At 70.7% G+C, this 111,737-nt stretch carries 104 protein-coding genes and 1 riboswitch (2 of these 105 only partly in view); of the genes, 40 read left to right on the top strand and 64 right to left on the bottom strand.

Translation table 11 applies throughout. The annotated features are described in order from the left end of the window. Positions 1-18, bottom strand: the start of a protein-coding gene (locus tag ACIBG8_RS38930) for a saccharopine dehydrogenase NADP-binding domain-containing protein (RefSeq protein WP_397348221.1). The gene continues 1,014 nt to the left of window position 1, outside the view; 18 of the gene's 1,032 nt are visible here — the first part of the coding sequence; the start codon lies at positions 16-18; its stop codon lies beyond the left edge, outside the window. A gap of 76 nt (positions 19-94) precedes the next feature. Here ACIBG8_RS38930 and ACIBG8_RS38935 point away from each other — a divergent pair, with 76 nt between their 5' ends. Then, entirely contained in the window at positions 95-667 is a 573-nt protein-coding gene (locus tag ACIBG8_RS38935; RefSeq protein WP_397348222.1) for a TetR/AcrR family transcriptional regulator, read from the top strand. 229 nt (positions 668-896) lie between these two features. Continuing rightward, a complete protein-coding gene (locus tag ACIBG8_RS38940; protein WP_397348223.1) occupies positions 897-1,544 on the top strand; it encodes a class II aldolase/adducin family protein in 648 nt (215 codons plus the stop codon). Here ACIBG8_RS38940 and ACIBG8_RS38945 read toward each other — a convergent pair. Continuing rightward, entirely contained in the window at positions 1,541-3,106 is a 1,566-nt protein-coding gene (locus ACIBG8_RS38945) for a DUF885 domain-containing protein (protein ID WP_397348224.1), read from the bottom strand. The two genes, ACIBG8_RS38940 and ACIBG8_RS38945, sit on opposite strands and share 4 nt — an antisense overlap. 23 nt (positions 3,107-3,129) lie before the next feature. Between ACIBG8_RS38945 and ACIBG8_RS38950 the strand changes: the two genes are divergently transcribed. The 5 genes from ACIBG8_RS38950 (at position 3,130) to ACIBG8_RS38970 (ending at position 6,416) form a co-directional block, all read left to right on the top strand. Then, a complete protein-coding gene (locus tag ACIBG8_RS38950) occupies positions 3,130-4,338 on the top strand; it encodes a DUF4032 domain-containing protein (protein ID WP_397348225.1) in 1,209 nt (402 codons plus the stop codon). Positions 4,339-4,491: 153 nt separating this feature from the next. Then, positions 4,492-4,866, top strand: a complete 375-nt coding sequence (locus ACIBG8_RS38955) for a roadblock/LC7 domain-containing protein (protein WP_397348226.1) — start codon at positions 4,492-4,494, stop codon at positions 4,864-4,866. Positions 4,867-4,869: 3 nt separating this feature from the next. After that, positions 4,870-5,625, top strand: coding sequence for a hypothetical protein (locus ACIBG8_RS38960; protein ID WP_397348227.1), 756 nt, complete (start codon positions 4,870-4,872; stop codon positions 5,623-5,625). A 29-nt stretch (positions 5,626-5,654) separates the two neighbouring features. Further along, a complete protein-coding gene (locus tag ACIBG8_RS38965; RefSeq protein ID WP_397348228.1) occupies positions 5,655-6,029 on the top strand; it encodes a roadblock/LC7 domain-containing protein in 375 nt (124 codons plus the stop codon). 15 nt (positions 6,030-6,044) lie between these two features. After that, entirely contained in the window at positions 6,045-6,416 is a 372-nt protein-coding gene (locus ACIBG8_RS38970; protein ID WP_397348229.1) for a hypothetical protein, read from the top strand. On the opposite strand, the gene ACIBG8_RS38975 is transcribed toward ACIBG8_RS38970, so the two are convergent. The 4 genes from ACIBG8_RS38975 to ACIBG8_RS38990 all read right to left on the bottom strand — a co-directional run bounded on the left by ACIBG8_RS38975 (position 6,413) and on the right by ACIBG8_RS38990 (position 11,189). Further along, positions 6,413-7,276: an alpha/beta fold hydrolase gene (locus ACIBG8_RS38975; RefSeq protein WP_397348230.1), complete on the bottom strand. Its 864-nt coding sequence runs from the start codon at positions 7,274-7,276 to the stop codon at positions 6,413-6,415. The two genes, ACIBG8_RS38970 and ACIBG8_RS38975, sit on opposite strands and share 4 nt — an antisense overlap. A 422-nt stretch (positions 7,277-7,698) precedes the next feature. Continuing rightward, positions 7,699-8,499, bottom strand: a complete 801-nt coding sequence (locus tag ACIBG8_RS38980) for a hypothetical protein (RefSeq protein WP_397348231.1) — start codon at positions 8,497-8,499, stop codon at positions 7,699-7,701. A 169-nt stretch (positions 8,500-8,668) separates the two neighbouring features. Next, positions 8,669-8,807, bottom strand: a riboswitch (cyclic di-AMP (ydaO/yuaA leader). Positions 8,808-9,462: 655 nt separating this feature from the next. Next, a complete protein-coding gene (locus ACIBG8_RS38985) occupies positions 9,463-9,675 on the bottom strand; it encodes a DUF5302 domain-containing protein (RefSeq protein ID WP_397348232.1) in 213 nt (70 codons plus the stop codon). 71 nt (positions 9,676-9,746) lie between these two features. After that, positions 9,747-11,189: an MDR family MFS transporter gene (locus ACIBG8_RS38990; RefSeq protein ID WP_397348233.1), complete on the bottom strand. Its 1,443-nt coding sequence runs from the start codon at positions 11,187-11,189 to the stop codon at positions 9,747-9,749. A gap of 56 nt (positions 11,190-11,245) precedes the next feature. Between ACIBG8_RS38990 and ACIBG8_RS38995 the strand changes: the two genes are divergently transcribed. After that, entirely contained in the window at positions 11,246-11,758 is a 513-nt protein-coding gene (locus ACIBG8_RS38995; RefSeq protein ID WP_397348234.1) for a PadR family transcriptional regulator, read from the top strand. On the opposite strand, the gene ACIBG8_RS39000 is transcribed toward ACIBG8_RS38995, so the two are convergent. The 17 genes from ACIBG8_RS39000 to ACIBG8_RS39080 form a co-directional block, all read right to left on the bottom strand. Beyond that, entirely contained in the window at positions 11,734-12,414 is a 681-nt protein-coding gene (locus ACIBG8_RS39000; RefSeq protein ID WP_397348235.1) for a methyltransferase domain-containing protein, read from the bottom strand. The two genes, ACIBG8_RS38995 and ACIBG8_RS39000, sit on opposite strands and share 25 nt — an antisense overlap. Then, on the bottom strand, positions 12,407-13,183 hold the full coding sequence (locus ACIBG8_RS39005; RefSeq protein WP_397348236.1) for an NUDIX domain-containing protein: 777 nt from the start codon (positions 13,181-13,183) through the stop codon (positions 12,407-12,409). Before ACIBG8_RS39005 ends, ACIBG8_RS39000 begins: the two co-directional genes overlap by 8 nt. Continuing rightward, positions 13,180-13,953 carry a class I SAM-dependent methyltransferase family protein gene (locus tag ACIBG8_RS39010; RefSeq protein ID WP_397348237.1) on the bottom strand — a complete coding sequence of 258 codons (774 nt, stop codon included), beginning with the start codon at positions 13,951-13,953 and terminating at the stop codon, positions 13,180-13,182. The genes ACIBG8_RS39005 and ACIBG8_RS39010 overlap by 4 nt, the downstream gene beginning before the upstream one ends. Further along, on the bottom strand, positions 13,950-14,510 hold the full coding sequence (locus ACIBG8_RS39015) for a lysophospholipid acyltransferase family protein (protein WP_397348238.1): 561 nt from the start codon (positions 14,508-14,510) through the stop codon (positions 13,950-13,952). The genes ACIBG8_RS39010 and ACIBG8_RS39015 overlap by 4 nt, the downstream gene beginning before the upstream one ends. After that, the gene (locus ACIBG8_RS39020) at positions 14,507-15,307 is read right to left on the bottom strand and encodes a phosphatidate cytidylyltransferase (RefSeq protein ID WP_397348239.1); all 801 of its coding nucleotides are present in this window, start codon (positions 15,305-15,307) and stop codon (positions 14,507-14,509) included. The genes ACIBG8_RS39015 and ACIBG8_RS39020 overlap by 4 nt, the downstream gene beginning before the upstream one ends. Then, the gene (locus ACIBG8_RS39025; RefSeq protein WP_397348240.1) at positions 15,304-15,909 is read right to left on the bottom strand and encodes a phosphatidate cytidylyltransferase; all 606 of its coding nucleotides are present in this window, start codon (positions 15,907-15,909) and stop codon (positions 15,304-15,306) included. Before ACIBG8_RS39025 ends, ACIBG8_RS39020 begins: the two co-directional genes overlap by 4 nt. A gap of 69 nt (positions 15,910-15,978) precedes the next feature. Next, on the bottom strand, positions 15,979-16,836 hold the full coding sequence (locus ACIBG8_RS39030) for a hypothetical protein (RefSeq protein ID WP_397348241.1): 858 nt from the start codon (positions 16,834-16,836) through the stop codon (positions 15,979-15,981). A 143-nt stretch (positions 16,837-16,979) separates the two neighbouring features. Beyond that, positions 16,980-18,515 carry a dipeptide ABC transporter ATP-binding protein gene (locus ACIBG8_RS39035; protein WP_397348242.1) on the bottom strand — a complete coding sequence of 512 codons (1,536 nt, stop codon included), beginning with the start codon at positions 18,513-18,515 and terminating at the stop codon, positions 16,980-16,982. Beyond that, positions 18,512-19,294: an ABC transporter permease gene (locus ACIBG8_RS39040; RefSeq protein WP_397348243.1), complete on the bottom strand. Its 783-nt coding sequence runs from the start codon at positions 19,292-19,294 to the stop codon at positions 18,512-18,514. Before ACIBG8_RS39040 ends, ACIBG8_RS39035 begins: the two co-directional genes overlap by 4 nt. After that, positions 19,294-20,190 (bottom strand): ABC transporter permease, encoded by an 897-nt coding sequence (locus tag ACIBG8_RS39045; protein WP_397348244.1) that lies wholly within the window; start codon positions 20,188-20,190, stop codon positions 19,294-19,296. The genes ACIBG8_RS39040 and ACIBG8_RS39045 overlap by 1 nt, the downstream gene beginning before the upstream one ends. Next, positions 20,187-21,788 (bottom strand): ABC transporter substrate-binding protein, encoded by a 1,602-nt coding sequence (locus ACIBG8_RS39050; RefSeq protein WP_397348245.1) that lies wholly within the window; start codon positions 21,786-21,788, stop codon positions 20,187-20,189. Before ACIBG8_RS39050 ends, ACIBG8_RS39045 begins: the two co-directional genes overlap by 4 nt. Then, the gene (locus tag ACIBG8_RS39055; RefSeq protein WP_397348246.1) at positions 21,785-22,876 is read right to left on the bottom strand and encodes an LLM class flavin-dependent oxidoreductase; all 1,092 of its coding nucleotides are present in this window, start codon (positions 22,874-22,876) and stop codon (positions 21,785-21,787) included. The genes ACIBG8_RS39050 and ACIBG8_RS39055 overlap by 4 nt, the downstream gene beginning before the upstream one ends. Next, positions 22,873-23,880: an LLM class flavin-dependent oxidoreductase gene (locus ACIBG8_RS39060; protein WP_397348247.1), complete on the bottom strand. Its 1,008-nt coding sequence runs from the start codon at positions 23,878-23,880 to the stop codon at positions 22,873-22,875. The genes ACIBG8_RS39055 and ACIBG8_RS39060 overlap by 4 nt, the downstream gene beginning before the upstream one ends. After that, positions 23,877-24,692 carry an LLM class flavin-dependent oxidoreductase gene (locus ACIBG8_RS39065; protein ID WP_397348248.1) on the bottom strand — a complete coding sequence of 272 codons (816 nt, stop codon included), beginning with the start codon at positions 24,690-24,692 and terminating at the stop codon, positions 23,877-23,879. Before ACIBG8_RS39065 ends, ACIBG8_RS39060 begins: the two co-directional genes overlap by 4 nt. Continuing rightward, positions 24,689-25,930 (bottom strand): LLM class flavin-dependent oxidoreductase, encoded by a 1,242-nt coding sequence (locus ACIBG8_RS39070; protein ID WP_397348249.1) that lies wholly within the window; start codon positions 25,928-25,930, stop codon positions 24,689-24,691. The genes ACIBG8_RS39065 and ACIBG8_RS39070 overlap by 4 nt, the downstream gene beginning before the upstream one ends. Then, on the bottom strand, positions 25,927-26,661 hold the full coding sequence (locus ACIBG8_RS39075; RefSeq protein ID WP_397348250.1) for a glutathione S-transferase C-terminal domain-containing protein: 735 nt from the start codon (positions 26,659-26,661) through the stop codon (positions 25,927-25,929). The genes ACIBG8_RS39070 and ACIBG8_RS39075 overlap by 4 nt, the downstream gene beginning before the upstream one ends. 70 nt (positions 26,662-26,731) lie before the next feature. After that, positions 26,732-27,181, bottom strand: a complete 450-nt coding sequence (locus ACIBG8_RS39080) for a MarR family winged helix-turn-helix transcriptional regulator (protein WP_397348251.1) — start codon at positions 27,179-27,181, stop codon at positions 26,732-26,734. Between the two features lie 78 nt (positions 27,182-27,259). Here ACIBG8_RS39080 and ACIBG8_RS39085 point away from each other — a divergent pair, with 78 nt between their 5' ends. The 3 genes from ACIBG8_RS39085 (at position 27,260) to ACIBG8_RS39095 (ending at position 29,805) form a co-directional block, all read left to right on the top strand. Beyond that, complete coding sequence (locus ACIBG8_RS39085; RefSeq protein WP_397348252.1) at positions 27,260-27,820, top strand: NADPH-dependent FMN reductase; 561 nt, start codon at positions 27,260-27,262, stop codon at positions 27,818-27,820. Positions 27,821-27,836: 16 nt separating this feature from the next. Beyond that, the gene (locus ACIBG8_RS39090; RefSeq protein WP_397348253.1) at positions 27,837-29,264 is read left to right on the top strand and encodes a chlorohydrolase family protein; all 1,428 of its coding nucleotides are present in this window, start codon (positions 27,837-27,839) and stop codon (positions 29,262-29,264) included. Positions 29,265-29,403: 139 nt separating this feature from the next. Beyond that, positions 29,404-29,805: a DUF4259 domain-containing protein gene (locus ACIBG8_RS39095; RefSeq protein WP_397348254.1), complete on the top strand. Its 402-nt coding sequence runs from the start codon at positions 29,404-29,406 to the stop codon at positions 29,803-29,805. A gap of 53 nt (positions 29,806-29,858) precedes the next feature. On the opposite strand, the gene ACIBG8_RS39100 is transcribed toward ACIBG8_RS39095, so the two are convergent. Further along, positions 29,859-31,004 (bottom strand): MFS transporter, encoded by a 1,146-nt coding sequence (locus ACIBG8_RS39100; protein ID WP_397348255.1) that lies wholly within the window; start codon positions 31,002-31,004, stop codon positions 29,859-29,861. A 139-nt stretch (positions 31,005-31,143) separates the two neighbouring features. Between ACIBG8_RS39100 and ACIBG8_RS39105 the strand changes: the two genes are divergently transcribed. Continuing rightward, positions 31,144-31,551, top strand: a complete 408-nt coding sequence (locus ACIBG8_RS39105) for an SRPBCC family protein (protein ID WP_397348256.1) — start codon at positions 31,144-31,146, stop codon at positions 31,549-31,551. Here the strand turns inward: ACIBG8_RS39105 and ACIBG8_RS39110 are convergent. Continuing rightward, positions 31,529-31,954 carry a winged helix-turn-helix transcriptional regulator gene (locus tag ACIBG8_RS39110; RefSeq protein WP_397348257.1) on the bottom strand — a complete coding sequence of 142 codons (426 nt, stop codon included), beginning with the start codon at positions 31,952-31,954 and terminating at the stop codon, positions 31,529-31,531. The two genes, ACIBG8_RS39105 and ACIBG8_RS39110, sit on opposite strands and share 23 nt — an antisense overlap. A gap of 82 nt (positions 31,955-32,036) precedes the next feature. Here ACIBG8_RS39110 and ACIBG8_RS39115 point away from each other — a divergent pair, with 82 nt between their 5' ends. Continuing rightward, positions 32,037-33,197, top strand: a complete 1,161-nt coding sequence (locus tag ACIBG8_RS39115) for a thiolase family protein (RefSeq protein ID WP_397348868.1) — start codon at positions 32,037-32,039, stop codon at positions 33,195-33,197. Then, positions 33,194-33,829 carry an SDR family oxidoreductase gene (locus tag ACIBG8_RS39120; protein WP_397348258.1) on the top strand — a complete coding sequence of 212 codons (636 nt, stop codon included), beginning with the start codon at positions 33,194-33,196 and terminating at the stop codon, positions 33,827-33,829. The genes ACIBG8_RS39115 and ACIBG8_RS39120 overlap by 4 nt, the downstream gene beginning before the upstream one ends. On the opposite strand, the gene ACIBG8_RS39125 is transcribed toward ACIBG8_RS39120, so the two are convergent. The 5 genes from ACIBG8_RS39125 to ACIBG8_RS39145 all read right to left on the bottom strand — a co-directional run bounded on the left by ACIBG8_RS39125 (position 33,826) and on the right by ACIBG8_RS39145 (position 39,612). Next, positions 33,826-34,992 carry an alpha/beta fold hydrolase gene (locus ACIBG8_RS39125; RefSeq protein ID WP_397348259.1) on the bottom strand — a complete coding sequence of 389 codons (1,167 nt, stop codon included), beginning with the start codon at positions 34,990-34,992 and terminating at the stop codon, positions 33,826-33,828. The genes ACIBG8_RS39120 and ACIBG8_RS39125 overlap by 4 nt on opposite strands. Positions 34,993-35,043: 51 nt before the next feature. Next, positions 35,044-35,709: a response regulator gene (locus ACIBG8_RS39130; RefSeq protein ID WP_397348260.1), complete on the bottom strand. Its 666-nt coding sequence runs from the start codon at positions 35,707-35,709 to the stop codon at positions 35,044-35,046. After that, positions 35,694-38,204, bottom strand: a complete 2,511-nt coding sequence (locus tag ACIBG8_RS39135; RefSeq protein WP_397348261.1) for an ATP-binding protein — start codon at positions 38,202-38,204, stop codon at positions 35,694-35,696. Before ACIBG8_RS39135 ends, ACIBG8_RS39130 begins: the two co-directional genes overlap by 16 nt. After that, the gene (locus tag ACIBG8_RS39140) at positions 38,201-38,602 is read right to left on the bottom strand and encodes a hypothetical protein (RefSeq protein ID WP_397348262.1); all 402 of its coding nucleotides are present in this window, start codon (positions 38,600-38,602) and stop codon (positions 38,201-38,203) included. The genes ACIBG8_RS39135 and ACIBG8_RS39140 overlap by 4 nt, the downstream gene beginning before the upstream one ends. A gap of 209 nt (positions 38,603-38,811) precedes the next feature. Then, positions 38,812-39,612, bottom strand: a complete 801-nt coding sequence (locus ACIBG8_RS39145; protein ID WP_397348263.1) for an IclR family transcriptional regulator — start codon at positions 39,610-39,612, stop codon at positions 38,812-38,814. Positions 39,613-39,723: 111 nt separating this feature from the next. Here ACIBG8_RS39145 and ACIBG8_RS39150 point away from each other — a divergent pair, with 111 nt between their 5' ends. Genes ACIBG8_RS39150 through ACIBG8_RS39180 form a run of 7 tightly spaced genes read left to right on the top strand, consistent with a single transcriptional unit; the run spans position 39,724 to position 48,553 of the window. Then, positions 39,724-41,295: a thiamine pyrophosphate-dependent enzyme gene (locus ACIBG8_RS39150; RefSeq protein WP_397348869.1), complete on the top strand. Its 1,572-nt coding sequence runs from the start codon at positions 39,724-39,726 to the stop codon at positions 41,293-41,295. Between the two features lie 17 nt (positions 41,296-41,312). After that, positions 41,313-42,761, top strand: coding sequence for a benzaldehyde dehydrogenase (locus tag ACIBG8_RS39155; RefSeq protein WP_397348264.1), 1,449 nt, complete (start codon positions 41,313-41,315; stop codon positions 42,759-42,761). Continuing rightward, positions 42,761-43,705, top strand: coding sequence for an ABC transporter permease (locus tag ACIBG8_RS39160; RefSeq protein WP_397348265.1), 945 nt, complete (start codon positions 42,761-42,763; stop codon positions 43,703-43,705). The genes ACIBG8_RS39155 and ACIBG8_RS39160 overlap by 1 nt, the downstream gene beginning before the upstream one ends. Then, positions 43,702-44,727 (top strand): sugar ABC transporter substrate-binding protein, encoded by a 1,026-nt coding sequence (locus tag ACIBG8_RS39165; RefSeq protein ID WP_397348266.1) that lies wholly within the window; start codon positions 43,702-43,704, stop codon positions 44,725-44,727. Before ACIBG8_RS39160 ends, ACIBG8_RS39165 begins: the two co-directional genes overlap by 4 nt. Positions 44,728-44,731: 4 nt before the next feature. Further along, complete coding sequence (locus tag ACIBG8_RS39170) at positions 44,732-46,189, top strand: sugar ABC transporter ATP-binding protein (RefSeq protein WP_397348267.1); 1,458 nt, start codon at positions 44,732-44,734, stop codon at positions 46,187-46,189. After that, a complete protein-coding gene (locus tag ACIBG8_RS39175; protein ID WP_397348269.1) occupies positions 46,176-46,901 on the top strand; it encodes an SDR family NAD(P)-dependent oxidoreductase in 726 nt (241 codons plus the stop codon). Before ACIBG8_RS39170 ends, ACIBG8_RS39175 begins: the two co-directional genes overlap by 14 nt. Positions 46,902-46,954: 53 nt before the next feature. Continuing rightward, the gene (locus ACIBG8_RS39180; protein WP_397348270.1) at positions 46,955-48,553 is read left to right on the top strand and encodes a GMC family oxidoreductase N-terminal domain-containing protein; all 1,599 of its coding nucleotides are present in this window, start codon (positions 46,955-46,957) and stop codon (positions 48,551-48,553) included. On the opposite strand, the gene ACIBG8_RS39185 is transcribed toward ACIBG8_RS39180, so the two are convergent. The 5 genes from ACIBG8_RS39185 to ACIBG8_RS39205 form a co-directional block, all read right to left on the bottom strand. Next, entirely contained in the window at positions 48,517-48,897 is a 381-nt protein-coding gene (locus tag ACIBG8_RS39185; protein ID WP_397348271.1) for a hypothetical protein, read from the bottom strand. The genes ACIBG8_RS39180 and ACIBG8_RS39185 overlap by 37 nt on opposite strands. Positions 48,898-48,956: 59 nt before the next feature. Further along, positions 48,957-50,678, bottom strand: a complete 1,722-nt coding sequence (locus ACIBG8_RS39190) for an alpha/beta hydrolase (protein WP_397348273.1) — start codon at positions 50,676-50,678, stop codon at positions 48,957-48,959. 62 nt (positions 50,679-50,740) lie between these two features. Further along, positions 50,741-51,520: a phosphotransferase gene (locus tag ACIBG8_RS39195; protein WP_397348274.1), complete on the bottom strand. Its 780-nt coding sequence runs from the start codon at positions 51,518-51,520 to the stop codon at positions 50,741-50,743. Further along, positions 51,517-52,008 (bottom strand): alpha/beta fold hydrolase, encoded by a 492-nt coding sequence (locus tag ACIBG8_RS39200; protein ID WP_397348275.1) that lies wholly within the window; start codon positions 52,006-52,008, stop codon positions 51,517-51,519. Before ACIBG8_RS39200 ends, ACIBG8_RS39195 begins: the two co-directional genes overlap by 4 nt. 51 nt (positions 52,009-52,059) lie before the next feature. Continuing rightward, the gene (locus ACIBG8_RS39205; RefSeq protein WP_397348276.1) at positions 52,060-52,794 is read right to left on the bottom strand and encodes an alpha/beta fold hydrolase; all 735 of its coding nucleotides are present in this window, start codon (positions 52,792-52,794) and stop codon (positions 52,060-52,062) included. Between the two features lie 53 nt (positions 52,795-52,847). On the opposite strand from ACIBG8_RS39205, the gene ACIBG8_RS39210 reads away from it, so the two are divergent. Next, a complete protein-coding gene (locus ACIBG8_RS39210) occupies positions 52,848-53,372 on the top strand; it encodes a PadR family transcriptional regulator (RefSeq protein WP_397348277.1) in 525 nt (174 codons plus the stop codon). A 152-nt stretch (positions 53,373-53,524) separates the two neighbouring features. On the opposite strand, the gene ACIBG8_RS39215 is transcribed toward ACIBG8_RS39210, so the two are convergent. After that, the gene (locus ACIBG8_RS39215; RefSeq protein ID WP_397348278.1) at positions 53,525-54,169 is read right to left on the bottom strand and encodes a winged helix-turn-helix transcriptional regulator; all 645 of its coding nucleotides are present in this window, start codon (positions 54,167-54,169) and stop codon (positions 53,525-53,527) included. A gap of 47 nt (positions 54,170-54,216) precedes the next feature. Between ACIBG8_RS39215 and ACIBG8_RS39220 the strand changes: the two genes are divergently transcribed. Then, positions 54,217-55,038 carry an alpha/beta fold hydrolase gene (locus ACIBG8_RS39220; protein WP_397348279.1) on the top strand — a complete coding sequence of 274 codons (822 nt, stop codon included), beginning with the start codon at positions 54,217-54,219 and terminating at the stop codon, positions 55,036-55,038. Between the two features lie 128 nt (positions 55,039-55,166). Next, on the top strand, positions 55,167-55,466 hold the full coding sequence (locus ACIBG8_RS39225) for a hypothetical protein (protein ID WP_397348280.1): 300 nt from the start codon (positions 55,167-55,169) through the stop codon (positions 55,464-55,466). Between the two features lies 1 nt (position 55,467). Here the strand turns inward: ACIBG8_RS39225 and ACIBG8_RS39230 are convergent, their stop codons facing one another. The 3 genes from ACIBG8_RS39230 to ACIBG8_RS39240 are packed head-to-tail and all read right to left on the bottom strand — an operon-like array spanning position 55,468 to position 57,845. Next, positions 55,468-56,760, bottom strand: coding sequence for a cation:proton antiporter (locus ACIBG8_RS39230; RefSeq protein ID WP_397348281.1), 1,293 nt, complete (start codon positions 56,758-56,760; stop codon positions 55,468-55,470). Positions 56,761-56,772: 12 nt separating this feature from the next. After that, complete coding sequence (locus ACIBG8_RS39235; RefSeq protein ID WP_397348282.1) at positions 56,773-57,144, bottom strand: carboxymuconolactone decarboxylase family protein; 372 nt, start codon at positions 57,142-57,144, stop codon at positions 56,773-56,775. Next, positions 57,141-57,845 (bottom strand): dienelactone hydrolase family protein, encoded by a 705-nt coding sequence (locus ACIBG8_RS39240; RefSeq protein ID WP_397348283.1) that lies wholly within the window; start codon positions 57,843-57,845, stop codon positions 57,141-57,143. The genes ACIBG8_RS39235 and ACIBG8_RS39240 overlap by 4 nt, the downstream gene beginning before the upstream one ends. Positions 57,846-57,949: 104 nt before the next feature. Between ACIBG8_RS39240 and ACIBG8_RS39245 the strand changes: the two genes are divergently transcribed. Beyond that, complete coding sequence (locus tag ACIBG8_RS39245; protein ID WP_397348284.1) at positions 57,950-58,756, top strand: helix-turn-helix transcriptional regulator; 807 nt, start codon at positions 57,950-57,952, stop codon at positions 58,754-58,756. A 306-nt stretch (positions 58,757-59,062) separates the two neighbouring features. On the opposite strand, the gene ACIBG8_RS39250 is transcribed toward ACIBG8_RS39245, so the two are convergent. Together ACIBG8_RS39250 and ACIBG8_RS39255 are read right to left on the bottom strand one after the other, a co-directional pair. Further along, on the bottom strand, positions 59,063-59,824 hold the full coding sequence (locus tag ACIBG8_RS39250; protein WP_397348285.1) for an isocitrate lyase/phosphoenolpyruvate mutase family protein: 762 nt from the start codon (positions 59,822-59,824) through the stop codon (positions 59,063-59,065). Positions 59,825-59,833: 9 nt separating this feature from the next. Next, positions 59,834-60,160: a putative quinol monooxygenase gene (locus ACIBG8_RS39255; RefSeq protein WP_397348286.1), complete on the bottom strand. Its 327-nt coding sequence runs from the start codon at positions 60,158-60,160 to the stop codon at positions 59,834-59,836. Between the two features lie 131 nt (positions 60,161-60,291). Here ACIBG8_RS39255 and ACIBG8_RS39260 point away from each other — a divergent pair, with 131 nt between their 5' ends. Further along, positions 60,292-61,284, top strand: a complete 993-nt coding sequence (locus ACIBG8_RS39260) for a helix-turn-helix domain-containing protein (protein ID WP_397348287.1) — start codon at positions 60,292-60,294, stop codon at positions 61,282-61,284. A gap of 192 nt (positions 61,285-61,476) precedes the next feature. Here the strand turns inward: ACIBG8_RS39260 and ACIBG8_RS39265 are convergent, their stop codons facing one another. The 5 genes from ACIBG8_RS39265 to ACIBG8_RS39285 all read right to left on the bottom strand — a co-directional run bounded on the left by ACIBG8_RS39265 (position 61,477) and on the right by ACIBG8_RS39285 (position 68,466). After that, a complete protein-coding gene (locus tag ACIBG8_RS39265) occupies positions 61,477-63,885 on the bottom strand; it encodes a LuxR C-terminal-related transcriptional regulator (RefSeq protein ID WP_397348288.1) in 2,409 nt (802 codons plus the stop codon). Between the two features lie 121 nt (positions 63,886-64,006). Continuing rightward, positions 64,007-64,591, bottom strand: coding sequence for a GAF domain-containing protein (locus ACIBG8_RS39270; RefSeq protein WP_397348289.1), 585 nt, complete (start codon positions 64,589-64,591; stop codon positions 64,007-64,009). Beyond that, the gene (locus ACIBG8_RS39275) at positions 64,581-65,432 is read right to left on the bottom strand and encodes a S8 family serine peptidase (protein ID WP_397348290.1); all 852 of its coding nucleotides are present in this window, start codon (positions 65,430-65,432) and stop codon (positions 64,581-64,583) included. Before ACIBG8_RS39275 ends, ACIBG8_RS39270 begins: the two co-directional genes overlap by 11 nt. Then, positions 65,429-68,287, bottom strand: coding sequence for an AAA family ATPase (locus tag ACIBG8_RS39280; protein WP_397348291.1), 2,859 nt, complete (start codon positions 68,285-68,287; stop codon positions 65,429-65,431). Before ACIBG8_RS39280 ends, ACIBG8_RS39275 begins: the two co-directional genes overlap by 4 nt. Then, on the bottom strand, positions 68,284-68,466 hold the full coding sequence (locus tag ACIBG8_RS39285; RefSeq protein WP_397348292.1) for an aroma-sacti cluster domain-containing protein: 183 nt from the start codon (positions 68,464-68,466) through the stop codon (positions 68,284-68,286). The genes ACIBG8_RS39280 and ACIBG8_RS39285 overlap by 4 nt, the downstream gene beginning before the upstream one ends. Positions 68,467-68,608: 142 nt before the next feature. Between ACIBG8_RS39285 and ACIBG8_RS39290 the strand changes: the two genes are divergently transcribed. The 4 genes from ACIBG8_RS39290 (at position 68,609) to ACIBG8_RS39305 (ending at position 71,951) form a co-directional block, all read left to right on the top strand. Beyond that, positions 68,609-68,857 (top strand): StsA-related sactipeptide RiPP, encoded by a 249-nt coding sequence (locus ACIBG8_RS39290; RefSeq protein ID WP_397348293.1) that lies wholly within the window; start codon positions 68,609-68,611, stop codon positions 68,855-68,857. A gap of 71 nt (positions 68,858-68,928) precedes the next feature. Then, positions 68,929-70,359 (top strand): StsB family radical SAM/SPASM domain sactipeptide maturase, encoded by a 1,431-nt coding sequence (gene stsB / locus ACIBG8_RS39295; protein ID WP_397348294.1) that lies wholly within the window; start codon positions 68,929-68,931, stop codon positions 70,357-70,359. A gap of 12 nt (positions 70,360-70,371) precedes the next feature. Then, a complete protein-coding gene (locus ACIBG8_RS39300) occupies positions 70,372-70,653 on the top strand; it encodes a PqqD family protein (protein ID WP_397348295.1) in 282 nt (93 codons plus the stop codon). Beyond that, positions 70,650-71,951: an NAD(P)/FAD-dependent oxidoreductase gene (locus ACIBG8_RS39305; protein WP_397348296.1), complete on the top strand. Its 1,302-nt coding sequence runs from the start codon at positions 70,650-70,652 to the stop codon at positions 71,949-71,951. Before ACIBG8_RS39300 ends, ACIBG8_RS39305 begins: the two co-directional genes overlap by 4 nt. Here ACIBG8_RS39305 and ACIBG8_RS39310 read toward each other — a convergent pair. The 7 genes from ACIBG8_RS39310 to ACIBG8_RS39340 form a co-directional block, all read right to left on the bottom strand. After that, positions 71,911-72,609 carry a DNA-binding response regulator gene (locus tag ACIBG8_RS39310; RefSeq protein ID WP_397348297.1) on the bottom strand — a complete coding sequence of 233 codons (699 nt, stop codon included), beginning with the start codon at positions 72,607-72,609 and terminating at the stop codon, positions 71,911-71,913. The genes ACIBG8_RS39305 and ACIBG8_RS39310 overlap by 41 nt on opposite strands. A gap of 107 nt (positions 72,610-72,716) precedes the next feature. Further along, positions 72,717-73,679 (bottom strand): methyltransferase, encoded by a 963-nt coding sequence (locus ACIBG8_RS39315; RefSeq protein ID WP_397348298.1) that lies wholly within the window; start codon positions 73,677-73,679, stop codon positions 72,717-72,719. Further along, positions 73,676-74,818: a cytochrome P450 gene (locus ACIBG8_RS39320; RefSeq protein WP_397348299.1), complete on the bottom strand. Its 1,143-nt coding sequence runs from the start codon at positions 74,816-74,818 to the stop codon at positions 73,676-73,678. Before ACIBG8_RS39320 ends, ACIBG8_RS39315 begins: the two co-directional genes overlap by 4 nt. Before the next feature lie 4 nt (positions 74,819-74,822). Beyond that, positions 74,823-76,064, bottom strand: coding sequence for a TfuA-like protein (locus tag ACIBG8_RS39325; protein WP_397348300.1), 1,242 nt, complete (start codon positions 76,062-76,064; stop codon positions 74,823-74,825). Beyond that, the gene (locus tag ACIBG8_RS39330) at positions 76,064-77,176 is read right to left on the bottom strand and encodes a YcaO-like family protein (RefSeq protein ID WP_397348301.1); all 1,113 of its coding nucleotides are present in this window, start codon (positions 77,174-77,176) and stop codon (positions 76,064-76,066) included. The genes ACIBG8_RS39325 and ACIBG8_RS39330 overlap by 1 nt, the downstream gene beginning before the upstream one ends. 8 nt (positions 77,177-77,184) lie before the next feature. Further along, positions 77,185-77,997, bottom strand: a complete 813-nt coding sequence (locus ACIBG8_RS39335; RefSeq protein ID WP_397348302.1) for an ABC transporter permease — start codon at positions 77,995-77,997, stop codon at positions 77,185-77,187. A 1-nt stretch (position 77,998) separates the two neighbouring features. After that, entirely contained in the window at positions 77,999-78,940 is a 942-nt protein-coding gene (locus ACIBG8_RS39340; RefSeq protein WP_397348303.1) for an ABC transporter ATP-binding protein, read from the bottom strand. Between the two features lie 160 nt (positions 78,941-79,100). On the opposite strand from ACIBG8_RS39340, the gene ACIBG8_RS39345 reads away from it, so the two are divergent. The 6 genes from ACIBG8_RS39345 (at position 79,101) to ACIBG8_RS39370 (ending at position 96,198) form a co-directional block, all read left to right on the top strand. Further along, a complete protein-coding gene (locus ACIBG8_RS39345; protein WP_397348304.1) occupies positions 79,101-80,885 on the top strand; it encodes a BTAD domain-containing putative transcriptional regulator in 1,785 nt (594 codons plus the stop codon). Positions 80,886-80,920: 35 nt separating this feature from the next. Next, the gene (locus tag ACIBG8_RS39350) at positions 80,921-81,151 is read left to right on the top strand and encodes a LuxR C-terminal-related transcriptional regulator (protein WP_397348305.1); all 231 of its coding nucleotides are present in this window, start codon (positions 80,921-80,923) and stop codon (positions 81,149-81,151) included. Positions 81,152-81,238: 87 nt separating this feature from the next. Continuing rightward, entirely contained in the window at positions 81,239-93,535 is a 12,297-nt protein-coding gene (locus ACIBG8_RS39355; protein ID WP_397348306.1) for a hemopexin repeat-containing protein, read from the top strand. 4 nt (positions 93,536-93,539) lie between these two features. Further along, positions 93,540-94,700, top strand: a complete 1,161-nt coding sequence (locus ACIBG8_RS39360) for a T3SS effector HopA1 family protein (RefSeq protein ID WP_397348307.1) — start codon at positions 93,540-93,542, stop codon at positions 94,698-94,700. Then, entirely contained in the window at positions 94,697-95,890 is a 1,194-nt protein-coding gene (locus tag ACIBG8_RS39365; RefSeq protein WP_397348308.1) for a T3SS effector HopA1 family protein, read from the top strand. Before ACIBG8_RS39360 ends, ACIBG8_RS39365 begins: the two co-directional genes overlap by 4 nt. A 125-nt stretch (positions 95,891-96,015) precedes the next feature. Further along, complete coding sequence (locus ACIBG8_RS39370; RefSeq protein WP_397348309.1) at positions 96,016-96,198, top strand: hypothetical protein; 183 nt, start codon at positions 96,016-96,018, stop codon at positions 96,196-96,198. Between the two features lie 10 nt (positions 96,199-96,208). On the opposite strand, the gene nadE is transcribed toward ACIBG8_RS39370, so the two are convergent. The 3 genes from nadE to ACIBG8_RS39385 form a co-directional block, all read right to left on the bottom strand. Beyond that, positions 96,209-97,048, bottom strand: a complete 840-nt coding sequence (gene nadE / locus ACIBG8_RS39375) for an ammonia-dependent NAD(+) synthetase (protein WP_397348310.1) — start codon at positions 97,046-97,048, stop codon at positions 96,209-96,211. A gap of 157 nt (positions 97,049-97,205) precedes the next feature. After that, positions 97,206-98,744: a multicopper oxidase family protein gene (locus ACIBG8_RS39380; protein ID WP_397348311.1), complete on the bottom strand. Its 1,539-nt coding sequence runs from the start codon at positions 98,742-98,744 to the stop codon at positions 97,206-97,208. Between the two features lie 35 nt (positions 98,745-98,779). Beyond that, on the bottom strand, positions 98,780-99,766 hold the full coding sequence (locus ACIBG8_RS39385) for an LLM class flavin-dependent oxidoreductase (RefSeq protein ID WP_397348312.1): 987 nt from the start codon (positions 99,764-99,766) through the stop codon (positions 98,780-98,782). A gap of 85 nt (positions 99,767-99,851) precedes the next feature. Here ACIBG8_RS39385 and ACIBG8_RS39390 point away from each other — a divergent pair, with 85 nt between their 5' ends. Genes ACIBG8_RS39390 through ACIBG8_RS39405 form a run of 4 tightly spaced genes read left to right on the top strand, consistent with a single transcriptional unit; the run spans position 99,852 to position 103,348 of the window. Beyond that, positions 99,852-100,844, top strand: coding sequence for a methyltransferase (locus tag ACIBG8_RS39390; protein WP_397348313.1), 993 nt, complete (start codon positions 99,852-99,854; stop codon positions 100,842-100,844). Beyond that, entirely contained in the window at positions 100,841-101,716 is an 876-nt protein-coding gene (locus ACIBG8_RS39395; RefSeq protein WP_397348314.1) for a hypothetical protein, read from the top strand. The genes ACIBG8_RS39390 and ACIBG8_RS39395 overlap by 4 nt, the downstream gene beginning before the upstream one ends. A 19-nt stretch (positions 101,717-101,735) precedes the next feature. Then, a complete protein-coding gene (locus tag ACIBG8_RS39400; RefSeq protein ID WP_397348315.1) occupies positions 101,736-102,470 on the top strand; it encodes an SDR family NAD(P)-dependent oxidoreductase in 735 nt (244 codons plus the stop codon). Continuing rightward, a complete protein-coding gene (locus ACIBG8_RS39405; protein WP_397348316.1) occupies positions 102,470-103,348 on the top strand; it encodes an NAD(P)-dependent oxidoreductase in 879 nt (292 codons plus the stop codon). The genes ACIBG8_RS39400 and ACIBG8_RS39405 overlap by 1 nt, the downstream gene beginning before the upstream one ends. 63 nt (positions 103,349-103,411) lie before the next feature. Here the strand turns inward: ACIBG8_RS39405 and asnB are convergent, their stop codons facing one another. The 8 genes from asnB to ACIBG8_RS39445 form a co-directional block, all read right to left on the bottom strand. Continuing rightward, positions 103,412-105,265: an asparagine synthase (glutamine-hydrolyzing) gene (gene asnB / locus ACIBG8_RS39410; RefSeq protein WP_397348317.1), complete on the bottom strand. Its 1,854-nt coding sequence runs from the start codon at positions 105,263-105,265 to the stop codon at positions 103,412-103,414. Positions 105,266-105,278: 13 nt separating this feature from the next. Further along, on the bottom strand, positions 105,279-106,721 hold the full coding sequence (locus tag ACIBG8_RS39415; protein WP_397348318.1) for a peptide MFS transporter: 1,443 nt from the start codon (positions 106,719-106,721) through the stop codon (positions 105,279-105,281). Then, a complete protein-coding gene (locus tag ACIBG8_RS39420; RefSeq protein WP_397348319.1) occupies positions 106,718-107,734 on the bottom strand; it encodes a ketoacyl-ACP synthase III family protein in 1,017 nt (338 codons plus the stop codon). The genes ACIBG8_RS39415 and ACIBG8_RS39420 overlap by 4 nt, the downstream gene beginning before the upstream one ends. Before the next feature lie 64 nt (positions 107,735-107,798). Beyond that, on the bottom strand, positions 107,799-109,148 hold the full coding sequence (locus tag ACIBG8_RS39425; protein ID WP_397348320.1) for an acetyl/propionyl/methylcrotonyl-CoA carboxylase subunit alpha: 1,350 nt from the start codon (positions 109,146-109,148) through the stop codon (positions 107,799-107,801). A 9-nt stretch (positions 109,149-109,157) separates the two neighbouring features. Then, entirely contained in the window at positions 109,158-109,592 is a 435-nt protein-coding gene (gene accB / locus ACIBG8_RS39430; RefSeq protein ID WP_397348321.1) for an acetyl-CoA carboxylase biotin carboxyl carrier protein, read from the bottom strand. Then, positions 109,579-111,219, bottom strand: a complete 1,641-nt coding sequence (gene accA / locus ACIBG8_RS39435; protein ID WP_397348322.1) for an acetyl-CoA carboxylase carboxyl transferase subunit alpha — start codon at positions 111,217-111,219, stop codon at positions 109,579-109,581. The genes accB and accA overlap by 14 nt, the downstream gene beginning before the upstream one ends. 111 nt (positions 111,220-111,330) lie before the next feature. After that, positions 111,331-111,624, bottom strand: a complete 294-nt coding sequence (locus ACIBG8_RS39440) for an antibiotic biosynthesis monooxygenase family protein (RefSeq protein ID WP_397348323.1) — start codon at positions 111,622-111,624, stop codon at positions 111,331-111,333. Beyond that, positions 111,621-111,737, bottom strand: partial view of an antibiotic biosynthesis monooxygenase family protein gene (locus ACIBG8_RS39445; RefSeq protein WP_397348324.1) — the 3' portion only. 192 nt of this gene lie beyond the right edge of the window; 117 of the gene's 309 nt are visible here — the last part of the coding sequence; its start codon lies off the right edge, out of view; its stop codon occupies positions 111,621-111,623. Before ACIBG8_RS39445 ends, ACIBG8_RS39440 begins: the two co-directional genes overlap by 4 nt.

Consider the following 111,737-nt stretch of genomic DNA (forward strand, 5'->3'; position numbering starts at 1 on the left):
GATGAGCGGTGCGTTCATGGACGAACTCGCTTTCATACCGAGGGTATGTATCTTGGAGTTCGAACTTACGTTCGATGCATGGAGGTGTCAAGGGATGGTTCGCCGTACCCAGGCGGAGCGTTCGGGTGCGACCTCGGCGACGCTGGTCGAGGTGGCGCGACTGCTGTTCGCCCGCGACGGTTACGCGGGCACCTCCATCGACGCGGTGGCGGCTGCGGCGGGGATGACGAAGGGCGCCGCTTATCACCATTTCGACGGCAAGGCGGCGTTGTTCCGCGCGGTCTTCGAACAGGAGCAGTCCCAGGTGGCCGCGGTGTTGGAGGAGGCTGCGGGGCGCGCGCCCAACCCCATGGACGCGCTGGCGGCGGGGGCGAGGGCCTTTCTGGAGCGCTGCCTCGATCCGGGTTTCCGCCAGATCGTCCTGCTGGACGGGCCTTCCGTGCTGGGATGGCAGGGGGTCCGCGCCCTGCAGGCCGACCACACGCTGCGCGTCCTGCGCGACGGTCTCACGGCGGCTACCGGGGACGACTCGGAGGTTCTGGCCCACCTGATCTTCGGGGCGCTGTGCGAGGCGGGCCTTTTTCTCGCGAGTACGGACCACCCCGCCGACGCCCTGCCCGCCGTACTGACCGAGGCAGAACACCTCCTCCGCACCCTCGGGGGCTGACCCACCCATCAGGAGCTCGCCCCTGAGGGACCTCGCCCCCACGGACGGTCGCCCCTGAGGGACCTCAGCCCCACAGGCGGATATGCCTGAGGGGTGGCCCCCGTGGGGGGGAGGAGATCCCCCGGGGGCGGCCGTCCGTGGGAGCTGCGGTCTCTTCGGGGGGTGAGGTCTTTTCCTGGGAGTGGGTGGGTCGTTGAGTTATTTCGGACGACCGACTACATTGCCCCGCATGAGGATGGGCGAGCTGCGCGAGCAGGTGTGCGAGTACGGTAGGAAGGCCATCGAGCTGGGCCTGGTCATCGGCACCTCGGGCAACCTGAGCGTCCGCGACGGCGATCTCGTGGCCGTCACCCCCTCGGGAGCCGCCCTCGACCGGCTCACCCCCGAGATGTGCCCGATCGTCGACCTCGACGGCCACCTGGTCGAAGGCGACCTCCAGCCCTCCTCCGAGACCCCCATGCACCTGGCCGTCTACGCCGCGACCGGCGCGCAGGCCGTCGTGCACACGCACTCCGTCTTCGGCACCGTCGTCGCCACCACGATGACCGAACTCCCCGCCGTCCACTACAACGCGCTGATGCTGGGCGGGACCGTGCGCGTGGCCGAGTACGCGACCTACGGCACGCCGGAGCTGGCCGCCAACGTGCGGGCCGCGCTCGACGGGCGGCAGGGCGCGTTGATGGCCAACCACGGCGGCGTGACCGTGGGGGCGACTCTTGAGCAGGCGTTCGAGCTGACCCGCCTGCTGGAGTGGCTGTGCGAGGTGTACGTGCGGGGGCTGTCGATCGGCAAGCCGACGATCCTCACGGAGGAACAGCTGGCGGGCGTGGTCGACCGCGCCCTCCACCCGCCGGCGTTCCCCCGCAGGAACCCCTAGGCGACCGTGCGGGCGGCGAGCCCGAGGGGAAGACCGCCGCTCCCGGCCAGGCGGTCGTGGAAGTCCTTCAAGGACCCTGTCCACGACTCCCGGATGCGGTCGATCTCCAGCGCTCCGGTCAGGTAGGACGGAGCCTGGGTGGGCCACGCGCAGTAGCGGTTCACCTCGCCCACCGAGGTCTCCGGGGAGAGCGCGGAGCGGGTGGCCATGAAGGTCTCCGCGTCCGAGATCGACATGTCGTCGCAGTGCAGCGCCGTGTCCACCACCATGCGCGCCGCCCGGAAGATCCGCGCGTCGAGGAAGGACAGCTCGGTGGCGGGCGTGTCGAAATACCCCTGCTCATGGAGCATCTTCTCGACGTAGAGACCCCAGCCCTCGGTGAAGTACGGCGTCCGAAAGACCTTCCGCACCGTCCGCAAATTTCCGGACATGTGTGACAGGTGCCAATGGTGGCCCGGATAAGCCTCGTGCACCGAGACCGCGGGCATGCTGGCCCGCGAGTTCGACCGCAGCCGCTGCACCACCTGCTCAGGCGTGAACGAGTCAGGCGTGTAGGGCACGAAGAAGAACCCGCGCCGCGAAGCAGTCAGCGGCGGCGGCGCGATGTAGTGCGCCACAGCCAGGATCGGCCGGTTGTACTCGGCCGACGGCAACACCACGCACTCCTCCCCCTCGGGGAAGGTCACCAGGTCACGCGCGCGCACGAACTCCCTGGCCCGCTGCGTCTCCGCCTCGTACTCGGCCCGCATGGCCTCCAGCGTCGGCGGGTGGTCGTCCATGAGCGACTCCAGCGCCGCCCGCCAGTCCCGCGTGCCGTTGACCTTGAGCGCCACCTCGGCCATCTGCCCGTCGAGCAGGGCCCACTGCTCCTTGCCCTTCTCGTGCAGCTCGGCGGCGCCGTACCCGAGCATCTCGCGCTCGCGCAGCAGCGTGGAGTAGAGCTTCTCCCCCATCCGCCACGTCCCGCCGCACTCGAAGGTCTCGAGGAACCCGACGAGCGAGTCGAACGCGTCAGCGGCGGGCCCGGCGGCGTCGAGGAGCCGCGCACGCGATGCGGGGTCCTGGACCATCCCGGGGATCGTCTGGGTGAGCAGCCCGCGTGCCGTACGCGCCTGCCCGAGCGCCCGCTTGACGAAGAGCGGCGCCGCCAGGTCGGGGTCCAGGTTCGTACGGCAGGCGGCCAGCACCCCGGGCACCTCGGCCAGCTGCGCCACAGCGGCGTCCACCAGCGCGGCCTCGGGCTTGAGCCCCCGCTGGAACGGTACGAACAGCGAGGAGAAGATCGTGCCGAGGTAGGCGGTGGGGTCGCGCCGCCACGACTGCCAGTCGCCGAAGGCCAGCTCCCCCTTCAGCTGCGAGATCACCAGCCCGCGGTCGATCTCGTCGTCGAGCGTGCCGCCGGTGACGGCGCTCAGCCGTTCCAGCCACTCGGCCTGCTCGCGCTCGTAGGTGAGCAGGCCCTCTGCCGTCCAGTCACCCAGGGTGCGGTCGTGACCGTCGGCGCCCAGCAAGGTGGCTGCGACCGGATTGCGTGAAAAGTACCAGGTGAGAAACTCGTCCACCGATGCACCATATCCTGGGCGCCATGGCCCTGCAGATCACCGGCGCGCTCGGCGACCCCGACCTCATCAGGCTCCCCTGGGAGCTCCCCTTGGAAGAGTGGCCGCAACGCCATCTGGTCGATCTCCCGCGCGGCATTTCGCGGCACGTGGTGCGTTTCGCCAGGCTCGGCGGCAAGGTCTACGCCATCAAGGAGATCAGCGAGCGGTACGCCAAGCGCGAGTACCGCCTGTTGTGGGACCTGGCCAGGCTGGACGCGCCCTCGGTGGAGCCGGTCGCCTACGTGACCGGGCGCGAGGAGGGCCTGGACGCGGCGCTGATCACCCGCCACCTGCAGTACTCGCTGCCCTACCGCGCCGTCATGTCCGGCACCCTGCGCCCGGACACGCTCACGCGGCTGCTCGACGCGCTGGCCGTACTCCTGGTCAGGCTGCACCTCAACGGGTTCTTCTGGGGCGACTGCTCGCTGTCCAACACCCTCTTCAGGAGGGACGCGGGGGCGTTCGCCGCCTACCTCGTGGACGCCGAGACCGGCGACATGCACCCGATGATCAGCGAGGGCCAGCGCCTGCACGACATCGAGATCGCGCACATGAACATCTTCGGCGAGATGCTCGACCTGGAGGCGGGCGAGCTGCTGCACCCGTCCATCGACCCTGAGGACATCGCCGAGCAGATCACCGCCCGCTACCACCGGCTGTGGAGCGAGCTGACCACCGACGAGATCATCGAGGAGGTCGACTGGCACCGCGTGGAGCAGCGGATCAGGCGGCTGAACCTGCTCGGCTTCGACGTGGCCGAGATGATGGTCAGGCGCAAGGTCGGCACCGGCCGGCTGATCGTGCGGCCCAAGGTCGTCGACGCGGGACACCACCAGCGCCGCCTGCTCAGGCTCACCGGCCTGGACGTCGAGGAGAACCAGGCCCGCCGCCTGCTCAACGACCTGGACGGCTTCCGCGTCGCCAAGGGGCTGCGCCACGAGGACGAGGCGATAGTGGCGCACCGGTGGCTGGCCGAGGTCTTCCAGCCGACGATAGACGCCATCCCGGCGGAGATGCGGCGCAAGCTGGAGGCCGCCCAGCTCTTCCACGAGGTTCTCGATCACCGCTGGTATCTGTCGGAGGCGGCGGGAGCCGATGTCGGACTCGTTCCGGCGGTCGAGTCTTATGTGAAGAATGTGTTGGTCCATAAACCCGATGAAAAAGCTCTTCTTCCCGACGAGCCGGGCATCTGACCTGCGGAAACGCGCGAAGAATATGAATATCTCTCGGGTACGCCCTGATTTGCCGAGGCAGGTTTGCCACTCGGGAGATATTTCGTTCTACGCCGATACGTATCTCTCCTCTCGCGCCCCTTCAGTCTCAGCGCCTGCTCCTACGCTGACCGGGTGCTCGGACTTGACGACTGCCTCACCGAGGTCATGGCCATCCCTGGGGCGCTGGACGCCCTGGTGGTCGACCACACCAGCGGCATGGCCGTGGCCACCAGCGGCGCCGACGGATTCGACGTCTCCGCGTCGGCCGCCGCCCTGAGTGAGACGGTACGCGCGACCATGGACGGCCTGGCCCAGGCGTCCCCCGGTGGAACGGTCCGGATCGACGACATGATCGTCGTCACCGACCGCGGCTACCACCTGCTCAGAACCCTCGACACCCCTTTCGAGGGCCCGCTGGTGATCTACCTGCACCTTGATCTGAAACTCGCCAACCTGGCGCTCGCCAGGCACCGGCTCCACACGATCTCCAGCCAGCTGACGATGTGAGCCATGTCTGCCTTCGACACCCTCCTGACGGGCCTCGCCAAGGAGCGCGCCTCCGGCTCCATCCGCCTGGGCAGGACCGGAACAGTGTTCCTGGCCGACGGCCGGGTCACCTACATGGAGTGCGCCCAGACGCCCAGCGTCGAGGACCTCCTGCGGGCCTCGGGCCGGGTCAGCGCCACCGCCCTGCGCTCGGCGCAGCAGGAGGGCGGTGACCTGCTGGTCGACAGCGGCGCCGTGACCAGGGGCGAGCTGCAGTTCTGCGTGCTCGGCGCGGTGCTCGACGCCGCGTACTTCCTGCTGCCCTCCAAGGGCACCAGGCCGAAGTTCCGCCCCGGGGAGCAGCACTGGCTGGGCACGCAGTGGTACTTCGAGGTGTCCGGGCTCATCCGCGAGTGCGCGCGCAGGCGCACCAGGCTGACGCAGCTGTGGCCGACGGCCGAGTACGACACGTCGCCCGTCATCCCGGTGCCGAGCCCGCGCTGCCACCGGATCCTGCTCAGCGACCTGGAGTGGGAGGTGCTCGTCCACACCGACAGCCAGTCGACGCCGCTCGACCTCGCCAGGCGGCTGGGCAGACCCGCCTACTCGACTTTGCTTGCCGTACGGCGGATGGCGGCGGCCGGGCTGTTACAGCAGCCGAGCGGCCTGCCCAAGCGGGTCAGGCAGGAACACGGCGACCGGCCGCCCGCGCCCCTGTACGAACCGACGGACATGGACGTGCTGGTCAGGTTGAAGAAGGCGCTGGAGGAGCTGTCGTGAGGTTCCCCTCACTCAGAAGGAGGCCGTCCGTGGAACTGCGCGAAGAGGTCGCCAAGGAGATGCGCCTCCTGCGCGAACGCGCGCCGGAGGTCAGCGGGAGCGTCGCCTGCACCGTGGACGGGCTCATGCTCGCCTGCGACGGGAGCGACGACACGAGCGAGCGGACGTCCGCGCTGGCGGCCGCCGTCCTGTCGCTCAGCAGGCGCATGTCGGAGATGGCCGGCCGGGGCGTGCTCGAAGAGACGCTCATGTCCGGCACAGCAGGGTTCGCCGCGTTCTATCCGGCGGGCCCCACCATCGTCCTCACAGTCCTCGCCGAGCCGGGCACCAACCTCGGCCTGCTGAGACTGGAGGGTCGCAAGACGGCGGCCGCCGTGGCCGCCCTGGCCTCGCGAAATCGCTAACCCAGGAGGAAACACATGGCCAGCATGGACATCTCGCTCAAGGAGATGATGGCGATCGACGGCTCGATCGGTGCGGCGATCGTCGACTACGGCAGCGGCATGGCGCTCGGCTCGCTCGGCGGCTCCAAGGAGCTCGACCTGCAGGTGGCGGCGGCGGGCAACACCGAGGTGATGAAGGCCAAGCTCCGCACGATGGAGTCGCTCGGTCTCAAGGACGGCATCGAGGACATCCTCATCTCGCTCAGCTCGCAGTACCACCTCATCAGGCCCATCACCGGCAGGAGCGGCAAGGGCCTGTTCGTCTACCTCGCGCTCGACCGGGGGCGCGCCAACCTGGCGCTGGCCCGCCACCAGCTGCGCGTGATCGAGGAGAAGCTGGAGGTCTAGGCCGAGGTGAGCTCGGTGATCGCGCCGGTGATCTGCTTCCAGAGCTGGCGCGGAAGGTCGTGGCCCATTCCCGGGAACGTCAGCAACCTGGCCCCGGGGATGGCCTCGGCGGTCGCGATCCCGCCGGGCAGCTGGACCAGCCTGTCGGCCTCGCCGTGGATGACGAGCGCCGGCACGTCCAGCTGCCTCAGCTGGTCCGTACGGTCACCCGAGGCGATGATCGCGACGAGCTGCCTGGCCGTACCCGCCGGGTCGTAGGCGCGGTCGTAGGAGAGCCCGGCGATCCTGGCCACGCGCTCGCGGTCCATCTCGAAGCCCGGGGAGCCGATGATCCCCCACAGCTCGAAGGAGCGCTCGACCGCTGTCGCCCGGTCGGGGGCGGGCGGCATCAGCAGCGCGGCGCCCGCCTCGGGGCTCGGGGCGCCGATGTCGGGGCCGGGGGTGGACATGATCGAGGTGAGCGTGAGGGTGCGCTCGGGGTATTCGATCGCGAACGTCTGGGCGATCATCCCGCCCATGGAGGCGCCGACGATGTGGGCGGACGGCCAGCCGAGGTGGTCCATGAGTCCTGCGGCGTCGGCGGCGAGGTCCTTGAGCAGGTAGGCGGCCTGCGGGTGGCCACCGAGCGCGGCGGCGAGGTCGGGCGGGCCCGCCTCGTGCAGGTGGGTGGACAGGCCCACGTCCCGGTTGTCGAACCGCACGACGTGGTGTCCCTGGTCGGCGAGGAGCTGGCAGAGCTCGTCGTCCCAGAAGATCATCTGTGCGCCGAGGCCCATGATGAGCAGCATGGGTTTGTCTTCCGGGGACCCGAAGGACTCGTAGCAGAGCTGGAGGCCGTTGACGCTCGCGAACTCGGTCATGCCAAATAGAATGACATTCTAATCGCCCAGAGAAAAGCCCCACCCGCAACCCCCGGGTAGCGCGCCCGCAGCGCGGGCAGTGCGCGGGATGACCGTAGTGTCTCGGCCACCCGGGGGGTACATGGGCCTTCCGAGCTAAGGGCGCGCACCCCAGGGCGCCGCGTCGGCGGGTCGGGGTACGGCGGAGCCCGGCGCCTTGTACGGCGGGCACCGGGCAACGAGCGGTGGATCAGCGCCTGACGAGAGCGGAGGTCCGCCCGCAACCCCCGGGTAGCGCGAGGATGACCGTAGTGTCTCGGCCAACCGGGGGGTACATGGGCCTTCCGAGCTAAGGGCGCGCACCCCAAGGCGCCGCGTCGGCGGGTCGGGGTACGGCGGAGCCCGGCGCCCTGTACGGCGGGCACCGGGCTACGAGCGTGGGATCAGCGCTTGACGAGAGCGGAGATCCGCCCCCGAGCCAGGAACAGCCCACCGCCGAGCAGCGCGAGACCACCCAGGATGGCGACACCACCGATGGTGTTCGACTCCGTGGCGTCCGACTTCACGGCCATCGCCTGAACGTCGATCGGCTTAGGCGCAGCGGCAGGAGCAGCGGCCTCGACCGGAGCCGCCTTCTTCGCAGGCTCGGCCTTCTTCACCGGAGCCTTGGCGGCGAGGACCGGCGGCTTGGCGGGGTTGCTGTCCTTACGCGCCCAAGCACCCGTGGAGAACGCCACCGGGTGGTTCTTCTTGCCCACCCCGTTGCCCCACTTGGTGATGACGTACTCCACCTTCGCGTGCCCCTCGCCACCGACACCGTCCACACCCAGCGTGCCGCTGTTGAACGTGCCACCCAGCAGGTAGGCGAACGTCTTGGCGTCGAGGTCGAGCATGACCCCGTTGTTCGACGGGTTGCCAGGACCCCGGTCGCCGACGAAGAACGGCGCCTTCTTGCCCTTGTAGACCACGTACCCCTCGGTGAACAGCGGCCAGCTCGGGCTGGCGGCCATCCCCTTCTGCATCGGCTTGCCGCTGGCGGGCAGGCCCGTGTCACCGGCGCGGCCGGAGGAGTCGTCCCAGTAGTACGAGGCGGTGGTGGACCCCTTGAGCAGGACGGGCTTCTCGTTCTGCTGGGCGACGGGGGTCATCTCGACGTCGGCGTGGGCGGCGGCTGCGCCTGCTCCGGCGATGAGGCCGGCGACAGCGAGCATGGTGAACGTGCGCATGGCGAAGCGGGGAGTCATGAAGAAGAAAGGTCCTTTGTGCGGGGACGGGGAAAGTCGCGCTCAAGAAGGCGCGTAGCCGGGCAGAAGGGCCAGACGGTCGCTACGCGAAAGAGCGGGAGAAAAAGATCAGTACCCGGGGGCCGTTACGGCACGAAAGGGGGAAGGGGCGTGGAAACGCATAAGTTCGTGGTCCTCTCCATCGCGCCTACCGGGTTAGCTGACGGGTTCGGGCGTGGAGATGCCCTACCGACCTGGGGAGGTCGGATTCACCCCAAGGGACGTGGGTCCCCGGCTCCCGCGTTCGCGGGATTCGGCGCCAGCCGGCTGCCTCTTCCTGGTGAAGGGCCAGGTCACCGGCTGGTAACGCTTAGGACTGTAGGCACAAAGCGGGACAAAAGCAAAACTAAACCCATGAAAACCCCAGAAGATCTACCTTGGTGTCCCATGAATCAGTAGTGCCTATCAACCACGAAAGCCCTGCACAGCCCCGGATTTCGCACATTTCCCGCCGCTTGTCGATCTCGGGGCGAATGTCACGCCAATCACAGGGCGGGGGCCCGAAATGGATCTACCTTCCCCTGGCGGAATGCACACCCCTGGAGAAGGAGATCGTCAAAGGCCCGATGAAGGTCGGCAACGAGAGGAAAGCCGCGCCATGGAGCCGCATGGAGGGCGCGGGGCCCGAGAGGGCGCGAGTAGCGGGAGGTGGGGGCGCTGGGGCCGCAGGAGAGCCCGAGTCGCAGAAGGTGGGGGCGCTGGGGGCCTGGGAGACCTGGGGCCGGGAGGTCGGGGATCGCGGGTGGCGCGCCAAAGGGGCGAGTGGAGCGACGCGGGGGTGCGGGGGAACTCACGGGAGGTCGCGGGTCTCACGGGGAGATCGCGGGCGTCGCTGGGGGTCGCGCCAAGGGTCGCGAAGAGGTGGGGGTCGCGAGGAGGTGGGGACAAAGAAGGGGGTACGGCTGGGCCGTACCCCCTGGAGGATTAACCGCCGCTCTTGCGGCGGAAGGTGCGCTTGCCACCAGCAGGACCGTGCGTGCCGTGGATCTTCGAGGGGTCCTTGCCCCTGCCACCGGCCGCCGCTTCGGCGTGCTGGTTCTTCTTCAGCTCCAGCGCCTCGCGGAACTTGCGCTTCATCTCGTCCTCTGAGACTTCGGCGTCTTGCGTGTTGTCCGGCTCCGCCGGGGTGTCAGCCATGAGGACCTCCTGGTGTTGGGGACAACCCACAGCTTCGCACGACTGCCCACACAGCGCGAAACCGGGCCCGTTCAGACCAGGGCTTCCAGCTTCTGCTCCACCGGTACGGCCCGCGTCAGCCGACCCCCAGGCAGCCCGGTGAGGGCCAGGAACGCGATCAGAGCCCCGGCGACGCCCAGCCACGGGATGACGGTCGCCGCAGCCGAGGCGTGCGCCGCCTGCAGACCGTGGAGCGGCGCCTCCGTGGTGACCACCGAGCCATAAGCGGTCCCTGCGATGGCGAGCGCCACCGAGCCGCCGATCTGCCGGAAGAAGGTCAGGTTGGCGGTAGCCGTACCGATGAACTGCGGCGGGACGGACTGCTGGATCGCCACGGTCAGCCCGGACAACATCGGCCCCATGCCCAGCCCGATCAGCGCCATCCACCCGGCCAGCGCCAGCGGCGCGGTGTCGAGCGACAGGTTCACGCACAGCAGCGTCCCGGCGATCAGCAGCACAGGGGCCCCGAGCAGGAACGGCTTGAACAGACCGGTCCGCGACATCAGCGCGCCCATGATCACGCTGCCCGCGACCATGGCCAGCGTGAGCGGGTAGATGCGCAGACCCGAGCTCGTCGCGCTGACCCCGAGCGCCTCCTGGAAGTAACGCGGCAGGAAGACGACCCCGGCGAACATGCAGAAAGCGGTGAAGAACGAGACCACGTTGACCAGCGTGTAGCTGCGGTTGGCGAACAGGTGCATCGGCATGATCGGGTCGGCCACCCGCCGCTCGATCAGCACGAACGCCGCGAGCAGCACCAGCGACCCGATGATCGGCCCGGCGACGGTCAGCGTGGTCCAGGTGTTGTCGCCGATGCCCTTGTTGGTCAGCCCGACGAGCAACGCGCAGATCGCCACGGCGAAGACGGCGATGCCCAGGTAGTCGGGCCGCCCGCCGCCGGTGCCCTTGCGGAACGGCAGGCGCATGACGATGATCGCGGTCAGGATGATGCCGAGCGGCACGTTCACGTAGAAGGCCCAGCGCCAGCTCGCGTAGTCGGTGAACAGGCCGCCGAGGAACGGGCCGGCCACGAAGCTCAGCGCCATCACGCCACCGAGCGCGCCCTGCACCCTGGCGCTCTTGTCCGGCGGGAACAGCTCGATCACCAGCGCCATCGACAGCGGCATCAACGCCCCGGCCCCGAGGCCCTGCAAACCGCGGAAGGCGATGAGCTGGGTCATGTCCTGACTCAGCCCGCACAACGCGGAGCCGATCACGAACACCACCACGCCGATCAGCAGCAGGCGCTTCCTGCCGTACTGGTCGGACAGCCTGCCGTACAGCGGGACGGTCACCGTCGAGGTCAGCAGGTAGGAGGTCACGACCCAGGTGTAGAGGTCGGTGCCGCCCAGCTCAGAGGTGATCTTGGGCAGCGCGGTGCCGACGATCGTCTGGTCGAGCATCGCGAGGAACATGCCGCCAAGGACGGCCAGCAGGAGCAGGCCGTTCCCCTTTTTCTTTATGTCAGTAGTCACAGGTAGAGATTGATATGTAAGCTCTGACATGTCAATACCTTTGTAGGATGGGAATCATGTCCTTGCGGATCGCGCTCCTCGGCCTGCTCACCACCGCAGGCGCAGCCAGTGGCTACGACCTGACCAAGAAGTTCGGGGTGTCGATCAACCACGTCTGGCAGGCGCAACACAGCCAGATCTATCCGGAGCTGGTGAAGATGGAGGCCGACGGGCTCATCACCGTGCTGGAGGAAGGGGCGCGCGGGCGCAAGATCTACGCGATCACCGAGGACGGGTCGCGGACGCTCCGCGAGTGGATGCTCGACTTCCACCCGACGGCGCCGCCCAGGAGCGAGACGGCGCTGCACACGTTCCTGCTACCGCTACTGGAGACCGACGAGGCCATCGAGGCGGTGACCAGGCTCAGGGAACACTTCGCCACGCGCCTGGCGCAGCTGGAGTCGATCCCGCCGGCGCCCGAGGGGTACCGGTTCGGGCAGTTCGCCCTGCAGCTCGGCCTCGCGCAGTCGCGGGCGTGCCTGGAATGGGCGGACGGCGTGATCGATCAGCTGAAGGCCAGCAGCCGGTAGACGGGCTCCGGCCTGGGCTTGTCCTGGTCGGGCAGCGCTTCGAGCGCGTCGAGCAGGCTCTGTCCCGCAGTGAAGGAGTAGCGGCCCGCCTTGAGGTCGGCGACGACCTTGGCCGGGGTCCTCGTCTGGCCGTGCCCGGTGAAGGCGGCCTCGCCCGACGGGCGCAGGCCGTGTGCCGCGGCCAGCTCGGCGATCAGCCCCGCTTCGTCGGTGGCCTCTCTGTACGGCGCGAGCAGCGGGTCGAGGTCGTCGGCGTACGAGGCGGACTTGGCGACCGTGGTGACGAGGACGCCGCCGGGGCGCAGCACCCTGGCGCACTCGGCGACGATCGGCGCGGCGTCCTGGACCAGGTGCAGGAGCCAGATGAGGCTCACCGCGTCCACGCTCGCGTCAGGCAGCGGCAACCTGCGGGAGTCACCGACCGCGACGAGCACCCGGCCCGACGCCATCCTGGCCATCCCGTGCGACGCGTCGATCCCGAGCACCCGCAGCCCGCTCCTGGCCAGCTCCCTGCTCACCAGCCCGGTCCCACACGCCACATCCACCAGCGTGCCGCCGGGCACCAGCGAGCGCACCGCGTCGGCGGCAGCGCGCGCTCGGGGCAGCCCGCCGCGCGTCTCGTCGTAGCTGTCCGCCTCGGCGTCGTAGTCAAGCATCCTGAACCCACCCGTGCAGCCCGAACGTCTTTCCGTCAAGGATCTCGCGTACGGCCCGCGCCGTGTAGTCCACCGTGTCCGCGGGCAGCGCGCCGAGCGGGTGCCAGGCGAGCTCCGAGCACTTGTCCGGCTCCGCGTTGTACGGTTCCCCGGCCCAGCTCTCCGCCACGAAGAAGAACCCCACCCGCTCGGGGGCGCGGTGGTCCACGTGCGCGAACCTGAGGTCGGTGAGCTCGACGCCGACCTCCTCACGCGCCTCGCGGACCGCGCACTCGGTGACCGACTCGCCCTCCTCCAGGTGCCCGGCGGGCAGTTGCCACTGGCCGTCGGCGTACCCGGTGTTCCTGCGCCTGCCCAGCAGCACGTTCCCGTCGCGGACCAGCAGCACGTGCACGTCGGTGATCGTCCTGAAGCGCGCCTGCTTCACCTGGTGCGGCGCGCGGGTCCCGCGCCGGTCGACGGCCTGGATCCATTTCACCGCGACGGCCGCCACCTGGACCAGCTCGGTGCGCAGCCGGTCCTGGTCCTCCTCGGCGAACGCCTCAAGGACCTCCTCGTGCAGGATGTGCCGCCAGGTGTGGGCCTCGTCGTCCTTGGCCCTTTCGAGCTCCAGCTTGGCCGCGTCGGCTTCCGCCGTACGGGCTGTGGACGTGCCGTCGGGGCGCTCCTGGATGCCCCACATGACGTCCTGGGCCACGCGTTCGGCCGTCACGTCGGCCAGCACCTTCGCCAGCGAGCCTGGCATCCCGTAATCTCCGTCGGCAGTCACCGCTCCACGGTAGTGGCCGTCGTGACGGCGAACAGGCCGACCCTCTCCATCCGGCTGAGCACGTCGACGAAGCCCGCCGCCCGCGCCCACGCGTGCGCCTGCTCGGCGCTCCTGCACTCCATGATCCACGGGTCGCCGTCGCGGTTGGGCAGGACGTTGGCGATGAACTCCAGCTGCGGGTGACGCGTCTGGGTGGTGAAGACGAGCACGCCGTCGTCGGCGAGCAGGTCGCGCAGCCTGGCGACGGACTTGGCGATCAGCTCCTGGTCGAGGATCAGCTCGTAGAGTCCCGACACCACGATGATGTCGGCGGGGCGGTCGAGCGGGGCCGGGTCGAAGGCGTCGCCCCGCTCGTAGCGGATGTTGGTCAGGCCGCGCCCGTGCGCCTGCGCCGCGCCCAGGCGCAGGCCGTCCTCGGCCAGGTCGCGGCAGACGACCTCGATCTCCGGCTGCTCCTTGGCGAGGTCCTGGAGGTAGCGTCCCGGTCCGGCCGCGACGTCGAGCACCAGCGCGCGGCCCGCCCTGGCGGAGACCTCGTCCCTGAGCACGTTGTGCAGCAGGTCGCGCCTGGCCCTGATGGCCCGCCAGCCGACCGCGTTCAGGTAGGCGCGGTCGATGAGCTTGCCGACGCCGAGCAGGCCGTGCGACTCGTTGACGTAGACGTAGTCGAGCATGGTGCCGCTGTCGAACCCGTGGCGGTAGCCGATGCGGATCCCCCGGCTCAGCCGTCCCGCGGTACGCATCAGCAACCGCATGAGAGCCCACTTCATGAAATATCTCCTTCGATCAGGTGTTGTGCGGTTTCGAGGTCGTGGACGGGTGGCTTGAACCGGACCAGGACGCGCCCGCGCCGCACCCGGCCGTGCACGGGCAGGACGTCGCGGGTGCCGTGGATGGCGACGGGCACGAGCGGCACGCCCGCCTTGCCGGCGATGCGCGCGGCGCCGGAGTGGAAGTCGCCGACCGCGCCGTCCCGCGACCGCGTGCCCTCGGGATAGACGACGACCACCCGTCCCCGCTCCAGGAGATGTACGGCGTGCGCCAGGTCGGCGGTGCCGCCGCCGCCCCGCCGCACGGGGAAGCCCGCGACGAGGGCGCGGCAGACGAGCGAGCGCCACGGCCCGGCGAACCAGTAGTCGGCGGCGGCCGCCACCATCGGGCGGCGGCGGGCGGGGAGGGCGGCGAGCAGGGCGGCGGTGTCGGCGTGGGAGGAGTGGTTGGCGACGACCACGCACGGGCCCTGCGGGAGCGGCCCTTCCACGGCGAACCCGCCGTTGGCTTTGAAGATCGCGCGCCACAGGCAGCGCCTGGCCAGGGAACCGATCATGGGAGCACCACCGCCACGGCGAGGGCCAGCAGGAGGGAGTCGACGCGGTCGAGGAGGCCGCCGAAGCCGGGGAGCCACGTGCCCGCGTCCTTCACGCCGGCGCCGCGCTTGACCATCGACTCCAGCAGGTCGCCGAGGGGGGCTCCGACGGCTACGGCGAGCGCCAGGGCTGGGGTGAGGGCGCCGAGCAGGGCCAGCACCGCGAGGCCGCCAGCGGCGCCGCCGAGCACACCGCCCCAGGTCTTGGCGGGCGAGAGCCGGGACAGGGGCGGGCCGCCGACGAGCTTGCCGCCGCACCAGGCGCAGACGTCGGCGACGGCCACGGCCAGGCAGAGGGCGAAGGCGGTCGGCGGGCCGAGCAGCGCCAGCCCGGCCAGCGGGGCGAACCACACGAGCCCGAACACCCCGAACGCCGCCCTCCGCGCGCCGTCCTCGACATCACCGGACAGGACGGGCGCGAGAACGACCGCGAAGGCACAGAGAACCAGCAGAACCCGCACGACCCCGCTGTCGACGAGAACAGCCGGCGGCAGGAGGGCGGCCACCGCGACCATGGCGAGCCCCTGGGAAAGGCGAAGCCGTACCAGGCGGGTGTATTCGAGGGCACAGATCGCACCCAGAAGGCTTGCCAACCCTGCGGCACCGGCCGAGCCGAGCAGGAGTGCGCACGTCACGAGGGGTGCCGCGACGGCCCAGGTGCTCCAGCGGCGCAGCAGCTCGCGCTGCCGTGAGCGCCACACGGCCAACCCGCTCACCCCGAGCGCGCCCGCGAGGTAGGGAGCCGTGTCGAGGATCATGGCCGCACGACCCGGAGGTCAGGCGAGGGGTCCCGAAGCGAGGCGCGCAGCCGGGCCAGCCGTACCACCGCGGTCAGCAGGGAACCAAGGGCGAGCACCAGGAGCCACGCCGACCAGCCCGTCAGCGCGAACCCCACCAGCAGGACGCAACGCTCGGTCTTGCCGACAGGACCGCCCTGCACGCGCCCCGCCCCCGCGGCGGCGCCTGCCAGGGCGGCCCACGACGGCAGCGTCGCGGCCAGCGCCGCACCCGCCACCAGCGCGGGAGACGCGATCGCCAGGCACCCGGCCAGCGCCGCGTACTCGGCCAGCCGGTCCCCCAGCTCGTTGACCACGAAGCCGAACCTGCTGCGCCGCCCGCTCTCGCGGGCCACCCCGCCGTCGAGGTTCGCGCACGCCAGCCGGGCGGCCAGCGCGGCGGCCACCCCCAGCGCGGCCGGCGGTCCAGGGGCGGCGAACCAGAGGACCGCGCCCGCCGCCGCCCCGAAGCCGATCCCGGCGAGGGTGATGGTCCCTGGTCGCACGCCGCGCGTGACGAGCAGCCTGCGCACTCCGCCCAGCCGGGCGGCGTACCAGGGCTTGAGTGTGTAGAGGCCGTTCATGGGGTCCAGCGTCGGGCCGGGGGACCCCTCGACACATGGGGCGTTAAGCGCAATTCGCCCTAGGTACCGCTACTTACGACTCAGCCGTGCGAGCGCCGCTGGGGAGATCCTGACCAGCGCCGCTCCCCCTGAGCCCAGCAGCGCGGCGGCGCTCGCCAGCAGCAGCGCGCCCGTGACGGCCGTGAGATCGGCGGGCGCGCGCCCCTGGAGCGCCTGCAACACCGCGACCAGCACGATCCCGGCGTACCCGGCGGCCGCCATGACGACGATGCGGAGCCTGGCGCCCGCGTTCCACGAGGTCAGCGCCAGGAGGGCGGCCAGGATCGGCAGCACCTGCAACGCGTGCAGGGTCACCGCGTGCGGCACCTTGAGCTGCCCGGCCGCGCCGAAGATCGACAGGTCCGTGGCCTCGGGCGGCAGCCCGATCACGCGCCCGTTGGCGATCAGCGCGCCGCCCGCGAACTGGCTGAGTACGAGGATCGCCAGCCCGGCCCTGATGGCCAGCCGCATCTCGGGCGGCGCGTCCAGGCGGCGGTAGGCGAGATACGTGATCGCGACGATCGGCGGGATCAGCCCGAGGAAGGCGGTCACCGCCAGGACCGCGGAGATCGTGGCGTCCGCGGGGGTGGCGAAGTTGAGGTGGGACGGCACGCCGCGCCATTTCTGCGCCGCGATCAGCGCGACCTCGATCAGGCTGGCGACGGCCAGCGGGCCGAGGATCCAGCGCTCCTGGCGCGGCGTCAGCCGTACCCGGCCGGAGACCCACACCAGGGTGGCCAGCGTGAGCCCGAAGGAGAAGCCGAACAGGATGGGTTTGCGCCACGACACCGGCCCCGACCAGCCGCCGTCGTCGACGAGATAGACGGTGCCGTGGAACACCGAGCTGGCCAGGAGCAGCGCCGCGATGCCGTAAGCGAACCTCTTCATGGGCCCAGTCTGGGACGGCGCCTCCCGCCGCGAATCCTCCGGCGGGAGGCGCCGCCGCTACAACCCTCGGACTATTTCGTAGACCGCGAAGTTGCCCCACTGGAGGTTGGCCTCTCCCGCCGGGCACCAGGAGGGTGGGTGGGTCAGGCGTTGGTGAGGTGGGGGAGGGCGGTTAGGAGGGTCTGGGTGTAGGGGTGTTGGGGGAGGAAGAACAGGTCGTCCACGTTGCCCTCCTCCACCACCCGGCCGTCCTTCATCACCAGCACCCGGTCGCTCACGTGGTGCACCACACCCAGGTCGTGGGAGATGAACAGCAACGCCAGCCCCTTCGCCGCCTGGAGCTCCGCCAACAGGTCCAACACCTGGGCCTGGATCGAGACGTCCAGCGCGGACACTGGCTCGTCGCAGATCAGGACCGATGGGCGGGGGCCCAGGGCGCGGGCTATCGCTACCCGCTGGCGTTGGCCGCCGGACAGCGAGCGGGGATGGCGGCTCGCCATCGATGGGTCCAGGCCTACCCTCTCCAAGAGCTCCCTGGTCCGGGCAGCCGGTTGGGCGATGAGTTTGGCTACGGTGTGGCGGGGGTCGAAGGAGTCCAGCGGGTTCTGGGTGATCAGTTGGATGGCGGATCGCCGCGGTCGGCGTTGGCGTTCATGAAGGACGCTCCAAGGGGAGTTGTGGAGCTCCACCGAGCCGCGCTGGGGCTGGAGCAAAGCCAGGGCGAGTCTCGCCACCGTCGTCTTGCCTGAGCCGGATTCGCCGACAATGCCGAGCGTCTCGCCCCTGTGGAGGGTGAAGGACACGTCGTCCACCACCTGGCGTGAGCCGTAAGAGAAGGACAGGTTCGTCGCGGTCAGGGCTGGAGTGTCCCAAGAGATCGTTCTGGTGGGGAGGGGGGCTCTCAGCGGGGTGCCGCCGCTGGCCACGGCGGACAGCCGGGTGCCTCGGGAGGCGGCCGAGGGGATGGCGGCCAGCAGGGTGCGGGTGTACGGGTGGGTGGGGGTGCCCAGCACCTCCTCAGTTGGGCCTTCCTCCACTATCTGGCCGTCCTTCATGACCAGGATCCGGTCGGCGATCGAGGCGACGACCGCCAGGTCGTGGCTGATGATGAGCAACGCCGTACCCAACGCCTTCCGCGCCGCCAGCAACGACAGCACCTGCGCCTGCACCGTGACGTCGAGCGCGGTCGTCGGCTCGTCGGCGATGATCAGGCGGGGGTCGGCGGCGATGGCCGAGGCGATCAACGCGCGCTGCCGCAACCCGCCCGAGAGCTGGTGGGCGTGCTGCCGCGCCCTGACCGACGGTTCCGGGATGCCCACCGACTCCAGCAGCGGGATGACCTTCTCGCGCCCGGCCCATCCGACCTCGGCGCCCACCGTGCGCAGCGGGTCGAGGGAGACCAGGGCGTCCTGCAGGACCAGACCGGCGAAGCGGCCGCGCAGCTTGCGCCAGTCACGACCGGTGAAGCCCAGGACGGATTGCCCGTCCAGGGCAAGAGTGGAGGCGGTGACCGTACCGCCCGACAGGCCCAGCAGGGTTCTGGCGGTCACGCTCTTGCCCGACCCCGACTCCCCCACCACGGCCACGCACTCGCCAGCGCCGACCGTGAACGAGATGCCGCGCACCGCCTCCTCGGCGCCGAAGGAGACGCGCAGGTCCGCGACCTCGACGAGCGTCATGACGTTCTCCCTTCGAAGCGGCGCTGCAGGCGCCGGCCGATCACGGTCAGGCACACCACGGTCGCGATGATCGCCACCGCCGGGAACAACGCCTCCCACCAGGCGATCCGCAGGTAGTTACGGGCCTCAGAGAGCATCGCGCCCCACTCCGCGGCGGGCGGCTGGGGTCCCATGCCGAGGAAGCTGAGGCCGGAGGCGGCGATGACGGCCTGGCCGAGCCCGATGGTGGCCAGGACGGGGATCGGGCCGAGCACGTTGGGCAGCACGTGCCTGACGGTGATCCGCGCCCCGGACAACCCGGCGGTGACGGCCTGCTCGACGTATCCGGCGCGCCGTACGACGAAGGTCTGGGCCCTGGTCACCCTGGCGTAGTTGGGGATCTGGGCCAGGCCGATGGCGGCGATCATGTTCCAGGTGCCTGGGCCGGTGACGGCGATGACGAGCAGCGCGAGCAGCAGCTCGGGAAAGGTGGACAAGACATCAAAGGAACGGGCGAGCGTCTCGTCGAGCCAGCGCGGCGACAGCCCGGCCGCCAGCCCGAGCAAAACGCCCACCCCGACGCCCGCCAATGTCGCGAAAAATCCGATCATGAGGGAGTGGCGGGCGCCGAACACCACCCTGGACAGCAGGTCGCGGCCCAGATGGTCGGTGCCGAACCAGTGCGCGGCACTGGGCGACTCCAACGCCCTGAGCGGATCGGCGGCCAGCGGATCGGTGGAGGTCAACACTCCTGGTACGGCTACCGCCGCCACGATCAGCGCCAGGACCACCCAGCGCATCAGGCGCTCCTCAACCGCGGATCGATGACACGGTAGACGAGGTCGAGCAGCGTGCTGATGCCCACGTAGACGGCCGCGGACAGGATCACCACGGCCATGACGACCGGCATGTCGCGCCCGGTGACGGCGTTCATGGCGACCTGCCCGAGCCCCGGACGGCCGAACAGCGCCTCGGTGATGACCGCGCCGCCGAGCAGCGTCCCGGCGAACCAGCCGGTCAGCGTCACGGCGGGCAGCAGGGCGTGCCTGAGCGCGTGCCTGGCCACCACCGCCCGCTCGCTGAGCCCGCGCGAGCGCGCGGTGAGCGCGAACGGCTGCTCCAGCGCCCGTTCGAGCCCCTGACGCAGCACCTGGCCGAGCACCCCGGCGATGGGCAGGCCGAGCGCGAGCGCGGGCAGCACGAGCGAGGCGACACCGCGGTCCCCGGAGACGGGGAACCAGCCGAGCGTGAAGGAGAAGACGCTGAGCAGCAGCATCCCGATGACGAACGGCGGCACGGAGACCGACACCAGCTCGGCGCTCTGCGCCAGCCACGACCGCCGACCGGCGGTGACCAGCGCGAGGACGACGGCGAGCAGCACCCCGGCCGCCGCGGCGGCGAGCGTCAGCTGCACGGTGGGCCAGATCTGGGAGGACAGGATCTCGCCCACCCCGCGCTGCAACTGGTAGGAGCGGCCCAGGTCGCCGCGGACCAGCCTGCCCAGGTAGGAGAGGTACTGCACGATCTCCGGCCGGTCGAGCCCCCACTCGGCGACGATCTGCGCCCTGATCTGCGGGGTGTCGAGCCCGTCGCCGACGAGGATGTCGACGGTGTCGCCAGGGGCGAGCAGGAGTGCGACGTAGGAGGAGGTGGCGGCCACCCAGAGGACGGCCAGGCCGGTCGCGATCCGCCTCATGTGCCGATCCGCACGTCGTAGGCGCCGCGCGGGGTGCCGGTGACCGGGTCGAAGCCGAGGCCCTGCACGGTCTTGGACGCGGCGATCTGGTCGGCGGGCACGTAGGCGGGCAGCACGATCGCCTCGTCGGCCACCACGACCTGCTGCACCTTGGCGTAGAGGGCCTTCCGCTCCTCAGGCGAGGAGCTGGCGGCTGCCTCGCGCAGCCACTTCTCCACCTCGGCGCTCTTGAAGTGGCTGCGGTTGATGGCCGCCTTCTCCGGCAGGATCAGGTTCAGCGCCGCGCCCACGTCGGAGTCGCCGCGCGAGTTGCCGAACAGCTCGTACTCGCCCGCGTCGAGCGCCTTCTGCGCCGCGCCCTGGTCGAGCAGCTTGACCTGAAGGTCGATGCCGGCGCTCTGCTTGACCTGGGCCTGGATGGCCTGGGACAGGATGTCCCTGCGGTCCCTGACGAACGGCGCAGAGGCGACCTCGCGCACGGTCAGCCGCTTGCCGTCCTTCACCCGGAAGCCCTCGGCGTCGCGCTGGTTCCATCCGGCGGCGTCGAGCAGCGCGTTGGCCTTGGCCGCGTCGCCGCCGTAGGTCTTCTCCAGGGTGGCGTCGTAGAACGGGCTCGACTTGCCGACCAGGCTCCACGCCCTGACGGCCGTGCCCTGGTAGATCGAGGCGAGCACCTTGTCGAGGTCGACGGCCTCGCGGAAGGCCTGCCGTACCCGGAGGTCGTCGAAGGGGGCGTGCGAGATGTTGAAGTAGTAGGTGTAGGCGGTGCCCGAGTTGAGCGCGGTCTGGAAGGTCAGGCCGGGGTCCTTCTTGATCAGGTTCACCTCGGTGGCCGGGACGCCCTCGATGACCTGCACCTGGCCGGACGTGAGCGCGCCCACCCGCACCGCCGCCTCGGGCAGGAACCGGTAGGTGATCTCCGACAGGTGCGCCGGCCCCTGGTGCCCGGCCCCGGCCGGAGCCCAGTTGTAGGCCGGGTTGCGCTTGTAGTGGACCTCCTGCCCCTGCACGTACCTGTCCAGGATGAACGGTCCCGTCCCGACCAGGTCGACGCCACCCGCCTTGAGGTTCTTGGCCGTCTTGAGGGACTTCGGGGAAACCTGTCCCGCGTACGGCGAGGCCAGGAAGTCGAGGAACAACCCGTCCGGCTCCTTGAGCACGATCTTCACCGTGGTCGGCGACACCACCTCGGCCCGGTCGAAGGCGTGCAGCTGGATCGCGGCGACCACCGGGTTGTAGGCGGGCACGAGGAACTGGTCGAGGTTGGCCTTCACCGCGGCGGCGTCGAACCTGGTGCCGTCGTGGAAGGTGACGTCGTCACGCAGCTGGAAGGTGTAGGTGAGCTTGTCGTCGGAGATCGTCCACGACTTGGCCAGCCAGGGCTCGAAAGCGCCGTCCTTCCCCCTGGCGACCAGCGCGTCGAACTGGTTGAACACCAGCAGCCTGGCCTTGTTCTGCGCCCAGAGCTGCGGGTTGAACGTGACCGGCTGCGTCTCGACCGCCCAGGTGAGCGCGGTGTTCTCGACGGGACCCGCCGCCTGCGCGCCGCAGGCGGTCACCGCCAGGGCGGTGGCGGCGAGCAGTGGTGCCAACCTCACGACTGTCCTTTCCATGCCTCGGCGAGCAGTTCGTAGGAGCGCACCCGGTCGGCGTGCTCGTGGGTGATGGTGGTGACGAGCAGCTCGTCGGCCCCGGTGACCCGCTGGAGGGTGCGCAGCCGTTCGAGGACGGTGTCCGGCGAGCCGGTGAACTGGGTGTCGATCCGGTCGGCGACCAGCTCGCGGTCCCAGTCGAGCGCCTCGGCCTCCTGCGGCGAGGGGAAGCGCATGGCGCCCGCGCCGGTGCGGATGCTGTGCACCCACGGCCCGTACGGCGAGGCCAGCCGCCGCGCCGTCGCGTCGTCCTCCGCGACCACCACGTCGGCGGACACGATCACGTACGGCTCGGCGAGCTGGGGCGACGGCTTGAACGCGGCGCGGTAGCCGTCCACCGCCTCCAGGACCGTGGCTGGGCTGACGTGGTAGTTGGCGGCGAACGGCAGGCCGCGCTCCCCCGCCACCTCGGCGCTCTGGCCGCCGCTGCTGCCCAGGATCCACAACTCGACGTCCGCACCCTCACCGGGTACGGCGTGCGCTTGATGCGTTCCCGCGATCAGCGCCTGGATGTCGTCCACGACGTCGGCGAAGTCGGGGCTCTCCGCGCCGGGCTGCTGGAGCAGTTCGCTATAAAGCCGGAAAAGTGGTGACCGGGCGATGGCGGCGAAGGAGAACGGCTTGGGGATCAGCAGCCCGTCCACGACCCGCTCTTCCGCGGGAGCGGCCTCCAGCGGCTCCTTGAGAAGCTCCTTCCGCCGCTGCCCCGACCTGCCGAGACCCAGGTCGATGCGGCCCGGGTGGAGCGCGTCGATGAGGCCGAACTGCTCCACGATGGCCAGCGGCGTCTGGTGCCCGACCTGCACGGCGCCGGACCCGACCCGGATCGTGGAGGTGGCCTGGGCGATCAGTCCGATGAGTACGGCAGGCGCCGCGCTGGCCACGCCGGGGGCGAAGTGATGTTCCGCCACCCAGTACCGCCGATACCCCGATTTTTCGGCTTTTACTGCGAGGTCGAGGGTGTTGCGGAGCGCCTCGCCTGCCGTACTGCCCGAGGAGATGGGCGCCAGGTCCAGGATCGACAGGGCGGTCATGAGACCTCCCCCAAAGGCCTGAGCACCGGGGCGATGTCGCTCTGGAACAGTTCCAGCGTCTCGATGTGCTCCTCAGGTGTGAGCCCCTCCCGGTCGGCGGTGATGTGCATATAGGAGTGCCCGAACCGCTCGTGGTAGCGGTGGACCTTCTCGATGATCTGCTGCGGGCTGCCGACGAGGATGGAGCTGCGCTCGATGGCGTCCTCCAGCGTGGGGAAGACCGGGACGATGCCGACCTTCTTGAACAACGCCAGCCGCGCCTCGTAGATCGGGCGGTAGGTCTCCACGGCGTCCTGCGACCGCTTGGCGCCGTAGTAACCGGCCGTGCCCGCGCCGACCAGCGCGTTCTCGTGGCCGTGGAAGGCCAGGCGCTCGCGGTAGTAGTCGATCAGCTCGGCGTAGGGCTCGATGGGGTTGGTGACGTTGGCGGAGAAGAGCGGGTCACCGTACTTCGCCGCCAGGTCGACGGACTCCTTGCTGGTGGCGCTCCCGTGCCAGACGCGGATCGGCTGCTGGAGCGGGCGCGGCCAGGTCTCCGCCTCGTCGAGCGAGGGCCGGAACGACCCCTTCCAAGTGACCTTGTCCTCCCGCCACAGGCGTCTGAACAGCTCGTAGCCCTCGCGGTTGCGCTCCCACTGGTCCTCAGGCGTGACGTGGAAGAGCTGGGCCTGGGCCGCGCCGTTCCCCTTGCCGATGATCAGCTCCAGGCGCCCGCCGGACAGGTGGTCGAGGGTGGCGTAGTCCTCGAACGCGCGGACCGGGTCGAGCAGGCTGAGCGTGGTGACGGCGGTGAACAGGCGGATCGTGCTGGTCTTCGCGGCGATGTGGCTGAGCACGACCGGCGGAGAGGAGGAGATGAACGGGCGCTCGTGCCGCTCCCCCACGCCATAGCCGTCGAAGCCCAGCTCCTCGGCGAGCACGGCGTTGTCGACGACCTCGCGGAACCGGTCCGTGGTGCTCTGGGCGCCGTCATGCACGATCAACGTGATAGCCAGAAATTTCATGACACCTCCGCGTAGCGGCTGGCGGGGCGCGGCAGGCCGAGCAGCCCCCGCAGGGTGGTGGCCTCGTAGGCGGTGCGGAACAGGCCCCTGTCCCGCAGTTCCGCTGCCAGCTCGACGGCGTCGGCCACGGGCAGCAGGAACCCGTCGATGCCCGCCTGGTGCCAGTCGACGACCGTCTCCACGTCGGTCGCGCCCAGCGCGAAGACCCTGGTGCCCGCGTCGGCGAGCTCCCAGGCGTGCGCGGTGTCCCTGGGCGTGACGAGGACGACGTCCGCCTCCACGCCGAGACCCGCGTCGGCGACCACGACCGGCTGGCCCTGCGGCGGGCGCGGCGTGATCGAGGGCCCCTTCACCGAGAACCAGCGGCCCTCGAAGTCGATGTAGTGGAGCTTGTCCCTGTCGACGAACCGGCCCGTCGGGACGTCGCGGATCTCGGCGTCGTCCTCCCAGGAGTCCCAGAGCCTGCGCGCGACCTCGACGGCGTCGGCCGCCTCCAGCTCCAGGTCCGTCAGGTCGGTCCTCCTGCCGAAGAGTCGCGCTTCCTCGCCGCTCGGGGAGGTCGCCACCCGCCATCCCGCGCGCCCCTTGCTGACGTGGTCGAGCGTGGCGATGCCGATCCCCACGTGGAACGGCTCGGTATGGGTGGTCGTGACGGTCGGGACCAGCCCGACGCGGGTGGTGCGGGTGGCCGCGTGCGCGGCGACCAGCACCCCGTCGTACGGCTCGGCCGGGAAGGTCACGAAGTCGAGCAGCGCCCGCTCGGCCTCCAGCACCTGCGCGACGCCTTCCACGGCTCCTGCCAGATGGATCATGGTTTCACTCCCAGGTGCTCGCGCAGGGTCGTGCCGGTGTACTCGGTGCGGAACACGCCGCGCTCGCGCAGCAGCGGCACCACCCGGTCGACGAAGTCGTCCAGCCCGCCCGGCGTCAGGTGCGGCACGAGGATGAACCCGTCGGCCGCCTCCGCCTGCACGAACGCGTCGATCTGCGCCGCGACCGTGGCGGGCGAGCCGACGAACGACTGCCGGCCGGTCATCTCGATGACCAGGTCGCGGATGCTCAGCCCCTTCTCCTCGGCGACCGCGCGCCACCTGGCGACCACGGCCAGCCGGTTGGCCTCCTGCACCCGGCCCTCAGACACCCCGCCGCCCGGCTCCACATCAGGTAACGGACCTTCAGCGTCGTAGGCCGACATGTCACGACCCCAGATCTGCTCCAGGTACGCGATCGCCGTCTGCGGGCCGACCTGCTGCCGCCGGATCACGGCCGCGTTCTCCGCGGCCTCCTCGTCGGTGTCGCCCAGCGCGAACGTGACCCCCGGCATGATCTTCAGCTCGTCGTGGTCGCGCCCGTAGGCGGCGAGCCTGCGCTTGACGTCGGCGTAGAACGCCTTGCCCTCCTCCAGCGTGCCGTGCCTGCTGAAGATGACGTCGGCGGTCCTGGCCGCGAACTCCCTGCCCTCGTCGGAGTCGCCCGCCTGGATGATCACCGGGCGGCTCGGCGGGACGCTGGAGCGCCCCTCGACGTCGAAGTGCCTGCCCTGGTGCCTGACGTCCGTGGAGCTCCAGAACGTGCGGGCCAGCCGTACGAACTCCTCTGCCCTGGTGTAGCGGTCGGCGCGGTCGAGGTAGCCGCCCCGGCGGAAGTTCTCGCCGGTGAAGGCGTCCGAGGTGGTCACCACGTTCCATGCCGCCCTGCCCCCGCTCAGGTGGTCGAGCGTGGCCAGGCGGCGGGCCAGCTCGTAGGGCTCGTTGAAGGTGGCGTTGACCGTTCCGGCCAGGCCGAGCCGCTCGGTGACCCCGGCGAGCGCGGCCAGCACGGTGAGCGCCTCCGGGCGGCCGACCACGTCGAGGTCGTGGATGCGGCCCTTGAGCTCGCGCAGCCGCAGGCCCTCCGCCAGGAAGAAGAAGTCGAACGTGCCGCGCTCGGCGGTCCTGGCCAGGTGGACGAAGGAGTCGACGTCGATCTGGCTGCCCGAGCGCGGGTCGGCCCAGACGGTGGTGTTGTTGACGCCGGGGAAGTGCGCGGCGAGGTGGACCTGCCTGCTCATGCCGGTGTGGTTTCGCGGAAGGCGGGCAGTTCGTGGAGGGCGCGCGTGTAGGCGAGCAGGTGCGGATACGGTTCCAGCCGCTCGACCGGCGTGCGCACCAGCGTCACCCACAACCGCACGTCCGACTCGGTGAGCGCGTCGCCGAACAGGTACCTGCTGTCGGCCAGCCGCTTGTCGTAGGGCTCGAACCGGCCGTCGCCCCGGTTGACGTCGTGCAGGATCTCCTCGTTGAGCGCGTCGATCTCGGACCGTCGATCTTCGGGATAGAGGTCGACCGACGGGTCGGACCACTGCCGGAACGCGGTGTTCAGGTCGAGCGTGATGTCCGGGTAGTTGTTGCTCACCACCCGGTGCGTCTTCCTGTCCCACAGCACCGGCACCGAGATGTGGCCGGGATATCCGGGCTCGGTGGCGTCGTAGGCCTGCCTGAGCAGGGTGAAGCCGTTGACCGGGTCCTCGCCCCTGCGCTCGCGGAACGCCCATCCGCGCGCGTCGCGCTCGTCGTCGACGTACGACAGGGAGATCACGTCGTCCAGGCCGTTGAGCTTGCGGACGATCGCGGCGCGGTGGGCCCAGGGGCAGGCCCAGGCTATGTAGAGGTGGTAGCGGCCGGGCTCGGCGAGGTATCCGCTGGAGCCGTCCGCTGTCACGCGGTCCTGGAAGGGGTAGATCGGCTGGGCCGCGTAGACGCCGTGGATCTCGGTGTCTGCGGGGGTCGCGAAGGCGGGCATGGGTTATCCTCTCCCTAATACCTACATAAAAAGTAGGAAATAGGGGGATGGATGTCAATGCCCTGATTTTTCAGTCGTTGTCGAGGCCCTCCAGGACCTGGTGTGAGATGTCGGTCAGGGTGTCGAGCTGATCCTCGGTGAGCGGGTCGATCAGCCAGCGCCTGACGTGCGCGATACGTTGCGGAATGGCGCTGTCGATCGCCGCCCGGCCCGCCTCGGTGAGCACGATCATCGCGCCCCGCGCCGGCTCGGCGCACTGCTCGCGGGCGATGAGGCCACGCTCGCCCATGCGGGTGAGGTGGTGGTGCAGCCTGCTCTTCTCGTAGTCGATGAAGCCGCCCAGCTCGTAGGGGCGCAGCCGTCCCTCGGGGGCCTGGGCCAGGGCGGTGAGCACGGCGAAGTCGGGTTCGGAGAGGCCGGTGTCGCGCTGGAGCTGCTGGCCCATGTGACGCCAGAAGCGCACCTGCATCTCGAAGAAGGCGCGCCAGGCGCGTTCCTCTCGCTCGTCGAGCCCGTCCATACCGCCCAGTCTATCGACGGTTGACGCATCAACCCGACTTTGCCTATGGTTGACACATCAACTGAGAGAGGATCTTTCATGACACGCATTGGGATCATCGTCGGCAGCACCCGGCCCGGCCGTACCGCCGACACGGTCGCGCGGTGGGTGCACGACCTCGCGAGCAAGCGCGACGACGCCACCTTCGAGATCGTCGACCTCGCCGACTACGACCTGCCGCACCTCGACGAGGAGACGCTCCCGTCCGTCGGCCAGTACGGCAGGCCGCACACGCTCGCCTGGGCGCGGACCATCGACTCCTTCGACGGCTACGTGGTGGTGACGCCCGAGTACAACCACTCGACCTCGGGGGCGCTGAAGAACGCGATCGACTTCCTCTACAAGGAGTGGAACAACAAGGCCGTCGGTTTCGTCTCCTACGGCGGCTCCGGCGGGGTGCGCGCGGTGGAGCACCTGCGGCTGATCGCGGCCGAGCTGCAGCTCGCCGACGTGCGGGCACAGGTCGAGCTGAGCCTTTTCACGGACTTCGAGAACTTCTCCGTCTTCGCCCCCGCAGCCCGGCAGGAGGACATGCTGACCAGGCTGCTCGACCAGCTCATCGCCTGGAGCACCGCACTGCGCTCGGTGCGCGCCGCCTAGTGGTATACCGTTATATGTGCTCATCCTGCTGAAAGCGGCGTTCGTCATCGGCTTCGACGGCGCCGACCACGTCATCCACCGCGACGGCGAGATCGTCTACCGCGACGACACGATCGTGTTCGTCGGCCGCGACTACCCCGGCGCGGTGGACGAGGTCGTCGACCTCGGACTGGCCGTCGCCGGGCCCGGCTTCATCGACCTCGACGCCCTCGCCGACATCGACCACGCCCTCCTCGACTCCTGGCACGCCTCCTTCGACGGCCTGACCTGGTCGGAGGACTACTTCCGCAACAGGCGCCAGGCCGTCTTCCCGTTCGAGGACACCGCCTTCATGCGCGAGTACGCGCTGACGCAGCTCGTGCGCAACGGCATCACCACCGCGATGCCGATCGCCGCAGAGACGCACAGCGCGTGGGCGGAGTCGTACGACGAGATGGCGGCCACGGCCGCGTCGGCCGCCAAGCTGGGCCTCAGGATGTACCTCGGGCCCAGCTACCGGTCCGGCGTGAACGTCGTGCGCGACGACGGCACGCGCGACGTCCTGTGGGACGAGCCGCTCGGCGTCTCCGGCCTCGCGGACGCGGTCCGCTTCTTCCAGGACTTCGACGGCTCGTACGGCGGGCTGATCAGAGGCGCGCTGCTGCCGTGCCGCATCGAGACGCTCACCCCCGGCCTGATGCGGGCCACCGCCTCCGCCGCCGCCGAGCTGGGGTCGCTGGTGCGGCTGCACTGCCTGCAGGGCTCCGGGGAGATCGAGCTGCTGCGTTCCTGGTACGGCAAGCGGCCCCTCGACCTGCTGCGCGAGACCGGGCTGCTCGGGCCTGGGCTGCTGATCCCGCACGCCGTGCACCTCGACATCGCCACCGAACTCGCCGCGCTGGCCGCGTCCGGGGCTTCGGTGGTTCACTGCCCGCTGACGTCGGTGCGGTACGGCTCGGCGTTGCGTTTCGACGAGTTCGCGGCTGCCGGGGTGAACCTGGCGCTCGGCACCGACTCGTTCCCGCCGGACATGATCAGGAACATGGACTACGGGAACAACCTGGCCAAGCTGGTCACCGGACGGCTGTCCGCCGGGGCGGCGGCCGACTACTACCGGGCTGCCACGCTCGGCGGCGCTCGGGCGCTGGGCCGTACCGACTTGGGACGGCTCGCTCCCGGGGCCAAGGCGGACATCGTGGCGGTGTCGCTCGCCTCGCCACGGGTGGGGGTGTACGACGACCCGATCAGGACGATGCTGATGAACTGCTCGGGGTCCGACGTGTCCACCGTCGTCATCAACGGCAGGACCGTGTTGCGCGACGGCTCGCTCCCGGGGGTGGACGCCGAGGCGATGCGCGTGCGGGCGCAGTCCTACTTCGAGCGGATGAAGGCCGCCTACTCCACCCGCGACCACCTCCGCCGCCCCGCCGAGACGCTCTTCCCGCCTTCCTTCCGCACCCTCTGACCGCCGTTCGGGTCTCGGGAGGTTAGCGCGACCGCCCGCCGGGATGGCGCTCGGTGCCACCGGAATCGTCATCCGATCCTCCTCCCGGCTTCACTCGGGAGGCGCTACACGGGATGCAGCGGGTGCTAGAAATATCGCCATGGGTGCATGGGATATCGGACCTTTCGGCAATGACGGCGCTCTCGACGCCTTGGGCGATCTCGACGGGGCGGCCGACCTGGAGGAGGCGATGGCCTCGGCGATGCGGGAGATCCTCGACGAGCCCGGCTACCTGGAGAGCCCGGAGCTCTCCGGGGCGATCGCGGTGGCCTGCCTGGTGGGCGCGCGGATCCTGGGCGAGGAGCGGGACTCGGTGGCGGCGAAGTGGCTGGCGGCCAACTCGTTCGCCGCGACGGCCGACCTGCGTCAGGCCGCCTTGGCCGTGCTCGACCGAGCGACGACCAAGGACGACAACGAGGTCTACGAGCTGTGGGAGGACGCGGGCGCCCAGGACGAGTGGCTGGCCACCCTGGTCCCCTACCGCCAGGCGCTGACCAGCTAGACGGTTGAACAAAGACCAGGTGGTGAAACAAAAGCTAGACGGTGTAGCGAGAGCTAGACGGTGACCGCGGCCGGGGTGGGCTCGCTCGGGGTCGCGACGGCCGCGACCAGGGCGAGCGCCCCCGCCAGCGCGAAGGCCACACCGAACCCGGTCCCCGCGATCAACGCACCGACCACGCCGGGCGTGACGGCCGAGACGATGTTCTGCGCGGTGTTCTGCGCCCCGAGCGCCCGCCCCGCCCAGGCGGATCCGGCCAGCTCGGAGACCGCCGTGAACGCCAGCCCGTTGCCCGACATCGAGATCACCAGCGCCGCGATCATCAGCGGCAACCCCCACGAGGTCTGCACCGACGCCGCCAGCAACACCATCACCACCCCGTTGACCAGGGCGAGCTGCCGCATCGGCCGGACCCTGCTGCCGACCGCGTCCGACCACCGCCCGCACGCCAGCCGCCCCGCGGCACCCAGGAACTGCGCCCCGGCGACCAGCTGACCGGCGGAGGCGACGTCCCAGCCCCTGGCCGAGACCAGGTAGGTGACCGCGAAGGCCGCCGTCGCGAACTGCGGCACGACCAGCAGCGCGCTCGCCCCGTGCACCCGCCACAACCCGGCGTCCCGGTACGGCGACGCCGTACGTGAGGCAGGTCCCGAAGCACCGCGCGCCGGGTCGCGGACGAACGCGAGCACGGCCACGGCGGTGACCGCGCAGATGACCGCCATGGCCAGCAACGCCCCCTGCACGGTGGCGAAGCGGGGCGTGACGGCCCCCGCGACCGCCACGCCCAGCGGCGTCGCGGTCTGCCTGAAGCCCATGGCGACCCCGCGCCGCTCCTTGGGGAACCACCCGAGCACCACCCGCCCGCTGGCCGCGTTGGCCGCCGCACCGCCGGCTCCGGCCAGCGCGAGCAGGACGGCCAGCACGACGGGGTCACCGGTGGCCGCCGCTCCCGCCAGGAACGCGGCGGCCATCACCAGCCCCGCCGTCATGGCCAGCCGCTCGCCGAACCGGTCGGCGACCCAGCCCCAGGCGATGAGGGTGAACAACATCCCCGCGCTGGGTGCGCCGACCAGGATCCCCGCCTGGGCGAGCGTGAGCCCGAACTCCGCCCGGAACGCGGGCAGGAGGAACGGCAGGCCGTACATGAAGACACATCCGGCCCCTTGGGCTGCCATACCGAGGCTCAACATCATCCAGCGCATGCACGAGACCTTAGAGCAAGTCTCGCTTAGTGGGACAATTCATCTCTTATTGTGAGACACATAGCACGTGCATTTCTCTTGCCAGATAGTCTTCGCGTAGATAGTCTATGCACAGAGCAAATGAGCGAAGGAGAACGCCATGTGGGACTACCAGCACGCCGCCGAGACCACCGCCGCCCCCGAGGCGCTGTGGCGCCACTGGTCGGACATCGCGGCCTGGCCGCAGTGGAACGACGGCATCGAGAAGATCGAGGTCGACGGCCCTCTCGCGGTCGGCACCACGTTCAGGATGACCCCGCCCGGCGACGACCCCATCGAGATGCGCATCGTCGAGGTCGTCGCAGGCGAGCTGTTCACCGACGAGATGGACGCGGGCGACTTCGTGGTCCGTACCGTGCACAGGCTCGACCGCCTGGACGGCGGGCTGACCCGCGTCACCTACCGCACCGAGATCACCGGCGCGTTCGACCCCGAGCTCGGCCCGGCGATCACCGCCGACTTCCCCGACGTGGTGGCCGCGCTGGTCAGACTCGGTGAGCGCGGATGAGGCGCATGCCGTCCGTCTCGACCGGCCTGGCGCAGTGGGCGCACGTGACCTGCGGCTCCAGCACCTGCCCGCAGTCGTGCTCCCACACCGTCGGCGGCTCCCCCCGCGTCACGTAGCGGTCACCCCAGTCCATCAGCGTGAGCAGCACCGCGTGCAACCCCCGGCCGGCCTCGGTGAGCACGTACTCGTAGCGCGGCGGATGCTCCTCGTACGGCACGCGCTCCAGCAACCCCACCTCGACCAGCTTGCGCAGCCGCGCGGCCAGGATGTCGCGGCTCGCCCCGGTGTTGCGGGCGATCTGGTCGAAGCGCCGCACGCCCCAGAAGACCTCGCGCATCGCCAGCAGGCTCCACTTCTCGCCCACGACCTCCAGCGCGTTGGCGATCGAGCACTCCCGTGGCATACCTCACACTCCTGTCCGTCTTGATTTCCAACTTAGCAGATGAGACGGTGAGTTTGATTTTCCAACTAACAACGGAGGCATGATGCGGGACGCGGTGATCGTGGAGGCCGTGCGCACGCCCATCGGCAAGGGCAAGCCCAACGGCGCGCTGCACGACGTCCATCCGGTGGAGATGCTGGCCGGGGTGATCCGCGCCGTGGTCGAGCGCACGGGCATCGATCCGGAGGAACTGGACGACGTCATCGCCGGGTGCGTCGACCAGGTCGGTGACCAGGCGCAGAACATCGCGCGCTGGGCGGCGCTGTCGGCCGGGCTCCCGGAGAGCGTGCCTGGCACGACGATCGACCGGCAGTGCGGCAGCGGCCAGCAGGCGGTGCACTTCGCCGCGCAGGGCGTGATGTCCGGCGCGTACGACCTGGTGATCGCGGGCGGCGTCGAGTCGATGAGCCGGGTGCCGATGTGGTCGAACGTGCTGCCGGGCTCGGACCCGTGGGGCCCCGGCGTCCAGGCGCGTTACCCGGAGGGCCTGGTGCCGCAGGGCATCAGCGCCGAGCTGATCGCCGCGAAGTGGTCGCTCAGCCGCGAGGCCCTGGACGCCTACGCCGTCGAGTCGCACCGCCGCGCCTCCTACGCCTGGGCGGAGGGCCGGTTCGCCCGCGAGGTCGTCGGCAAGGGCATCGACGAGTCGGTCAGGCCGGGCACGACCCCCGAGGTGCTGGCCGGGCTCAAGCCCGCCTTCTACGACCCGGCGATGGCCGAGCGCTTCCCGCAGATCGACTGGTCGGTCACGGCGGGCAACTCCAGCCCGACCAACGACGGCGCGTCCGCCCTGCTCATCACGACCAGTTCGCTGGCGGCCAAGCTGGGCCTGCGCCCGAGGGCCAGGTTGCACTCCTTCGCCGTCACCGGCTCCGACCCGCTGCTCATGCTCACCGGCGTGATCCCCGCGACCGACAAGGTGCTGCGCAGGGCCGGGCTGGCGCTGGACGACATCGACCTGTTCGAGGTCAACGAGGCGTTCGCCAGCGTGGTGCTGGCCTGGCAGCAGGAGACCGGCGCCGACCCGGCCAAGGTCAACGTGAACGGCGGAGCCGTCGCGCTCGGCCACCCCCTGGGCGCCAGCGGGGCGCGCCTGATGACCACCCTGGTCAACGCGATGGAGCAGCGCGGCGCCCGCTACGCGCTGCAGACGATGTGCGAGGGCGGCGGCATGGCCAACGCCACGATCCTGGAGGCGCTGTGAAGATCGCCGGTGTGACGGCCCTCGTGACGGGGGCCAACAGGGGGCTCGGGCGGGCGTACGCGCAGGCCCTGCTGGCGCGCGGCGCGAGCCGGGTGTACGGCGGAGCGCGCAACCCGGCCACCGTGACCGACGAGGGCGTGCTGCCCGTCGAGCTGGACATCACCGACCCCGCGCAGGTCGCCAGGGCGGCGGAGCAGTGCGGCGACGTCACGCTGCTGATCAACAACGCCGGGATCCTCAGCGGTGACGCGCGCGCCGAGATGGAGGTCAACTACTTCGGCACGATGGCCGTGTCCAGGGCGTTCGCGCCGCGGCTCGCGGACGGCGCCCTGGTCAACGTGCTGTCGGTGCTGTCGTGGATCTCGCTGCCGAACGCGGGCACCTACGCGGCGTCGAAGTCTGCCGCCTGGAACCTCACCAACAGCCTGCGCGCCGAGCTTCGGGCCCAGGGCACGCTGGTGGTCGGGGTGCACGCGGCCTTCATCGACACCGACATGGCCGCCAGGGTGAACGCGCCGAAGATCAGCCCGGACGAGGTGGTCGCGCAGACCCTCGACGCGATCGAGGCGGGCAGGGAGGAAGTGCTGGCCGACCAGCTCACCCGGGACGTGAAGGCGGGCCTGGCCGGTTAGCGCGTCAGGAAGTCGAGCAGCAGCTTCCTGTAGAGGTCGGGACGGCCGTTGGCGACCGAGTGACCGGCGCCGGGCACCGCGACGAAGGTCGCGTCCGGCAGGACCTCGGCGTACTCCTTGGCCACCTCCGGCTTCAGGTAGTCGCACTCGCCGCGCGCGACCAGCGTCGGCACCCGCACCTCGCGCAGCTTCGGCCGCGGGTCGGGCACCGGGTCCTGCGAGGTCAGCTGGTTGGTGTAGAAGCCGGGCTGGTTGTCGTGCACCGGCGCGGGCGGCGCGCCGGGGCAGCTCGTGGCGTCCTTGGCGGCGAGGAGCAGCGCGCGGAAGCTCGCGTCCGCCTCACGGTCGGGCACCAGGGCGCGCGCGGACGCCGGGTTGAGCCCGAGCAGGACGCTCTGCACCAGGAAGCGCAGGGAGACGTCCGGTTCGCCGTCCTTGCCCCAGGGCGAGCCGGCGCCCTCGGGGAAGGCGGGATCCCAGATCGGTCCAGGGGAGGTCAGCACCGCGCGCTCGACGCGGTCGGGGTGAGCGGCCATGTACGCGGCGGACAGCGTGCCGCCGAACGACCTGCCGACCAGGATCACCCGCTCGGCGCCGAGCTTCGTCCTGATCGCGTCGAGGTCGGCGACGTGCCTGGCCATCGTGTAGCCGGTGACGTCGTCCAGGCGGGTGGAGCGCCCGGCGCCGAGCTGGTCATAGGCGTACACGTCGAACCCCTTGGCGGCCAGTTCCTCGCCGCCCTCCGGGATCCCCTCTCCAGGCGTGCCCGGCCCGCCGTGCAGGAAGAGCACAGGGTACGGCCTGGCCGTACCTCTGGCAGGTTCCCTGTAGTAGGCGAGGCGGGAGCCGGTGGGCAGGTCCCAGAACCGCACCCCGGCGGGGACGGCCGCCCGCGCGGGCACGTCGGCCGGGCGCAGCACCGTGACGGCCGTCAGGCCGCACAGCGCGGCGGTGACGACGGCGACGTACGGCCACACCCGGCGCCAGCCGAGCGCCCGCGCACCCCAGCGGCCGAACAGCCACGCCGTCCCGGCCACCGCGAGCGCGCCCGCCCCGGCGAACACCGGCACGGACGGCACCACCATCGCCACGGCGAAGAACCCCAGCACCCCGGCGACGGTGGACAGCACCACGCCGAGCGTCAACAGCAAGAAACCTCTCATGCGCCCAACGCTAGGAAAGCGATCGTCCGTTCTCTTCCTGCCCGCGAACGGTCACCTACCCCGCCGCGCGGCGGGGTGCACGAGGCCCGTCTCATACGCGGCGATGGTGGCCTGGAGGCGGTTGCGGACGCCGAGCTTGGCCAGGACCACCGCGACGTGGTCCTTGACGGTGGGGGCGCTGATGCCCAGGTGTCCGGCGATCTCGGCGTTGCTCAGGCCGGTGGCGACGAGCTTGAGCACCTCGGTCTCGCGCGGGGTGAGGTTGGTCGGGGCGCTTTGCTGTGGTTCCTGGACGAACCTGGCGAGCAGCCGCTTGGTGACGGCGGGGTCGAGCATGGCGTCGCCCTTGGCGACGACGCGGACGGCGTCGATCACCCGCTCGGGTTCCGCGTCCTTCAGCAGGAACCCGGCGGCGCCCGCGCGGAGGGCGCCGAAGACGTAGTCGTCCATCCCGAACGTCGTCAGGACCACGACCCGGGTGCCCGGGAGCTCCTCGGTGATGCGGGCGGTGGCGCGGAGGCCGTCGAGGCCCGGCATCCTGACGTCCATGAGCACCACGTCGGGGCGGATCTCCGTGGCCAGCTCGACGGCCTCCCGGCCGTCGGCGGCCTGGCCCACGACTGTGAGGTCGGGCTCCGCGTCGAGGACGGCGGCGATGCCCGCCCGCACGACGGTCTGATCGTCGGCGACCAGGACCGTGATCACTCGGGAAGCCATACCCGTATCGTCCCATCCGGCCCCGACGTGACCTCACCACCCACCGCGTCAACGAGCTCCATGACCCCTTTCACGTCAGCCCCTTTCCCACCCGCGCCCACCGAGGCGCCCTTCGCGCGGGTGCCCGCCGAGGCGCCCTTCCTGTCCGTGCCCGCCGAGGCACCCCTCCCGTCCGTGCCCGCCGAGGCACCCCTCCCGTCCGTGCCCGCCGGGGCACCCCTCCCGTCTGTGCCCGCCGAGGCGCCCTTCGCGCGGGTGCCCGCCGAGGCGTCCTTCGCCAGCCCTTTTTCGCTCATGCCCGCCACGGTCAGGCCGCCGTCCAGGTACGACACGGTCACCTCGTCGGCGTGCTCCAGCAGCCGCTCCGCCACCCGGAACACCGCCACCTCCGTAGCCGGGTCCAGCTCGCGCCGCTCCCCCACCATCCGGACGACCGCACCCCTGCTGGAGGCCAGCGCGGCAACCCCGGCCAGGGTCGGCGCGGGCTCGGCCGTCTCGCCCATCTCCTCCAGCAGATCCCTGAGCGTGGCGAGCCCCGCCCTGGCCTCCGCCAGCACGTCCGCCAGCCGTCCCGCCTCCGCCGCCGTCACGACCGCCTCTGCCTGCCGTACCGCCGTCCGCCGCAACCCGGCCGCGACCCGTTCCCTCTCGGCCTGTACGGCTGCCGCCGCCCGCTCCCCCGTCGCCGTCCGCGCCCTGGCCTCACCCACCGCGAGCCGCGCCCGCCACCCCCCGACCCCCGCACCCAACCCCCAGGCCAATGCAGCAGGTACGGCCACGCCCAGCGCCAGCACCGCCCACGCCCCCAGCCGGTTCCCGACGATCCCCGGCCCAGCCGCGAGCGCCAACCCCCCGACGGCGGCCACACCGAGCACCGCCACGGCTCCCTTCCTGGTGAGCCCGATGGCGTAGAGCAGCGCCAACTCCACCCACGAACACCACAGGAACACATCCCCCGCCGGTGGCGCGGCCCTGGCGACAACCATGACCGGATAGATCGCCAACGCCACCGCAAGCCCCCAGCCCGGCGCCCGCCGCCGCCACGCCAGCGGGAGCGCATGCAGCGTGGAGAGCGGCAGGAGCAGCGCGAGATCCGAAGGAACGTCGTCCAGCAGACTCGTCCCCACCGACAGTCCGACAGCCAGCGCCACCAGCGCCCAGTCAGCCCCACGCCTCCCCCGCCACCCCTCCCCACGCCCATCCCGCCACCCCTCCCCACGCCACCCCCACCAGCCCTCCTCGCGCCTCCCCCGCCACCCCTCCGCACGCCTCGCTCGCCAGCCCTCCCCACGCCTCCCTCGCCAGCCCTCCGCACGCCTCGCTCGCCAGCCCTCCTCGCGCCCATCCCGCCGCACCACCAACGGAACCCGCGCCACCACCTCCCACCCACCCTGTGGACTCGCGCCGCTGGCGAGAGACCCCGCGGGAACAGGCCCCGTGGTCGGGTCCCCCATGCGGGGAGGCTCCATCGCGAGAGGACCGGTCGCACGGGCCTCCGACGGACAGTCCCCCATCGGGCGGGCCTCAGTCGGGCGGGTCTCAGTCGGATGAGGCCCCGTCGGGCGGGCCTGGGTCGGGCGATCCGCTGACCGGCGGGGCTCCGAAGGACGGGCTTCTGACGGGCGAGGCTCCGACGGGCGGAGCCCCATCGGGCGGGCCTCTGACGGGCGAGGCTCCGACGGGCGGGGGCCAGTCGTGAGGGGGCCAGTCGGGCGGGGGCCGGTTGTGAGGGTGCCGCCGCAGGCGGCGACGGCGGTGCGGAGGCCCGCCAACCCCCGGCCCGTCCCCAACGTGTGGGAGGGCGCCGAGGGCTCGCCGTTGGTGACCGTCACCACCAGGTCGCCGTCCTCGGAGGTGATGTCCACCGAAACCTCGGCGCCCGGCGCATACCGGGATGCGTTGGTCAGGGCCTCCCGGACCACGCGGTACGCGACCGCCGCCACCTCGCCCCGCGCCTCGTCAACCGTCCTGCGATACACCACGCCCGGACCGGCCAGCGCGTCCAGGTCGGCCAGCCGTACCACCCCAGGCACCGTGAGCGCCGAGAGTTCCTGTACGGCCAGCCGCCCCTCCCCCGCCGCATACGACAGGACCTCCTCCTGCCCCGACCCCAAACGCAACGCGGACGCCGCCGAGACCACGATGCCGGTGAGCCGATGAGCCGCGGTGTCGTGCAGCGCCCCGGCGAGCCGCAGCCGCTCCACCCCCGCCGCCGTCACAGGCACCGCCTCGGCCCGCGAACGAAAGACGGTGAGAGCGTCACGCCGGGCCAGGACGCGCCGCCGCCACCGCCCCAACGCCCACACCACCGCCGCCACCCCGGCAGCCAGCAACAAACTCCCCGCGACGTCACGCACCCGCCACCCGGCGACGCCCGCCGCCACTCCGGCGGCAACGACGAAGCCCAGCGCCACGGCCCCCGCCGTCCCGGCGGTGCGCCGCACGGCCACGCCGTACACGACAACGACGGCCAGAACCACCCACAGAACGATCAACGCAGCAGCCCGAGGAGCACCTCGCCCGCCGCCACCACGGAACGCGGACCAGGGGGCAGGACCCGAGCACTGCTGAGCACCTCGTCCTCCGTCCCCCCGAACATGATCAACCCACCCAGAGAACGCACGCCCACCTCGGCCCCGAGCCGAACTCCACCAGGCGTGACGAGGACCGTGTCGGGGCCAAGGTTCTCGTGGACGATGTCCCTGCCGTGGATCGCGGTCGGCGCCACCGCCAGGGTCTCCAGCCGCACGCCCACAAGCGGCCCGTCGTGGCGGAGCGAGAGGGCCGGGATGGCCTCACGCTGCCCTTCAGTCGCGATCACGGCCGCCTTCCGCCCGCTCTCGGCCTTCATGATCGCCAGGTTGTTCTCGCGCTCGCCGACCAGCCCCGCCACCGCCGATGAACCACAACAGAGTCCAGTCCATAGCCTCTCCCGGTCCCGGTATGGTAGGGCATTCCCCACCCTGTTCTTGCTCGACTTCTGCTATGCCGGGAGCATGGCCAAGCTGCCCTGGCAGACCCGGCCGACGCCCTCTCCATCGGCGACCCCGTCACCGACCTCGCGACAGGCTCCGGCTACGTGCAGGAGGTGGTGGCGTTCACCTAGGACGGTTCCAGGCGGCGGTAGGGCGGGACCTGGGTGCCTGATGCCTGGAGGTCCGCTTCGATGCGCGCGGCCGTAGCGAGCAGCGACGGCAGCAGGTCGCGCCGCGCCGCCTCCACCGTGGTCCTGCTGGCGTGCGTGGACACGTTGATGGCCGCCACCACCTGCCCCGAGCCGTCCCTGATCGGCGCCGCGATCGACCGCAGCCCCTCCTCCAGCTCCTGGTCCACCATCGCCCACCCCTGCACGCGCACCCGGTCCAGCTCTGCCCGCAGCGAGCTCGGCGAGGTGATCGTGCGCGAGGTGTGCCGCCGCAGCTCGACCTGGTCGAAGTAGCCGTCCAGCGAGGGCAGCCAGGCCAGCAGCACGCGCCCCATCGAGGTCGGGTGGGCGGGAAAGCGGGTGCCGATGTTGATGGTGACCCGCATGATCCGCGAAGTGGCGACGCGCGCCACGTAGACGACGTCCTCCTCGTCCAGCACAGCGACGGAAGCGGACTCGTGCACCTCCGCGACCAGCCGTTCGAGGTGCGGCTGCGCGACCTCGGGCAGCGACATGCCGGACAGGTACGCGTAGCCGAGCTCCAGGATGCGCGGCGCCAGCGAGAAGAGCCGCCCGTCGGTGCGCACGTAGCCGAGCTCGACCAGCGTGAGCAGGAACCGGCGGGCCGCCGCCCTGGTGAGCCCGGTGGATCTGGCGACGTCGCTGAGGGTCAGAGACGGGCGTTCCGCACCGAAAGCGCGGATCACCGACAGGCCCCTGGCCAGCGACTGGACGTACTCGGCGCCCCGCTCCTCCATGGAACCCCCTCCATTACTTACCTCAACGTAACTATATTGACGCGCTCCTCACTCCGGCCTAGCGTCCACCTTGCGAACCACTGTTCGGTCTCCGAACACCATGGGAGCATGATGCAGACGGTCAGAGAAGTCACCTTTGACATGCTTCGCCGCTATGGCATGACGACGATGTTCGCCAATCCCGGCTCCACCGAGATCTCGCTGCTCTGCGGGCTCCCCGACGACATCGCGTTCGTGCTCGCCCTGCACGAGGGGTCGGTCGTGGGCATGGCGACCGGGCTGGCGCTCGCCTCCGGGCGTCCCGCGCTGGCCGTCCTGCACACCACGGCCGGGCTCGGCAACGCGGTCGGCGCGCTGGCGACGGCCCGGGTGAACCGGGCTCCGCTGGTGGTGGTCGTGGGCCAGCAGGACCGGCGGCACCTGGCGCTCGAACCCTTCCTGGCCGGACGGCTGTCCGGGCTGGCCGGTGACTACCCGGTGTGGACGGGCCAGCCGGCGCTGCCCCAGGAGGTTCCCGGGGCGATCGCCAGGGCGTGGCACGAGGCGCTGACCGGGCGCGGGCCGGCGCTGGTGGTGGTGCCCACGGACGACTGGACGGCGCAGATGCCCGCCGACCACGTGATCGCCGCACCACGTGCCCTGGTGAGAGGTATCCCCATGCCGGAAATTTCAACATTGACTGCTCTGGTTGCCGCGGCCGGTTCGCCCGCCCTCGTCGTGGGGTCCGGTGCGGACGACGCCCGCACCTGGGGCGCACTGGTGGCGCTGGCAGAACGGCTGGGCTGCCCGGTGTGGCAGGAGTCCTTCGGCGCGCGGGCCGGGTTCCCGCAGGACCATCCGCAGTACGCCGGGGTACTCCCGCCGGGGCGCGGCCAGCAGCGGGAGGCGCTGTCCGGGCACGACCTGGTGCTCGTCGTGGGCGCTCCCGCGTTCCGCCACTACCAGTACGAGCCCGGCGGGCTGCTGCCCGAGGGCGCCAGGCTCGCCGTGGTGACCGACGACCCGGCCGAGGCGCACCGCAGCCCGGCCGACCTGGTCCTGCTCGGCTCGCCCGCCGCCGTCTGCGAGCAGCTCAGCGCGGCCACCCCGCCGCGCGACACCGACCGCTTCCAGCGCCCCGGCCCTGCGCAGCTCCCCGAGGGCGACGGGCTGACGGCCGCTCACGTGCTGTCCGCCCTGGCCGTACGGCTGCCGCCGGAGACCGTCGTCGTCGAGGAGTGCCCCTCCTCCAGGCCCGATCTGCACCGGCTGCTCCTGGCCAGGCGGCCCATGGGCTTCGTCTCCGCCGCGATGGGCGGCCTGGGCTTCGCGCTCCCCGCCGCTGTCGGGCTGCGCATGGCCGACCCGGACCGGCCCGTGGTCGCCGTCGTCGGGGACGGCTCGGCGATCTACGGCATCCAGGCGTTGTGGAGCGCCGCCCACTACCACGTGGGCGCGCTGTTCGTGGTGCTCGCCAACGGGCGCTACGCGGTGATGGACGGCCTGGCCGAGGCGCACGGGCGGGGCAAGGCGCCGTGGCCGGGCTTCGCCGAGGTCAGCATGAGCGGGCTGGCGCGCTCCTTCGGCTGCCCCGCGCTCCGCATCGACGGCCGTGACGAGTTGCTCGCCGTGCTCGACGAGGTGGTTCCCGGGCTGGCCGGCCGTACGGAACCGCTCTTGCTTGATGTGTCCGTAACCCCCTAGGAATCTGAGGTGCCGCGATGACCTTGCTCGACTCCAAGACCTGGTCGGGATCGTTGTTCAGCGGCGGCTGGATCCCCGCCGCCGTGACGGCGCCCGTGACGGAACCGGCCACCGGGGACGCGCTCGGGCGCATCGGGCTGGCCGGGGCGCCCGAGCTGGCCACGGCCGCGCAACGAGCGGCAGCGGCGCAGCCCGCGTGGGCGCGGACGTCCTTCGAGGAGCGGGCAGCCGTCCTCAGGCGGGCCGGGCTCGCCTTCGAGCAGCACGCGGCCGAGATCCAGGAGTGGATCACCAGGGAGTCCGGCTCGATCAGGGGCAAGGCGGCGTTCGAGACGCACGTCGCGGCGCAGGAGTGCTACGAGGCGGCGACGCTGGCCTCGCGTCCGCTGGGCGAGATCCTGCCGACGGCCAAGCAGCGGCTCAGCCTGGCCAGGCGGGTGCCCGCCGGGGTGGTGGGGGTGATCGCGCCGTTCAACGCGCCGCTGATCCTGGCCATCCGCTCCGTGGCTCCGGCGCTCGCGCTCGGCAACGCCGTACTCCTCAAGCCGGACCCGCGCACCGCCGTGTGCGGCGGGGTGTCGATCGCCCGCGTCTTCGAGGAGGCGGGCCTGCCCGACGGGCTCCTGCACGTGCTGCCCGGTGGCGCGGAGACGGGTGCGGCGCTGATCGAGCACCCGCTGGTCCGGGTGATCTCCTTCACCGGCTCGACCGCCACGGGCCGCCGCGTCGGAGAGGCGGCGGCACGGTCGTTGAAGCGGGTGCACCTGGAGCTGGGCGGCAACTCCGCGCAGATCGTGCTCGGCGACGCCGACCTGGACAAGGCGGTCTCGGCCGGGGCGTGGGGGTCCTTCTTCCACCAGGGGCAGATCTGCATGACGGCCGGTCGCCACCTGGTGCACGCATCCCTTTTCGAGGAATATGTCGCCAGGTTGGCGGACAAGGCGTCGAAGCTACCTGTCGGCAACCCGTTCACCGAGGACGTCGCGCTCGGGCCGATCATCGACGCGGCCCAGCGGGACAAGATCCACGCGCTCGTGTCCGCCGACGCCGATCGGGTGGTCACCGGCGGCACCTACGAGGGGCTGTTCTACCGTCCGACCGTCCTGGCCGGGCTCTCTTCAGGCAGTCCGGTGTACGCCGAGGAGGTCTTCGGGCCCGTCGCCCCCGTGCTCTCCTTCTCCTCCCTCGACGAGGCGGCCGCGCTCGCGTCGGCCTCGCCGTACGGGCTGTCGCTGTCGATCCTCACCGCTGACGCGATGCGCGGGCTGGAGCTGGCCGAGCGGATCCCCACCGGGATCGTGCACATCAACGACCAGACCGTGGACGACGAGGCGGTCGCCCCCTTCGGCGGCGTGGGCGCGTCGGGCACCGGCTCCAGGTTCGGCGGCGCGTCGGCCAACATCGAGGCCTTCACGGAAACTCGCTGGATCACCCTGCAGGGCCAGATCGAGACGTATCCGTTCTGATGAAGCGGTTCAACGAGCTCGGCATCGTCGTGGTGCTGGTGGCGCTGGTGGTGGTGATCGGCCTGTTCCACCCGGCCTTCCTCGACCGGGCCCAGCTGCTCGACGTCGTACGGCAGGCCTCCTACGTCGGCGTGCTCGCCTGCGGCATGACGTACCTGCTCGCCATGCGCGAGCTCGACCTGTCCGTCGGCTCCACCTACGCGCTGAGCCTCATCGCCGGTTCCATGCTCATGCGCGCGGGCGTCAACCCGTGGCTCGCCGCGCTCGGCGGCGTCGCGGCGGGCGGGGTGCTCGGCCTGGTCAACGGGGTGCTGTGCAACGCGCTGCAGATCCCGTCGATCATCGCCACGCTCGGCACGCTGTCCGTCTTCCGCGGGCTGGCCCTCGCGCTGAGCGACGGCAGGCAGGTCGCCGGGCTCCCGCGCGAGGACCCGTTCTTCACCGTCGTCGGCGGCGACCTGCTCGGCGTGCCCACCTCGATCTGGCTGCTCGTCGCCGTCGCGGCCGCGCTGACCGTGGTGTTCAAGCACACCCCGTTCGGCCACCGGGTCAGGGCCATCGGGTCCAACCCCGAGGCGGCGCGGTTCTCGGGCATCTCCATCCCGCGCATGCGGCTGCAGGTGCTGGCCCTCTCGGGCGCGCTGGCCGGGGTCGCCGGCGTGCTCACCCTCGGCTTCTTCGCCTCCGGCCAGCCCACCATCGGCCAGGGGTACGAGCTGCAGGCCATCGCCGCCGCGATCATCGGCGGCACGCCCCTGCGCGGCGGCTCGGGGACCGTCTGGGGCTCGGTGATCGGCACGATCATCCTCGGTACGGTCGCCAGCGGCCTGGTCTACTTCGGCGTCCCCATCAACTGGAGCCTGTTCGCCACCGGCATCGTCATCCTGCTCGCGGTCGCCCTCGACGCGCTGCTACGCCGTCGCGGATCAGTGGAGGTCTCATGAAACGCGCCCTCGCCGCCTTATTGCTGCTCGTGGCGGGATGTTCCGGCACGGCGTCCGGCACCCCGAAGATCGGCTTCTCGGTGGCCACGACGGACGCCGACTTCGCCCAGGAGATGGCGGCCGGCGGGAAGTTCGCCGCGGACGCGGTCGGCGGGGTCGAGCTGCAGGTCAGCGCCCCCAACTCGGTGGACCCGCCCGCGCAGGTCAAGCTCTTCGGCGACCTGGGCCGCACCGCTCCCGACGGCATCGCCATCGAGGACCTGGCGCCCGAGCTGTTCGTCCGGCCGCTGGCCGACCTGGCGGCGCGCAAGATCAGGCTCGTCGGCGTGGACACCGTTCCTGCTCCGGGCAGCAACGTCGGCCTCTACGTCGGCAACGACAACCGCGGCGCGGGCAAGCAGCTCGCCCTCGAAGCGATCAAGCTGCTCCCCGCCGGCGCCACGGGCACGGTCGTCCTCGGCACCCCCAACCCCGGCGTGCCGGTGCTCGACGAGCGGGCCAACGGGATGAAGGAGGCGTTCGCCGAGAAGCTGCCCGGCGTGAAGGTGCTGGGACCGTACGAGACCAAGAACGACCCGGCGGCGAACTTCGAGATCTGGAACGGGCTGGTCAAGGCCAACCCGGCGGCGCTCGCCTTCCTCGGCACCGGCGACCAGGACGCCTACAACCTGGCCAAGGCCAAGCAGACGAACGGCGGGAAGTACCTGGTCGGGGCGTTCGACCTGGACGCCAAGACGCTGCAGGCGGTCAAGGACGGGACCAGCTTCGCCGCCATGTCGCCCGAGCACTACTTCAAGGGGTACGTGGCGATCCGGCTGCTCGCTGAAGCGGCGAAGTCGGGCAAGGCGTTGCCGTCCGGATGGGTGGATCCCGGGCATCTGCTGGTGACCAAGGCGAACGTGGACGAGATCATCGCGCGGCAGGCTTCCGACTCGGCCAAGCGGGCCTGGCTGTCCGCCAAGGCGGACGCGTTCTTCGCCGGTCTTGCCGGGAAGCTGCGGCCGATGAGCGAGGCGAAGTAGGGCGATGTACGTCGCGTCCGAGGTCAGCAAGCGGTTCGGTGGGGTGGTGGCGCTCGATCGGGCGTCGATCTCCGTGGCGCCGGGGACCGTGCACGCGTTACTCGGGGAGAACGGCGCCGGGAAGTCGACGCTGGTGCGGATCCTCTCCGGCGCGCTGCCGCCGGACACGGGGTCGTTGCTGCTGGACGGCTCGTTCCGGATCGCGGTGGTGTCCCAGGAGCTGAACCTGTTTCCCGACCTGACCGTGCTGGACAACCTGTTTCCCGCGCCGCGCGGGCTCTACGTGGACCGGCGGGCGCTGGCTCGGCGGGCGGGGCCGGTGCTGGCCTCGCTGGAGTTCGGTCGGCCGGTCGACACGCTGGTCGGGTCGTTGTCGCTGGCGGAGCGGCAGCTCGTGGAGATCGCGAGGGCGTTGCTTACGGACCCTTCCGTGCTGATCCTCGACGAGCCTACTTCGGCGCTGCAGGCGGACGCGGTGGCGCGGCTGCTGCGGGTGCTCGCCGCGTTGCGGGCTCGGCAGGTGGCTGTGGTTTATGTGTCGCATCTGCTGGAGGAGGTGGTGCAGCTGTGTGACGTGGTCACGGTGCTGCGTGACGGGCGCAACGTGCTCAGCGGTGTGCCTATGGGGGAGCTGACGCTCGACACGATCGTCCACGCGATGCTCGGCGACCAGCCTTCGCGAGGTACGGCAGGCGTCAGCACGTCTGCGGGCCTCTCCTCTTCTGGGCTCATCCTTCGCGGGGTGCATGTGGCGGGGGCGCTCGGCGGGGTGGATCTGGAGGCGCGGCCCGGGGAGATCATCGGGTTGGCCGGGCTGGCGGGGGCCGGGCAGAGTGCGGTGCTCGACGTCGTCTGCGGGGTGCGGGGTCTGTCTGCTGGTGAGGTGGTTTTCCCCGGCGGGCAGCCCGCCCCTCGGAACCTTCGTGCGGCGATCCGCGCCGGGGTCGCCGTCGTGCCGAGCGACCGCAAGCGCCTGGGCCTGATGCTCGACAAACCAGTCTGGGAAAACGTGGCCCAGGTGCAGTCGGTGGCGCTGGGCCGTACAGGAAGGTTGCTCCGCGCGAAGGACCTGCGCGCCCGTGCGGCCGCGGCCATCGCCAGGCTGCGGATCAGGACCTCGGGCCCCGACCAGCTCACCGGCCAGCTCTCCGGCGGGAACCAGCAGAAGGTCGTGTTCGCCAAGTGGCTGGAGACCGCGCCGGGCATCGTGCTGCTCGACGACCCGACGCGCGGCGTCGACATCGGCGCCACGGCGGAAATGCACGACATCATCAGGTCGCTCGCCGCCGAAGGGCGGATCGTCCTGATGACCTCCACCGACCTGGGCGAGCTGGTGGAGCTGTGCGATCGGGTGCTGGTCTTCCGCCGCGGCCAGATCACCGCCTCGCTGACCGCCGGGGAGATCACCGAGCACGAGATCCTGCACATCGCGACGACAGGGAGCCGCAATGGCACGGTTTGACGGTCTCACCGCGGTGGTGACGGGCTCCGCTCAGGGACTGGGCCAGGTCTTCGCCGTAGCCCTGGCCTCGTCCGGCGCTCGGGTGGCCGGGTTCGACATGGCCGACCAGGGGTCCACGGCCGCGCTGATCGGCCCGTCGTTCGAGCCGTTCACCGTGGACGTGACCGACCCCGACCAGGTGCTTCGCGCGGTCGCCGCGGTCGGCGAGGCGCAGATCCTCGTCAACAACGCCGGGATCTATCCACCCATCCCGTTCGAGGAGACGTCCGTGGCGGACTTACGGAGGATCCTGCGGGTCAACGTCGAGGGACCGTTCCTCGTGACGCAGGCCCTGCTCCCCTGCCTGCGGCGGGCCGGGTGGGGGCGGATCGTCAACATCGCCTCGGCGGCCGTGTTCGCCGGGCCGCCGGACATCGTCGCCTACACCGCCTCCAAAGCGGCGCTTATCGGGCTGACCCGCTCGCTCGCCACCCTGCTCGGGCCGGAGAACATCACCGTCAACACCATCGCGCCCGGACTCACCCGCACCGACACCGCCGCCCGCAGCACCGGCGCCGACGGCGGGTTCGAACGGGTGGCGGCCACGCAGCGGGTGCCCCGCGTCGCCGAGCCGTCGGACCTGGTGTCGACGCTCCTGTACGTGTGCGATCCGGGCAGCGCGTTCCTGACCGGACAGACGATCAACGTGGACGGGGGTGCGGCGTTCCTGTGAGGACTCTGGAGGAGATCTGCGACTGGCTGGTGCCCGGGTCTGCCGCCGTGGGGGTGGCTGACTACCTCGCTTCTCGGGACGTTCCGGCACAGGACCTCTCTCCGGGCACGCCCGAGTTCGACCGCGTCCGCTCCCTGGTGATCGAGGCGTATTTCGGGGACTACGCGGCACCCGAATATTCAGGGCCGACCGGGCACGACGCGATCGGCTTCCATCCACCTCAGGCCGTACGGCTACGCAAGACGTGGGACTTCGCCGACGATCCCCCCGTGGCTTTCGGTGACGCGCAGGCGGACGTCGTGGTCGTCGGGTCCGGGGCTGGCGGCGGGGTGATCGCGGCCGAGCTCGGTGCGGCCGGGTACGACGTGCTGGTGCTGGAGGCCGGCCGGTTGCGGACCGCGGCGGACCACACGCGGTTCGAGGTGCGCGCCAACCACCGGTTGTGGTGGCCTCCCCGGTTCGTGCAGGTGGAGGGGGATGGGCCGCTGGCGCTGCTGGCGGGGAGGTGCGTGGGCGGGTCCACGGTGATCAACACGAAGGTGGCGATGCGGGCGGCGCCGTTCGACGTGGCGGCGTTCCACGCGACGACGGGGCTGGTGGGGGCGTCCGGGGGACCGTACGGGCTGGAGGACCTGGAGCCGTATTACGACCGCATCGAACGGACTCTGGGGGTGCGGACGCGTTCGGACTGGCCCGTGAGTGTCCACACGGTACGGCGAGGCTTTCAGGCGTTGGGCGCGGATCTGGCGCCGGTGGAGTCGTATACGGACTACAACTGCACCCGATGCGGTTCGTGTCTGCAGGGTTGCCCCACTAATGCCGGAAAGAACACCCTGAACACGTGGATCGCCCCCGCTTTGGCTCGTGGGGAAATCCGGTTGGCGACAGGCGTGCAGGTGTCCTCCGTCCTCATTTCCAAAGGACGGGTACACGGTGTAAGGCACGCAGGCGGAACTGTTCATGCGCCCGTAGTGGTGCTGGCAGGCGGCGCGTTGAACACCCCACAAATCCTGCAGTCAAGCCCGGGGATCCCCGAATTCCCCGGAACATTGGGTCTGCATCCAGCCCGCCTCGTCTACGGTCTGTTTCCCGACGAGATGGACTGCCACATGGTCTACCCGATCACCGCGCACTGCCTGGATTTCCAGCGAGACTTCGTCATGGAGGCGACGACGATCCAGGACCCGGTGGCATTTGCCAGCAGCCTGCCGTTGTGGGGGGTGGACTTGAAGAGGGTCATGCACGATTACCGGCGGTGGGCGGGGATGCTGGTGATGTCCAACGACCTGAACACCGCGTCCGTGGCGCCTGGGGACGTCTTCACCAAACACTTCTCCCCTGTGGAGCGGCGCCGACTGGATTCCTCATTGTCTTTTGCCGTGGACGTATTACGAGCCGCCGGAGCCACCCGCGTAATCTGGACCGGCTTGTGCACCTCCCACGTCCAGGGCAGCGCCCCCATGGGCGCCCCAGCCCAGTCAGTGGTGGACAAAGACGGCCAATCCCACAGCGTGCAGGGCCTGTTCGTGGGCGACGCCTCCCTGATCCCAGCATCCCTGTCGGTGAACCCGTCGCTGACGGTGATGGCGCTGGCATTACGGGTCGCCGAGGGCATTCAACGCGTGACGCAGGGGGAGGTCGCGGCAAGATAGAGGTCGTCCCCCTCGGCCCACACCAGGGCAAGGATGAAGTTGTCAGGACGAGATAGCCCGCTCAGGCCTGGATTCCCGTCGTCGCCTGACGCGACGATCGTGTGACCGCCCGCCTGCCAGAACGCGCGCACTTGCCGGGAAACGCTCATGTTCTCGGCCTTGGGTACATCACGTAGCCAATACTTGCGGTTGATCACTACCCCGTGGTCGAGGCAACTACTGGTCGCAACGGAATACGGGATCAGTTCCAGCCGTGGATGTGGGGTGATGGCCTCAGCCGTTTCATGGACCAATTGCTCGACCCGGTTGAGGGCTTGGGCCTGGGTCATGGTGGATTCCTGCACGGTGCACCCCGAGAGGATGAGAGCGAGAACAGCGAGGACAGCTCGACGCATGGCAGATGTCACCTCTTTGGTGGGGTCGCTACTTGGGGAAGCAACAGCTGCGGCCGGTCATCGAGAGGCTGTGGCCGAATGAGCTTGTCGTAATGGCCATTGATGATGTGGCCCATGTTGGTGAGCGATACCGAGTCCTGATCCCAATAGCTGCTATGCGCTGAAGTGAAGACGTCTCTGCCCACCGGGAAATGGTTGGCGCCGAAGGATGCGTGGCCGGGGTCGGTGCCGAAGCGGCCCAACGCCGCCACTGGGTCTCCCCCTGCCTCGCCCACCCACACATGGCCACCGCGCACCCCCAGCTCGGACGCATACCCCACCCCAACCCCCGGGCTGCCGATGAACACCAGGTCGTCAGCCAGCCGACCAGGGCGCAGACGAGCCGCATGGCCCACGGTCAGCGAGCCATATGAGTGGCCGATCACCACGGAACGGGCGGTCCCGGATGGTTCGTGGGCAGCACGCAGGCCGTCGACGAACCCGGCCAAAGCACCCCCGCCACGGGCGGCCGCCTGGGAGAAGGCCACTGATGTGGCTGGTACGAGCACCCCTGGGTCGAGTTGCGGTGCGTCGTAGCCCAGCCAGGTGATCGACGCCACTGCGCGGTCCCCGCTGGTGGCTGTGGACTGCTGCCACAACGCGCGTGCCCGCTGCAGATCACCGTGCGCCGCGTCCAGACCAGACGTCAGCCCGGAGACCGATGTGACCGTGATGTCAGCGGTGTCGGGGTCACCCCAGGAGACCACCAACCGTCCGAGGCCATCGAGCGAATATGAAAGCAGCAACGGCACAGGGTGACCGGGCATCGGCTGCAGCTCGCGTTCGATCATCTCGGCGCGTCTCAACTGGTTGGACAGCAGTTCCCAATGGCCGAGGTCAGACGGTTGCAGGGTTGTGGTGGCCGCGGAAATAGCGGCCGCCAGCCGCGCCTTCTCCAACGCCAGCGAACGCCGGTTGGCCCGGTCGCGGACCACGGCAGGCAGGCCGTTGAGCAGTCCAAATCCTGGCACGTCGAGCAACTCGTCCTGGGGCGAAGCGCGCCACCATGCGTTGATCCGACCGGCCAGCGTCGGGTCGCCTTCCTGTACGGCCAGCAGCGCAGCAACCGCTGACGAGTCCCCGGCGGACAGACGTCTCAAGAGCTCCTCTAGTTGGATATATCCGCCAAAAAGGGTGTACGCCACGACCCCGGCGGGCAACACATCAGGCGCCTCCCGGCGGACCAGTGCCAGGCGTCGGCGTAAGTCAGGCGCCTGAGCCCCTGCCCACACCCCGATCGCCCCCACCGACTGACCGAAGTCAGCGGACAAACCCACCCCCGACAGCTCGGCCGCCAGCCGCGACCCCACCGACGGCAGCACCGCGCCAGCATCGGAGAGCGCCGAGATCAAGGCCGCCATCGCCTCCGGTGATATCCCTTGATATCCGGAAGGAGCCGGACCGATGGCCGCCACCGAGGTGCCAAAAGACGGGAGCGGCGCAACCTGACCGCCCTGCCGTACGACCAGATCGGCCAGAGAGGCCAGCGCACCAGAGAACGCCGCCTGCAGAGCCACCCGACGGCCACCGAGGTCAGAGGCGAAGGCGGGTGCGCCGCCACCGACCCAGGCGTGCGCGTGCATGAGCCGCGCCGCCCCATCAAGGTCGGCATGGTGCGCGGCCGCGAGCGTCGCGACCCGGGCGAGGGCGAGCGCCGCAACAGAAGCAGCCGCACCAGAAGAAGCCTCCATGACCCGGTCCAGGATGGCAGCCCGGCGACCAGCCGCTCAGCCGATCGGCACGTTGCCCGGAGTCATGCGCGAATGCGGTAAATGCCGAGGTCGTCCAGCTCGATCACCGCCCGTTCCACATCGTCCGCCACCCCCTGCGCGTACAGCTTGAGATACAACGGATCCCCCGCAGCCGCCCCCTGCCTGATCGCACAAGCGCGGGCGCTCATCCGCACCCGCATCTCGTCCAGGATCGCCGCAGGATCGCCGCGCCAGCCGTACGCCTCGAGAAACAGCCGCAGCCGCCGGGGCCGCGCGCCGAAGTCGTGGAAACCCTCAGCCGCCGCCACATGACGCGCATACAGCGGAACCCAGCTCAAAGCCGTCCAAGCCAGGTCAGACTCCGCGGAGACCGGGCCCGAGAAGTCCCAGTCGAAGAAGCCGGTCAGCCGTCCCCCCTGCCAGGCGGCGTTGAACGGCGCCGCGTCGTTGTGCGCGATGATCAGCCCCGGCGTCCACGGCCCGCCGATGCGCCACAATGCGTCCGCGGGCGGCACGAAGTCGGCCACCGCCTCGTGGTAGGTACGTAACCAGCAGGCGACCTGGCACAGCGTGTCCTCGGTGCGGGTCCATTCCGGCCAGATCTGGCTGTTTCCCATCGTCTCGCCGTCGAGAAAGCTGAGCACCTCCCGCCCCTCGTCGTCGAAGCCGAGCACGCGCGGCGCGCCGTCGAAGCCCTTGCGCTCCAGGTGCCTGAGGAGGTCGTGTACGGCAGGCGTCCAGCCACGCACCTTCCGCCGCACCGTGGAGCCGATGCGGATCGCGCCGCCGTCGTTGCCGCCCTCCAGGTGTACGGCCCTCACGCGGCGTCGACCTGGAAGAACCTGCGGAGAACGGGCGCGAACGTCCTGGCGTCGACCACGTGCCCCTGGTCCACCGTCACCCGTTCCGCCTTGGGGAGAATCGCCGCGAGCGCATCGCCGGCCTGCTCGTAGAAGCTCATCCCGCCACCGGTCGCCACCAGCACCGGCCGGGCGATCCCGGCGGGAGGCAGCGCGGCCGCGTCGTAGGCGAGCGCGCCGCCCGAGGAGATGCCGAACAGGTGGGCCGCCCCTCCGGCCTCGGCGATGAGGGCGTCGATGTCCTCGGTCTCCCGTTCCATCGCGTACGGCAGGCCGTCCCCGCTGTCGCCCCTTCCGCGGCTGTTGTAGGTGTACACGGTGAAACGCGGCGCGAGCTCGGTGGCGAGCGGCGCGTTCTCCGTACCGTCGTCGAGATTCCCCGTCACCAGGATGACCGCGGGCCCGCTCCCCTGCCGCTCGAAAGCGATGCGCGTGCCGTCCCTAGACACCAAATGCCCCATAAGTGCAGAAGACATCATGAACGGGCACTCGTCCAGGGGTCAGGCGCCAGCCACCGCCTCCACGAATCCGGTCACATTGTCGAGCATGATGTTGTGCCCGCAATCCGTGACGGGCACGACCCGCACCCCGCCCGCCCGCAACACGTCGGCGCCCGCCGGTTCGCCGTCGGCGTACGGATAGAGGAAGGTGCGCGGGATCGTCAGGCCGAGCAGGTCCGCGCGGACGTCGGCCCTGATCAGGTGGACGGTCGTGCGGTAGAGCGCCTCGCGCCCGGCCAGCCGCATCGTCGCCGCCCAGTGCGGTCCGACCCGCTCCAGCGTCCGCGCCCACCCCTCGGCGACGAACTCCTCCTCGGTGTACGACGCGATGCCAGAACGACTGTTATGGACCGGGTCAAGGTTGGCGTCCACCAGCACCAGCGACGACACGAGGTGCGGGTGGCGCACGGCCAGCAGGACGGCCACGGTGCCGCCCATGCTGTGCGCCACGACCTCGGCCCCCTTCACCCCCGCGCCGTCGAGCACGGCGGCCAGCGCGTCGGCGTGCGCCTCCATCGTGTAGTCGAAGTCGACCGGCCTGTCGCTGATGCCGAATCCGAGCAGATCCACCATCAACGTCCGCCGCCCGGCCAGCGCGGGATGCGTCGCCGCCGGGGTGAAGTACGGCGCGGCCGAGGCGCCGAGCCCGTGCACGAACACGCGGGCGGGGTCCGCGCCGGGCAGCTCGACCCAGCGCATCCGGGTTCCATCAGGACGAACCATCATGTCTCTCATGGCCTGAATACTAAGACATCGATGTATATCGCCGTCAAGGTATGCTGGTGGGCATGCTGGAGCTGGCGATCCTGGGATTCCTCTACGACGAGCCGCTGCACGGCTACGACCTGCGCAGGCGCATCGCCGCGCTGACCGGCCACGTCCGGCCCATCGCCGACGGCACGCTCTATCCCGCGATCAAGCGCCTGGAGCGCGACGGCTGGCTCAGCAAGAACCTCCAGCCGGGCACCGTGGCCGCGCCACGCCAGGTCCTGCATCTCACCGCGGCCGGGCGGGCCGAGCTCCAGCGGCGGCTGCGCGAGCCTGAGGAGCTGTTCGTCACCGACGAGAACCGCTGGTTCACCATGCTGGCGTTCCTGCGCCACCTGGAGAGCCCGGCCGACCAGGCGGCGGTCCTGCGGCGCAGGCTGACCTTCCTCACCCAACCGGCCAGCTTCTTCTGGGACGGCGACCGCCCGCTGCGCGCCGCCGACTTCGACGACCCCTTCCGCCAGGGCCTGTTCACCATCGCCACGGCCACCAGCCGCACCGAGATCCAGTGGCTACGCGAGACCCTCACCAAGCTCGAGCACTGAGATCCACTGGTTGCGCGAGATCCTCACCAAGCTCGAGCACTGAGATCCACTGGTTGCGCGAGATCCTCACCAAGCTCGAGCACTGAGGTCCACTGGTTGCGCGAGATCCTCACCAAGCTCGAGCACTGAGGTCCACTGGTTGCGCGAGATGCTCACCGAGCGCGGGCGTTGACCAGCCGTCTGAAAGCCTCGACGTCGCCGCTCAGCGTGAGCGTGCCGTCCTCGATCGCCGACTCCAGCGAGCGCCCGCGATCGAGCACCGACTGCAGGGTCATGTGGTCGCTTTCCACCGCCACGTCCGCCGACGGAGGCGACTGGCCGCGCACGACGCCGGCCAGCTCGCCGTCGACGACGTCCACCCGGTAGACCTCGCGGTCGAGCGTGATCCGGTACGTCGCGGTCCACGGCCTGAGCGGCTGCGGGACGAAGTAGGCGCGCAGCCCGAGCAGCACGGTGTCCGCGCTGATCTCCCCGGCCAGCGGCACGACCGGCGAGCGCATCCCCCAGACGCGTAGCGCGGCGAACACCGGCTCCAGCTCGGCGCCCCACTCGGTGAGCTCGTAGATCTTGCTGGCCGCCGGTGGGGGTAGCGTCTGCCTGCGCAGCACGCCGACCTCCTCCAGGTCGCGCAGCCTCTGGGTGAGCACGCTCGGGCCGATGCCGGGGAGGGCCGCCTGCAGGTCGGCGTACCGGCGCGGGCCCAGGCGCAGCTCGCGCACCACCAGCAGCGCCCAGCGCTCGCCGATCATGTCCAGCGCGTGCGCGATCGGGCAGGCCTGGCCGTACGTCCTCTTCATACGAAAACAGTAGCATGCACTACGAATTTAGTAGTAGCGTCCTTGCCATGCACATCAACGACGTCGAGCTGGCCGTAGAAGCGTTCGGTGACCAGACCGACCCCACGATCCTGCTCATCGGCGGCGCCGAGTCGGCCATGGACTGGTGGGAGGACGACTTCGTCGCCCGCCTCGCCGCGACCGGCCGCCACGTGATCCGCTACGACACCCGCGACACGGGCAGCTCGATCACCTACCCGGTCGGCGAGCCCGGCTACACGTGGGACGATCTGGTCGCCGACGCGGTCGGCATCCTCGACGCGTACGGCGTGGCCGCCGCGCACATCGTGGGCATCTCCATGGGCGGGAGCCTCGCCCAGCACCTCGGCGTCCGCCATCCGGACCGCGTCCTGACGCTCACCCTGATCTCCACCAGTCCGGGCGGCCCCGGCCTGCCGCCGATGAGCGACGAGCTGAAGAAGAGGTTCCACGAACCGTCGCCAGGCCCCGACTGGACCGACCGCGAGGCGGTCATCGCCTACTTCCTGGACGGTGAGCGCACGTTCGCCGGCACGATCCCGGTCGACGAGGCCAGGGTGCGCGCCATCGCCGGAAAAGTCTTCGACCGCAGCCCCGACCCGGCCGCCGCGTCGAACCACTGGGTCATCGAGGGCGGCGACGCGATCCGTCCACGGCTGGGCGAGATCACCGCGCCCACCCTGGTGCTGCACGGCACGGCGGACCAGCTGTTCCCGTACGGCCACGCCGAGGCGCTGGCGCGGGAGATCCCGGGCGCCACGCTGATCCCGCTGCCCGGCGTGGGGCACCAGATGCCGCCCTTCCCGGTCTGGGACACGGTCATCAAGGCAATCACCGAACACACCCGGTAACCGGTAAAACCTCCACCGACCGGGAAAAGACCGCCCCACGATCCCCGGCTACCCCTTTTATCAGCCTATTTCGTGAAATAGATCTATATATGGCCATAACTCCCTAGGACACGAAAAGAGGGCTGATCATGCTCCGCACAGCACTCGGAGTGACGGCGGCCGCGGTCGTCCTGAGCGGGCTGGCGTTCACCGCCCCCGCATCCGCCGCGACCACCTGCCGGTACACGCTCAGCGCCGACAAGGACATCCCGGTCAAGTCAGGGCCGGGCAAGCAATACCGCACCGTCGGCGTCGTCCCGGAGGAGCGCGAAGCGCCGATCTTCGGCACCTGCGTGACCAAGGGGACCGGGCCGACGCACTGGATCAAGGTCGCGCAGGGCAAGTGGAAGGACGCCTACGTCTGGCGCAACTACTTCGACCGGATGTAGGTCAGTACCGCTCCGCCGTCTGGTGCGTCCTGCGCATCAGGCGGCGCATCGCGACACCCGTGACCGCGGTCGTGCAGACGGCCATCAGCACGAGGATGGTGAAGCCCAGCCGGTTCACCAGCCCGGCCTGCAGCCCGATGCTGGCGATCACCAGCTCGGTCACGCCGCGGCAGTTCATCAGCGTCCCGAACTGCAGCGCCTGACCGGCGGGCAGCCCCGCCAGCCGTACCGCTCCCCCTGCGCCGATCACCTTGGTCGCCTGGGCCACGAGCAGCACCACGACGAACAGCACCCAGTGGTACGGATCACCGCCAAGCAGGGTGATCGCCGTGTTCAGCCCGACCCCGGCGAAGAACAGCGGCAGCAGGATCGTCAGCGTGAACCCCTGGAGCTGCCTGCTGATCCGGTCCACGACGGGCGAGTCGCGCGGCACCGCCGTACCGAAGATGAACGCCCCGATCACCGGGTGCAGGTTGATCAGCTCGGTCAGGGCGGCGAACGCCACCGCCCCGGCCACGAGCAGGACGGTCAGCAACTGCTCCGACCGCACCCGCGCCACCAGCGCGGCCAGAGCGGGACGTACGCACAGGAACGTGACGACCACCAGCACAGCGGCCAGCCCGGCCGTTTTGACCGCGCCACCCGCCAGGATCAGCGTCAGTCCCAGCCAGGCGAGGCCGTCCCCGATCGCCGCCGTCGACAGCGACAGGGCGCCGAGCGCGGTCCTGTCGAGCTTGAGGTCGACCAGGATCCTGGCCAGCACCGGCAGCGCCGTGATCGCCAGCGCCAGCCCGAAGAACACCGCGGAGGTGCCGAGCATCGGCCCGGCCACCAGCGCGATCCCCACGCCCGCCGCGAACGGCAGGCCCATGCCGCCGACCACCCCGGCCGCGATCACCCGGACCCGCTCGATGCGGTCCACGCGTAGCTCGCAGCCGAGCAGGAACATGAAGACCACGAGGCCGAGCTGGGCGGCCTTGCCGAGGCTGTCGAGCACGTCGTGCGGGAACAGCCAGGTGACGGCCTGCGGCCAGACCAGTCCGAGCGCGGACGGGCCGAGGAGGAGACCGCCGAGGATCTCGCCCAGGACGGGTGGCTGGTTGAGGCGGCGCATCGCCTCGCCGCACAGGTGGCTGGCGATGAGGATCACCGCCACCGCCAGGAGGAACCGGGTGATCGGGTCAGGACTTCCGATCCCGCCCGGCCACAGGGCCACGGTGGTGATCAGGATCCCGAGGCCGAGGAGCATGCCGAGCCGGGAGGGACGGGTGCCGCGCAGTTGGAGACCGGTCACATCGCGACCGTGTCACGCCTGTTGCGCCTGCGCCAGAGCCTTTCTCGCGATGCGCATGGCCGCGACGACTTTCGGGAATCCGGCGTACGGCACGCAGTGCGTGATCGCCTCCACCACCTCCTCCCGCGTGACGCCCACCTTGAGCGCCGCGGCGATGTGGAACTCCAGCGCCGCCTCCACGCCGCCGAGCGCGGTGAGGACGCCGATGGTGACGAGCTGGCGCCGGCCGGCGTCCAGGCCAGGGCGCGCGTAGACGTCGCCGAAGGCGAACTCGATCACGTAGCGCGCCAGGTCAGGCGCGACCCCTTCGAACGCCGCCTCGATCGCCGCCGGATCGCCGAGCCGTTCCAACAGCGCCCGGCCCCGGTCATAACGCTCGTTCACGCGGTGAAGTCCAGGATGCGCTTCCACGCGTCGTCGCAGGCGTCCTGCCACTCGCCGTGTGCCCGGTCGAAGAACGAGTGCGGCGCCCCGTCGTAGACCTGCATCTCGTACGGCGAGGCCAGGCTGTCGGCGAACGCCTGGAACTCCTCCTGGGTGGTCGCGCTGTCCGCGCCCGCGAGCAGCATCAGCAACGGCCGGTCGATCTCCGCCGCCACGTCCGCGGCGCGCCCCGGCAGGCCGTAGAAACCGACGGCCCCCGCGAGCCGCTCGTGCCCGGCCGCCGCCTGGCGCCACGACGCGCTGCCGCCGATGCAGAACCCGACGGTGTACACGGGCCCGTCCAGCTCCGCGATCGCCGCCGCCACGTCGAGCGTCACGCTGGCGTCGTCGAACAGGGCCACGTGCTTCATCAGGTCGAACGACGGATCGGTGGGGTCGTCGCTGTCCACGCGGGCGAAGTAGTCGATCGCGACCGCGCTGAACCCCGCCTCGGCGAAGCGCTGCGTCAGATCCTGGTAGAACGGGTGCAACCCCCGCACGTCGGGCAGCAACACCACGCTGCGCCCGTTGGAAACGACCGGATCCGCCCGGTAGGCGGACACCTGCGCGCCGTCCGGCGCGACCAGCGTGCGGGCCCCGTGCGAGGCGACCGAGGTGAACTGCGGAGGAGCCGGCGGGCGGCTGTCTGTTGTGTGGCACATGTCCATCAGGCTGTCCGTACGGCTGGGCCGTACCCAGATCCCTGCTTGTCCTGGTACACGCAGGGCCAGGATAAGAACCCGACATCCCAGACATACTTGATGGCATGGCTGAGCTGGGAGATTTCCTGAAATCGCGCCGTGCACGGATCACGCCCGAGAGCGCCGGGCTGAACCACGGCGCCCGCCGCCGCGTCCCCGGGCTGCGCCGCGAGGAGGTCGCCCAGTTGAGCGGGATCAGCGTGGAGTATTACGTGCGGCTGGAGCAGGGGCGCTCGGCCTCGCCCTCCGAGGAGGTGCTCGACGCGATCGCGCGGGTGCTGCGGCTGGACGAGGTGGAGCGGGGGCACCTCACGCGGCTGGCGAGACCGGCGCGGCGTCCTTCGAGGCAGCGCTCCGAGGCGGTGAGGCCCGAGTTGATCAGGCTCATGACGTTCCTGGAGCGCGCGCCCGCGTTGATCGTCAACCACCGCTGGGACGTGCTGGCGGCCAACCACCTCGCCGGGATCCTGTTCCCTGCGGAGAACCTGGCCAGGTACGCGTTCCTCGACCCGGCCGCGCGTGACTTCTACGGCGACTGGGACGAGGTGACCGCAACCACCGTGGGGCAGCTGCGGTTGGCGGCCGCCCAGTTCCCGGGCGACCGCGCGCTGGCCACGCTGGTGGGTGAGCTGTCGATGGCGAGCACGGAGTTCCGCACCCTTTGGGCTGGGCGTGACGTCAAGCAGCGGACGCATGGGGTGAAGCGGTTTCACCATCCGTTGGTGGGTGAGTTGGAGCTGGCCTACGAGCATTTGGAGGTGGCGGGTGTCCCCGGTCAGAAGCTCGTCACCCTGATCCCTCCGGCAGACAGCCCAACGGAGGCCGCCCTGACCATCCTCGCCTCCTGGACCACCGCGAAAACACTCACCTGAACGCATCTCCGCCTGTGCGGGAGGACCTCCCCGTGTGCGGGTAGAGCTCCGCCCGAGCGGGAAGAGCGCTCCACGCGTGCCGGACAGGCCCACCCGCGTGCGCACAGGTGGGCTGCGCGCCCCTCCCGAGCAGACCCGCAGCCCCATACCGGCCCCGCGGGCGCACAGGAGAGGCTCCATGCGTGCCGGGCGAGCCGCGCGCGCGTGCCTGGCGGGGCGCATCGCGGATGCCGCCCCTCACGTGAGTCGCCCGCCCGTTGGGCGAAGCACGACAACCTGTCCGGTCACCGTCGCCCACGAGGCCCCTCAGGCGAGCAGGGTGTTCAACTTGTCGTACGGCAGCCCATCCCCCGTCACGTCGTAGACGCCCTTCTCCAGCAACTCCGTCGTCGCACGTGCCGCCACCGCGTACGCCGCCTGGGCGATCGCCGACCCCAGGCTGATCCGCACCACCCCGGCAGCCGTGAACTCCGCCACGCTAGGCGCCCCCGCCCACGCCATCACCGCGATCGGCAGCGGCCCGGACGTCAGCTCCGCGATCGCCTCCAGATCGATCAGCCCAGGGACGAACAAGCTGTCGGCACCCGCAGCCGCGTAGGCCTCGGCCCGCCGCTTCACCTCGTCGAGGTCCGCGCTTCCGCCCAGGTAGACGTCGGTGCGCGCGTTGATCCACACCGACCCCCCGGCCGCGCGGGCGGCGGCCAGCCGTTCCGCCTGCTCGGCCGGGTCGAGCATGACGCCCGCCACCCGGTCCTCGATGTTCACACCGGCCGCCCCCGCCTGGACGACGGCCGCCACGGTCGCCTCGAGCGAGCCGTACCCCGCCTCGATGTCGGCCGAGACCGGCACCTCCACGGCGCGCACGATCCGCTCGATCACCGCGGCGGCCCGGTCAACCCCCAGGTCGGCGCCGTCCGGAACGCCGAGCGACCAGGCCACGCCGGCGCTGGTCGTGGCGATCGCCTTCGCCCCGGCGCTCGCGATGGCCACGGCGGAGCCGACGTCCCAGGCGTTCGGCAGGAGAAGCGGGTCACCCTTGCGGTGGAGGTCTGCGAAATTCAGAGTCATGTGAGGACTCTACGCATGCCCTCCGACATTCTTGAGCACCGGATCCAGGCACACCGGCTCGTGGCCGATCTCGACGAACTCCACGATCATCCCGGCGAACCTTCCGGCGATCAGCTCCTGGTAGGCGACCGAGCCCGTGTGGGCGTCGTAGGCGGCCTGGTCGGCGAAGTGCTCGACGAAGAGCAGGTAGTCGGGGTTGGCCGGATCCCGGTAGACGCGGAACGACAGCGTGCCGTCCTCCACGGCCGGACCCTTCGGCGCGAACTCCGCGACGACCTCCTCGGCCGCCGCCTGCATGCCGTCCTTGAGCTTGATCGGGAAAACCTTGGCGAGCATGTGATCCTCCTCGGTGGGTGTTGTGATCACATCCTGTTGCCGGCCGCCTGGCGGGGTCCGGCCATATCCGGCCACCAGAATGTCCGGATCTGACCGGCGCGATCCGGGCCGCTTGGCGTAGACCTTGGGGTATGACCACGTACTCCGCCGTCATGACCACCGGCATCTACTGCCGTCCGGGTTGCGGGGCGAAGCCGCTGGCCAGGAACGTGCGCACGTACGAGCATCCCGCCGCGGCCGAGGCGGACGGGTTCCGCGCCTGCCTGCGCTGCCGGCCGTACCGGGTGGCGGCTCCGCTGGGAGCGGACGCGCCGGAGCTGGTGTGCCACGCGTGGCAGCTGATCATCGGCGGCGTGCTGGACGAGGGCACTGAGGCGGCGCTGGCGGCCCGGGTGGGGTTGTCCACGCGGCATCTGCGGCGGCTCTTCCTCACCCACGTGGGCGCGACGCCCGACCAGCTGGCCCGCTCGCGGCGGGCGCATTTCGCGCGGCGGCTCCTGGACGACACGGACCTGACCGTGCTCGACGTGGCTTTCGCGTCGGGGTTCGGCAGCCTTCGCCAGTTCAACCGCACGATGATGGAGATCTTCCGCGCCTCCCCCACGGCGCTGCGCGCCCGGCGTCAGCGCGCCGACCGCCTGGCGGCCGACGGCGGCCTGACCTTGCGTCTCCCCACGGTGCCTGGATACTCCTTCGCCGTGGTCCGCTCACGGTTGGGGGCGCGGGCCGTACCCGGCATGGAAGCCGTCTCCGGCACCACCTATTTGCGCACCATCACCGTCGGGGGTGCGCCGGGTCTGGTGGAGATCTCCCCCGGCGGAGCCGACCATCTGCTGCTACGGGCCCACCTTCCTTACTGGGAGGGGTTGATCCACGTGGTGGACCGCGTGCGCTGCCTGCTCGGGCTGGAGCTGGGCGTCTGGGACCCCTTCGAGGACAGCGTCCGAGCTGTGCTGAACGGTGACCAGTTGGAGGCTTTCGTAACCCGCTTCGGCACCCACGTCCCCGGCCTGCCAGGTGGCCTCACCCACACCTTCCCCACCCCGTCAGCCCTCGCAGACGCCAACCCCATCGACCTCCCCACCGGCCTCCTCACCCTGAGCGGGGGACGTCGTAGCCGATGAAGGTGAACATGCCGACCCGCTCCCGGGCCGACAACCACAGGCGTCGGCTGCTCGTCGGTGACGTCGGCACACCCTACGGACGTGGGGCTGACCGGTGCAGCAGGAATTCGGCCAGTGAGAGAAAGCGAAGGGTAGCCGCGCACGGAGGGGGACTGCCAGAGGTGGTCAGCCCGAGTGGGATCAAGGGTGGGCCTAAGCGGAGGGGGGTGGGGGGTGGTTGAGGATTTGGCTGAGGGAGTGGCGGCCGGAGACGCCGAGTTTGGCGTAGACCCTGCCCAAGTGGTTGTTCACCGTGCGTAAGGACAGGCCCAGGCGGTTGGCCACTGCCCGGCCGGACAAGCCTGCCGCTATCAGCTTCGCCACCTGCAGTTCTCGCGGAGTCAACGAGGCTTCGCTGCCGGTCAGCATCGTCAACGGGGTTCTGGCGCCACCACATTCGGTCAGCAGTTCCCGGGCGCGGACCAACGTGTTCTTGGCCAACGTGCGGCGGCCCGCTCGGATGTGCAGGCGGTACGCGGTGGCAGCGGCTTCGGCGGCGGGTAACAGATAGCCCGCGTCGTGCAGGGTTTCGGCAGACAACCCCAGCTGGTGGGCGTCGTCGTGGGCCAGTGCGCCCGCCACGGTCGCGAAGGCTGCCGTGACGGGAAGGGTGCTGGTCGATGCCAGGTCCGACAAGCGCTCGCGGACCTCAGCCGCCGCGCCGAAGCGGGCCGCGTCGAACAGAGCCAACGCCTCGATCATCGGCGCCCCCAAAGCCCGCGCGGTCTTCGCCGCACCCAAAGCCCGCGCCGCCGCACCAGGCAGGTCGAGGGTCGCGGCTATCACCCACGCGCGGTTGCGTTCGATCCACGGGTCGAAGAGCACCCCCGGCGGAGCAGGACAGGCGTCCATCCGGTTCAACCAGGCCTCCGCCTGTACGGTGTCCCCCGCCATCGCGTGCGTCGCGGCCAGTTCCGACAGGTAGACCCGACGCAACCGCAACGGATCATGCCCGTCCAGCAGCACGACAGCCTCACGCAACGACTGCTGCGCCACCTTCACCCTGCCCTGCGCCCTGGCGAGGGCCCCGCGGATCGCGGCCCACATGCCGACCTGCTGCGCCGTCCGCCTCTCCACGGCTTCCGCATAGGCGGTCTCGGCGGCTGCCGCGCCTGCTTCCAAGGCGCCGCACAACATGAGGGCCAGGCACCGTGCAGCGGGATCGTCATGACGGTCCATGTCGCCGACGAGCCCAGCCCCGATCACGACCGCGGTCGCCGCCCACTTCATGGCACGCGCGGGGAGGTGCGGCCTGGCCAGCAACGCCGTACCCATGGTCAGTGACTGCGCGACGTGGCCTTCGAGGAGCATCGTCCAGGTACGCACCGACAACGCCCCTGGCCCGTCCCCCGAGCCGACCACGGCGTGCTGCCAATAGGAGATGCGTTCGCGGAGCATGTCGGCGCGGTCCGCGTCGGAACAGTCCCCGGACGCGGGCAGCACCTTCGCGGCTTCGCCGTACCTGCCCTGGAGAACGAGCACCTCGGCCAGCATGAGGTTGGCGTCCGCCCCGCCGAGGGGCAGGGCGGCGACAGCCAGCCGTTCCGCCACCCCCAGCTCCTGCCGGTCGGCAGCCTGCTGGGCACCGGCCAGCAGTTCCTGCGCCGACGCGTCGGGCCGCCACAACGCGAGGTCGACGGAGTCGAGCGACCCGCCGAGCCGTTCCCAGATGGCGCGGGCCCGCGCGCGCGGCATCCTGGCCCGGATGACCTCCCCGTACGCGGGGATGGTGAGCCGCGCCCCCGACGGTTCGACGACGACGAGCCCGCGGCGTTCCGCCCGCACGACGGCCGAGTGCCCGGTGATCCCCTCCAGGAAGGGCTGGGCGAGCGGCTCCTTGCAGGCCAGCACCTCGAGTACGGCGAGCACGCCCGGATCGTCGACCTGCATCTGCGCCTCGACGAGGTCGCCGAGCCGCCCGGTGACCTGGAGCTGCCCGTCCAGGTGCCAGAGCCCGTCGACGCGACGCAGCGCCGCCCCGTCGAGCCCCGACTGGACGAGTTCGTGCAGCACCAGCGGGTTGCCCGCGGACAGGCGGCGCAGGGTGCGCCGGGTGACGGCGTCGAGCGGGCCGCCGAGCCCGCGTTCGAGCAGCGTGTCGACGTCGTCGTCGCCGAGCGGCAGCAGGTCGACCCGCTGCGCCACCCGCTCCTTCCACAGCGCCGTCACCACGTCGGGCGTGGCCCGCCCCTGGCGCACGGTGAGGAGCACGAAGGTCCCGGTGTGGACGGCGAGCTGGTGCACGAGCGCCGCGGACGCGCTGTCGAGCAGGTGGGTGTCGTCCACGACCAGCACCGAGCCCGCGCTGAATCGTTCCACGATCTCCCCGAAGGAGGGCCCGAGGTGCAGCAGCGCGCCCAAGGCGATGGTTCCCGCCGCGCGCGTGCCGGTCGCCCAGGAGACCGGGCCGTCGAGCCTGGCGACCGCCTCCCTCGCCAGGCGGGTCCTGCCCACGCCCGGCGGTCCGACGATGACCACGCCCCCGGTATCCGGCCGCGCCGCCGCCTCCGTGATGGTACGGAGCTCCGCGGCGCGTCCGATGAGCGGCCAGGCGTCTCCCATGGTGTCCCTTCAGGATGTCGTCACAGTCAATACGGCGCCGACTTGACCGGTTTGGTCAAGGGCAACTCTCGACCGTTCATCCCTCGAAGATCTTCTCCGAGCGAAGGGGATACGCCAATAGTCAGGGTCCGAGCAGTTCGTCCGCTATGGCGAGCAGCCGTACGGCGGGCGAGCCGGGCCGGGAGCGCGGCAGCCGCTCGCCGATGCGCCGCAGCAGCGCCGAGGGATCGACGACGGGTTCGCGGCGCACGCGCAGGAGGAGTTCGAGCCCGCAGGCCGCCTGGGTGGCGAACAGCCCGAGGAGCTCCATGTCGTCCAGGTCGCTGCGCGACTCCCCGCGGTCCAGCACCTCCAGGACGCCGACGCACTCCTCGAACCGGATGAGCGGCGCGGCCATGATGGTCCGCGGCACGTATCCGGTGGACTCCGCCGCGTCCTGGGCGAACTGCGAAACAGCCGACACGTCGTCGGCGACCATGGGCTGGCCGCTGGCGGCGACCCAGCCCGCTATCCCGGTTCCCATGGGGAAGCGGCTGCCGACGAGTTCCTTCTCCCCCTCGCCGGAGACGGCTTCGAAGACGAGGTCGCCGGTGTCCGGGTCCACGAGGAAGATGGAGGAGGCGGCCGCGCCGAACATGTGACGCGCCACCTCGACGATGGACTGCAGCAGCCTGCGTTCCGTGCCGTCGATGTCGTCAGGGGACATGAGCCTCTCCGTTGTGGGTCATGGTGTTGTCCGCGGCCAGGTAGAGGACCGTTTTCAGCTGGAACGGCGTGAGCCACGGGTGCTTGCTCAGGATGAGCGCGCAGATACCGGTGATGTGGGGTGCGGCGAAGCTGTTGCCCGTGCTGCGGATGACCCGGCCGCCCGCCCACGCGACGGGCACCTTGACGCCGCGCGCGTGGAACTCGGCCGGTGGGGCCGGGTTGTAGTAGTACGTCATGGAGTCGGACTCGTCGTGGCTGGCCACGGACACGACGGAGGAGAACGTCCACGGGAAGCTGAGCACCGGCATGTTGTGCGCGGCGGCGACGAGGAGGCAGCGCCGGAAGTAGGCGCGGTCGGCCAGCTCGTGCAGCGACTCCCTGAAGGTGGACCGCGTGGTGGACAGGCTGAGGTTGACCAGGTCGAAGCCCTCCTCGATGGCCCAGGCGAGCCCGGTCATGAGCGCGTCCCCCGTGCCGTACTTGCCGTCGTTGAGCACGCGCAGCGAGGTGAGCGCGGCGCCGGGGGCGATCGACCGGATCACGCCGGCGCAGGCCGTGCCGTGCCCGGCCGGGTCGGCCGGCTGGCATTCGACGACCGCGCCGTCGGCGACCTGGAGCGACCGGTCGAGGCCGCCGATCTGCGGGTGGCCCGCGTCGACGCCGGTGTCGACCACGCACACGCGCACGCCCGTGCCGTCCGCGCCGCCCCACGCCCACTCCTTGGTCACCTCGGCGAGCGGGCTGACGGAGAAGGGCTCCTGCTTGGTGGTGACCGTCCCCCAGGCCGGTACGCCGGGGAACTGGGTGCGCTGCTCCCTGCGCCAGGGGGGTGTGGTCATGGCTGCCCCATCCAGTCGTGGACCTTGCGTGCGGGCAGGCCGGCGCCCTTGCCCAGGTAGGCGTCCAGCGCCCGGCGGGCGAGGACGTCCGCCTGGCGTCCCGACGCGCGGTGGATGCGCGCCGCCTCGAACAGCACGTCGCCGTGCAGGCACGGGTCGTCGGTCGAGTCGAGCAGCGCCACCGCCCGGTCCGCTCCGGCCATCGCCTCATCGTGAGCACCGTCCAGGGAGGCGATGGAGGCGGCGGTGACCATGGCGACCAGTTCCGCGCGGAATCCTTCACCGCTGGTCAGCTCGGCCGCCGCCTGCCGTACGTCCCCCTGCCTGAGGGCCTCGCGCGCGGCGTAGACCTCCAGGGTGCTGGCGGGCGCGCCGTGTCCCGCCGCGCGCAGGGCGGCCGCCGCCTGGAGGAAGAGGGTCCTGGACCCGGAATGGTTGCCGTCCAGCGACTCCACCAGCCCGCGTACCTGGGTGACGGCGATGGCGGGCAGGTCGAGGTGCAGGTCGTCGGCATATCCACCGGCGGTGTCGAGCGTCGCGCGGGCCTGGTCGACGTCGCCGCCGAGGGCGAGCAGGCGGGCCCGGGTGACGAGCACGGGCACCAGCAGCGCGCGGTCGCAGGAGAACCGCTCCAGCAGCCCCGCGCACAGATCCAGCCCCTCGCGCACCGGGGTGGGCGACCACTGGACCAGCTCGCACAGCCCGCCGAGCAGCCGGTCCTCCTCGTACTGGTCGCCCATCGCCCGAGCACTGACCAGCCCCTCGCGCAGCGCCCTGTCGGCCGCGCCGAACCGGCCGTCGCCGGTGTGGACCAGCGCTTCGAGCTGGTGGAAGCGGCACCGGCTCAGATCGTCGGCGAGCTGCTCGCGCAGCGGGTCGAGGAGCGGCGTACGAACGCCGGAGCGGAAGGCGAGCATCTCCCGCTGGATCGCGCAGGTGAGCCTGGTCGGCTGGTCGCCGGGCAGCAGCTCCTCGGCGCGGTCGAGCGCGCGCGCCGCCCTGGCGCTCTCGCCGCGCGCCAGCTCCGCGTCACTGATGCGTACGGCCAGCCGGCGGTGCTCGCCGCGGCCCGCGGGGAGGATGTCGCGCCCGTGCTCCAGCAGCGCGATCGCGGCCGGGAGGTCCCTGCGGTGCAGCGCCTGCCCGCCGTCCCTGATCAGCGACTCGGCCGCGCGGTCGGTCAGCTCGCCCAGGAGCGGGTCGCCCGGCCGCACCTCCCTGGTGAACCGGCAGGCGGCCAGCAGGTGCTGGCTGACCTCGCCCGAGGCGGAGACGGGGAAGAAGTCGGCGAGCTGCAGGTGCCAGCCCGCCCGCGCCTCCTTGCTGGTCAGCGCGTAGACGGTCTCCCTGGTGAGGGTCTGGGTGAACTCGTAGGAGCCGGGGACGGCGCCGCGCCTGATCAGCCGCTCGCGCTGCAGCCTGCGCAGCGGCACGCCCGCCTGCTCGCCGAGCAGCAGCTCCACCTGCCCGGCTGTGAAGGTCTGCCCGGCCGTCGCCGCCCGTTCGAGCGTGTCGCGCTCCGCCGTACCCAGCCGGTCGAGCCTGGCCCCGAGCAGCGCCTGGATGGTCGGCGGCAGCGAGGCGGACGTCTCCAGCATCAGCTCGGCGAAGAGCGGGTTGCCGTCCGCCGCGCGGATCACCCGGCCGAGGTCGGTGTCGTCGCCGTGGGCGACGACGTCGGCGCGCGAGGCCACGAGCCGTTCCATGTCCGTACGGCCCAGCGGCCCGAGCTCCAGCGACATCGCGCACACCACGCCCCCGCCCCACGAGGGGCGGTTCTCGTACAGCTCCGGCCTGGCCACGCAGACGAGCAGCACCGGCACGTCGGCCAGCCACGACGCGCAGTCCTCGACCAGGTCGAGCAGTGTCGGCTCGGCCCACTGGAGGTTGTCGACGACCACGACCAGCGGCTGACGCTCGGCGAGCACCTCGAACAGCGTCCGCACGGCCTGCGCGATCTCCGCGATCCCGTGGTCGGCCAGCCCGCGCAGCGCCCGCTCGCTGTCCGGGCCAACGGCTGCGGCGAGGTCCGGCCAGCGGCCGTCGAGCGCGGCGAGCATCTCGGCGATCGGCCGGTAGGTGGCGCCGATCCCGAAGGAGGGGCACCTGCCGCTCAGGACGGTCACGTCGCCGGGCAGCCGCTGGAGGAACTCCCTGACCAGCCGGGACTTGCCGATGCCCGGCACGCCGAGCAGCGTCGCTATGCCGCAGCGCCGCTCGGCCACGATCCGCTCGTACAGGCTGGTGAGCTGGGACAGCTCCACGTCGCGGTCGACCATCAGGGTCGTGTCCGCCTCCTGCTCGGGCCGGTCGGGCTCGACGGCGACCAGGCGCCAGGCGGGCACGGGGTCGCGTTTGCCCTTGAGCGTGAGCGGCGGCACGCCGGCGAGCACCGCGTGCTGCATGACCTGCCGGGCGACGCCCTCGCCGAGCAGGATCTCGCCGTCGCCCGCTGCGGACTGCAGGCGGGCGGCGGTGTTGACGGTGTCGCCGACGATGCGCACGTCGGAGTCCGAGACGCTGACCACGATCACCTCGCCGTAGGCGATGCCGCAGTGGGCGTCCAGCGCGATCTCGGCGTTGAGCCGGTGCACGGCCGACATGGCGGCGTCGGCCGCGAGGACGGCGCGCAGCGCGTCGTCCTCCCTGCTGACGGGCACCCCGAAGACGGCCATGATGGCGTCGCCGATGTACTTCTCCACGACGCCGCCGTGCTCGAAGATCGCCGTCCTGCAGGCGTCGTAGTAGCCCTCCAGGATGCGCAGGAGCAGCTCGGGGTCGAGCCGCTCGGCCAGCTCCGTCGACCCGACGATGTCGATGAAGAGGACCACGACGTTGCGCCGGGCGGGCCTCATACGAGCTTGAGCTCCTGTCCTTCGACCTCGCCCGCCGCGTCGTCCAGCCGCTTCTTGATGGTGTTCAGGAGCGCGACCTCGTTCTCGGAGAGTTCGGCGAACACCCGCCGCTGCCGCTCGTCGAGCAGGTCGATCGGGTGCCCTGCGGCACGCAGCCTGTCCAGTGCGTCGAACGTCATGCGTCCAGCGTCACGCGCGCACGAAGCCGGTGGAACCCCACATTTGTGTGGATATCGCCCACGTTTGTGGGGTTGTCCGACCCGCTGACCGCCAGCCCATACTCGACCTGCAACGCATCCCATCAGATAGAGAGGTGAAGGCATGACCTTCGATCCGAGGGAAGCTCTGCGCGAGGCCGGGGTGTTCAACACCCCGCTCGCCGCAGAAGTCGAGGAGGCTTTCGCCACCTTGACCAGGGAGGAAGTCGATCTGCTCATCTCACTCAAGGACCGGATCCCCGCCAGCCTGCCCCAGATGTGGGCCACGCCCGAGGTAGAGGTGCACGGCCTCGACGCCGACGCGAAGTGCATGTGCGGCGCCTGGTCCGGCTCCGGGTCCGGCGCAGACTAAGTCCGATCGGCATGCGGGTGCGACCCTGTCTGCCCGGGGTCGCATCTGCCGCAGAGCGTCAAGGGGAACCGATGTCCGGGAAGCTGACCAGAACGCGCTCGTTGTTCGACGTACCGGAAGATCTCACCTACTTCGTCCACGAGGCCGACTACCTGGTCGTCAACCCGCAGGTCGGTGGCCGGTGCCTGCTCGGTCCGCAGGAGTTCCGCGTCCTCGAGGCCCTGGCCCACCCCGAGGCGCACGCCCTCGAGGAGACCCCGGAGACGGAGCGGACCCTCGCCAAGCTGATCCTCAACTGGATCGTCTACTACAACGGCTTCCGCCCGGCCGTGGGCGTCACCGAGCCGACGCTGCGGCAGGTCTACTACGCCATCACCGACGGCTGCAACCTGCGCTGCCCCTACTGCTACGCCTCGTCGGAGAAGTGCCTGCCCGGCGAGATGAACACCGAGGAGTCGCTCAGCCTCGTCACCCAGGTCGCCGAGATCGGCGCCAAGATGATCATCTTCACCGGTGGCGAGCCCATGCTGCGCAAGGACCTGTTCCAGATCGTCGAGCACGCCAACAACAGCGGGCTGAAGTCCAACATCGTCACCAACGCGACGATGATCAGGAAGCCGGAGCAGGCGCGCCGCTTCAAGGAGCTGTTCGGCGACGTCACGATCAGCGTCGACGGCGGCACGGCCGAGACGCACGACCGCACCAGGGGCGAGGGCGCGTTCGCCAAGACCCACAAGGCGCTCCAACTGCTCAACGAGGCCGGCGTCGTCCCGAAGATCAACCACATCGTGACCTCGGACAACGTCGACGAGCTTGAGCAGTTCGCCACCTTCATGGACGGGCTCGAGGTGCACAGCATCCGGCTGATGTACCACAACAACCTGGGCAGGGGCGTGACCGACGAGTTCGACTTCGGGTGGGAGGACCACCTGAAGATCCAGCAGATCGCCTGGACCTCTCCCGCGGCGGGCAAGCTGCGTCCTGACGGGCCGAAGCCGCTGACGCGGTGCTCCGTACGGGCCAACTGCGGGATGGGCGGCAACGAGATCTACGTCAACTCACTGGGCGACGTCTACCCGTGCAAGCTCGTCACCGGGCGCGCGCACTACGCGGGCAACGTCAGGCGGCAGACGCTGGCCGAGGTCTTCGCCAGCCCGGTGCTGAGCGGGATGCGCAACAGCTCGGTGTTCGGCGGCGACTACCACGCCGACTGCGCCAAGTGCTACATCAAGGCCTCCTGCGGCGGGGGCTGCCGTGCCGCCCACATGTCGGAGTCGCTGGACCTGCGGCGCAACAGCCGCCACCAGTGCCGGATCCTGCGGCACGGCGTGGTCACCCAGCTGTGGCTGGAGGCCGGGGCCGACCCCGCCGAGCTGGCCAAGATGGACGCCGAGATGACGACGCCCAGGCTGCTGTCCAACGACGAGATCCACCCTGTCTACGACGACTGGAAGACCTATGTCCCGCCGTCGCCCAGGACGCTTTCCATCACGCCGGTCTAGAGGAGGTGGAGCGTGTCGCTCCGGATCAGTGACGCGGTGATCTGGCAGGAGACCGCCGAGGGCATCTCGCTGTATCACACGGAAACCGGGGACTTCCGCACCCTGAACGAGACGGGGTCCAGGATCTGGGCGCTCGTCGCGAGCGACGGGGAGCGGGAGCCGATCGTCGCGAAGTTGTCGCACGAGTTCGCCGGCGGCAACCTCGCGCTGAGCGGGCGCATCCTGCTCGACGTGCGCGACTTCCTCTGCACCATGATCGACGACGGTCTGATCGAAGAGACCGCCCGTTCATGACCAGGGCGGTCGTGCTCGGTGGCGGCTTCGCCGGCGTGCTGGCCGCCACCGTGCTCGCCAGGCACGTGGACGAGGTCGTCGTGGTCGAGGGCGACCGCTACCCGGCCGGTCCCGGGCCGCGGCGCGGGCTGCCGCAGTCGCACCACAGCCACGTGCTGGTGGCCGGGGGCGCGCGGGCGCTGGAGCGGCTGCTCCCCGGCACCCTCCAGGCGTTGTACGCCGGGGGCGCCCAGTTGCGCGGCCTGCCCGGCGACGCGCTGATCCTGGCGGGTGAGGGCTGGTTCCACCGCCTGGACACCGAGGCGTACCTGATCTCGTGCAGCAGGGGCCTCCTGGACCACGTGGTGCGCGAGCGGGCCCGCGTGCAGGTCCGCACGGGCACGCGGGCGCTGGGCCTCACCGGGGACGCCGACCGGGTCACGGGTGTCGTGCTCGACCCCAGCGACAAGATCGAGGCCGACCTCGTCGTCGACGCGACGGGACGGCGTTCGAAGGCCCGCGCGTGGCTGGCCGAACTCGGCGGCCCCGAGATCGAGGAGGTGACCGTCTCCTCTGGCCTGGCCTACTCCACCCGCGTCTACCGGGCGCCGCTCTCCGAGATCCCCGCCGTCATGCTGCACCCACGCCCCGCCAGGGGGGCGACCGTGTTCCCCATCGAGGGCGACCGGTGGATCGTCACGCTCACCGGCACCAGAGGCGCGGAGCCACCCGCGACCGTGGCCGGTTTCGAGGAGTTCGCCCGCTCGCTGCCCGACCCCATCGTGGCCGACCTCATGGCCGCCGCGACGCCCCTGGGCGGCGTGCGGCCGTACCGCGACACGGCCAACAGGCGGCGCTACTACGAGCGCGCCCGCCTGCCGTCCGGCTTCGTGGTGATCGGCGACGCGGCCGTGGCGGTCAACCCCGTCTACTCCCACGGCATGTCCGTGGCCGCGCTCGGCGCGGAACGGCTGGACAGGGAGCTGGCCAGGGGCGGAACGGACCTCCAGTCCGCGATGGCCGAGGAGGCCGAGCTCTCCTGGCGGATGGCCACGAGGCAGGACGCGGGAGGCGGCCCGGCCACCCCCTTCCAGCAGCAGGTACGCACCAGAGTCTCCAGAGCCGCGCTGAGCAGCCCAGAGCTGGCGGAAAGGATGTTCCGCGCACAGACCCTCCTCGAAGCCGGCGAGCCGGACGGCGAAGCGATGTTCCGCGCGATGACCGGCGACCAGGACCCGCTCCTCACCGCGGAGGAGGCGATCGGGCAGTATCCGGCGCTCAGCCGGGTCGCCGCTGCCGGTGGAGCGATCCACCGGTGATGAACCCGGACTCGTAGGCGATACCGACCGCGTGCGCCCGGTTCGCCGCCGACAGCTTGGCGAGGATGCGCGCCAGGTGCGAGCGGACCGTTCCCGTGCCGATGCCCAGCTTGTCGGCGATCCCCGCGTTCGACAGCCCGGCCGCGACCAGCGCGAGCACCTCGGCCTCCCGCCTGGTCAGCTCGGCGAGCTGGTGGTCGACCCCGGTCGTGACCGCGGCGATCCTGTCGCGCAGCCGCGTGATCATCGAGCAGGAGATGAACGTGTGCCCGGCGGCGACCAGCCGGATCGCCTGGACGATCTCCTCGAACAGCGAGTCGCGGTGCACGAACCCGCCAGCGCCCTCGCACAGCGCCCGCCCGAGCAGCTCCTCGTCCAGTTCCGAGGAGACCAGAACCACCCGCGTCCTGCTCCTGGCGTGCGCGGCGAGGGTGAGCGCGGTGTTCATCACGACCACCCTGGGCCGGTGCCTGACGACGAGGTCGCTCAGCCGCTGCGCGGCGCTGGCCTCCCCCACCACGTAGATGCCGTTGCCCATGTGCAGGACGCCTCTGAGCTTGGCGCGCGTCACCCGGTCCGGCTCGCCGACCACGACGCGCAGAGCGGGCATCGCCTCGCCCGCGGAGCTCGAGTCACCCGCTTGAAGCAACCTGACCATCCGAGTCGAGGAAGTTAACGGAACCGGCACACTATGCGCGCCAGCCCGCCGCCCCACCAGAGCAGGGGGGCTACTCACGCCGACAGCCTGGAGGCCCAGGTACTCAATCAGCCGGGGACGGCGACGAGCACCCTGGTCGCCGAGCCCGCCAGGGGCGCCGTGACCTCGGTCAGGACGAACCCGGCGCCGTCCAGCAACTCCTCGAACTCGGCTCTGGTGCGTTCCCAGCCGCCGGTGTAGACGAGCATGGCGAGGTCGCTCATGACTGCGCCCGCGTCGGGCCGCGAGCCGACCACCGGCTCCAGGACGAGCAGCCGCCCGTCTGGCGCGATCGACCTGCGGCAGTTGCGCAGGATGGCGGTGCAGCGCGCGTCGTCCCAGTCGTGCAGGACCCCCTTGAGCAGCATCACGTCGCCCGGGGGGACGGCGGCGAAGAAGTCGCCCGTCACCACCTGGAACGGCCCGGCCGCCCCTGCGACGCCGTCCGCCGTGTCGAAGAGGACGCCGTGCGCGCCGGGCGCCGCGGCGAGGACGGCCGACAGCAGCGCGCCGTTCCCGCCGCCGACGTCGACCACGGTCCCCACCCCGCTGAAGTCGTACACCTTGGGCAGCTCGGCCGCGACCCACCCGGTGCCCTCGCGCATGGCCTCGTTGAAGACGCGGGACAGCTCGGGGTGGCCGCCCAGGTAGTCGAAGAGCGGCTTGCCGTGCACGTGCTCCCACGCCGCCTCGCCCGTGCGCACGCTGTGCGTCAGCGCGCCCCACGCCTGCCACGTCGCAGGGTCGCCGAGCAGCAGCACGCTGGAGCGCATCGACCGCGGGTGGTCGGCGCGCAGCGGCTGCCCCGCTGGGGTCAGCGTGAGCACGCCGGGCGCCATCTCGCGCGCCACGCCCAGCATGACCAGGGCGCGCACCAGCCGGTCGAGCGACCGCTCGTCGCACCCGGTGTCCTTGACGAGGTCGCCGAAGAACACCGCCCGCCCGGCGAGCAGCTCGGGCAGCCCGAGGCGGACGGCGGCGTAGATGATCTGCGACGTGGCGTAGCCGTACGCCATCCCGGACAGGTTCACGATCGGGCACCTCCCAGCCGCAGCGGCAGGCTGCGGACACCGTGCAGGAACAGGTCGGGCGTCCACTCCAGCTCGCCGGGGTCCACGGCCAGCGACAGGCCGGGGAAGCGGCGCACCAGCGCCCCGACGGCGGCCCGCGCCTGCAGCCTGGCCAGGGCCGCACCGAGGCAGAAGTGGATGCCGTGCCCGAAGCCGAGGTGCCTGTTCGGGCTGCGCGCGATGTCGAACACGTCCGGCGAGGGGAACACGGCCGGGTCGCGGTTGGCGGCCAGCAGCACGGGGACGACGACGTCGCCGCGCGGCACCACGGTCGCGCCGAACCTGACGTCGGCCAGCGCGTAGAGCGGCCTGGAGTGCCCGACCGGCCCGTTGAACCTGATGACCTCCTCGACCGCCGAGTCGATCAGCTCTGGCCGTTCGCGCAGGCGCCGCAGTTGGCCAGGGTGGCGCAGGAGCTCGAGTACGGCGTTGCCGATGAGGTTGACCGTCGTCTCGTCCCCGGCGAACAGCAGCTGGAAGGCGCTCGACACGACCTCATGGTGGCTGATGTCCTCCGCCTTGACCAGACGCGCGAGCAACCCGTCGCCAGGTTCCTTCAGCCGCTCCTCGACGTAGGCGAGGAACTCCATCCCCGAGGCGCGCACCCGGGCGGGGTTGCCGCTGCGCAGCATGGCGTCGCTCCACGCGCGCAGCCGGGCGCCGTCCGCCGCGGGGAAGCCGAGCAGGTCGGCCACGATCAGCAGCGGCAGCGGCAGCGCCAGGTCCGCGATCCCGTCCGCCTCGCCGGAGAGGCCGCCGACCAGCTCGCCGACCACCTCGTGGATGCGTCGGTCGAGCACCGCGACCGTGCGCGGGCCGAACGCGGGCGCGAGCAGCCGCCGCAGCCTGGTGTGGTCGGGCGGGTCGAGGTTGAACACGTTGCGCCGCACCATCGCCAGGGGGTCACCGTGGCGGTGGCGCGCCGCCAGCTCCGGCGGCAGCCGATCGAGCTGGCGGCCGACGTCCGGGTCGAGCAGGGCGCGCTGCACGTCGTCATACCTGGTCAGGTACCAGAACCCGCGTCCCTGCCGGTGTACGGGCGCCTGCTCGCGCATCCGGTGGAACAGGGCGTGCGGGTCGGGGCTGGACAGGTCGAACACCAGCTCAGCGACCCTTCTTCACGTCCATGGGGAAGAACTTCCTGACGTGGCGCCCCAGGTCCTCCAGGCTGTAGAAGCCGCGCCTGGCCATCTCCAGCCCGCTGGACGACCCGGGGCGCAGCCAGTGGCGCAGGAAGATCCTGGCGCAGATCTCCGGCGGCGGCACGGGCACCCGGCCGCGGGTCTGCGCCGCGACCTCGTCGGCGCGGACCACCAGGTCGGACAGCTCCTGCCACTGCCCGGACGCCCTGACCCCCTCGAGTACGGCGGGCCGCCAGTCGGCCGACTGCCAGACCGGCCAGACCCGCACCACGACCAGCCTGAGCTGCTCGGCCTCGGGAAGGTCGTGCTCCTCGCCGGTGAGCCAACCCGCCAGCTCGGACGGCACGCTGGAGGCGCCCAGTCTGGCGCGGACGTAGGAGTCGCCGCCGAACCCGTCCAGGAGCCCGTTCAGCACCTCCTCGTGGAGCCGCGGATACCCGTCCCAGAACAGCCGCGCCGCGGTGAGCACGTCGAGGTCGCACATGGACCGGCCGGGGGCGTACTCCCGCATCGACCGCCACTTCAGCGCCTCGTAGTGGGTGATCCCCGTCAGAGCCGCCTCATCAGCGGTCGGATTCGTCATGGAGCCGACCGTGCGCAGGGCCGCCAGCGCGTCCAGCCGCTTCAGGTCCCACTCCCCCTCCGCGATCCCCCGTTCGAGCGTCGCCAGCGCCTCGCGCGCCTCCTCGCCCAGCACGTCCTCCAGCTCCTGCCAGGTCCTGTGGCTGAACGGCAGCGCCTTGGCCGTCTCCACGATCCGCGCGCCGAGCTCGGCCGGCACGCCCTGGGCGCAGCCGTACCTGAGGTTGACCATCGCCACCGTGCTCGCCGGGTAGCCCAGCTCGGCCGGACCGTGCAGCACGGCCACCTCGTCGTCGCCGTCGATCTCGCCCTCGGCGTACATGCGGTAGACGGATCCGGCGCCGCTCATGCCGTACGGGCTCAGCTCGGCGGCGCGCAACGCGCCCATGCTGGCCGCGCCGATGACGTTCACGCCCTCGTTGAGCAGCCACAGGATCTCCTTGTGCCCCACGGAGAGCCGCTCGCGGTAGTAGCCGTCGATGAGGACGGCGGTGTCGCCGCCGCTCCAGCCCTCGCTGAGCAGGTCGCCCCTGGACACCGGCGGCCGCACCTGCGCCCCTGGCACCACGCCGAGGACCTCCTCGCTGGAGAGCGTCGGCCCGGTGTAGACGACGGTCTTCACTAGAACACCTCCGGGCAGACGCGGCTACCTGGCGCGATCACCCTGACGACGGGGACGCCGACGTCGTCCCTGGTCAGGTCGGCGACCAGGGGCGGGTGGCCGAAGGCGACCGCGGTGCGCTTGACCACGTCGTCCAGGTCCTCGGCGAGGGTGCCGTGGGCGGGCGCGTCCTTGATCGGCTCGCCCGGGTCGTGCGTGGTGACCTGACCGCGCTTCTGACCGGGGTCGTGCACGTCGGCCTGGAGGTCGTCGCGGGCGCCCGAGATGTAGGCCAGCCTGGCCTGCGCCGCCTCGGTGACGGCGCGGGTGAGCGCGATCTCCGAGCTGAGATGGCAGCCGTAGCCCATGAAGGCGGGCGGGTAGTCGTGGCAGGTGATCCTGGCCAGGAAGACCGGCAGGCCGGTCGGCGACCGTACGGATCTCACTTCCAGGGCGACGCCCGCGCGGGACATCAGCTCGCACAGGCCGTCCACGACCGGCGACCCCAGCGACAGCGGGTCGGCGCGGACGCCGGGGTCGCCGCCGGTGATGGACGCGGTGATGGCGTCGCGCTCGACGACCTCGTAGAGGGCGTGCAGCGTGGCTTCCACCACGGTGTTGCCGCTGGCCAGGCCGTTGGTGGAGGAGAAGAACGCGGGCGCGTTCCATCCCTCGCGGCGCACCAGCGTGAACGCGACCAGCTCCAGGGGCACGAGCGTGCGCGCGCCGTCCACCAGGGACGAGACCGCCGCCCAGTCCAGGGGGAGCCCGTCGTGCAGCACGTTGGGCGACGACAGCGGGAGGGCGCGCAGGTCGTAGCCGAGGCCGCCGGCGACGGCGCTCGGCGGCGCCTTGGTCACCGGGATCATCGGCTGCTCGGCGTGCCAGAGCTCGATCGCCTCCATCATGGCCGAGAGTTTCGCCAGGTCGGCGGTGACCCCCTTGCCCTGGGAGACCGCCAGCGTGCGCGAGGTCGGCCGGATCGCCTGCCAGGTCGGGATGCCGATGGTGTCGAGCCTGGTGATGTCGGCGACCCTGCTGATGCCGACCAGCGGCGCAGCCCTGGCCGCCATCGCCAGCGTCGCGGCAGGATCGGCCGCGCGGTCGGTCCCCGGCAGTCTGATCTTCGTCATCGCGTCCCCTAGATGTTGCGCGCGCGGTTGATCAACGCCCGGCCTCCGATGGCGTAGCTGACCGCGGCCATGACGGCGAGCACGAGCATGTCCCGCCACGCGGCGCCGAAGCCGAAGATCGAGGCGTCCCGCATGCCGTTGATCGCGTAGGTCAGCGGGTTGACCTTGGAGATCCACTGCAGGACCGTCGGCATGCTGTCGACCGTGTAGAGCGACGGCGCGCTGAAGACCAGCACCGGAATGGACACGTTCGAGAGCACCATGAACACCTGGAAGTCGGTGATCATGATCGCGGTCGCCAGGAACAGCCCGTTGAACGCCAGCGCGGCCAGGGTGAGCGTGGTCAGCAGCCCGAGCCAGCCCTCCAGCGTGAACGGGAAGTCGAAGATGAGCGCGGCCACGCCCAGGCCGAGCAGGCTCTGCCCGAGCACCAGCGACACCCCGGCGGTCACCTTGCCGAGCAGGAAGCGCGACCTGCGCAGCGGGTAGGACCACAGCTGGGTCGCCACGCCGCTCAGCTCCTCCTGGAACAGCGCCATGCCGGACGTACCCGCGGCGCTGACGACCGACATGGCCAGCGTCATGGGCAGCAGGAAGATCGAGAACCGCAGCTCGGCGCCCTTGTAGGTGACGTTCTGGACCAGGTTGCTCAGCGAGGTGTTCACCAGCAGCAGGTACACCAGCATCGGCGTCAGGCCCAGGATGAGGTAGACCCGGTTCCGCGCCAGCAGGGCGTACTCCCGGTAGAGCACGGCGGACAGGTCGGCCGCCTTGGCGGTCCTGGTCGGGGGCGTGGTGGTGAAGGACAGCTTGGCGACCATGTCACCCCTCGTTGTCGGTCATCCTGAGGAACACCTGCTCCAGGGAGTCGGCGGCGGTGGAGAACCCGGTGATCGCCACCCCCTGGTCGAGGCAGTGCTTGGACAGGTCGGGCAATACCTCGCGGGCCTTGGCCCCGTGGATCCGCACCACCGACTCCTCGACGGCGGCCGTGTATCCGGCGCTCTGCGCCCAGGCACCGACGACGCGGCCCGCCTCCGGGTCCTCGACGTCGACCACCAGGTGCGTGCTGCCGAACTCCTCGACCAGCTCGCGCGGCTTGGCGAAGCGCACCACCTTGCCGCGGTTGACGACCAGGACGCGCTGGCTGTTGCGCTCGACCTCGTCGATGTGGTGGCTGGTCCACAACACGGTCACGCCGTGCTCCTCGCGCAGCCAGGTGACGAACGCCTCGACCTGCCGCCGCCCGGGCACGTCCAGCCCGGCGGAGGGCTCGTCGAGGATCAGCAGCTGCGGGATGGTGAGCAGCGCCCTGACCATCTGCAACCGCTGCCGCTGCCCGCCGGAGAGCTGGAAGCACAGCCGCGACAGGGCCTCGGTGATGCCCAGGAACTCCGACAGCTCCATCGCCCACGGCTCGACAGCACGCCACCGCAGGCCGCGGAACCTGGCCGCGATCCGCAGGTTGTCGAGCGCGGGCAGCATCATGTCGAACGGGCCTGACTGGTGCATCGCCCCGATGCCGCTCTTGGCGGCGACCGGCTGGCGCACGGGGTCGGCGTCGAAGACGCGGACGCGGCCCGAGGTGGGGGTGGTGACGCCGCAGATCATCTTGATCAGGGTGGTCTTGCCCGCTCCGTTGGGCCCGAGCAGGCCGATGGTCTCGCCCCTGGCGATCTCGAACGAGACGTCGTCGACAGCGGGTGTCTCGCTCTTCCTGTAACGCTTGGTCAGCCCTTCGGCCGTCACCACGTCGCTCGACATGGCTTGAGTATGGGCAGGTGACAAAGGGGTGACACAACCCCACAAACGTGGGCTACCGGGCGCCGTCGCATATGCCGAACGGCAGAGGGCTGATTGTGCGCTCACGCCGTGCCGATGACCATCGGCACATGACGTTTGACTGGCCGATCAGGCAGCACGGATGAGCGGCTACACCCTGCGGATGCCCGCCGGCGGTCCAGGCGTCAGCTGGCAGCTTCCGGAACCGACCGACCCCGGCACCGCGCTGCCCTGCGTGGTCCTCGTGGATCGGGCGGGGCTCAGCGAGTTCACCGTGCTCCAGCAGGGGTTGCGCACGATCGGCGTGCCCAGCCTGCTCCTCGACGCCTGCTCGCTCGCCGACCTGCGGATCACCGGCAGGATCGAGGACGGCTCGCTCACCGTCGCCGGGCGGCGCATCGTCCCCACCGTCACCTGGGTGAGGCACTTCTCGCCGCGCGCCATCCCCGATGCCTCGCTGTTCCGCGCCGACTCGTGGTGCGCGCTGGTCGCCCAGGTGGCGGCGCTGTCGGCCGCGCGGGTGCCCGGCGGCTGCGACCCCGGCAGGCTCGTCCAGCTGTACGGCGCGAGCCGCGCGGGCGTCCGCACCCCGAGGACCGTCGTCACCACCGATCCGGGCGGCGCCGCGGCCGAGCTGGGCAGCGAGCGGATCATCGTCAAGGCCCTCGACCGGCACTTCGTCGAGACGGAACCCGGGAGGATGGAGGGGATCTTCCCGGAGATCGTCGGCGGGGCCGCGTCGAGGGGCCTGGCCGTACGCGACGTGCCGATGGTCGTCCAGGAGTACGTCGACCACTGGGCGGAGCTGCGCGTCTACCACCTGGACGGGGAGATCCGCGCCTTCCGCGTCGCGAAGTCGTCGCCCGACGCGATCTGGCGCGACGGCGCCTCCGTCACGGTCACCCCGGTGGCCGCGCCGCCCGACGTGGCCGAGGCGGTGCACCGGCTGGCCGGGCTGTGGGAGCTGCGTTACGGCGCGTTCGACTTCCTGCTGACCAGGGACGGGCCGGTCTTCCTCGAAGTGAACCCCGACGGCGACTGGCGGTGGTTCGAGTCGAAGGCGCACGTGGACGACGTCACCATCGCGGCGCTGTCGATGATCAGGAGGCTGCACCGCCAGGAGACCCCGGCGAAGATCGACCTGACCGGGTTCCTGGTGCTGCGCACCGACCGCGGCAGGCAGGCGGGCATGGACGCGTGCGTGCTCGGCGCGCTGGAGGTGCGGGTGGGCGGGACGGCCGTGCACATCAGCGCGCGCAAGGCCAGGCTGCTGAGCGCCATCCTGCTCTCGCACCCGAACCAGGTGGTGCCGACCGACCAGCTGATCGACTCGCTGTGGGGCGAGCGGCCGCCACCGACCGCGCGCAAGAACCTCCAGGTGTACGTCTCCGCCCTGCGCAGGAAGGTCGGCGACCGCATCTCCTACCAGGGGTGGGGCTACCGGCTGGACGCGGGGCCGGACGAGCTCGACCTGTTCAGGTTCCGTCACCTGGCCGGCGTCGGGCGCGACATGCGGCGCAGGGGGGACGCGAGCGCGGCGGTGACCGTACTCGACGACGCGATCAGGCTGTGGCGCGGTCGGCCGCTCGCCGAGTTCTCCGGCGTGCCGCTCATCGACCAGGCCGTCGGCCGCCTCACCGACCTGTACCTCACGGTCAACGAGGACTGGGCGGAGCTGGAGATCGAGCGCGGCGAGCACGTGGAGGTGCTGACCAGGCTGGACGACCTGGTGCCCGTCTTCCCCTCGCGGGAGCGGCTGGTCGCGGCCAGGATGACCGCGCTGGCCGGGTGCGGGCGGGCGCCGGAGGCGCTGTCGCAGTTCGAGACCGTGCGGCGGCACCTGGCGACGGAGCTGGGCATCGACCCCAGCGCCGCGCTCAGGAAGCTCTACCAGGAGATCCTTAACCGGCGCCATACCGCTGGTTAAGCGCGCCCTTCTAGCGTGGAGGCGGAGGGACTTCTATGGATCTGAACCACCGTGACACGAGGTTGATCGTCATGCTGGCCACGGGGTACACGACCACGAGGATCGCCAGGGAGTTGCACCTCAGCAGGTACACGGTGGCCGAGCGGATCAGCAAGCTGCTGGACCAGTTCGCCTGCAGCAACCGCAGCCAGCTCGTGGCCTACTTCTACGCGCACCGATTGCTGGACGTCGGCGCCTGGCCGCCCAGCGCCTCACTCTCCCTATAAAGAGTTGTCACCTTCTCGCCAGTATTCGGCGTCTCCTGTTTCACAAAATATGAGTCGGCCCAGCAGGATTCCCGAGGGAGTGAAGCCATGTTTAGGGATGACTCTTCACCGAATTATGAGCAGCTCTTCGGGGACCTGGACTTCAGGGAAGAAGACGACGCCCGTTCCGTCTATTCTCCTGCCGCGTATTTCGTCGACCTTCTCGAACTCCTCGAAGGAACGTTCCAAAAGCCCTCTCTCCTGGACCGGCGCCCCGACCTGAAGAAGGTCGTCCTCGACGCGCGCAACACCTTCACCCAGACCCCGTACCTCGACATCGTGAACGAGGTGCTCGAACGCCTCGCCGGCGCCGACCCCTACGAGGCGCTGCGCACCGGGCGCAAGCCGTTCTCGCTCAAGGCAGAGCGGCTCAAGAAGTACCTCGCCCACCTCCAGGTCACGCCCGAGGAGCTGTACCGCCTGTTCGCCGCGCGGGTGGACCACGACATCGTCGCGCGCGAGTACCTCGGGCTCTCAGCCGAGGACGTCACGCTGGTGACGACCGTGCTGTCCGGCGAGGTCGCCATAGCCAGGGCGTACGGCGTGGCCGCCACGGCCGCGCTGGCCGACGTCGACACGTTCGCCCGCGCGACCGGCCTGACCGGCGACCAGGTGCGCGAGCTGGCGGGCGTCACGGTCGGCGCTGACGGCCACGTCCTCCAGGGCCTCACCCTGCCGTGGCTGGAGCGCACGAACCGCGTCGTCCACCTGGCCCGCCTGTCCGGCCTCACCATCACCGAGCTCAACCTGGTCCTGCGCACCTGCTGCGCCGACCGCCTCGACCTGGCCGCGCTGCGCGCCGTCGCCGTCGTGTCGCACGTCGGGCGCGCCCACGACCTGCCGGTCACCGAGGTGTGCGGCCTGGTCGCCGCCGCCCTGCCCACCGGCGTCGAGATCGGTTCAGGAGACATCCTCGCAGCGCGCAACCGCGACTACCGCCACCGCCTGGCGAGCGCGATCGACGTGCAGGAATCCGACATCGTGGAGACCGTGACGCGCTACCGCGCCCGGTACGCGGCGCAGGAGCAGAGCCCGTTCGACCAGGGCGGCGTCGGGCTGCCGCAGATCGGCCTCCTGCAGCGGGTCGGCCGCCTCACCTCGGCCCTCGGCCTGTCCACCGGCGAGCTCTTCGACGTGCTCGTCGCCCTGGAGAGCGACCCGTCGCTGCACAGGTACTCGACGTTCACGCTGCTCGACGCCACCCCTCCCGGCACGCGCAACTGCTTCAAGCTGCTCGAAGAGGGCAGCCTGTGGCTGGCGCAGACGTTGTTCGCGGTGGTCGCGTGGATGCAGGCGGGCGGCTTCGCCGGGCAGGAGCTCGTCGACATCCTCGGCGGCGGGCCGGCGGAGGAGAACCTCGAGGAGATCAACGCGCTCAACCAGGCCTTGCAGCAGGTCGCCTTCTCCCCCGCGCTGTTCGAGTCCGCCAGGTTCGGCGCGCGCGCCGCCCAGGTCGTCCACGACGTGCTGACCGCCTACGAGGACACCGTCGTGTCCGCCCGCGACAACCGGCTGCTCCGCCTGGACCCGGCCCAGGCCAGGGCCGCGGCGTACGACGCGGTCACCGACCTGGGCGTCGTCGCGGCAGAGGACTTCCTCGGCTTGGGCCTGGGCGAGCGGCTGACCGCCAAGATCTTCTCCAACCTCGTCCACCAGGGCCACCTGCGCCCCGACGGCACCCTGATCGCGGTGGGGACCACGCTCGCCGGCGACTTCACCCCGTACGCCGAGCTGCTCTTCAAGTCGATCGGCGCGGTCGTCAACGGCTCGGCCTCGTTCTTCCCCTCCGACCTGGCCGCGGTCAACAACATGACCCAGGCGCAGCAGGCGGAGCTGTACGACAACCTCGTCCACAACGGCTACCTGACCGAGGACGGCGACCTGACCGACCCGGACTTCTTCCTCGACGCGGGCAACCTGGACAGGTTCGCCGTCAACGTCGACCTGTCGGACGTCCACCAGGACGTCCTGGACGTCCTGACCGAGCGCGTCAGAACTTTCGCTGAAGGTCCGCTCGCCCCCGAGATCGACGAGGAGAAACTTCTCGAAAGCCTGCGCTTCAACGGCTATATCGACCAGAACAATAACTACGTCGACAAGTCCTCGCTCATTCAACTGGGCCTGGATAATTTCGGGTTGGCGCTCGAGTTCCATCCTCGCCGGAAATCCATCCTCGCCGCGATTCAGGCGCAAATCGCGGAATATCGGCGCGGCCTTTTCACCTTCACGCCCGACGACTTCACCGCCGTCGCCGACGAGGCCATGGGACGCCGCGTGGCGGAGGGCAGGGACACCGACTTCACCGAGACGGAACGCGCCCTCGTCGACGACCAGCTCGCCGTGGTCAAGGCGGACGAGGAGCCCTACACGGTGTCCCGCGACGCCGTCCTCGACCTCGGCTTCGACGAGGAGGAGGCGGACCAGCTCCTCGCGGTGCTGGTGGACCGCGGCCACCTCACCGACGGCCGCGCCGTGCCCTGGGACCGGCTCGACTACTTCCTGAACGTCAACAACGCGCTCGGCTTCGTCCTGAAGGACCTGGAGGACTTCAGCACCGACGTCTTCTTCCTCGTCCACACCGTGGCCCAGGAGCTGTCGGCCGCCGTGGACGAGGTGGTCGCCCGGCTCACCGAGCGCGCGGCGGCGCAGCGGGACATGTTGTTCGGCTCGCTCGCCGACACGTTCGGCGTGCCGTCCGCCACGGCCGCCGCCATCTGCGAGGCGGTCACCGACCGCCCGATGGAGGTGCTGGCAGCGCCGGTCCTCACCGCGGGCGAAGACCTCGCGGCGGTGCCCGCCGACCCGCACTTCCGCCTCCTCTACCGGCGGGTGCGGCGTTTCGCCCTCCTCGCGGGCAAGCTCGGCCTGGACCCCACCGAGATCGCCGTGGTCTTCCGCGACCAGGACCTCGTCGGCAAGTTCCCCGAGCACCTCGCCCTGCCCGCCGGGCTGAAGCGGTTCGACGCCGTGCTGGAGAGCTTCGACGGCAACGTCTACCTGTTCGGCGAGGGCGGCTACTGGACCTACCCGCGCGCCACCTACACCCTGCTCAGCGCAGCGCCGAAGCCGCTCACCGAGCTGTCGCCGAGGTTCGCCGACCTGGTCGCCATCGACGCCGCCTTCACCTACACCGACAGCACGGAATGGCTGGTCGGGCACGGCGCGGACGGGGTCGCCCGCTGCTTCACCCGCGAGCCTGGCGGCACCCGCTGGGCGCCCAGGGCGCAGACCTGGGGCAAGGTGCGCAACACCTTCGACGACCCGGTGCGCATCGACAGCGCGTACGTGGACAAGGACGGCAGGACCTACCTGTTCAGCGGCGACCAGTACGTCCGCTACTCCACCGGCGACTACTCCGCCGTGGACGAGGGCTTCCCGCGCAGCACGTCCGAGTGGTGGGGCTCGGCGGTCAAGGGCCAGGTCGACGCCTCCTTCCAGGCGCCCGACGGCCGGATCCACCTGTTCAGCGGGACGACCTGGCAGTGCGGCGACACCACCGCGCCGATCGCCGGCAAGTGGGGCAGGGTACGCAGCAGCTTCTCCCCCGCCGAGCGGATCGACGCCGCCTACACCGACGGGACGGCCGCCGCGCTGTTCGCGGGCAACCAGGTGATCCGCTACTCCGACTGCCTGGAGAACCCGGGCGTCCTGGCCGACGAGGGCCACCCCAGGCTGATCCACGACGTGCCGGCCGAGTTCGAGGGCGCGGTCGACGCCGCCTTCGTCGACGCGGCCGGGGTGCTGCACCTGTTCCGCAACGGCAGGACCGTCGCCATGACCGGCGCCCGCGCCAAGGTCGTGAAGACCGCCGACCGGTGGGGCGTGCTGCCGCCCGCTCTGCCCAGCGGGACGGTCGACGCCGCGTTCGTCGGGCTCGACGGCAGGACGTACCTGTTCAGCGGCGAGACGTACCTGCGCTACTCCACGTCCGACTACGCGACCGTCGACTCCGGCTACCCGCGCTCGATCGCGGCCGACTGGGGCGGGCTGACCCGCGTGGACGCGGCGTTCGTCATGGACGGCACCGCCTACCTGTTCGGCGTCGGCGGCGCCCTGTTCGAGCTGCCGGCCGAGTGGGAGAGCGACCTCAACGCCGGGCGCGTCTCTCCGCAGCTGCGCAACCGGTTCCAGGAGCACGGGCTCAGCCCGGTGGGCATCACCGGCAAGGCGCCCGAGTGGCACGTCACGACCGACGAGGCCATCCCACTCACCGTCCGGCGCGAGGGGCTGCGGATCAAGGTGTACGGCGAGGGCGCCAGGTTCCACGTGCGCTACTCGACCAAGGACTACAGGACGCCCGACGCCGGGTTCCCCAAGCCGCTGTCCGGCAACTGGTGGAACCTCGACCTGGGCCCGGTGGACGCCGTGTTCACCGGCACCGACAACAGGACCTACCTGTTCTCCGGCGACCGGTACGTGTGGTTCGACGCGATCCACCGCTGGTGGTCGGAGCCGCTGACCATCCGCGACCACTGGGACAGCATCCCGTTCGACCGGGTCGACGCCGCCTTCGCCGGGCAGGACGGCCGCACGTACGTCTTCTCCGGCAACCGGTACATCCGCTACTCGACCAGCGACTACACCGCGGTCGACGACCGGTACCCGGCCAGGGTGGACGCGTTCTGGGGCAACGTGCCCAACAACCTGGCCAGGACGGGCCAGGTGGACGCCGCGCTGGTCATGGACGTGACCGAGCAGGTCGACGGCGTCGACACGGCCAGGACGTACACGTACCTGTTCTCCGGCGACCAGTACGTCAGGTACCTGGGCCGCGACTACGCCGTCGTGCAGCCCGGCTACCCGCGCACCCTCGCCGCGCTGAAGACGGAGCCCGGGATGGGGGCGCTGGACGTGGCGCTCGACGGCGTCGACGCGGCGCTGTCCGACCGGCGCAACACTTACCTCTTCCGCGGCGACCGCGCGCACGTCGTGTCCAGGGCGCCGTACCGGTCCTACCCCGGCTACCAGGGGGTGACCTGCGCGTTCCTCGACGGCGGCTCGGTGGTGACCGAGGGCTACGAGGGCTGGCTGAGGCGCAGCTCCATCGAGGAGCGGCAGCCGTCGGCCGCGCCGTACCGGCCGAGGACGCTGCGCACGGTGCCGCAGGAGTTCAGGACCGGGCTGGACGCGGTCCTGAGCGGCGCGGACGGCAACACCTACCTGTTCAAGGGCGCGCTCTGCTTCAACACGCAGCTCAACCACGCCTACCCGCTGGCCGAGGAGTGGGGCAGGCCGCGCAACAACGTCTACCTGGACAGCGCGGTCGACGCCGCGTTCCTGGGCAGGGACGGCAGGACCTACCTGTTCAGCGGCGACCAGTTCACCGTCGAACCGGGCGGCGAGCCGCAGCTCATCAGCGACCACTGGGCCGGGCTGACCAGCGTCGACCTGGCCTACGTGCGCGGCACCACGACGTACCTGTTCGAGAAGCCGGACGCCACGGGCGCGCGCCGCTACCTGTGCTACTCCGGCATGGACTACACCGTCCCCGACCAGGGGTATCCGGCCGTCACCGACGCCACGTTCTGGCAGTCGCCGAACGGTTTCCCGGTGCCGGAAGCCGTGCTCTTCGAGGGCGGCACGATGATCCTGCTCGGCGGCGACCGGTGCGTGTCGTACGACGAGAAGACCGGCTCCTGGTCGTTCCCGCGGCCGGTCGAGCGGATCTGGCGCGGCTACCCGCAGGGGGTGGGCGCCCTCCGCACGGCGTTCACCGCCCAGGACGGCACGACCTACTTCTTCTTCGGCACGCAGTTCGCCGCCTACAAGGACGGCGCGTTCGGCCCGCTCACCAGCGTCCGCGACCGGTGGGGGCTGTCGGCCAACCCGTTCGGCACGACGGTCGACGCCGCGTTCGCCTGGCGCGGCACGACGTTCCTGTTCTCCGGGGACCACTACGTCCGCTACTCGACCGGCGACTACCGGTACGTGGACGCGGGCTATCCGAAGAAGACGAGCGGCAACCTGCGCAAGGAGGAGGCGTTCAGGAACTTCCCCGAGTCCTTCGAGGACGTGCTCGCCGGCCCGCTCGACGCCGTGATCGCCAACGACAGGACCGTGTACGCGTTCGCCGCTGGCACCTGCCACGTGGCCTCGCGCGACCTCGCGGGCAGCGTGCCGCTCGCCGCCCTCGGGCGGATCAGGAACACCGTCGCCGAGCGGGTCGACGCGGCCTTCGTCGCCGATGGGAAGACGTACCTGTTCTCCGGCGACCAGTACGTGCGCTACTCGGGCTCCGACTACACCTACGTGGACGACGGGTACCCCAGATCGCTCCGCGACCCGGCCGACTTCCAGGTGCCCGACCAGTACCAGGACGGCGTGGACGCGGCGTTCAAGGGGCTCGACGGGCGGATGCACTACTTCCGCGGCAAGGAGCTGGGCTGGGGGAAGGTCACCAACGCCTTCACCGGCCAGCACCTCGACGCGGCGTTCGTCGCGCCGGGCGGCGAGCTGTACGCCTTCAGCGGCGGGCAGTTCATCCGTTACCGGCCCGGCGTGCTCGACCTGGTGGAGGAGGGGTTCCCGCGCACCGTGCGTGACGACTGGGGCGACCTGCCAGCCGGGTTCGAGGCGGGCCCGGACGGCGCGTTCGTCTTCGAGGGGCGCACCTACCTCACCAAGGGCGAGCAGTACGTCCGCTACTCCGGCCAGGACTACCATCGGGTGGACCGGGCCTTCCCGCAGGAGTTCCAGCACCGCTGGTCCGACATCGCCGACTACCGGCTGAGCGACGTGCACGTCATCACCCGCTTCGCCGAGCTGGCCCGCGCGCACCCCGACGGGCTGCCCGCCTTCCTGCTGACCGGTACGGAGGATCCGTACCTCTACCTGTCCGACCTGTTCGGCTGGGACATGGAGGAGCTGCGCTGGGCGCGGCGGCACAGCGAGCTGCTGACGCCGGAGACGAAGGAGGAGGCGCGGTTCGAGGTCGAGTTCCTGCTCAAGCTGGCCGACCTCTTCACCGCGTCGGGCAGGATCGGGCTGGCTCCCCAGGCGCTCTACGAGGGCGTCTGGTCCAAGGTCTACGGGTCCGGTGACCTGGAGGCGGCGGCCACCGCCCTGTCCGCGCTGCTCAGGACGCCCAACCCGATCCACGACGAGCTCAACGTGCTCAGGCGCGACGCGCTCGTGTCGATGCTGGCCGACCGCGGCTACGACGGCGCGCGCGAGCTGTACCAGCGGCTCCTGCTCGACGTGGAGATGGGCAGCGCGGGCACGACCTCGCGGGTGCGCGAGGCCATCGCGGCCGCCCAGCTCTTCGTCCACCGCTACCTGCTCGACCTGGAGCCGGTCACCGGCGACAGCGCCGAGGTCCGCGCGCGGCTCAGGTCGTGGTGGGCGTGGATGAAGAACTACCGCATCTGGGAGGCCAACAGGAAGGTCTTCCTCTACCCGGAGAACTACCTGCGCCCCGAGCTGCGGCCCACCAAGACGCCCGCGTTCCGCGCGCTGGAGAACGACCTGCTCCAGGAGGAGATCACCCCCGACGCCGTGCAGCGGGTCTACAAGAAATACCTCGACGAGTACACCGAGGTGTCGCGCCTGGCCATCGCCGGAGGCTACGTCTACACGGCCGACGACGCCCCTGAAGGCGAGCGCCGCCTGGTGCTCTTCGGCAGGACCAGGACCGCGCCGCGCCGCTACTACTTCCGCGACGCCGAGTTCCACGAGGGCGAGCGGCTGAGCGCGACCTGGAACGCCTGGCAGAAGGTGGACGTCCAGATCGACTCGGACGTGGTCGACCCGGTGCACGCGTTCGGGCGGATCTTCGTCTTCTGGACGGTCGTCGAGAACGCCCCGCCGGAAAACCTCGCGGGCACCGTGGTCACCGCCAAGAAGGAGGGCGAGAGCCAGAAGGTGCAGGCGCCGCCGCCCGCGCCGCGGGTGCAGATCTTCTACTCCTTCCGCAACCTCAACGGCGAGTGGAGCTCGGCGCAGCTCCTGGCGGCCGACGCGCGGAAGGACGGCCCGATCTCCGGCGTCAGCCTGTACGTCCAGGCCTCGCGCAACCTGCCAGGCGGCCCGCCGGGCACCCACGACTCGATCGTGGTGCAGTGCACCTACAAGGTCTCCGGCAAGACGACGGTCGAGTCGGCGTTCACACTGACCCCCGAGCTGTACGCCCTGCGCGCGGCGAACACCGTGCCGCCGCCGCGGCCCACGGATCTGACGAAGGTGTTCGCCGAGCCGGTGCCGCCGATCGTGCGCTTCAACATGCCGGCAGACTCCCCCGACGGGCCGTGGTTCAGCGTCGACCACAAGGGCGGCAGCTTCCTGTGCCGCCCGGTGAGCGCGCCCTACGCGCCCTACCCGTGGGTGGGGCTCCCCAGGAACCCCGACCGGCTGCCGACGAACTGGGCGAAGATCTCCGCCTCGTTCCGCACGGCCGACGGCACCATGTACTTCTTCGACAGCGCCGCGCAGAAGTACATCCAGACCCCGCCGGGCAAGGACAGCTCGGCGCAGACCAAGAAGGACACGACCGACCGCTGGGGCCTGGTGGCCAACAACCTGATCAGGACCGGGGTCGTCGACGCCGCCCTGGCCCGCGGCTCGGTGGTCTACCTGTTCTCCGGCAAGGAGTACTACAGGTACACCAGCTTCCCCACGCTCGACACCGGCTACCCGAAGCTCATCGCCGACAACGACGAGAACCTGCCGAAGTGGCAGCGCGTCGACTGGGTGCTCCCGCTGCCCGACGGCAGGATCCACTTCGGCTGGGGGGACCAGCACTTCCGGGTCCTGTCGGACTGGACGCAGGACCGCGGGCAGTGGAAGCCGCCCGCGCGCCCCGCCGACGCGCCCACGTTCACCTCAGCCGACGGTGTGCACACCTTCGACAACAAGACCGGCACGTACACCGTCCAGGGCGACAAGAATCCGCGGTCCACCAGGGCGCTCGGCAAGACGCAGACGACCATCGTCAAGACCGGCGCCGTCGACCTCGCCTACGTCAACGGCGACAAGCTGTTCCTGACCTCGGGCGGCGAGTTCTACCGCTACACGCTGCCCGCCACCGGGCCCGTCCCCGACTTCGTCGACACCGGCTACCCCAAGCCGCTCCCCCGCGCGCTCAGGTCCGCCTTCCGCGGCTACGTCTTCAGCGGCGACGACTACGCGGTGCTGGGCGACCAGGAGCCGGACGCCGCGTTCGCGTGGATCCCCGTCCAGGGCAACTGGCGCGCCCTGCCGACCGGCGGCTATGACAGCGTCCTCGAAGGCGACGCGCTCTACTTCTTCCAGGGCACGACCTACGCCACGTACCCGCTGGGCGACCTCAGGCCGTACGAGATCGCCGCGCTGCCCAACGAGATCATCAGGCTCACGTCGAGCACGGCGTACCAGCTCAACCGCGAGCTCCTGACCGGCGGCGTGGCCGCGCTGCTCGCGCCGTCCACGCAGGAGACGGACGAGCTGCCCAGGTTCAGCCAGAGCCGTACCGACGCCACCACCATCAGGGTCAGGCCGGAGGTGTGGAAGGCGGGCGTGCCGACCAGCTCCCACCTGGACTTCAACAGCTCCAACGGCATCTACTACTGGGAGATCTTCTTCCACGCGCCGCTGCTCATCGCGCAGGCGCTCAACGGCGCCCAGCGCTTCGAGGACGCCCGGCGGTGGTACGAGTACGTCTTCGACCCGACCAGGCGCAACGACTACTGGCGCTTCCTGCCGTTCCTCGCGATCGACATCCCGGCGCTGGTCTCGGCGTGCCGGCGGGAGGCCGACGGCAGGAAGATCGCCGGGTACGACGCGATCCTCACCAAAGTGGAGGCGCTAGCGCCCGCGTTCGAGCAGGTCAGGACGTTGACAACGGCCGAGCTGACGTTCCTGTCCGACCTGGCGGGGACCGGGCTCGACGCGGTCCGTACGGCGCTGCCGTCCAGCGAGCTGGTCGAGATGCTCGGCTACCTGCGCAGGCAGTACGACCTGCTGGGCGACAGGGACAGCCTGCTCCGCGCCTACCTGGACGACCCGTTCGACCCGCACGCCATCGCCGACCTGCGGCCGGTCGCCTACCGCCGCGCCGTGGTGATGGCCTACATCGACAACATCATCGACTGGGGCGACATGCTCTTCCGCCAGTACACGGGCGAGAGCATCGACGAGGCGCGGATGTTGTACATCTTCGCCCACGACCTGCTGGGCGAGCGCCCGTTCGACCGGGGGCCGCGGGCGCTCACCCCGTCCTCGACGTACGAGCAGCTCGACGGCGGCGCGTCGGGCGACGTGGCCGCGATCACCGCGGGCGGCGCGATGCTCGAAGGCACGGGCACCGTGCACGAGAGCATCGCCAGGCCGTACTTCTACGTGCCGGACAACGCCACCTTCCACGAGTACTGGGCGCGGATCGAGGACCGGCTGCGCAAGATCAGGCAGTCGCTCGACATCATGGGCATCGCCCGCCCCGTCCCGCTGTTCGAGCCGCCCGCCGACGTCATGGCGCTCGTGCGCGGCAGGGCGTCCGGCGCCTCGCTCGACCAGCTCACCGCGAACCCGGCGGCCGCGCTCCCGCACTACCGGTTCGCCTTCCTCTTCCGCAAGGCGCAGGACCTGGTCGGCCAGCTCCGCCAGTACGGCGGCGACCTGCTCGGCCACCTGGAGCGCCGCGACCTGGAGCAGCTCTCGCTGCTGCAGAACCGGCAGGAGGCGGCGATCCTCGCGCTGACCACGGCCATCAAGGAGGCCCAGGTCGCGATGGCCAACGAGTCGGTGGCCGAGCTCCAGGCCACGAAGAAGGGCGCGGAGGACCGGATCGACCACTTCGAGAAGCTGATCGCGCAGGGCCTCACCCCGGTGCAGGAGGCGCAGATCTCGATGATGTCGCTGGCCGCGACGGCGAACTTCGTGGCGATGGGCATCAAGATCGCCGCGGCCATCGCGCTGTCCGGCCCGGAGGTCTACGTCGGCCCGTTCATCGTGGGCATCAGGGAGGGCAGCCAGGAGGTCGGCAACGCGCTCAACACGATCTCGGACGTCTCCTCGACCCTGGGCCAGGGGTTCAGCTCCATCGGCGAGATCCTCGGCGTGCGCGCCGACCAGGACCGGCAGGAGCTGGACTGGCGGCTGCAGCTCGGGATGGCCAGGACCGACCTGGCGCAGATGACCCACCAGCTCGCCTCGGCCGAGCTGCAGGTCGCCGTCGCCAAGCGCGAGCTGGAGGTGCACACCAGGGAGAAGGCGAACCTCGACGCCGTCAACACCTTCCTCACCGACAAGTTCACCGGCGCCCAGCTCTACGGCTGGATGGCCGGGCGGCTGTCCGCGACGTACTTCCAGTCCTACCACCTGGCCTACGAGCTGGCCCGGTCGGCCGAGCGGGCCTACCAGTTCGAGCGCGGGCTGACCGAGACGTTCGTCCAGCCGACGTACTGGGACAGCAGGCGCGGCGGCCTCCTCGCCGGGGAGACCCTGGCGCTGGACCTGGAACGGCTGGGCAAGGCGTACGTCGAGGCGGACCGGCGCGGGATGGAGATCACCAAGAAGGTCTCGCTGCTCGCCGTCGACCCGCTCGCGCTGCTGGCGCTCAGGGGGACGGGCACGTGCGAGTTCGCGCTGACCGAGGCGCTGTTCGACCGCGACTTCCCCGGCCACTACCGGCGGCAGATCCGTACGGTGTCCGTCACGTTCCAGACCGCCGACGGCCCGATCGGCATCCCCGCCACGCTCACCCAGCTCGACAACAAGGTCGTGCTGTCGCCCGACCCGAAGGCGGTCAAGTTCCTGCTCGACCCGAAGGGCTCGCCGCCCGAGTCGCTGCGCGGCGACTGGCGGCCGAGCCAGCAGATCGCGCTGTCGGACCTGGAGGAGTACAAGGAGAACAACGGGCTGTTCGAGCTGCGCTTCGACGACGACCGCTACCTGCCCTTCGAGGGGACGGGCGCGATCTCCCGCTGGCGGCTGTCCGGCCGGCCGCAGTCCGCGCTGACCGACGTCACGATCACCGTGAAGTACACGGCGCAGCAGGGCGGCGAGCCGTTCGCCACGGCGGTGAAGGGCATGCTCAAGCCGTACCCCTCCGCCAGGTTCTTCGACGTGGCCACCGAGTTCCCCGAGGAGTGGGCCGCCTTCCAGGAGGGCGCCGAGCTGGTCCTGCCGTTCACCCCCGACCTGTTCCCCGGGATGAGCGGGCGCCAGGTCACCGGGCTGTTCGCGTCGTACGGCGCGGCCGGGGCGCGGTTCCTGCTCAACGGGGACCAGCGGCTCGCGCTCAACGACGGCAAGCTGCTCAGGACGCCGGGACTGAACGTCGGCGGGGCGCCGTGGAACCTCGTCCTCGAAGGCGACAGGTCGGTCCTGACCACCGTCGGTCTCGTGGTGGCCTACCGCGCAGGAGTGAGGTGACCCCATGCCCTGGCCGTTCTCCTCGAAGAAGCCCAAGAAGCCCCCGACCCGCAAGGTCACGAGGCAGCAGCAGGGGGCCGACATCGAGCTGGAGTCCTTCAAGCCGAAGGTCACCTTCGCCCCCGGCGTGAAGACCACCGAGTCGGAGCACGTGCTGCCCAAGGATGCGCCGCTCCGGCCCATCGCCAAGACCAGGCGAACCGTGCCGGCCGTCACCCACGACATGAGCGACGACGACAGGTACGCCTACAACAAGAAGTCCACCGAGGACGCCCTCGGCACCATCTACGACGCGTTCTACGCCAAGACCGGCGACCGCCTCGACCTCAACGGCCGGATCAACAAGGTCTACGGGATGATGGGCAAGGGCGTCTCGGAGTACATGAAGAACCCCGTCGCCCACGACACGTTCACCGCCTTCAACGTCACCAACAAGGCAGTCCGCGTCAAAGGCCAGAAGGTCAGCGCCTACGAGAAGGCGCTGAAGGCGTACAACGACTGGCCCACCGCCGACCCGGCGACCAGGCCCGCGACCCGGCCGAAGAAGCCGACCGGCCCGAAGACCAACGACGAGTCCGTCCTGAACGGCGACTACTTCCACGTGCACAACCTGCGGCCCGACCTGACCAAGGACCTCAAGGGCAAGTCCCGCCGCATCATCGTCAACGTGAAGTCGCAGGAGGCCGGGCTCAGGGTGGCCAAGGCCGTACAGGACCTGTTCACCGACCCCGACGCCGGACCGGGCATCCGCGAGTACAAGATCTACCTCTCGGAGAAGGGCGAGAACGTCACCACGGCGAAGTACGACAAGCTCGTCATCTACTACGCCATGAAGGACGACCTGGACGGCGCCGACGTCAGAGGCGACAAGATCGTCAGCGCGATCTCGGGGGCGATCAAGCCCACCGACGTCGACCAGGGGTTCGCCCCCTTCTACTCCATCCTCGGCCCCGGCGTGGCCTGGGCCGAGGAGCCGAAGCACTTCGTCGAGGCCCTCCAGGAGAGCTTCACCACGACCCGGAGCAACATCATCTCGGGCGTGATCAAGTCGAAGGACAAGGTCGTCGACAAGGCCGAGTTCATCCGCCTGGTCAACGACGCGCTCAAGACAGCGGGTGTGGACCCGGAGCGGCCGCACCGCCACCTCGTGGGAGCGAAGACATGACGACCACGCACCCGGAACACTCCCAGGTGAAGAAGAAGGCGCCGGCCTCCTCCAGGAAGAAGGTGCGCGTCCAGCCCGCGAAGCCGTCCAGGCTCATCGCCGTGGTCGACGACGACGACGAGACCCCCACGAGGCCGGCCAGGCGCGTCGCCATGCTGGGCGAGGAGGAGAGTCCCCTCCTGCTCGCCCCGAGCGTCCCGCTCCGCAGCGTGTCCAAGCGCGACCTGCTCCCGCACCCGGACGACCAGGCCCGCTACGACCTCAACCGCAAGTCGGCCAGAACCACCCTCGACGAGATCTACGACCAGTACTACAACGGGATGACCGGCCGCCGCCGCTCGTCCGACGAGGTCGAGCGGAGCATCTACAGCCTGATGGGTACGGCCCGCTCCGACTACGCGAAGGTGCCCATCTCCGACGCGCAGTGGAAGTCCTTCAACGCGCAGAAGAACGCCACCATCGTCGCGCAGGGGGTGGGCAACTCCAGGGCGGCGTGGCAGAAGTACCGGCACGACCTCGCCAGGTACAACAGCAGCTGGGACAAGTACAACCCGTTCGTCTCGGCGCCGGTGCCGCCGAAGGGGCCGGAGAACAACGAGCAGGCGATCGCGCGCGGCGACTACTTCCGCGTGTACAACGCCAACGGCGACAGCCGCAACAAGAAGGGGCGGATGCGGCGCATCATCGTCAACGTCAACTCGCAGAAGGCGGGGCTGAACGTCGCCGACGCGCTCAACAAGCTGTTCGTGGACCCGGTGACGGCCAAGCACTTCTGGCAGTACAAGATCTACCTGTCCAAGAAGCCGGGGCTGGGCGGGGCGCTGATCAAGCACGACAAGCTCGTCCTCTACTACGGCCTGGCCGATCCTGAGGACACGAGCAGCGATCCGGTCGGCGACAGGATCGTCGACGCGATCAGCGGGGCGATCGGCAAGGACGACGTGGGCGAGGGGTTCGCGCCGTTCTACTCGCGGGTCAGCCCGGGGATCGCATGGGCGGAGGAGCCGAAGGCGTTCGTGGACGCGCTCAAGCGCAGCTTCACCAGGACGCGGGCGGAGATCATCCAGGGGGTCATCAAGAAGAAGGAGGTGATCGGCGACAAGGACGAGTTCGAGCGGCTGGTCTACGAGGCGCTGGAGAAGGCGAAGGTCGACCCGGAACGACCACACCGCCACATCCGCGAGGCGTAGACGCACCGACCCACCGGTCCGCCCCTCCCCCGAAGGAGGTCAGCCACAGCAGGACCGGCGGCAGGTCGTCGAGGCGACCCGCTCACCAGCGCGGTCGCCGGGCGGATCCTGGCGGACGAGGAGCGGTGACCGTAGCCGCCCTCGACCACGGCCGGACGCTTGCCCGCGTCGGCGTGCGCCGGGGGCGGTTCGTGCGCGACGTGCCGGGGTTGCTCTGGACGGCCAACCTGGGGTCTTCAGGCCCGGGCAGCCAGCTTGGACGGTCCCGGGCGTCAGCTGGGCGGGTCCGGGGCGCTCAGCTCGGGTGAGTCTGGGCGGTCAGCGCCACCAGTCGTCGAGGGGGGTGGCGGGGACGGCGCGCTTGTGGCGGGTGGCGAGGAACAGGGACTCCACCCTCGCCGCCACCTCCGGCGTGACGTCCGCACCCTCCAGGTAGTCGTCGAGCTGCGCGTACGTCAGGCCGAGCGCCACCTCGTCGGGCAGCGCGGGCCGGTCGTCCTCCAGGTCGGCGGTCGGCACCTTGCGCCAGATGCTCGGCGGCGCGCCCAGCTCCTGCAGCAGCGCGGCACCCTGCCGCTTGGTCAGCCCGGTCAGCGGGGTGAGGTCCACGCCGCCGTCGCCATATTTCGTGAAGAAGCCGGTCACCGCCTCGGCCGCGTGGTCGGTGCCCACGACGAGCATGCGGAGCTGCCCGGCGATCGAGTACTGGATCACCATGCGCTCGCGCGCCTTGATGTTGCCGCGCACGAAGTCACGCAGCTGTCCGCCCTCGCCCAGCAGGTCCCCCGCACCGAGAGCCACCTCGGCGGCGACCGCGTCGGCGCTCGGCTTCACGTTCACGGTGACCGTACGGTCGGGGCGGATGAAGTCGAGGGCGATCCGCGCGTCCTCCTCGTCGGCCTGCACGCCGTACGGCAGGCGGACGGCGACGAAGGTCGCCTCCTGCCCCTCGGCCCGCAGCTCCTCGGCGGCGAGCTGGCACAGCCTGCCGGTGAGCGCGCTGTCCTGGCCGCCGCTGATCCCGAGCACGTAGCCCGTGGACCTGGACGAGCGCAGGTAGTCCTTGAGGAAGTCGACCCGTTCCCGGACCTCCACCTTGGGGACGATGGCCGCCTTGACACCGAGCTCGGCGAGGATCTGCTCCCGTACGTTCACCACGCACGTACTGTACTGTCCACCCTCCCCCAACCCCACGACCGGCACCGCCATGACGACCTCCCACACACCTCTCCCCTCAAAAGGAGAGAGGGCGTAGATGGGAGGACATCCCTGCATGGGGCTTTCCAAGCGTTCTTGGGTACGGCGGGCCGTCGGTCTAGGAGATGTCCAGGTTGCCCATCATGCCCATGTCCTCGTGTTCGAGGTTGTGGCAGTGGAAGACATAACGCCCCTGGTACCCGGTGAACTTCACCAGCACCTCAACCAGCGAGTTGTCCTCGATGTCCATCGTGTCCTTCCAGCCCACGTCCGTGGGCCGGATCTCACCCTCGTTGGCGCGGTTGAGCACCTGGAAGTGCGCCATGTGGATGTGCAACGGATGGTGCTGGTCGGTGATGATCTGCCACCGCTCGACCGTCCCCAGCTTGGACCGCACGTCAGCCCGCTCAGGATCGAACACCCTGCCGTTGATCACCCACGCCATGTGCCCGTTGTTCGCCCCCTCGGTGAAGTTGATCTTCCGGGTGGCCACGGCCGAGTCGGCGGAAAGCTGCTCGAAGTTGGTCAGCCGCCCGGGGATCGAGCTCTGGTCCCGCCCCTGCCTGGCGACGCGGAAGCGCATGATCTGCCCCGTGCCGTTCTCACCGAAGGTGTTGCGCAGCGTCACCTCCGACCCCACGGGATAGGCGGAGAAGTCGATGATCACGTCGAACCGCTCGCCCGACGAGATCGGGATCCTGCTGTGCTTCACCGGCGCCCCGAGCAGCCCGACGTCGCTGCCGATCTGCACGAACTGCGTGCTCGCCGGCTCCAGCGCGAGCTCGTAGCGCCGGGCGTTGGAGGCGTTGAGGATACGGAACCGGTAGCGGGTGTTGTCAACCTCCATCACCGGCCACGGCGCGCCGTTGACCAGGATGACGTCGCCCATGACGCCCTGCATGTACTCCTCGGGCACCCCGGGAGCGCCGGTGAGGTCGGGCGAGAGCGAGGGGTAGGCCAGCGACCCGTCCTCACCGAAGGCCCGGTCGACGATCATGAGCGGGACGTCGTGGTCCCCCTTGGGCAGCGGCAGCGCGTCGGACACGTCGTCGTGGACGAGGTGGAACCCCGCCAGCCCCCGCCAGACGGCGGGCCCGGTGAAGTCCATGCGGTGGTCGTGGTACCAGAGCGTGGCGGCTGGCTGGTTGATCGGGTAGTCGTACTCCCGCTGCAGGTTGGTGGTGCGCCCCTTCATGGAGTGGCCGCTGTGCCCACCGGAAGCCGGCATGATCAGGTCGATCGGGTATCCGTCGTGCTCGGCGGGCGTCACGCCGCCGTGCAGGTGGACCGCGACGGGGACGGGCAGTTCGTTGTGGTGGGTCACCTTGGTCTGGCGGCCGCTGCGCGACACGATCGTCGGCCCGGGGAAGATGCCGTTGTATCCCCAGATATCAGTCTGGTAGCCAGGGATGATCTCCATCCTGGCCGCCTTCTGCACGATGTCGTAGTAGTCGGTGGTGCCGTCCGTACGCGCCGGCTTCAGCACCGGCGGGATGGGCAGGGGAACCTTGAAGGGCTTCGGCAGAGGGATCTTGCTGGCCAGAACCCTCCCCGTGCTCGCCTGCTGTTGCAGGTTGCCGTTGCCGCAGGCGGGAATGAGGGGAAGGATGGCTATCCCCATCCCCGCACGCAGAACGTCCCGTCGATTCAGGTTCATCGACGATCCTCTCGTCGGCTTCATATGTAGACAGACTACACCTCAAGCTCGGCGATCGCGGTCAGAGCTGCCAGGCGCTGCTCCGACGTGGCCGCGATGGGCCCCACGCACATCGCGGTGACCCCGGCCTCGGCGTAGGCCGCCAGCCGTTCCGCGATCCGCGACGGCGACCCCAGCAGCGACATCCCGTCGACGAACTCCAGGGGCACGGCCTCGATCGCCCCCGCCACGTCGCCCGCGTTGTACCTGTCCTGGATCACCGCGGCCTCCTCGCCGAACCCCATCTCCTCGGCGATCCGGTAGTAGAAGCTCTCCCCGCGGTGTCCCATGCTCAGGAACTGCGCGGCGAAACGTCGGATGGGCGCGGCCAGCTCGGCAAGCGGTGCGTTCCCCATGGCCATCGGCACCGTGAGCAACACCTCGAAGTCCTGGGCGAGCGGCGCCTTCTTGCCCATCAGCGCGACCGCCTCGCGCACCCGTTCCGGCGAGAGGAACGTGCCGATCCACCCGTCGCCGATCTCGCCGGCGAGCTCCAGGTTGCGCGGCCCGACCGCGGCCAGGAAGATCGGGACGCCGGCGGGAGCGTGCAGCCGGAGCGCCGCCGCCCCCTCCTCCATCGGCAGCCGGTAGTGCTCGCCCTGGTAACGCACCTCCTCGCCGCGCAACGCCATCCGGACGATCTCGACGTACTCCCTGGTCCTCGCCAGGGGCGCGGTGAAGGGCCGCCCGTGCCAGCCCTCAGTGGCGACGGAGTTGGAGATCCCGAGCCCGAGGCGGAAGCGCCCGCCGGACAGGGAGTCGAGCGACGCGGCCGTCATCGCCATCATCGACGGGGTCCGCCCGGGGATCTGGCACACCCCGGACACCAGGTTGATCGTCGTGGTACGGCCGGCCGCCCAGCCGATCATGCCGACCGCGTCACGCAACCCCTCGGGGGCGAGCGCGTAGGAGAACCCCAGCCGCTCCGCGTGGTCGAGTAGGGCTCCCGCATCCGGGGAGAAGAGATTGAGTCCCAAGCGCATGCGACGAAGTATCGCCGTACCCGCTGGTGGCGCAGTCGAGCCGCGTTGGACGCCGCCCCGAGTGCCCCGTGCCAGGGTCGAAAACATGGCAGACATTGATCTCGTACGGCTCGCGCGCTCGTACTTCGCCTCCAAGGTGCTGCTCAGCGCCGTCGAACTGGACCTGTTCAGCGCGCTGGGAGCCAAGCCGCTGACGGAACCGGAGATCCGGGAACGGCTGGACCTGCACCCTCGCGCCTGCCGCGACTGGCTGGACTCGCTCGCCGGCCTCGGACTGCTCGTGCGCGACGGCGACAGGTACGCCAACAGCCGCGACGCCTCGGTGTACCTCGACTCAGCCAAGAGCACCTACATCGGCGGCTTCTTCCTGCTCCTGAACTTCCACTACAAGAACTGGCAGGCCCTGACCAGCCTGCTGCGTACGGGAGAGCCCGGCTTCCAGGGCGCGGCGAACTTCGACGTGCTCTACGCGGAGCCGAGCAGGGTCACGCAGTTCATGCAGGCCATGGACGGCGCGGCGGCGGCCGTCGGCCCGGCGCTGGCCCAGGCCTTCGACTGGAGTGCGCACGGCTCGTTCGTCGACGTCGGCGGCGCGCGTGGCAACCTGGCCGCCGAGATCGTCCGGGCGCACCCGCACCTGGCCGGGATCACCTTCGATCTGCCGCAGGTGGAACCGGCGTTCCACGAGCACATGGAGAAGCTGGGCCTGACCGACAAGATCAAGTTCATCGGCGGCGACTTCTTCACCGAGCAGCTCCCCCGGGCCGACGTGGTGATCTTCGGCCACGTCCTGCACGACTGGGACGACGAGGCGAGGACCGCGCTGCTGAAGAAGGCCTACGACGCGCTGCCGCCCGGCGGCCAGGTGGTCATCTACGACGCCCTCAAGGAGAGCGCTCCCGGCGCGCCCGACACGTTCCTGATGAGCCTCAACATGCGCCTCATCACGCGGGGCGGCTCGGAGTACACCGAGGCGGAGGCCCGCTCGTGGCTGACGACCGCCGGTTTCGGGCAGATCGAGCTGGTCCCGCTGAGCGACCCCGACGTCATGGTCACCGGACGCAAGGGGGAGAAGTGAAAGCGGCGATCGGGCGGCGCGGCCTCCTGGCCGGCGGCGCCGCCGTCCTGGGCAGCGCGGCCCTGGGCGCGCCCGCTCTTGCCAAGGGGCGGGAAGAGGTCGACGTCGTCGTCGCAGCGGGCTCGATGACCGCTCCGTCGAGCATCCCCCAGGGCGTCGTGACCTTCCGCGTCCGCTCCTCCGGCCCCGCGCTGTCGGTGGTCTTCCTGCGGCTGCGCTCCGGCGTCACCATCGACACCTACCTCGGGCACCTCGCCAAGGTCTCCTCGAAGGACCCCGAGGTGCGCAAGGCCGCGGCCAAGGCGATCGAGGAGGCGGCTGACGGGCTCGGCGGCGCGGTCGTGACGGCCCAGATCCCCGTGACGTTCACCCAGATCATCGCGCCTGGGCGCTACCACCTGATCTCCTTCGACTACCAGAACCCCGACGTGGCGCCGGTCGTCCGCGAGATCGCGGTCAAGGGCGCGTCGCCCGGCCGCTATCCGGCGGGCGTGGCCACCATCGCGCTGTGGCAGTCGGGCACCCGCACCAGGTTCGCCGTGACCGGTCCCCGCCTGCCCGCACGCGGCCGCTACCTGGTCGTCAACGGCTCCGACGGGCTGAACGAGGTCGTCTTCATGCCGGTGAAGCCGGGCACCACGGCGGCCGAGCTGCAGGCGGCCTTCGACGCCTTCAGGGAGGGGAAACAGCCGCCGAGCATGCCGTTCATCGGGCAGCCGACGGGGCTGGCCCCCCTGTCCCCCGGATACGTCGCCGTGCTGGAAACCTCCCTGACCGCAGGTCTGTACGCCCTGTGGACCTATATGCCCGATCCGCGCACCGGCCTGCCCAGGGCCTGGGACGGAGCCTTCACCCTGATCACCCTCACCTGAACGGAACGGAGCCAGCCAGATGAGTCTGCAGCTGAACGGGAAGCGGAGCCTGGTGACCGGCGGCAGCCGCGGCGTCGGCCGCGCTATCGTCCTGGCCCTCGCCGCCCACGGGGCGCGGGTGGTCACGTGTTACCGCGAGGACCGAGAGGCTGCGGCCGATCTCGAACGAGAACTTGAGTCGTTCGGCCCCGGCCACCGCGTCCTCCAGGCGGACGTGCGAAGGCCAGAGGACGTGGAACAGCTCGCCGGCGCCTGCCGCGAGCTGTTCGGCGGCCTGGACGTCGTGGTCAACAACGCCGGGGTGGACGGGCACTCGCCGATCGAGGCGCTGGAGCCCGAGGAGTGGCATCGCGTGCTCGACACCAACCTGACCGCCCTGCACCTGGTCACGCGGGCCGTACTCCCGCTGATGGACAAGAACTCGACGATCATCAACATCGGCGCCTCGGCGGCCGAGCGCGGGCAGCCGTTCCGCAGCCACTACACCGCCTCCAAGGCCGCGGTGATCGGCTGGAGCCGGTCGCTGGCCAAGGAGCTGGGCCCGCGCGGCATCCGGGTCAACGTCCTCGCGCCGGGGATCATCTCCTCCGAGGGCAACGGCCCGCCGCCGCAGATCGTGGAGCGGATCAAGGCGGCGACCGCGCTCGGGCGCCTGGGCGAGCCGGACGACATCGCCAAGGCCGTGGTCTTCCTGGCCAGCGACGAGTCGTCCTACCTGTCCGGCGCCACGATCACCGTGGACGGAGGCATCTGATGTCCGTCCGCGACGTGGCGGTGCTGGGGCTCGGCTCGATGGGTTCCGGCATGGCCGCCCGGCTGCTCGACACCGGGTTCCAGGTCACCGTCTGGAACCGTACGGCCGAGCGGGCCGCCCCGCTGGCCGGGAAGGGCGCCGCGGTCGGCGGCTCGGCCGCCGAGGCGGCGGCCGAGGCCGAGGTCCTGCTGCTGAGCCTGGCCGACGAGAACGCCGTGGAGGACGTCCTGTTCCGCCAGGCCCTCCCCGCGGTACGGCCGGGCACCCTCGTCCTGGACACCAGCACGGTCTCCCCCGCCTACTCGCGCCTGGCCGCCCAGCGGGTGGCCGACGCGGGCTCGCACCGGGTGGAGACGTGCGTCCTGGGCAACCCGTTCCTGGCGGGTACCGGGGGGCTGCGCGTGCTGGTCGCCGGTGACGACGCCGACGTCCTGCGGGCCAGGCCGATCCTGGAGGCGCTCGGCCAGCAGATCTACGAGTTGGGCGAGCCTGGGCGGGCCGCTGCCATGAAGCTCGCCTTCAACCTGCTGCTGGGGGCGCAGCTCGCGTCGCTGGCCGAGGCGGTCAGCTACGGGGAGAGCGCGGGGCTCGACCGGGACATGCTGCTGACGGCGATCGCGGAGAGCGGGTTCAGCTCGATGGTCATGAGCTTCCGCGCGGCGGTGATGAAGGAGCGGCGCTACACGCCAGCCGCGTTCCGCACCACGCTGATGGAGAAGGACCTCCGCCTCGTCCTGGGCGAGGCGGCGCTGTCGAACCTGCGCCTGCCGGTCACGGAGAGCGCTGCCGGTCAGTTCGCCGAGGTGGTCGGAAGGGGTGACGGCGACCACGACGCGGCCGCCGTCTGCGAGCTCTTCACCAGCACCCAGGTCAAGTAGCGCCTCCACCCGAAAGGAGAAACCCCTCACTCCCTTTGTGAGGGGTTTCTGGGCGCTTCGAGGTCACAGCGTCAGGTGCACGCGGTACAGGTCGAGCCAGTCGTTGAGCTGCAGCACCATCTCGGCGTGCGTGCGAGACACCCACGCCCGCGGCCCGCTCACCAGCTCTCCCGGCTCGGCGGCGAACCGCTTGACCGCCTCGGCGTCGATCAGCGCGGACACAGGCGCCGAGGTGTCGTTCACGATCTCCATGAGCTCCGCGCACAGCGCCCGCGCGTAGATGTCGTCCTGCGGCGTCGGATAGGGCGTCTTGCGCCGCTCCAGGACGGTGTCCGGCAGCAGCCCCCGCAGCGCGGCGCGCAGCAGGCTCTTCTCCCGCCCGTCGAAGCTCTTCATCGCCCACGGCGCGCCGTACACGTAGGAGACCAGGTCGTGGTCCAGGTACGGCAGGCGGAACGCGAGCCCCGCCGCCTGGGAGATCGACTCCCCGTGCGGCAGCAGCGTCCCCAGCCAGTTGGTCACGCCCAGGTGCCACACCTCGCGCATCCGCTTCTCCTCCGGCGTGTCGTCCGGCAGGGAGACGACGTCGCCGATGGACTCCCGGTAGCGCTGCGCCGCGTAGCCGGGCACGTCGAGCGTGGCCAGCAGGTCGGGATCGAGCAGGTCGGTGCCCATGCCGTGCTTGCCCCCGCCCCACTGGGCCATCGCCACCCACGGGAGGGTCTCCGCCTTGAGCAGCGGCGGCATCGACATCCACATGTTCCCGCCGAAGATGCCGTCGGCCGCGTCGCCCAGCAGGGCGAGCGGGACGTGCTCGGCGATGGCGCGGCACAGGGCGTACAGCGAGGTGTTCATGTTGCCCAGCGGGCTGGGGATGTCCTTGGCGCGCAGGGAGTTGGTCCTGATGACGGGGTCGAGCAGGTCACCGGCGCGCAGGACGATGTCGGTGTGCGTGGCGCCGACCGCCTCGACCATCTGGCGGACGAACGGCGCGTCCGGCGTGCCCCACACCTCGTCGGCGCGGAAGTCCTCCTCAGCGCCGAAGGTGACGGTGAACGTGCGCAGCGGCTCGTCGCCGCGCTCGCGCAGCGCGCGGGCGGCCATCGCGGTGAGCCCGCTGGAGTCGAGGCCGCCGGAGAGCATGACGCACAGGGGCACGTCGGCGCGCATCTGCTGCCGCACCGCGCCGTCCAGCAGCTCGCGGATCGTGGCGACGGTCGTGTCGAGGTCGTCGGTGTGCCCGCCGGCCTCCAGCCGCCAGTAGCGCTCCTGCGTCGTGCGCTCCCCGCGGATCCTGATGAGGTGTCCTGGCCGGACCTCGGCCATCCCCTCGAACACGGCCTGTCCCGGCGTGCCCGCATAGGACAGCACCTCGCGCAGCCCCTCGACGCCGACCCTGGACTGGACGAGCGGGTGGGCCAGGAGCGCCTTGCGCTCGGAGGCGAAGACCACGCCCTCGCCGACCGGCGCGTAGAACAGCGGCTTGGCGCCGAGCCGGTCGCGGACCAGGATCAGCTCCTGGGCTCGGGTGTCCCAGATGGCGATGCCGTAGATGCCGGTCAGCCTGGTGGCCAGCGCCGTGTCCCACTCCAGGAACGCGCGGGCGATCACCTCGGCCTCGCTCGACGTCTCGAAGTGGTGCCCGCGCGCCTGGAGCTCGGTACGGAGCTCCGGTGCGTTGTAGACGTCGCCCGCGCAGGCCACGACGACACCCTGGACGACCACCGGCTGGACGTCCGGGCCGTTGAGGTCCCTGCGCCGGGCGGCGATGACCGCCGCGCCCGACGTCCAGACGCCTTCCCCGTCCGGCCCTCTGCAGGCCATGGCCCCCGCCATCGCGCGGACCGTGTTCGTCTCCCTCGACAGATCTCTCTGGGTGTCCACCCATCCGGCGATGCCCGACATGTCGATCTCCATTTCCCTCAGGTGATCAGGTCTTCTCGCTGACCGGTTCCAGGCGCAGGCGCCGTCCGAGCGCTCCCGCGCCCGCCGCCAGCACGAGCGCGGCTGCGGTTCCCACCACGCCGAGCAGGAGGTAGTAGAGCGGGAGCGGGATCACGGTGGTGAGCTGGGCCAGGCGGCCGCCGATCGCCGCCCCGATCGCGGCGAACATCCAGAACAGCCCCAGCACGCGGCTGGTGTGCCCGTGCGGCGCCACCTCGGCGGCGAGGCTGAGCCCGACCGGGCCCACCACGAGCTCGCCGCAGACCAGCAGCAGGTAGACCGTGAGCAGCCACAGCGGCGAGATGAGCTCCAGCTCGGCCTGGGCGGCGGCCATGGCCATGACCACGAAGCAGATCCCCCCGGCCAGCAGCCCGGCGACGAACTTCGGCGGGGTGCCTACGCGCGAGCCGAGCCGCGTCCACAGGATCGCGAACACGGGGGCGAGCAGCAGCAGGAAGAGCGGCTGCGCCGACTGGAACCAGCTCGCCGGCATCTCGAAGCCGCCCAGCGTCCTGTCCACGGCGTCGCGGGCGAAGAGGTTCATCAGAGCCGGTCCCTGGGCGTACAACATCCAGAAGACGGCGGAGGCGACCAGCATCCAGACGAACGCCCGCAGCCGGGGCCCGCCCGCCGGGCCGCGGCTCAGGCGGCGGTAGTAGAGGATCGGCGAGCCCAGCAGCACCAGGCCGATGAGGATCAGCACCCGGTCCACCGTGAGCACCCCGGCGGCGAGCCCGATCGCGACCAGCGAGATCGGAATGCCGCCCCACAGCAGGGCCCCGCGCAGCACCTTGCTCCGCTCCTCCGCGGTGGCCGGGTTGGCGGGGTGGACGCCGATGTCGCCGAAGTTGCGCTGGCCGACCGCGTAGTGCACGAGCCCGGCGACCATGCCGACGGCCGCGAGGCCGAACCCGAGGTGCCAGTTCACCCACTCGGCCGCAGCTCCGACGAGCAGAGGCGCGAACAGGGCGCTGACCTGGATGCTCATGTAGAAGATGGAGAAGGTCGCCTCGCGCCGCTCCGGCTGGCCCGGGTACATCTCGCCGATCATCGCCGCCATGCTGGGCTTGACCAGCCCCGTTCCGGCGATGATGAGCCCGAGCCCCGGGTAGAGCGCGGGTTCGACCGGTACGGCCAGGCACAGGTGCCCCAGCGCGATCAGGCTGCCGCCGACCATGACCGCGCGCCGAGCGCCGAGCACCCGGTCGGCCACCCACCCGCCGGGGAGCGCCGCCATGAACACCAGCGCCATGTAGATCCCGAAGAGCGCGGCGGCGGTGTGCGGGGCCATCTCCATCCCGCCGCGCGTACGCGGCGCGACCAGGTAGAGGTAGAGGATGGCCAGCATGCCGTAGAAGCTGAAGCGCTCCCACATGTCGACCACGAACAGCGTGCCGAACCAGCGCGGCCACTTCGCCAGGACCGTCATGACGCCTCCCTGAGCAGCTCGACCACCGCGCACGACCAGGTGAATCCCGCACCGACCCCGGCGAGCAGGCACAGCTGCCCCGGGCGCAACCGTCCTGAGACGACCAGCTCGTCGAGCCCGGCGATCTGGTCGCCCGCGCCCAGGTGGCCGATCTCCCGCCCCCACGACCACAGCGTGCGGTCGAGCGGGATGTCGAACTTGTCGAGGAAGTACTCCTTCAGCCGGGGCAACCCCAGGTTGGGCAGGACGAACCAGGAGATCTCCCCCAGCTCGGCGCCGGCCTCCGACAGGACGCGCTTGAACGCCTCCTGCCCGCCCGCGTGCAGGCGGTCCAGGATCGCGTCCAGCCCGGCCGTGGCCATGTAGTTGCGGTGCGCCGGCTCGACGTCGATCGGGCGGCGCGCGTCCAGCGGGGCCGTGCCGAACGGGTCAGCGCCGCGCTGCATGCCCTCCAGCGAGGGGTCGGAGACCGACACGAGGGCGCGCACCCTGGCGTACCCGTCGACGGTGGACAGGACCAGCGCGGTCCCGCCGTCCGAGAGGGCGGTGCCCGGGTCGCTGCGCCACCGGTCCATGCCGGGCAGCGCGAACCGGTCGCCCGTGGTGATCAGCGCCTGCCGCCTGGCCCTGTTGCCCGCCAGGTATCCGGCGGCGAGCTCGATCGCGGCCATCCCGCCGTTGGAGAGCTGGCGCACCTCGACCGCCAGGCCGCGCCCGGCGCCGACGGCGTCCTGGACGTAGGACGCGGGGGCCCACAGGTCGTGCCCCTGGTGGTAGATGCAGGCGTGCAGCACCAGGTCGATCTCATCGGGATGGCCGTCCGCCGCGTGCAGGGCCGCGCGTGCCGCGCGGACGGCCATCTCGGGTCCTGACTCGCCCGCCGAGACGCGGACGGAGACGACGCCGTCGCGCCACACGGCGCGCGGGTCGACCAGCCCCTCGGCCACCGCGGCCTCCAGGGTCATCCTGGGCGGCAACCACCGCCCCGTCCCAGCGACAAAGAGCTCGGTCATGGGGCCTCCTTCGTCGGCCCCATGACCGAAAGGCCATGTTCATTGATGAGCTCGACAAGCTCGCTCATGGCGCCCCCAGCATCCGGGTCAGCAGCATCGTGTCGTGTCTGGCGGCGAGGAAGTCCGGCGCCCGGAGCACCTCGCGGAGCAGCCCGATCGTGGTCCCGATGCCGCGCCCCTCGACGACGAACTCGCTCAGCGCCCGGTCCATGCGGGCGATCGCCGTCTGCCGGTCGCCGCCCCACGTGATCACCTTGGCCAGCAGCGAGTCGTAGTCCGGCGTGATCGTCATCCCGGCGTAGCCGTGGGTGTCCACGCGGGTGAACGGCCCGCCAGGCGGGCGGAAGTCGGTCAGCGTGCCCGCTGTCGGCACGAACCCGCGCTCGGGGTCCTCGGTGTTCACCCGGCACTCGATGGCGTGGCCGACCGGCACCACGCCGTCCTGGGTGAGCTCCAGCGGCAGCCCGGAGGCCACTCGGATCTGCTCGCGGATCAGGTCGAGCCCCGTGACGGCCTCGGTCACCGGGTGCTCCACCTGGATGCGGCAGTTGACCTCCATGAAGTAGAAGTCACTGCCCTCCACCAGGAACTCGAAGGTCCCCGCGCCGGTGAAGCCGACGGCGGCCGCCGCCTTCACCGCGACCTCGCACATGTGCGTGGTCAGCGACGGGTCGAGCCCGGGAGCGGGCGTCTCCTCGATGAGCTTCTGGTGGCGCCGCTGCACCGAGCAGTCCCGCTCGCCCAGGTGGATGCCGTTGCCCTGGCTGTCGAGCAGCACCTGGACCTCGACGTGCCGCGCGGACTCGATGTAGCGCTCCAGGTAGAGCCGCCCGTCGCCGAAGACGGCGCGGGCGCTGGCCCGCGTCTCGTGGAAGGCGCGGACGAGGTCGCGCGGGTCGCGCACCACCCGCATGCCCCGGCCGCCGCCGCCCGCGACGGCCTTGAGTATCACCGGGTAGCCGACGGCGTCGGCGGCCGCCTTCGCCTCGGCCGCGTCGTCCGGAGGGTGGTCGCCGCCCGGCAGCACGGGCAGCCCGGCCGCCGACATCATCGCCCTGGCCTGCGCCTTGTCGCCCAGCCGAGCCATGATCTGCGGCGGCGGGCCGATGAAGCGCAGCCCCTCCTCCTCGCAGACCTCGGCGAAGTCGGGGTTCTCCGACAGGAAGCCGTACCCCGGGTGGATGGCCTGCGCCCCGCTCCGCTTGGCCGCCTCGATGATCGCGGGGATGCTCAGGTAGCTCTTCTTGGCCGCCGGCGGCCCGATGCACACGACCTCGTCGGCGAGCCTGGCGACGGCCGAGTCCATGTCGGCCGTCGAGCAGACCGCCACGGTTCTGATGCCCATCTCGCGGCAGGTCCTGGCGATCCGGAGCGCGATCTCGCCCCGGTTGGCGATGAGCACGGTGTCGATCATGCTGGCTCCTCAACTGCCGACGGGCTCGATGGCGACGAGCGGCTGGTCGTACTCGACCTGCGTGCCGTCGGGCACCAGGACCTCGCTCACGATGCCCTCGACGTCCGCCTGGATCGGGTTCATGATCTTCATCGCCTCGAGGATCCCGATCTGGGCGCCGAGCTCCACCAAATCGCCGGAGCGGACGAAGGGGTCCGCGCCGGGTTCAGGTGCCCGGTAGAACGTTCCGACCATGGGCGCGCGCACGAAGGCGCGCGACTCGTCGGGTACGGCGAGCACGGGCTCGACCACGACCGCCGCCTGGGGGACGGACGGCCACTCCATCTCGACGCTTGCCTCGCCCGAGCGCACCACGACCCTGCTGAGCGGCCGCTCCGAGGTGCGGATCAGCCGCTCCGCGCCCTTGACGAGCCCGTCGACGATCTCCGGTTCAGGCTCTGACATGGTTCTCTCTTCCGATCTCTCTGTAGCGCCGCCTGCGGGCGGCCAGCAGTTCGTCGATGGGCACGCCGGTCACCTCGGCGAAGGCGGCGCGCAGCCCGTGCCGCAGCAGCTCGGCCGCCAGCAGGGGATCGTTGTGCGCGCCCCCGGCCGGCTCGGGGATCACGCCGTCCACGATGCCCATCCCCAGCAGCTCGCGCGCGTCCACGCGCAGCGCGGCGGCGGCGCGCGGGGCGTGCGCGCGGTCGCGCCACAGGATGGCCGCGCACCCCTCAGGGCTGATCACCGAGTACACCGCTCCGGCCAGGCACAGCACCCGGTCGGCGACGGCCAGCGCGAGCGCGCCGCCGCTGCCGCCCTCGCCCGTGACGACCGCCACGGTGGGGGTGCGGAGCTGCGACATGAGCCGCACGCTCTCGGCGATCGCGATGGCCTGACCATGCTCCTCTGCCGCCACGCCCGGGTGGGCGCCGGGGGTGTCGATCAGCGTGATCACCGGCAGCCCCCACTTCTCGGCCAGGCGCATGAGCCTGGCCGCCTTGCGGTAGCCGTCCGGAGTGGCCATGCCGTGGTTGCGGGCGATCAGCTCGGAGGTCGTGTGGCCCTTCTGGTTCGCGATGATCATGGTGGGCCGGCCCTCGACGCGGCCGATGCCGCCCACGATCGCCGTGCAGTCACCGGCAGCCCGGTCGCCGTGCAGCTCGCAGAACCCGTCGACCAGCTGCGCGATGTAGTCCAGCGCCGTCGGCCTGCCCGAGTCGCGTGCCTGCCGTACGACCTGCCAGGCGTCGCGGGCGGGAAGCTCCTCGACGCGGCGGATGAGCGCCCCGCCGCTCCCGGCGTTCCGTGCCGGGCGGCCGCGGTTGAGCAGGCCTGCCAGGGTGGCGCGCAGCTCGCCGCGCGGCCTGATGGCGTCGATCAGGCCGCAGCGCAGCAGCGTCTCGGCGGTCTGGAAACCCTCGGGGAGGGTCTCGCCGATGGTCTCCATGATCACCCTGGGCCCGGTGAACCCCATCCTGGCGCCGGGCTCGGAGATGATCACGTCGGTGAGGGTCGCGAAGGACGCGGCGACCCCCGCGTAGGTGGGGTCGGTGATGACGGATATCGTCGGCACGCCCAGGGCGTCGAGCTCGGCGAGCGCCTGGCTCGTCTTGGCCATCTGCAGCAGCGACCAGATGCCCTCCTGCATGCGCGCCCCGCCGGACGAGGTCACCAGGATCAGCGGGACGCGGTCGCGGGCGGCGGTGTCCGCCGCTCCCGCGATGGCCTCGCCGACCGCCACGCCCATGCTGCCGCCGAGGAAGCGGAAGTCCATCGCGCCCACCACGACCTCGACGCCCAGGATCCGGCCGCGGGCGCAGACCACGGCGTCCTGCAGCCCGGTCCGCTCCCGCGCCTGGCCGAGCCGCTTGAGGTAGGGGCGGTCGTCGACGAACTCGAGCGGGTCCACCAGCGTGGGCGCGACCGCCAGCCGCTGGGCGGACCCCGGGTCGAGGAGCTGCGCCAGCCGTTCCGGCGCGCTGAGACGGCTGTGGTGCCCGCACTCCGGGCACACGCCCAGCTCTCTGGCGAACCGCTTGCCGTACACCAGGGAGCCGCAGCCGTCGCAGGCTGCCCAGGTCACTGCCATCGGTCCTCCTCGTACTCCTCAGGAGGCGGCGGGGGAAAGGGGCCGAACCAGCAGATGCCGGTCATCGCGAGCATGTTCAGGACCTTCCACAGGGGGCCAGGTTCCTCGGACTCAGAAGGCGGATACCACTTCATAGATTTCGTACCGATCAACGAAGGGACGCAGCGGGGACGTCGTGGACCGGTGGTCGGCGCCCGTCTCCCACTTCTGGAAGCTGGCCAGGTCCTCCCACTCGCTCATCACCATCACGCGTCGGGGATCATCGGCCCGTTTGAGCAGCTCGTTGCCGATCAGGCCGGGGGTCCCTGCGAGACCCCCGCTGATCTGCTCGTAGGAACGCTCGATGACGTCGGGGTCGTCGGTGGGCGCCAGGTACCAGACCATGACGCGGGCGCGGCCTTTCACGCGGCCGCTCCGCGCAGCGCGTGGACGATCTCCATGGTCGCCATCGAGCCGCCGCGCCTGAAGGGGTGCAGCTTGGTGCGGTGCTCGACGTGCGCGGCGCTGTGCTCGAACTC

This window comes from Nonomuraea sp. NPDC050556, assembly GCF_044457355.1.
GTDB lineage: Bacteria > Actinomycetota > Actinomycetes > Streptosporangiales > Streptosporangiaceae > Nonomuraea.

Bases quoted from the DNA above. Each gene is read 5' to 3' on its own strand.
- ACIBG8_RS38935 (WP_397348222.1), top strand. From the start codon at position 95: ATGGTTCGCCGTACCCAGGCGGAGCGTTCGGGTGCGACCTCGGCGACG.
- ACIBG8_RS38940 (WP_397348223.1), top strand. From the start codon at position 897: ATGAGGATGGGCGAGCTGCGCGAGCAGGTGTGCGAGTACGGTAGGAAG.
- ACIBG8_RS38950 (WP_397348225.1), top strand. From the start codon at position 3,130: ATGGCCCTGCAGATCACCGGCGCGCTCGGCGACCCCGACCTCATCAGG.
- ACIBG8_RS38960 (WP_397348227.1), top strand. From the start codon at position 4,870: ATGTCTGCCTTCGACACCCTCCTGACGGGCCTCGCCAAGGAGCGCGCC.
- ACIBG8_RS38970 (WP_397348229.1), top strand. From the start codon at position 6,045: ATGGCCAGCATGGACATCTCGCTCAAGGAGATGATGGCGATCGACGGC.
- ACIBG8_RS38975 (WP_397348230.1), bottom strand. From the start codon at position 7,276: ATGACCGAGTTCGCGAGCGTCAACGGCCTCCAGCTCTGCTACGAGTCC.
- ACIBG8_RS38980 (WP_397348231.1), bottom strand. From the start codon at position 8,499: ATGACTCCCCGCTTCGCCATGCGCACGTTCACCATGCTCGCTGTCGCC.
- ACIBG8_RS38985 (WP_397348232.1), bottom strand. From the start codon at position 9,675: ATGGCTGACACCCCGGCGGAGCCGGACAACACGCAAGACGCCGAAGTC.
- ACIBG8_RS38995 (WP_397348234.1), top strand. From the start codon at position 11,246: ATGTCCTTGCGGATCGCGCTCCTCGGCCTGCTCACCACCGCAGGCGCA.
- ACIBG8_RS39000 (WP_397348235.1), bottom strand. From the start codon at position 12,414: ATGCTTGACTACGACGCCGAGGCGGACAGCTACGACGAGACGCGCGGC.
- ACIBG8_RS39010 (WP_397348237.1), bottom strand. From the start codon at position 13,953: ATGAAGTGGGCTCTCATGCGGTTGCTGATGCGTACCGCGGGACGGCTG.
- ACIBG8_RS39015 (WP_397348238.1), bottom strand. From the start codon at position 14,510: ATGATCGGTTCCCTGGCCAGGCGCTGCCTGTGGCGCGCGATCTTCAAA.
- ACIBG8_RS39020 (WP_397348239.1), bottom strand. From the start codon at position 15,307: ATGATCCTCGACACGGCTCCCTACCTCGCGGGCGCGCTCGGGGTGAGC.
- ACIBG8_RS39025 (WP_397348240.1), bottom strand. From the start codon at position 15,909: ATGAACGGCCTCTACACACTCAAGCCCTGGTACGCCGCCCGGCTGGGC.
- ACIBG8_RS39030 (WP_397348241.1), bottom strand. From the start codon at position 16,836: ATGAAGAGGTTCGCTTACGGCATCGCGGCGCTGCTCCTGGCCAGCTCG.
- ACIBG8_RS39035 (WP_397348242.1), bottom strand. From the start codon at position 18,515: ATGACGCTCGTCGAGGTCGCGGACCTGCGCGTCTCCTTCGGCGCCGAG.
- ACIBG8_RS39040 (WP_397348243.1), bottom strand. From the start codon at position 19,294: ATGCGCTGGGTGGTCCTGGCGCTGATCGTGGCGGCGGTAGCCGTACCA.
- ACIBG8_RS39045 (WP_397348244.1), bottom strand. From the start codon at position 20,190: ATGAGGCGGATCGCGACCGGCCTGGCCGTCCTCTGGGTGGCCGCCACC.
- ACIBG8_RS39055 (WP_397348246.1), bottom strand. From the start codon at position 22,876: ATGACCGCCCTGTCGATCCTGGACCTGGCGCCCATCTCCTCGGGCAGT.
- ACIBG8_RS39060 (WP_397348247.1), bottom strand. From the start codon at position 23,880: ATGAAATTTCTGGCTATCACGTTGATCGTGCATGACGGCGCCCAGAGC.
- ACIBG8_RS39065 (WP_397348248.1), bottom strand. From the start codon at position 24,692: ATGATCCATCTGGCAGGAGCCGTGGAAGGCGTCGCGCAGGTGCTGGAG.
- ACIBG8_RS39070 (WP_397348249.1), bottom strand. From the start codon at position 25,930: ATGAGCAGGCAGGTCCACCTCGCCGCGCACTTCCCCGGCGTCAACAAC.
- ACIBG8_RS39075 (WP_397348250.1), bottom strand. From the start codon at position 26,661: ATGCCCGCCTTCGCGACCCCCGCAGACACCGAGATCCACGGCGTCTAC.
- ACIBG8_RS39080 (WP_397348251.1), bottom strand. From the start codon at position 27,181: ATGGACGGGCTCGACGAGCGAGAGGAACGCGCCTGGCGCGCCTTCTTC.
- ACIBG8_RS39085 (WP_397348252.1), top strand. From the start codon at position 27,260: ATGACACGCATTGGGATCATCGTCGGCAGCACCCGGCCCGGCCGTACC.
- ACIBG8_RS39095 (WP_397348254.1), top strand. From the start codon at position 29,404: ATGGGTGCATGGGATATCGGACCTTTCGGCAATGACGGCGCTCTCGAC.
- ACIBG8_RS39100 (WP_397348255.1), bottom strand. From the start codon at position 31,004: ATGCGCTGGATGATGTTGAGCCTCGGTATGGCAGCCCAAGGGGCCGGA.
- ACIBG8_RS39105 (WP_397348256.1), top strand. From the start codon at position 31,144: ATGTGGGACTACCAGCACGCCGCCGAGACCACCGCCGCCCCCGAGGCG.
- ACIBG8_RS39110 (WP_397348257.1), bottom strand. From the start codon at position 31,954: ATGCCACGGGAGTGCTCGATCGCCAACGCGCTGGAGGTCGTGGGCGAG.
- ACIBG8_RS39115 (WP_397348868.1), top strand. From the start codon at position 32,037: ATGCGGGACGCGGTGATCGTGGAGGCCGTGCGCACGCCCATCGGCAAG.
- ACIBG8_RS39125 (WP_397348259.1), bottom strand. From the start codon at position 34,992: ATGAGAGGTTTCTTGCTGTTGACGCTCGGCGTGGTGCTGTCCACCGTC.
- ACIBG8_RS39130 (WP_397348260.1), bottom strand. From the start codon at position 35,709: ATGGCTTCCCGAGTGATCACGGTCCTGGTCGCCGACGATCAGACCGTC.
- ACIBG8_RS39145 (WP_397348263.1), bottom strand. From the start codon at position 39,612: ATGGAGGAGCGGGGCGCCGAGTACGTCCAGTCGCTGGCCAGGGGCCTG.
- ACIBG8_RS39150 (WP_397348869.1), top strand. From the start codon at position 39,724: ATGCAGACGGTCAGAGAAGTCACCTTTGACATGCTTCGCCGCTATGGC.
- ACIBG8_RS39155 (WP_397348264.1), top strand. From the start codon at position 41,313: ATGACCTTGCTCGACTCCAAGACCTGGTCGGGATCGTTGTTCAGCGGC.
- ACIBG8_RS39160 (WP_397348265.1), top strand. From the start codon at position 42,761: ATGAAGCGGTTCAACGAGCTCGGCATCGTCGTGGTGCTGGTGGCGCTG.
- ACIBG8_RS39165 (WP_397348266.1), top strand. From the start codon at position 43,702: ATGAAACGCGCCCTCGCCGCCTTATTGCTGCTCGTGGCGGGATGTTCC.
- ACIBG8_RS39170 (WP_397348267.1), top strand. From the start codon at position 44,732: ATGTACGTCGCGTCCGAGGTCAGCAAGCGGTTCGGTGGGGTGGTGGCG.
- ACIBG8_RS39175 (WP_397348269.1), top strand. From the start codon at position 46,176: ATGGCACGGTTTGACGGTCTCACCGCGGTGGTGACGGGCTCCGCTCAG.
- ACIBG8_RS39190 (WP_397348273.1), bottom strand. From the start codon at position 50,678: ATGGAGGCTTCTTCTGGTGCGGCTGCTTCTGTTGCGGCGCTCGCCCTC.
- ACIBG8_RS39205 (WP_397348276.1), bottom strand. From the start codon at position 52,794: ATGAGAGACATGATGGTTCGTCCTGATGGAACCCGGATGCGCTGGGTC.
- ACIBG8_RS39210 (WP_397348277.1), top strand. From the start codon at position 52,848: ATGCTGGAGCTGGCGATCCTGGGATTCCTCTACGACGAGCCGCTGCAC.
- ACIBG8_RS39215 (WP_397348278.1), bottom strand. From the start codon at position 54,169: ATGAAGAGGACGTACGGCCAGGCCTGCCCGATCGCGCACGCGCTGGAC.
- ACIBG8_RS39220 (WP_397348279.1), top strand. From the start codon at position 54,217: ATGCACATCAACGACGTCGAGCTGGCCGTAGAAGCGTTCGGTGACCAG.
- ACIBG8_RS39225 (WP_397348280.1), top strand. From the start codon at position 55,167: ATGCTCCGCACAGCACTCGGAGTGACGGCGGCCGCGGTCGTCCTGAGC.
- ACIBG8_RS39240 (WP_397348283.1), bottom strand. From the start codon at position 57,845: ATGTGCCACACAACAGACAGCCGCCCGCCGGCTCCTCCGCAGTTCACC.
- ACIBG8_RS39245 (WP_397348284.1), top strand. From the start codon at position 57,950: ATGGCTGAGCTGGGAGATTTCCTGAAATCGCGCCGTGCACGGATCACG.
- ACIBG8_RS39250 (WP_397348285.1), bottom strand. From the start codon at position 59,824: ATGACTCTGAATTTCGCAGACCTCCACCGCAAGGGTGACCCGCTTCTC.
- ACIBG8_RS39255 (WP_397348286.1), bottom strand. From the start codon at position 60,160: ATGCTCGCCAAGGTTTTCCCGATCAAGCTCAAGGACGGCATGCAGGCG.
- ACIBG8_RS39260 (WP_397348287.1), top strand. From the start codon at position 60,292: ATGACCACGTACTCCGCCGTCATGACCACCGGCATCTACTGCCGTCCG.
- ACIBG8_RS39265 (WP_397348288.1), bottom strand. From the start codon at position 63,885: ATGGGAGACGCCTGGCCGCTCATCGGACGCGCCGCGGAGCTCCGTACC.
- ACIBG8_RS39270 (WP_397348289.1), bottom strand. From the start codon at position 64,591: ATGTCCCCTGACGACATCGACGGCACGGAACGCAGGCTGCTGCAGTCC.
- ACIBG8_RS39275 (WP_397348290.1), bottom strand. From the start codon at position 65,432: ATGACCACACCCCCCTGGCGCAGGGAGCAGCGCACCCAGTTCCCCGGC.
- ACIBG8_RS39280 (WP_397348291.1), bottom strand. From the start codon at position 68,287: ATGAGGCCCGCCCGGCGCAACGTCGTGGTCCTCTTCATCGACATCGTC.
- ACIBG8_RS39285 (WP_397348292.1), bottom strand. From the start codon at position 68,466: ATGACGTTCGACGCACTGGACAGGCTGCGTGCCGCAGGGCACCCGATC.
- ACIBG8_RS39290 (WP_397348293.1), top strand. From the start codon at position 68,609: ATGACCTTCGATCCGAGGGAAGCTCTGCGCGAGGCCGGGGTGTTCAAC.
- stsB (WP_397348294.1), top strand. From the start codon at position 68,929: ATGTCCGGGAAGCTGACCAGAACGCGCTCGTTGTTCGACGTACCGGAA.
- ACIBG8_RS39305 (WP_397348296.1), top strand. From the start codon at position 70,650: ATGACCAGGGCGGTCGTGCTCGGTGGCGGCTTCGCCGGCGTGCTGGCC.
- ACIBG8_RS39310 (WP_397348297.1), bottom strand. From the start codon at position 72,609: ATGGTCAGGTTGCTTCAAGCGGGTGACTCGAGCTCCGCGGGCGAGGCG.
- ACIBG8_RS39330 (WP_397348301.1), bottom strand. From the start codon at position 77,176: ATGACGAAGATCAGACTGCCGGGGACCGACCGCGCGGCCGATCCTGCC.
- ACIBG8_RS39335 (WP_397348302.1), bottom strand. From the start codon at position 77,997: ATGGTCGCCAAGCTGTCCTTCACCACCACGCCCCCGACCAGGACCGCC.
- ACIBG8_RS39340 (WP_397348303.1), bottom strand. From the start codon at position 78,940: ATGTCGAGCGACGTGGTGACGGCCGAAGGGCTGACCAAGCGTTACAGG.
- ACIBG8_RS39345 (WP_397348304.1), top strand. From the start codon at position 79,101: ATGAGCGGCTACACCCTGCGGATGCCCGCCGGCGGTCCAGGCGTCAGC.
- ACIBG8_RS39350 (WP_397348305.1), top strand. From the start codon at position 80,921: ATGGATCTGAACCACCGTGACACGAGGTTGATCGTCATGCTGGCCACG.
- ACIBG8_RS39355 (WP_397348306.1), top strand. From the start codon at position 81,239: ATGTTTAGGGATGACTCTTCACCGAATTATGAGCAGCTCTTCGGGGAC.
- ACIBG8_RS39360 (WP_397348307.1), top strand. From the start codon at position 93,540: ATGCCCTGGCCGTTCTCCTCGAAGAAGCCCAAGAAGCCCCCGACCCGC.
- ACIBG8_RS39365 (WP_397348308.1), top strand. From the start codon at position 94,697: ATGACGACCACGCACCCGGAACACTCCCAGGTGAAGAAGAAGGCGCCG.
- ACIBG8_RS39380 (WP_397348311.1), bottom strand. From the start codon at position 98,744: ATGAACCTGAATCGACGGGACGTTCTGCGTGCGGGGATGGGGATAGCC.
- ACIBG8_RS39385 (WP_397348312.1), bottom strand. From the start codon at position 99,766: ATGCGCTTGGGACTCAATCTCTTCTCCCCGGATGCGGGAGCCCTACTC.
- ACIBG8_RS39390 (WP_397348313.1), top strand. From the start codon at position 99,852: ATGGCAGACATTGATCTCGTACGGCTCGCGCGCTCGTACTTCGCCTCC.
- ACIBG8_RS39400 (WP_397348315.1), top strand. From the start codon at position 101,736: ATGAGTCTGCAGCTGAACGGGAAGCGGAGCCTGGTGACCGGCGGCAGC.
- ACIBG8_RS39405 (WP_397348316.1), top strand. From the start codon at position 102,470: ATGTCCGTCCGCGACGTGGCGGTGCTGGGGCTCGGCTCGATGGGTTCC.
- asnB (WP_397348317.1), bottom strand. From the start codon at position 105,265: ATGGAGATCGACATGTCGGGCATCGCCGGATGGGTGGACACCCAGAGA.
- ACIBG8_RS39415 (WP_397348318.1), bottom strand. From the start codon at position 106,721: ATGACGGTCCTGGCGAAGTGGCCGCGCTGGTTCGGCACGCTGTTCGTG.
- ACIBG8_RS39420 (WP_397348319.1), bottom strand. From the start codon at position 107,734: ATGACCGAGCTCTTTGTCGCTGGGACGGGGCGGTGGTTGCCGCCCAGG.
- ACIBG8_RS39425 (WP_397348320.1), bottom strand. From the start codon at position 109,148: ATGATCGACACCGTGCTCATCGCCAACCGGGGCGAGATCGCGCTCCGG.
- accB (WP_397348321.1), bottom strand. From the start codon at position 109,592: ATGTCAGAGCCTGAACCGGAGATCGTCGACGGGCTCGTCAAGGGCGCG.
- accA (WP_397348322.1), bottom strand. From the start codon at position 111,219: ATGGCAGTGACCTGGGCAGCCTGCGACGGCTGCGGCTCCCTGGTGTAC.